Annotated in this window: 97 protein-coding genes and 2 tRNA genes (1 of these 99 running past the window's edge); 36 read left to right on the forward strand and 63 right to left on the reverse strand. The window is 52.7% G+C overall.

The window, feature by feature from the left end; genetic code table 11:
* Positions 1-10: 10 nt before the first annotated feature.
* From ACYQ11_RS01750 to ACYQ11_RS01765, 4 genes are all read right to left on the reverse strand, one after another.
* Positions 11-394, reverse strand: a complete 384-nt coding sequence (locus ACYQ11_RS01750) for an ArsR/SmtB family transcription factor (RefSeq protein ID WP_459922011.1) — start codon at positions 392-394, stop codon at positions 11-13.
* A gap of 186 nt (positions 395-580) precedes the next feature.
* Positions 581-1,111, reverse strand: coding sequence for a GNAT family N-acetyltransferase (locus ACYQ11_RS01755; RefSeq protein WP_459922012.1), 531 nt, complete (start codon positions 1,109-1,111; stop codon positions 581-583).
* A complete protein-coding gene (locus tag ACYQ11_RS01760) occupies positions 1,099-1,395 on the reverse strand; it encodes a type II toxin-antitoxin system TacA family antitoxin (protein WP_459922013.1) in 297 nt (98 codons plus the stop codon). The genes ACYQ11_RS01755 and ACYQ11_RS01760 overlap by 13 nt, the downstream gene beginning before the upstream one ends.
* A 98-nt stretch (positions 1,396-1,493) precedes the next feature.
* A complete protein-coding gene (locus tag ACYQ11_RS01765; protein WP_459922014.1) occupies positions 1,494-2,834 on the reverse strand; it encodes a radical SAM protein in 1,341 nt (446 codons plus the stop codon).
* A 238-nt stretch (positions 2,835-3,072) separates the two neighbouring features.
* Between ACYQ11_RS01765 and ACYQ11_RS01770 the strand changes: the two genes are divergently transcribed.
* The 6 genes from ACYQ11_RS01770 (at position 3,073) to ACYQ11_RS01795 (ending at position 11,203) form a co-directional block, all read left to right on the forward strand.
* The gene (locus ACYQ11_RS01770; protein WP_459922015.1) at positions 3,073-3,825 is read left to right on the forward strand and encodes a chromosome partitioning protein ParB; all 753 of its coding nucleotides are present in this window, start codon (positions 3,073-3,075) and stop codon (positions 3,823-3,825) included.
* A gap of 34 nt (positions 3,826-3,859) precedes the next feature.
* A complete protein-coding gene (gene hrpB, locus ACYQ11_RS01775; RefSeq protein ID WP_459922016.1) occupies positions 3,860-6,391 on the forward strand; it encodes an ATP-dependent helicase HrpB in 2,532 nt (843 codons plus the stop codon).
* Complete coding sequence (locus ACYQ11_RS01780; RefSeq protein WP_459922017.1) at positions 6,388-7,149, forward strand: endonuclease/exonuclease/phosphatase family protein; 762 nt, start codon at positions 6,388-6,390, stop codon at positions 7,147-7,149. The genes hrpB and ACYQ11_RS01780 overlap by 4 nt, the downstream gene beginning before the upstream one ends.
* A 381-nt stretch (positions 7,150-7,530) precedes the next feature.
* Complete coding sequence (locus ACYQ11_RS01785) at positions 7,531-9,087, forward strand: hypothetical protein (RefSeq protein WP_459922018.1); 1,557 nt, start codon at positions 7,531-7,533, stop codon at positions 9,085-9,087.
* Between the two features lie 24 nt (positions 9,088-9,111).
* Positions 9,112-10,566, forward strand: coding sequence for an HD-GYP domain-containing protein (locus ACYQ11_RS01790; RefSeq protein WP_459922019.1), 1,455 nt, complete (start codon positions 9,112-9,114; stop codon positions 10,564-10,566).
* A gap of 256 nt (positions 10,567-10,822) precedes the next feature.
* Positions 10,823-11,203, forward strand: coding sequence for a desulfoferrodoxin (locus ACYQ11_RS01795; RefSeq protein ID WP_459922020.1), 381 nt, complete (start codon positions 10,823-10,825; stop codon positions 11,201-11,203).
* Between the two features lie 80 nt (positions 11,204-11,283).
* On the opposite strand, the gene ACYQ11_RS01800 is transcribed toward ACYQ11_RS01795, so the two are convergent.
* On the reverse strand, positions 11,284-12,486 hold the full coding sequence (locus ACYQ11_RS01800) for an acetate/propionate family kinase (RefSeq protein WP_459922021.1): 1,203 nt from the start codon (positions 12,484-12,486) through the stop codon (positions 11,284-11,286).
* Positions 12,486-14,597, reverse strand: a complete 2,112-nt coding sequence (pta, locus tag ACYQ11_RS01805) for a phosphate acetyltransferase (RefSeq protein ID WP_459922022.1) — start codon at positions 14,595-14,597, stop codon at positions 12,486-12,488. The genes ACYQ11_RS01800 and pta overlap by 1 nt, the downstream gene beginning before the upstream one ends.
* A gap of 625 nt (positions 14,598-15,222) precedes the next feature.
* On the opposite strand from pta, the gene ACYQ11_RS01810 reads away from it, so the two are divergent.
* Positions 15,223-16,188 (forward strand): foldase protein PrsA, encoded by a 966-nt coding sequence (locus tag ACYQ11_RS01810; protein ID WP_459922023.1) that lies wholly within the window; start codon positions 15,223-15,225, stop codon positions 16,186-16,188.
* A 39-nt stretch (positions 16,189-16,227) separates the two neighbouring features.
* Here ACYQ11_RS01810 and ACYQ11_RS01815 read toward each other — a convergent pair whose 3' ends face one another.
* Positions 16,228-17,166 (reverse strand): calcium/sodium antiporter, encoded by a 939-nt coding sequence (locus ACYQ11_RS01815; RefSeq protein ID WP_459922024.1) that lies wholly within the window; start codon positions 17,164-17,166, stop codon positions 16,228-16,230.
* 337 nt (positions 17,167-17,503) lie between these two features.
* Here ACYQ11_RS01815 and ACYQ11_RS01820 point away from each other — a divergent pair, with 337 nt between their 5' ends.
* Positions 17,504-18,514 carry a 3-oxoacyl-ACP synthase III family protein gene (locus tag ACYQ11_RS01820; RefSeq protein WP_459922025.1) on the forward strand — a complete coding sequence of 337 codons (1,011 nt, stop codon included), beginning with the start codon at positions 17,504-17,506 and terminating at the stop codon, positions 18,512-18,514.
* A gap of 175 nt (positions 18,515-18,689) precedes the next feature.
* A complete protein-coding gene (gene gspC / locus ACYQ11_RS01825; RefSeq protein WP_459922026.1) occupies positions 18,690-19,589 on the forward strand; it encodes a type II secretion system protein GspC in 900 nt (299 codons plus the stop codon).
* 5 nt (positions 19,590-19,594) lie between these two features.
* Here the strand turns inward: gspC and pgi are convergent, their stop codons facing one another.
* Positions 19,595-21,223, reverse strand: coding sequence for a glucose-6-phosphate isomerase (gene pgi, locus ACYQ11_RS01830; protein WP_459922027.1), 1,629 nt, complete (start codon positions 21,221-21,223; stop codon positions 19,595-19,597).
* Between the two features lie 160 nt (positions 21,224-21,383).
* Here pgi and ACYQ11_RS01835 point away from each other — a divergent pair, with 160 nt between their 5' ends.
* Complete coding sequence (locus tag ACYQ11_RS01835; RefSeq protein WP_459922028.1) at positions 21,384-22,622, forward strand: protein GlmU; 1,239 nt, start codon at positions 21,384-21,386, stop codon at positions 22,620-22,622.
* Between the two features lie 64 nt (positions 22,623-22,686).
* Entirely contained in the window at positions 22,687-24,036 is a 1,350-nt protein-coding gene (gene glmM, locus ACYQ11_RS01840) for a phosphoglucosamine mutase (RefSeq protein WP_459922029.1), read from the forward strand.
* 56 nt (positions 24,037-24,092) lie between these two features.
* Here the strand turns inward: glmM and ACYQ11_RS01845 are convergent, their stop codons facing one another.
* Positions 24,093-24,797: a Bax inhibitor-1/YccA family protein gene (locus tag ACYQ11_RS01845; RefSeq protein WP_459922030.1), complete on the reverse strand. Its 705-nt coding sequence runs from the start codon at positions 24,795-24,797 to the stop codon at positions 24,093-24,095.
* A 138-nt stretch (positions 24,798-24,935) separates the two neighbouring features.
* Here ACYQ11_RS01845 and ACYQ11_RS01850 point away from each other — a divergent pair, with 138 nt between their 5' ends.
* From ACYQ11_RS01850 to ACYQ11_RS01890, 9 genes are all read left to right on the forward strand, one after another.
* On the forward strand, positions 24,936-25,205 hold the full coding sequence (locus ACYQ11_RS01850) for a hypothetical protein (protein WP_459922031.1): 270 nt from the start codon (positions 24,936-24,938) through the stop codon (positions 25,203-25,205).
* Positions 25,206-25,423: 218 nt separating this feature from the next.
* Positions 25,424-26,788, forward strand: a complete 1,365-nt coding sequence (gene xseA, locus ACYQ11_RS01855) for an exodeoxyribonuclease VII large subunit (protein ID WP_459922032.1) — start codon at positions 25,424-25,426, stop codon at positions 26,786-26,788.
* Positions 26,772-27,005, forward strand: a complete 234-nt coding sequence (gene xseB, locus ACYQ11_RS01860; protein WP_459922033.1) for an exodeoxyribonuclease VII small subunit — start codon at positions 26,772-26,774, stop codon at positions 27,003-27,005. The genes xseA and xseB overlap by 17 nt, the downstream gene beginning before the upstream one ends.
* 22 nt (positions 27,006-27,027) lie before the next feature.
* Positions 27,028-27,921 (forward strand): polyprenyl synthetase family protein, encoded by an 894-nt coding sequence (locus ACYQ11_RS01865; RefSeq protein ID WP_459922034.1) that lies wholly within the window; start codon positions 27,028-27,030, stop codon positions 27,919-27,921.
* A gap of 15 nt (positions 27,922-27,936) precedes the next feature.
* Positions 27,937-29,820, forward strand: coding sequence for a 1-deoxy-D-xylulose-5-phosphate synthase (dxs, locus tag ACYQ11_RS01870; RefSeq protein WP_459922035.1), 1,884 nt, complete (start codon positions 27,937-27,939; stop codon positions 29,818-29,820).
* Positions 29,813-30,562 (forward strand): TlyA family RNA methyltransferase, encoded by a 750-nt coding sequence (locus tag ACYQ11_RS01875; RefSeq protein WP_459922036.1) that lies wholly within the window; start codon positions 29,813-29,815, stop codon positions 30,560-30,562. Before dxs ends, ACYQ11_RS01875 begins: the two co-directional genes overlap by 8 nt.
* 136 nt (positions 30,563-30,698) lie before the next feature.
* Positions 30,699-32,765, forward strand: a complete 2,067-nt coding sequence (gene fusA, locus ACYQ11_RS01880; RefSeq protein WP_459922037.1) for an elongation factor G — start codon at positions 30,699-30,701, stop codon at positions 32,763-32,765.
* A 226-nt stretch (positions 32,766-32,991) separates the two neighbouring features.
* A complete protein-coding gene (locus ACYQ11_RS01885) occupies positions 32,992-34,290 on the forward strand; it encodes a pyridoxal phosphate-dependent aminotransferase (RefSeq protein WP_459922038.1) in 1,299 nt (432 codons plus the stop codon).
* A 321-nt stretch (positions 34,291-34,611) separates the two neighbouring features.
* The gene (locus ACYQ11_RS01890) at positions 34,612-35,058 is read left to right on the forward strand and encodes a hypothetical protein (protein WP_459922039.1); all 447 of its coding nucleotides are present in this window, start codon (positions 34,612-34,614) and stop codon (positions 35,056-35,058) included.
* Positions 35,059-35,097: 39 nt separating this feature from the next.
* On the opposite strand, the gene ACYQ11_RS01895 is transcribed toward ACYQ11_RS01890, so the two are convergent.
* The 19 genes from ACYQ11_RS01895 to ACYQ11_RS01985 all read right to left on the reverse strand — a co-directional run bounded on the left by ACYQ11_RS01895 (position 35,098) and on the right by ACYQ11_RS01985 (position 51,769).
* Positions 35,098-36,075 carry an SPL family radical SAM protein gene (locus ACYQ11_RS01895; protein ID WP_459922040.1) on the reverse strand — a complete coding sequence of 326 codons (978 nt, stop codon included), beginning with the start codon at positions 36,073-36,075 and terminating at the stop codon, positions 35,098-35,100.
* A 135-nt stretch (positions 36,076-36,210) separates the two neighbouring features.
* Positions 36,211-36,597, reverse strand: a complete 387-nt coding sequence (locus ACYQ11_RS01900; RefSeq protein WP_459922041.1) for a PilZ domain-containing protein — start codon at positions 36,595-36,597, stop codon at positions 36,211-36,213.
* 113 nt (positions 36,598-36,710) lie between these two features.
* The gene (locus tag ACYQ11_RS01905) at positions 36,711-37,181 is read right to left on the reverse strand and encodes a PilZ domain-containing protein (RefSeq protein ID WP_459922042.1); all 471 of its coding nucleotides are present in this window, start codon (positions 37,179-37,181) and stop codon (positions 36,711-36,713) included.
* A 57-nt stretch (positions 37,182-37,238) separates the two neighbouring features.
* Positions 37,239-39,617, reverse strand: coding sequence for a GspE/PulE family protein (locus ACYQ11_RS01910; RefSeq protein WP_459922043.1), 2,379 nt, complete (start codon positions 39,615-39,617; stop codon positions 37,239-37,241).
* Positions 39,618-39,631: 14 nt separating this feature from the next.
* Positions 39,632-40,009 carry a hypothetical protein gene (locus ACYQ11_RS01915; protein WP_459922044.1) on the reverse strand — a complete coding sequence of 126 codons (378 nt, stop codon included), beginning with the start codon at positions 40,007-40,009 and terminating at the stop codon, positions 39,632-39,634.
* A 36-nt stretch (positions 40,010-40,045) separates the two neighbouring features.
* Positions 40,046-41,119: a response regulator gene (locus ACYQ11_RS01920; RefSeq protein ID WP_459922045.1), complete on the reverse strand. Its 1,074-nt coding sequence runs from the start codon at positions 41,117-41,119 to the stop codon at positions 40,046-40,048.
* Positions 41,120-41,250: 131 nt separating this feature from the next.
* On the reverse strand, positions 41,251-42,282 hold the full coding sequence (locus ACYQ11_RS01925; protein ID WP_459922046.1) for a hypothetical protein: 1,032 nt from the start codon (positions 42,280-42,282) through the stop codon (positions 41,251-41,253).
* A 41-nt stretch (positions 42,283-42,323) separates the two neighbouring features.
* A complete protein-coding gene (locus ACYQ11_RS01930) occupies positions 42,324-43,571 on the reverse strand; it encodes a HAMP domain-containing protein (RefSeq protein ID WP_459922047.1) in 1,248 nt (415 codons plus the stop codon).
* Between the two features lie 42 nt (positions 43,572-43,613).
* A complete protein-coding gene (locus tag ACYQ11_RS01935) occupies positions 43,614-44,075 on the reverse strand; it encodes a DUF8082 domain-containing protein (protein ID WP_459922048.1) in 462 nt (153 codons plus the stop codon).
* Positions 44,076-44,119: 44 nt separating this feature from the next.
* Positions 44,120-44,824 carry a hypothetical protein gene (locus tag ACYQ11_RS01940; RefSeq protein ID WP_459922049.1) on the reverse strand — a complete coding sequence of 235 codons (705 nt, stop codon included), beginning with the start codon at positions 44,822-44,824 and terminating at the stop codon, positions 44,120-44,122.
* 3 nt (positions 44,825-44,827) lie between these two features.
* The gene (locus ACYQ11_RS01945) at positions 44,828-45,445 is read right to left on the reverse strand and encodes a GTP-binding protein (RefSeq protein ID WP_459922050.1); all 618 of its coding nucleotides are present in this window, start codon (positions 45,443-45,445) and stop codon (positions 44,828-44,830) included.
* A gap of 67 nt (positions 45,446-45,512) precedes the next feature.
* A complete protein-coding gene (locus ACYQ11_RS01950; protein WP_459922051.1) occupies positions 45,513-45,905 on the reverse strand; it encodes a roadblock/LC7 domain-containing protein in 393 nt (130 codons plus the stop codon).
* A 264-nt stretch (positions 45,906-46,169) separates the two neighbouring features.
* Positions 46,170-47,162, reverse strand: coding sequence for a ParB/RepB/Spo0J family partition protein (locus tag ACYQ11_RS01955; RefSeq protein ID WP_459922052.1), 993 nt, complete (start codon positions 47,160-47,162; stop codon positions 46,170-46,172).
* A gap of 12 nt (positions 47,163-47,174) precedes the next feature.
* Complete coding sequence (locus ACYQ11_RS01960) at positions 47,175-48,062, reverse strand: phosphoribosylaminoimidazolesuccinocarboxamide synthase (RefSeq protein ID WP_459922053.1); 888 nt, start codon at positions 48,060-48,062, stop codon at positions 47,175-47,177.
* Positions 48,063-48,089: 27 nt separating this feature from the next.
* A complete protein-coding gene (locus tag ACYQ11_RS01965; protein ID WP_459922054.1) occupies positions 48,090-48,575 on the reverse strand; it encodes a metallophosphoesterase family protein in 486 nt (161 codons plus the stop codon).
* 21 nt (positions 48,576-48,596) lie between these two features.
* Positions 48,597-48,968: a PilZ domain-containing protein gene (locus tag ACYQ11_RS01970; RefSeq protein ID WP_459922055.1), complete on the reverse strand. Its 372-nt coding sequence runs from the start codon at positions 48,966-48,968 to the stop codon at positions 48,597-48,599.
* Positions 48,959-50,110: a cyclic nucleotide-binding domain-containing protein gene (locus ACYQ11_RS01975; protein ID WP_459922056.1), complete on the reverse strand. Its 1,152-nt coding sequence runs from the start codon at positions 50,108-50,110 to the stop codon at positions 48,959-48,961. Before ACYQ11_RS01975 ends, ACYQ11_RS01970 begins: the two co-directional genes overlap by 10 nt.
* Before the next feature lie 9 nt (positions 50,111-50,119).
* Positions 50,120-50,734 carry a GTP-binding protein gene (locus ACYQ11_RS01980; RefSeq protein ID WP_459922057.1) on the reverse strand — a complete coding sequence of 205 codons (615 nt, stop codon included), beginning with the start codon at positions 50,732-50,734 and terminating at the stop codon, positions 50,120-50,122.
* A gap of 84 nt (positions 50,735-50,818) precedes the next feature.
* Positions 50,819-51,769, reverse strand: a complete 951-nt coding sequence (locus ACYQ11_RS01985) for a hypothetical protein (RefSeq protein ID WP_459922058.1) — start codon at positions 51,767-51,769, stop codon at positions 50,819-50,821.
* A 310-nt stretch (positions 51,770-52,079) separates the two neighbouring features.
* Here ACYQ11_RS01985 and ACYQ11_RS01990 point away from each other — a divergent pair, with 310 nt between their 5' ends.
* The 5 genes from ACYQ11_RS01990 (at position 52,080) to ACYQ11_RS02010 (ending at position 58,120) form a co-directional block, all read left to right on the forward strand.
* On the forward strand, positions 52,080-52,649 hold the full coding sequence (locus ACYQ11_RS01990) for a hypothetical protein (protein WP_459922059.1): 570 nt from the start codon (positions 52,080-52,082) through the stop codon (positions 52,647-52,649).
* 81 nt (positions 52,650-52,730) lie between these two features.
* The gene (locus ACYQ11_RS01995; RefSeq protein ID WP_459922060.1) at positions 52,731-55,028 is read left to right on the forward strand and encodes a Tex family protein; all 2,298 of its coding nucleotides are present in this window, start codon (positions 52,731-52,733) and stop codon (positions 55,026-55,028) included.
* Entirely contained in the window at positions 55,025-55,498 is a 474-nt protein-coding gene (gene dtd / locus ACYQ11_RS02000; protein WP_459922061.1) for a D-aminoacyl-tRNA deacylase, read from the forward strand. Before ACYQ11_RS01995 ends, dtd begins: the two co-directional genes overlap by 4 nt.
* On the forward strand, positions 55,495-56,913 hold the full coding sequence (locus tag ACYQ11_RS02005) for an aminopeptidase (RefSeq protein WP_459922062.1): 1,419 nt from the start codon (positions 55,495-55,497) through the stop codon (positions 56,911-56,913). The genes dtd and ACYQ11_RS02005 overlap by 4 nt, the downstream gene beginning before the upstream one ends.
* 7 nt (positions 56,914-56,920) lie before the next feature.
* Positions 56,921-58,120: a D-alanyl-D-alanine carboxypeptidase/D-alanyl-D-alanine-endopeptidase gene (locus ACYQ11_RS02010; protein WP_459922063.1), complete on the forward strand. Its 1,200-nt coding sequence runs from the start codon at positions 56,921-56,923 to the stop codon at positions 58,118-58,120.
* Between the two features lie 10 nt (positions 58,121-58,130).
* Here ACYQ11_RS02010 and folE2 read toward each other — a convergent pair whose 3' ends face one another.
* The 8 genes from folE2 to lon form a co-directional block, all read right to left on the reverse strand.
* Complete coding sequence (folE2, locus tag ACYQ11_RS02015; RefSeq protein WP_459922064.1) at positions 58,131-58,931, reverse strand: GTP cyclohydrolase FolE2; 801 nt, start codon at positions 58,929-58,931, stop codon at positions 58,131-58,133.
* A gap of 59 nt (positions 58,932-58,990) precedes the next feature.
* The gene (locus ACYQ11_RS02020; protein WP_459922065.1) at positions 58,991-59,722 is read right to left on the reverse strand and encodes a PP-loop family protein; all 732 of its coding nucleotides are present in this window, start codon (positions 59,720-59,722) and stop codon (positions 58,991-58,993) included.
* Between the two features lie 13 nt (positions 59,723-59,735).
* On the reverse strand, positions 59,736-59,945 hold the full coding sequence (gene rpoZ, locus ACYQ11_RS02025) for a DNA-directed RNA polymerase subunit omega (protein ID WP_459922066.1): 210 nt from the start codon (positions 59,943-59,945) through the stop codon (positions 59,736-59,738).
* A gap of 26 nt (positions 59,946-59,971) precedes the next feature.
* A complete protein-coding gene (gene greA, locus ACYQ11_RS02030) occupies positions 59,972-60,439 on the reverse strand; it encodes a transcription elongation factor GreA (protein ID WP_459922067.1) in 468 nt (155 codons plus the stop codon).
* Between the two features lie 133 nt (positions 60,440-60,572).
* Entirely contained in the window at positions 60,573-61,337 is a 765-nt protein-coding gene (pssA, locus tag ACYQ11_RS02035) for a CDP-diacylglycerol--serine O-phosphatidyltransferase (protein ID WP_459922068.1), read from the reverse strand.
* The gene (locus ACYQ11_RS02040; protein WP_459922069.1) at positions 61,330-62,007 is read right to left on the reverse strand and encodes a phosphatidylserine decarboxylase family protein; all 678 of its coding nucleotides are present in this window, start codon (positions 62,005-62,007) and stop codon (positions 61,330-61,332) included. The genes pssA and ACYQ11_RS02040 overlap by 8 nt, the downstream gene beginning before the upstream one ends.
* 85 nt (positions 62,008-62,092) lie before the next feature.
* The gene (tsaB, locus tag ACYQ11_RS02045) at positions 62,093-62,800 is read right to left on the reverse strand and encodes a tRNA (adenosine(37)-N6)-threonylcarbamoyltransferase complex dimerization subunit type 1 TsaB (protein WP_459922070.1); all 708 of its coding nucleotides are present in this window, start codon (positions 62,798-62,800) and stop codon (positions 62,093-62,095) included.
* A 7-nt stretch (positions 62,801-62,807) separates the two neighbouring features.
* Positions 62,808-65,258 carry an endopeptidase La gene (gene lon, locus ACYQ11_RS02050; RefSeq protein WP_459922071.1) on the reverse strand — a complete coding sequence of 817 codons (2,451 nt, stop codon included), beginning with the start codon at positions 65,256-65,258 and terminating at the stop codon, positions 62,808-62,810.
* 234 nt (positions 65,259-65,492) lie between these two features.
* On the opposite strand from lon, the gene ACYQ11_RS02055 reads away from it, so the two are divergent.
* Entirely contained in the window at positions 65,493-66,284 is a 792-nt protein-coding gene (locus tag ACYQ11_RS02055; protein ID WP_459922072.1) for a prepilin peptidase, read from the forward strand.
* 18 nt (positions 66,285-66,302) lie between these two features.
* On the opposite strand, the gene ACYQ11_RS02060 is transcribed toward ACYQ11_RS02055, so the two are convergent.
* Complete coding sequence (locus ACYQ11_RS02060) at positions 66,303-66,764, reverse strand: chemotaxis protein CheX (RefSeq protein ID WP_459922073.1); 462 nt, start codon at positions 66,762-66,764, stop codon at positions 66,303-66,305.
* Between the two features lie 141 nt (positions 66,765-66,905).
* On the opposite strand from ACYQ11_RS02060, the gene ACYQ11_RS02065 reads away from it, so the two are divergent.
* From ACYQ11_RS02065 to ACYQ11_RS02075, 3 genes are all read left to right on the forward strand, one after another.
* Positions 66,906-68,918, forward strand: a complete 2,013-nt coding sequence (locus ACYQ11_RS02065) for an acyl CoA:acetate/3-ketoacid CoA transferase (RefSeq protein ID WP_459922074.1) — start codon at positions 66,906-66,908, stop codon at positions 68,916-68,918.
* Between the two features lie 527 nt (positions 68,919-69,445).
* The gene (locus ACYQ11_RS02070; protein ID WP_459922075.1) at positions 69,446-69,715 is read left to right on the forward strand and encodes an HU family DNA-binding protein; all 270 of its coding nucleotides are present in this window, start codon (positions 69,446-69,448) and stop codon (positions 69,713-69,715) included.
* A 247-nt stretch (positions 69,716-69,962) separates the two neighbouring features.
* Entirely contained in the window at positions 69,963-70,715 is a 753-nt protein-coding gene (locus ACYQ11_RS02075) for a PilZ domain-containing protein (protein ID WP_459922076.1), read from the forward strand.
* Here the strand turns inward: ACYQ11_RS02075 and ACYQ11_RS02080 are convergent.
* The 9 genes from ACYQ11_RS02080 to tadA all read right to left on the reverse strand — a co-directional run bounded on the left by ACYQ11_RS02080 (position 70,712) and on the right by tadA (position 81,548).
* Positions 70,712-71,647 (reverse strand): calcium/sodium antiporter, encoded by a 936-nt coding sequence (locus ACYQ11_RS02080; RefSeq protein ID WP_459922077.1) that lies wholly within the window; start codon positions 71,645-71,647, stop codon positions 70,712-70,714. The genes ACYQ11_RS02075 and ACYQ11_RS02080 overlap by 4 nt on opposite strands.
* Entirely contained in the window at positions 71,638-73,554 is a 1,917-nt protein-coding gene (gene uvrC, locus ACYQ11_RS02085; protein WP_459922078.1) for an excinuclease ABC subunit UvrC, read from the reverse strand. Before uvrC ends, ACYQ11_RS02080 begins: the two co-directional genes overlap by 10 nt.
* 6 nt (positions 73,555-73,560) lie before the next feature.
* The gene (gene uvrB, locus ACYQ11_RS02090) at positions 73,561-75,552 is read right to left on the reverse strand and encodes an excinuclease ABC subunit UvrB (protein WP_459922079.1); all 1,992 of its coding nucleotides are present in this window, start codon (positions 75,550-75,552) and stop codon (positions 73,561-73,563) included.
* An 88-nt stretch (positions 75,553-75,640) separates the two neighbouring features.
* A complete protein-coding gene (cysS, locus tag ACYQ11_RS02095) occupies positions 75,641-77,098 on the reverse strand; it encodes a cysteine--tRNA ligase (RefSeq protein ID WP_459922080.1) in 1,458 nt (485 codons plus the stop codon).
* A gap of 95 nt (positions 77,099-77,193) precedes the next feature.
* Positions 77,194-77,673, reverse strand: coding sequence for a 2-C-methyl-D-erythritol 2,4-cyclodiphosphate synthase (gene ispF / locus ACYQ11_RS02100; protein WP_459922081.1), 480 nt, complete (start codon positions 77,671-77,673; stop codon positions 77,194-77,196).
* 2 nt (positions 77,674-77,675) lie between these two features.
* Positions 77,676-79,376 carry a glutamine--tRNA ligase/YqeY domain fusion protein gene (locus ACYQ11_RS02105; RefSeq protein WP_459922082.1) on the reverse strand — a complete coding sequence of 567 codons (1,701 nt, stop codon included), beginning with the start codon at positions 79,374-79,376 and terminating at the stop codon, positions 77,676-77,678.
* Between the two features lie 206 nt (positions 79,377-79,582).
* A tRNA-Pro gene (locus tag ACYQ11_RS02110) sits at positions 79,583-79,659 on the reverse strand.
* Between the two features lie 78 nt (positions 79,660-79,737).
* On the reverse strand, positions 79,738-81,027 hold the full coding sequence (locus ACYQ11_RS02115; protein WP_459922083.1) for an adenylosuccinate synthase: 1,290 nt from the start codon (positions 81,025-81,027) through the stop codon (positions 79,738-79,740).
* Positions 81,028-81,047: 20 nt separating this feature from the next.
* On the reverse strand, positions 81,048-81,548 hold the full coding sequence (gene tadA / locus ACYQ11_RS02120) for a tRNA adenosine(34) deaminase TadA (protein WP_459922084.1): 501 nt from the start codon (positions 81,546-81,548) through the stop codon (positions 81,048-81,050).
* Between the two features lie 144 nt (positions 81,549-81,692).
* On the opposite strand from tadA, the gene ACYQ11_RS02125 reads away from it, so the two are divergent.
* Both ACYQ11_RS02125 and guaD read left to right on the forward strand, forming a co-directional pair.
* Positions 81,693-81,769, forward strand: a tRNA-Arg gene (locus tag ACYQ11_RS02125).
* A 246-nt stretch (positions 81,770-82,015) separates the two neighbouring features.
* Positions 82,016-83,365: a guanine deaminase gene (gene guaD, locus ACYQ11_RS02130; protein ID WP_459922085.1), complete on the forward strand. Its 1,350-nt coding sequence runs from the start codon at positions 82,016-82,018 to the stop codon at positions 83,363-83,365.
* Here the strand turns inward: guaD and ACYQ11_RS02135 are convergent.
* From ACYQ11_RS02135 to ACYQ11_RS02160, 6 genes are all read right to left on the reverse strand, one after another.
* On the reverse strand, positions 83,333-85,177 hold the full coding sequence (locus ACYQ11_RS02135; RefSeq protein WP_459922086.1) for a hypothetical protein: 1,845 nt from the start codon (positions 85,175-85,177) through the stop codon (positions 83,333-83,335). The two genes, guaD and ACYQ11_RS02135, sit on opposite strands and share 33 nt — an antisense overlap.
* 440 nt (positions 85,178-85,617) lie before the next feature.
* A complete protein-coding gene (locus ACYQ11_RS02140) occupies positions 85,618-86,382 on the reverse strand; it encodes an enoyl-CoA hydratase/isomerase family protein (RefSeq protein ID WP_459922087.1) in 765 nt (254 codons plus the stop codon).
* 291 nt (positions 86,383-86,673) lie between these two features.
* Positions 86,674-88,869 (reverse strand): hypothetical protein, encoded by a 2,196-nt coding sequence (locus ACYQ11_RS02145; protein WP_459922088.1) that lies wholly within the window; start codon positions 88,867-88,869, stop codon positions 86,674-86,676.
* A 15-nt stretch (positions 88,870-88,884) separates the two neighbouring features.
* Positions 88,885-89,808 carry a serine/threonine protein kinase gene (locus tag ACYQ11_RS02150; protein WP_459922089.1) on the reverse strand — a complete coding sequence of 308 codons (924 nt, stop codon included), beginning with the start codon at positions 89,806-89,808 and terminating at the stop codon, positions 88,885-88,887.
* A 112-nt stretch (positions 89,809-89,920) separates the two neighbouring features.
* Positions 89,921-91,003, reverse strand: a complete 1,083-nt coding sequence (locus ACYQ11_RS02155) for a tRNA-queuosine alpha-mannosyltransferase domain-containing protein (protein WP_459922090.1) — start codon at positions 91,001-91,003, stop codon at positions 89,921-89,923.
* Positions 91,004-91,009: 6 nt separating this feature from the next.
* Entirely contained in the window at positions 91,010-91,417 is a 408-nt protein-coding gene (locus ACYQ11_RS02160; RefSeq protein ID WP_459922091.1) for a MerR family transcriptional regulator, read from the reverse strand.
* A 257-nt stretch (positions 91,418-91,674) separates the two neighbouring features.
* Here ACYQ11_RS02160 and ACYQ11_RS02165 point away from each other — a divergent pair, with 257 nt between their 5' ends.
* On the forward strand, positions 91,675-93,783 hold the full coding sequence (locus ACYQ11_RS02165; protein ID WP_459922092.1) for an acetate--CoA ligase family protein: 2,109 nt from the start codon (positions 91,675-91,677) through the stop codon (positions 93,781-93,783).
* Positions 93,784-93,856: 73 nt separating this feature from the next.
* Here ACYQ11_RS02165 and ACYQ11_RS02170 read toward each other — a convergent pair whose 3' ends face one another.
* Entirely contained in the window at positions 93,857-95,551 is a 1,695-nt protein-coding gene (locus ACYQ11_RS02170) for an acyl-CoA dehydrogenase family protein (protein ID WP_459922093.1), read from the reverse strand.
* 342 nt (positions 95,552-95,893) lie between these two features.
* Here ACYQ11_RS02170 and ACYQ11_RS02175 point away from each other — a divergent pair, with 342 nt between their 5' ends.
* The 3 genes from ACYQ11_RS02175 (at position 95,894) to ACYQ11_RS02185 (ending at position 99,339) form a co-directional block, all read left to right on the forward strand.
* Entirely contained in the window at positions 95,894-97,144 is a 1,251-nt protein-coding gene (locus tag ACYQ11_RS02175; protein WP_459922094.1) for a PAS domain S-box protein, read from the forward strand.
* A gap of 10 nt (positions 97,145-97,154) precedes the next feature.
* A complete protein-coding gene (locus tag ACYQ11_RS02180) occupies positions 97,155-98,153 on the forward strand; it encodes a zinc dependent phospholipase C family protein (RefSeq protein ID WP_459922095.1) in 999 nt (332 codons plus the stop codon).
* A 115-nt stretch (positions 98,154-98,268) separates the two neighbouring features.
* The gene (locus ACYQ11_RS02185; protein ID WP_459922096.1) at positions 98,269-99,339 is read left to right on the forward strand and encodes a branched-chain amino acid aminotransferase; all 1,071 of its coding nucleotides are present in this window, start codon (positions 98,269-98,271) and stop codon (positions 99,337-99,339) included.
* A gap of 89 nt (positions 99,340-99,428) precedes the next feature.
* Here ACYQ11_RS02185 and ACYQ11_RS02190 read toward each other — a convergent pair whose 3' ends face one another.
* Positions 99,429-99,776 carry a DUF805 domain-containing protein gene (locus ACYQ11_RS02190; RefSeq protein WP_459922097.1) on the reverse strand — a complete coding sequence of 116 codons (348 nt, stop codon included), beginning with the start codon at positions 99,774-99,776 and terminating at the stop codon, positions 99,429-99,431.
* A gap of 497 nt (positions 99,777-100,273) precedes the next feature.
* Here ACYQ11_RS02190 and ACYQ11_RS02195 point away from each other — a divergent pair, with 497 nt between their 5' ends.
* Positions 100,274-102,472 (forward strand): acetyl-CoA hydrolase/transferase C-terminal domain-containing protein, encoded by a 2,199-nt coding sequence (locus ACYQ11_RS02195; RefSeq protein ID WP_459922098.1) that lies wholly within the window; start codon positions 100,274-100,276, stop codon positions 102,470-102,472.
* Positions 102,473-102,721: 249 nt separating this feature from the next.
* Here the strand turns inward: ACYQ11_RS02195 and ACYQ11_RS02200 are convergent, their stop codons facing one another.
* The 9 genes from ACYQ11_RS02200 to sucD form a co-directional block, all read right to left on the reverse strand.
* A complete protein-coding gene (locus ACYQ11_RS02200; RefSeq protein ID WP_459922099.1) occupies positions 102,722-103,525 on the reverse strand; it encodes a crotonase/enoyl-CoA hydratase family protein in 804 nt (267 codons plus the stop codon).
* 3 nt (positions 103,526-103,528) lie between these two features.
* Entirely contained in the window at positions 103,529-104,074 is a 546-nt protein-coding gene (locus ACYQ11_RS02205; RefSeq protein WP_459922100.1) for a nitroreductase family protein, read from the reverse strand.
* A gap of 742 nt (positions 104,075-104,816) precedes the next feature.
* Positions 104,817-106,289: a hypothetical protein gene (locus ACYQ11_RS02210; protein ID WP_459922101.1), complete on the reverse strand. Its 1,473-nt coding sequence runs from the start codon at positions 106,287-106,289 to the stop codon at positions 104,817-104,819.
* Positions 106,234-108,801 (reverse strand): hypothetical protein, encoded by a 2,568-nt coding sequence (locus ACYQ11_RS02215; RefSeq protein ID WP_459922102.1) that lies wholly within the window; start codon positions 108,799-108,801, stop codon positions 106,234-106,236. Before ACYQ11_RS02215 ends, ACYQ11_RS02210 begins: the two co-directional genes overlap by 56 nt.
* Positions 108,802-109,203: 402 nt before the next feature.
* Positions 109,204-110,937 (reverse strand): NAD-dependent malic enzyme, encoded by a 1,734-nt coding sequence (locus tag ACYQ11_RS02220; protein ID WP_459922103.1) that lies wholly within the window; start codon positions 110,935-110,937, stop codon positions 109,204-109,206.
* Between the two features lie 289 nt (positions 110,938-111,226).
* Positions 111,227-111,982: a succinate dehydrogenase/fumarate reductase iron-sulfur subunit gene (locus ACYQ11_RS02225; RefSeq protein ID WP_459922104.1), complete on the reverse strand. Its 756-nt coding sequence runs from the start codon at positions 111,980-111,982 to the stop codon at positions 111,227-111,229.
* The gene (locus ACYQ11_RS02230; RefSeq protein ID WP_459922105.1) at positions 111,979-113,892 is read right to left on the reverse strand and encodes a fumarate reductase/succinate dehydrogenase flavoprotein subunit; all 1,914 of its coding nucleotides are present in this window, start codon (positions 113,890-113,892) and stop codon (positions 111,979-111,981) included. The genes ACYQ11_RS02225 and ACYQ11_RS02230 overlap by 4 nt, the downstream gene beginning before the upstream one ends.
* Positions 113,893-113,902: 10 nt before the next feature.
* On the reverse strand, positions 113,903-114,544 hold the full coding sequence (locus ACYQ11_RS02235; RefSeq protein WP_459922106.1) for a succinate dehydrogenase cytochrome b subunit: 642 nt from the start codon (positions 114,542-114,544) through the stop codon (positions 113,903-113,905).
* 339 nt (positions 114,545-114,883) lie between these two features.
* Positions 114,884-115,343: the 3' portion of a succinate--CoA ligase subunit alpha gene (sucD, locus tag ACYQ11_RS02240; RefSeq protein WP_459922107.1), read on the reverse strand. 413 nt of this gene lie beyond the right edge of the window; only the last 460 of its 873 coding nucleotides appear in the window; its start codon lies off the right edge, out of view; its stop codon occupies positions 114,884-114,886.

The raw sequence follows: 115,343 nt of genomic DNA on the forward strand, positions 1-115,343 counted from the left end.
ATCCTTTTTGTCATGATACCGAAAGACAGCTCTCGCCCCGTTGGGTTCGACAAAGCTCTTCGCGATCGAGGGCCATGATCCGGGCAAGAGCCTCACGATCCAAAAGGAGGTCCGGACTGTCCGCAAGGCGGGATTCGATCAGGGCCCTGAGGCGTTGAATGTCCGTATCATCCGCAGACCCCAATCCATAACAGACAAACCGGCCGTCCTTACGGCTTGTGATCAGACCGGCCCCGACCATCTGTCCGAGATGACGGGACACCGTGGCCCCGGCAAGGTTCAACAATTCGACGATCTGACAGGCGCACAGCTCCCCGTGACTCAAAAGGGCCGCATAAATCCTCAAGCGGTTTCTGTCCGACAAGGCCTTGAACATCAGCAGCAGACGATCCATGATTCGTTCATCCTTTTCATATTTAGCCAATTAACGAAATGAATAGACGGATTGGCGGAGGGTGTCAAGCCAAAGAAGGGGGCTAACGCAAAACTAACACACGGGGTTGAATGGTTGCGCAATCACTCGATTTTTGACGGTGGTTCGCGATGACAGGAAACGTGGGTAATATGAAAACCGATGAAATCATAGCTCGTCGAGGGACATCTGGATATCTTTGATCAGAAGCATCATTTTCAGGGGATCGACGGGTGAGGGTTCGAAGTCAAACCGGGAATAAAAATTCCGTGCAAGCTCGTCTTTGGCGTGAACGAAGACAGCGCGTATTCCAGCGTATCCGGCGGCTTGAAGCGTTCGAAGGAGCGCATCTTTCAACAGTCCTCTTCCTACGTTATGCTTCTGATATCTCACATCCACGGCCAGTCGTGCCAGCAGCATGACGGGGATCGGATGGCGTGCCAGGCCTTTTTTTGTGCGCGGGCTTGCCACATCATGCTCAATTGAACCCACGGCGAGGGAATAAAATCCAACAACATGATTTTCATGGCAAACAACAAAGGTCTTTGCTGAATTGGCACGTTGATTTTGCATGGCGTGTTTCTTCAGCCAGGCGTTCATGTGTGAATGACCGCAATCGAAATCATCAACTCTGTGATTGTCCTGAAGAAGGCAGGGCGGGGAAAGTATGACAGGGTCCAAGGTCTTTATTTTTCCCAAGGTGCCTTACTCCTCATGAGTTTCTGCACGTTGGGTTTTATCTGTGCCGGACGTTCAAGGGCGTCCAGGAATTCCTGATAGTTCTTTTCATCTGCAAAGAATATTCGCTGATCGATCAAAGCCCTTTCAGCGGCCTCGCAGGCGCTGTTCAATACAAATTGCGTGACATTTTTACCGCATAGCTCTGCAGCTTTTCGTATCAGGGCTTCCTGATGTAATGTGGCTCTGAACCCCAAGCGGGATGTCCGGGATGACGTGTTGTTGTTTTTATCAATAATGTCCATATGGATGACCTTTCATTTTTAATGTTGGTACAAACAATGTACAAACATTTATTCATGACGTCAAGACATGAAATTCCAACGGGCCTTCACACTCGGCCTCACAGCCGCTGGATCAGGTAGATGTAGGCCGGAAGGGCGCTTTTTTCCCGTATGGCGTGAAACATGGGCAAAACCTCCTCCCGGTGCAGGGTTTCGATGAGGGGGGACAGGTAGACGCAGCCCCGGTTGCCTTTGCCTTTGGGCAGACCGCCCAGGAGATCGACCAGCGACTGGTGGTGGGCGTCTGACAGGGAGGTGCCCAGGATGAAATTTGCCGTGATTTCTATATTGGGGTGAATGTCATTGATTCTGATCATTTTCAAAAGGGCGTCCTCGACCATGGCCGGGCTGATGGGTTTGCCGATCTGTTTGAGGGTCGTGTCGTCAAAGGATTCCAGGCCGAGGTTGATGTAGCTTTTGAAGGGCAGGGCGGCAAGACGGTCGAACTGGTCTTCCTCGGTTTTGAGGAAGGAACCGGCGCTGCCGAACAGAAACAGCGACGGGGTTCCTCCGGGGTGGTTGTCCAGGCCGAAAACCTCACAGGCCCGGGCGGCCGTGCGGCAGATTGTTTCCATCCCTGCGGCCAGGGCATCGTGGTTGCCGATGAACAGGGCATTCAGGTTCTGAAGGTTGACGCCGTAAAAGGCCTTGAGGGCCTGGAGCTGGGCGTCGATGTTTTCACGGCTGCGGGCTTTGAACCGCATGCCGGACTTGACGCTGCAGAAGGTGCAGCGGTACAGGCAGCCGTCGGCCACGGTCACGGGAATCACTTCGTAATCCACATGGCGGGTGTCGGGGGGCAAAACGGAGACCCTTCCGCCGATGATGTCGTGCAGGGCCCGGGTCTGGTCGATCAGGGCATTGTCGCGGCTGTGTGTGATGACGCTCTCGATGAAGGTTTTGATCTCGCCTAGAACCCCCTCAAGCGACGCGGTGCACAAGGTGCCGTAGACCTGGGACCAGGCGGAAAAGGCCGTGGCGATGCCGGGCTCGGTGTAGGGGTTCACGTTCCGAATGGCGTTGCTTTCATAGGACAGGCAGGGCAGGTAGTTTTCTCCCATCCAGTCGATGATTCGGCCCTGGCCCCGGTCAAGCCCCACCGTGTAATAAACCCAGTCGTTGCCCCAGGTCCGTTTCAGCCATTCCCAGGGATGGGGCCAGGATGGGGAAAGCCCCCGGATGTAGCGGATTTCCCCCGTGGGGTTGAAGTGAAAGGCAAAGCTTTGGGTCCTTATTTCACCATAAATGCCGTATCGGGCCGGGTAGACGCCTTTGGCCATGCGCACGGCACCGCGGGTGTTGATAATGACGACCAGATCGCCCACCAGACAGGACCGCATGTCATCGGGCAGAGCATCAGCTTCCTTCAAATCGTTTAATTCAGGTCCGTCATCCATCATCAGGCTTCTTTCCGGCTCATCGGCCGACATCAGGGTTTGGCGGGGCTTTTTCGATCCCATTCAAGCCTTGAAAAATAGCATGCCCGGACGGCCCATGAAAGTCCAATCTCAGCTCTCAGAGGCATTGCATGGTCCCGTTTTTTGTAATACCATGGGCCGACATCAGGAACAGCCGCTTAGGCGATACATGAAAAAAACAAGAATATCTTTTTGACAATATTGATAAAAAGGAACGTCATTGAACATCACAGACATCGCACTTGCCGACATCCGGGTTGAAAAGCCCTTTTCCCATTTTTTTCCCATCCATGACGATACGGTCCTGGCCATTCGCATTGATATGGATGAAAACGGTTATGACCCGGCCTTCCCTCTGATTGTCTGGCAGAAAGAGAATATTCTGGTGGACGGGCATACACGGATGATTGCAGCCCGGGAGGCCGGTATCGAACGGGTTCCCGCCCTGATCAAAGCCTTTGAAAACGAAGACGACGCCATCCTCTACGCCTTTCATCTTCAGCGGAATCGGCGGAACCTCAGCGACGATCAGATCATACGCTGCCTGGAAGTTCTCGATAAGATCAATGCCGGAAAAAAGACCCCAAAAAGCCCGGACGCACCGGCACCGGCGAAAAAAGAAACCGTGGAACTGAGGGCGCGGGAGCTGGGCACCAGCAAAAGCAAAATCGAAAAAGCCCGGACCATCATCGAACACGGGGACGAGGATATCAAGGAACAGGTCCACGCGGGAAAGACCTCCATCAACAAGGCCTACAACGATGTCCAGGCCCAGAGACGGGAAAGCGGGGAGCTGAAAGGTTCCAAAACCAATGGCCTGGCTTCGGATGCCCGGTACAACAAGGCTTTCCGGAAACTTGTTCAGGAAGTTGCTTTTCTCCGGGACGACGGCTGGAATCAGGTTGGCCGTGACAGGGTGCTGGATGACCTTGCACAGTTGAAACGCATGATCGACGACGGCCTGGACGCCTGAAAGAGTCTTTCATTTGATGATCAGGATGCCCCCAATGCGTGAATGTCTGCCTATCGAGTCTTCCATGGCGGATATCCGGAACGCCCTTGAGCACAAACGGACAGCCGTGGTGGAAGCCCGGCCCGGCGCAGGCAAAACCACCCTGGTGCCCCTCCTGCTTCTCGATGAGCCCTGGCTTGCCGGAAAAAACATCGTGATCCTGGAGCCCCGGCGCTTAGCCGCCCGTATGGCCGCCGCCCGCATGGCGGATCTTTTGGGCGAACCCGTGGGGCACACCGTGGGTTACCAGATCAAAAATGATCGAAAAATTTCGGCCCGGACCCGGATCCATGTGCTGACCGAAGGCATTCTTACACGGAAAATTCAATCGGATCCTCTTCTTGACGACACCGGGCTGGTGATTTTCGATGAGTTCCATGAACGGAACCTGGTGTCCGACTTAGGGCTTGCGCTCTGCCTTGAAATCAGGGAGGCCCTTCGGCAGGATCTGGGGATTCTGGTCATGTCGGCCACCCTCGATTCGGAACCGGTCGCCCGTCTGATCAATCAGGCACCCCTGATCCGCTGCGAGGGCAGACAATTTCCCGTTGAAACCATTTACCTGAAACGAAAACCCCAAGGCGATCTTGAAACCGCCTGCACCGCCTGTGTGGTTGACGCCCTGTCTCAGCATGAGGGAGATATTCTGGTCTTCCTGCCGGGAGCCGGTGAAATCAGGCGGGTTCAGGCACAGATCGAAGCGTGGCGTGATGATCCGCATCTATCGGTTTATCCCCTTTACGGCAATCTCGATAAAAAGGACCAGGACGCGGCGGTTCGCCCGTCACCCCCTGGAAAACGCAAGATCGTTCTTGCCACCGCCATTGCCGAAACCTCACTGACCATCGAAGGCGTCCGCATCGTCATTGATTCCGGATTGATGAGAAAACCCCGCTATTTCTCGGGCACGGGCATGAGCCGTCTGGAAACCCTTCCCGTATCACAAGCCGGTGCCGACCAGCGGCGGGGCAGGGCAGGGCGTCTTGGGCCGGGCATCTGTTATCGACTCTGGACCGAAGACGAAACCGCACTGCATCCGGAATTTTCTTCGCCGGAAATCCTGAATACGGATCTGACGTCTCTGGTTCTGGAACTTGCGGTCTGGGGCGTTCAGCGACCGGACCAGTTGAAATGGCTGGATCTGCCGCCCCAAGGCGCCTTTGATCAGGCCAGAGAGCTTCTGATGCGGCTGGGCGCCCTTCACCGCGATCAAACGATCTCCGCCCATGGTAAAGCCCTGGCCGCCCTGGGGCTTCATCCCCGCCTGGCCCATATGCTGGTTGAGGGGAAGGCGGCGGGCAAAGGGGGGTTGGCCTGCCTGACGGCGTCGTTGCTTCAGGAAGGGGATATCATGACCGGCAGTGATCCCTTTCGCTCGACGGACATCCGGGATCGTCTGAGCCTCCTTGAGGCCTTCAGGCAAAACAACATGGAAAAACACGCCCGGATTCCGGTCAATACCGGTCGCTGCCGTTCTATCCTGAAGAACGCCCGGGTGCTGGAACAGCGGCTGAACATCCGGCCGGGGCCGGTGAATGTGGACGAGGCGGGAGCGGTTCTGGCCCTGGCCTACCCCGAGCGGATCGCCCTTTCGGACGGTAAGGCGCCGGGAGCGTTCAAGCTGGCCTCCGGCATGGCTGCGGGCATGCCGGTTGGTGACTATCTGGCCGGTGAGCCGATGATCGTGTGTGCGGACATGGACGGCAATCGGACACGTTCCCGGATTTATCTGGCCGCCCCGGTTGACCGGTTCCGGTTCGAGGAGCTGTTCAAGGACCTAATCGAAACCGATGAACGGGTTATCTGGGACGGACACGCCGTGGTGTCCGTCAAGCGAACGACCTATGGCCGGCTGGTTCTTTCCGAACGCACGGAACCGTGCACCGATGAGGACCGGGTGCTCGCACTGATGATCAGCCTGATCCGGGATAAGGGCCTGGATCTTCTTCCCTGGACCAGGCACCTCCGGGAATTCAGGGAACGAATCCGCTTTCTAAGGCGGGTGGACGGCTTCGGTGATCTGCCCGACGTGGATGACGCCGCCCTTGTCGAGCATCTGGATACCTGGCTGGCCCCCTTTCTGGGCGGTATTCGTTCTCTGTCCCAGTTGAAAAAACTCGATCTCTCCCAGGCGTTTTTCTCCCTTTTGTCCTGGAATCAGCGCCAGACGATCGATGCCCAGGCGCCCACGCATCTGACGGTGCCCAGCGGGTCACGGATTCCCCTTTCCTATGGCACAGGCCGGGATCGTTCCGGGTCTCCGGTTTTAGCGGTCCGTCTCCAGGAAATGTTCGGCCTGACGGAAACACCCCGTATCGCCGGAGGAAAGGTGCCTGTTACGGTGCATCTCCTGTCGCCGTCGGGACGACCCGTCCAGGTGACCCGGGATCTTGAAAGTTTCTGGAAAACCACGTATGACCAGGTAAAAAAAGATTTGAAGGGCCGTTATCCGAAACATTACTGGCCGGATGACCCCTTGAACGCCGCGGCCACCCATCGAACCAAAAAAAGTATGGACAGACAATGATACCTGACACGAACGAAACCCTTACGGTAATGACCCTGAACCTCCGGTTCGGGCTGGCCGATGACGGCCAAAATTCCTGGGACAGCCGCAGAGAAGCCTATCCGGAACTGTTCCGGCAGTATTCCCCGGATTTTATCGGCATCCAGGAAGCCAATGATTTTCAGACGGACTACTTGGCAGAGCTGCTCAAACGTCATCATTACATCGGACGGCGCGATGACACGCCCCGATCCTGGCAGGACAATGTGATTTTTTATGACGAGGCCTGGACCTGCCTGAAAAAAAAGCTGTATTTCCTGAGCGACACGCCCGAGGTCGAAAGCCGGCTCGACGACAGCGTGTGGCCCCGTCAATGCATCATCGGGCTTTTTGAGAAAAAAAAACGAAAACTGATTCATGTGAATACCCACTTTGATTTCAAGGCGACGGTCCAGGAAAAAAGCGCCGCCCTGATCCTTGATTTTCTGAAGGATTTTCCTCAGGATGTGACGACCCTGATCACCGGAGACTTCAACACCTCCCCGTCAAGTGAAACCTATGACATTTTCAGGAGAAACGGGTTCAGGGACCTGTTCGATCGCCGTCACAGTTCAACCTTCCACGGCTTTACCGGCAAGGACCTGGGCGGCCATATCGACTGGATTCTTTTCAAGGGACCCCTCAGGGGGGGCGGGCACATGATTGTGCGTGAACCGTTTTCAGGACGTTACCCATCGGATCACTATCCTGTTTTATCTGTGTTTGAATGGGAAACATGATTTTATCTCTTTGCTATATTTTTTCAGGATGCCCCCCGTATCATACACTCTGGTCTACCAGTCGCTCAGGCTTCCGGTTGTTTTTCCGATTGTAAAAAGATCTTGCCGCATCAGGACGGCGTCATTTTACTCATGCGTTCGTTTTTTTCTATTGATTTATGCACTCATTAATGCGATTGTACGGCAATCATGTATGACATAACGCACCAGAACAAAAAGCCTTCTCCGTCAGACCTCAATGTCGGGCTTACCGGCATTGTCAAGGCCCTGATTTCTGCATTCAGGAACTATTCCCTCTATCCGGAAGATCACGCCCTGTCGATACAGTGTGTCCGGCATGTGACATCTGAATTAATAAAATATACTGAAAATACAGGTGATTTGTCTCTGAAAGTTGAGCGGGACGGTCTTTATTCAGACAGTAAAAAATTTTATTCGTGCCTGGGGGATGAAGACGCCTTTGTAACGCCTCTGCTGAGGGACGGGATTCTCAGCCTGGAGTTCAAACAGGGCATTCAGCCTGAAGAAATCGCCTCGTTTTTTCAAATTGTTAAAAAAAACAGAATGCTGTCCGATAACGCCGACAGTGATACGGTCACGGATCTCTGGCAGGCCGAACTGCCCCATGTGGCCTACGACGTGTCCGATGTCTTTTGGGATGCGGAACCGGTGTTCACGTTTCCCAACCCCACCATCGGTTTTCCGGAGCCCATGCCGTCCCTTCGCGACACGTCTAAAAACGGCGGAGGCAAACGGGCTGACGGCGCTTTCGAACCCGGTCCCGGCGGCCTGAGCTACGAAGCCTCTTTCTTCAAACCGGCCAATCTCGACAGCCCCCATCTTGCCGGAACCGATCTCTCATTCAATCCGGATGAACTTTCCGAGCTTCGGTCCCTTGTTACCGATGAAGAGAAACATCGGCGAGAGGATGAAATTCTCGATCTTCTGCTTCTTGTCCTTGATGAAATCACGACGGCCGAGGATCTCGAAAATATCCTGATCAACCTGGCCGATGAATTTCTGAGAATCCTTAAAAACGCGGATGCCTACAAAGCCTTTTCGATTATCGAAAAAGTGCAGGCCTATCATAACAAGCACGGCTGGATGCGCCCGTTTGTCGAATCCAAAATCGACCGGTTTATGACCCATCTTTCCGGGCCGGGCATCAAAGAATCCCTGCCGGGAATCGTGGAAATCCTCAACCGGAACCGGCCGGAGGATATTTTCTTTTTCAGAAAAATCTGCATGGCCCTTGCTCCCGCTCTGGTACTCAGCCTCTGTGAGACGCTGGTCTACCTGGAAACCCAGGCCTCCCGTGACATCCTGATGGATATCATCAAGGCAAAAACCCGGGAAGAGCCGTCGGTGATCGAGGCCATGGTCGGCAGCAACGACAAGATGATGGTCTTGATCGGCATTTCACTGCTAAAGGGCATGAAAGACGCCAAAAGCGACGTTCTGCTCCAGAGGCTTCTCAACCATCCCGTGGAGCAGGTGCGTTCAAGCGCACTGGATTACTTTATCGAAAAACCCGTCAGCATCCTGCCCCGAATATTTTTCATGCTCAACGATACGAGCATGGATATCAAGATCAAGCTGCTGCGGTTTATCGGGTCACGCCGGGCCGTTTCATCGGAGACCCTGATGATGAATTATCTGGGCGAGACCGCATCGAACGCCATGGACAAAGAGCATCTGCTCAGTTGTTATAAAATTCTCGGCAAATGCGGCTCCGATCGCTGCCTGCCCTTTCTGAAAAAGAGAATTTTCGGCGGTGCCTGGATCGGAATGCTCGGCAACAAGGCCTTTGACCACCGGGCCGGCGCCCTCATCGCCCTGTCGGAACTTGAAAGCGCCGAGGCGAAAATGCTTCTGGAAAAGGCTTCAAAAAGCAAATCACCCCTGGTGAGCAAGGCATACAAACTGTTTATGGAATAACACGAAATCAAGGGTAGATTCGGTATGGGACAACATTCGGTCGAAGGTGAACAGATTATCGGAACGTTTTACAAGCTTCTGATGTCTGTCAAACTTCATGGTGAAACCAACAAGGCGGTCAAAACGGTATCCGATGCCATGATCGTTCTGTTGAACCGTTACTTCAGCCGAGAGTCCTTTCTGTCCATCAAAATGACCGACAACCGCTTCTACTTCCAGGATGAAAAACTCAGTTACCGTCGTGAATCGGCAGCGCTTCTCAAAAAAGCCGGCGAGTTTTTCCAGGAGCGATCCATCGCCGAAATCCGAATTCTTCCGGTTCCTGACGGTATCTCGCCCGTTGCCCTCCATAAAGCCGCCTTCTTCATTTATCATTCCGTCAAGGCGGCCGAGCCGGTGGAGTGGATCAAAAAACGTCTTGCCGGAGAAGGGATCCACTGGATCGATGTCGATGTGATGCCGGAAGACACCCGGCCGGACCCTGTCCTTTCCCGGGAACAGGAATCGCTCCATGCCTCCCTCATGTCCGAGAGACGGGAAAAAGGGCAGAAAACCTATGCCGGTGCCCTTGCATCGATCAAGGGCGTCGCCGAAAAAGTGTCCGGACCCAATTATGCCGGGATCCGGAAAACCCAGCGCATGATTCAGAAAATGGTGGATCTGATCATCGAAGACGAAGCGGTTCTGATGGGCATGAGCACCATCCGGGATTACGACGATTACACCTATTGCCATTCGGTCAACGTATCGATTCTGGCCATGTGTTTCGGTCTCAATATCGGGCTGTCCAGGCAGTCGGTTGAAGTGCTTGGAATCTGCGGCCTGTTCCATGACCTGGGCAAGGTGGACATCCCGCCTGCCATCATCCGCAAGCCGGGCAAACTCTCACGGGAAGAGACCCGGATCATGGAAAAGCATTCCCTTTTCAGTGTGACCAAAATATTACGGCTAAACGCGCCCCGGGAGCTGAAAGCACGCATTCTTCGCCCGCCGTTCGAGCACCATCTCAAATACAATCTGACCGGATACCCCCGCCTCAACCAGACCCGTCAGGTCAGCCTGTTCGGCAGGATTCTCACCATCGTGGACGTGTTCGACGCCATTACATCGCCACGGGCCTATCGCCCGGTGGCCCTGAGCCCCGACGAAGCGCTGGGCATGATGCTCGAGGGGTCCGGAACGGATTTTGATCCTCTGCTTCTCAAGGCCTTTATCAACATGATCGGGATCTACCCGGTGGGGACACTGCTTCAACTGGACACCGGTGAATTCGGTCTGGTCTACGGGAAAGGCAAGGGCTCACTGGGCAATCGCCCCGATGTGGTGGTGCTTGAGGTCGACCAGAACAACGGCTTCAAAAAAGGACCGCTGATCAGCCTCGAGGAGCGGGATTCCAAAACCATGTCCTACATCCGGAATATCGTGGCCAGCTTCCACCCCGGACAGTACGGCATTCAACCGGCACAATATCTTCTGTAAACGTTCCTCGCCCATTCATCGAAAGTTTCATGGCTTGAAAAACAGCCGGATCTGTACTATATTGATCACTTCTAAACGTCGCCTTGACCATGCGAGGCGACCTGTTCTTGCTTGATTGGCACACTGTTAGCCACGCCATTATCATTACGGTCAACGAATACAGCCTGTTTTATCATCGGGAGGATCGTTCTCGAGTGAGACTGGTCGTGGCAGATACCCTACGCGTGACGACGATAACAAAACGAAGGAGGATACCATGGCGAAACGGCTTGATGTTTATCGATGTGATTTATGCGGACATATTGTTGAAGTGATCAACGATGGGGAGGGAACCCTGGTCTGTTGTGGACAGAACATGACCTTTCTTTCCGAAAACACCCAGGATGCGGCTCAGGAAAAGCACGTTCCCGTCATCGAAGTCAAGGACGACGGCATCAAAGTCACCGTCGGCAGCGTGGCCCATCCGATGACGGACGCTCACTATATCCAGTGGATCGAACTCATTGTCGACGGCAAAAGCTGCATGGCCTTTCTCAAACCGGGTGACGCTCCCGAAGCGTTTTTCACTGTGAAGGGCACGTCCATCACGGCCCGTGAATACTGCAATCTCCACGGTCACTGGAAAGCAACCGCCTGATTGTCAGACCGACCAATCCAACAAAAAGCCCGGCCTTTTCGATAAAGGCCGGGCTTTTCAGTTTCAATCGTTGCGAAGGACTACTTCAGGGTGTCCATGGTGTCCTGGGCAATCTGCAGTTCTTCGTTGGTGGGAATGACCCAGACCTGAACCCGGCTGCCTTCCTTGTGGATCGGCTGGGGGCTTGAAAAGCGGCCCTTGTTGCGTTCCGCATCGAATTCGATGCCCAGGCCGGTCAGATCCTGACAGATTTCCTGGCGGACGACGTCATCGTTTTCACCGATACCTGCGGTAAAGGCCACGATATCGACGGTGCCCAGAACGGCGGCGTAGGCGCCGATGTATTTTTTCACACGGTAGGCGAACATGTCCACGGCCAGTTTGGCCTTATCGTCGCCGGCATCGGCCTTGGCGTGGATGTCACGCATGTCGTTGAAGCCGCAGATGCCTTTGAGACCGCTTTTCTTGTTGAACACGTCGTCCAGGTCCTCGACCTTGACGCCCTTGTGTTTGACCAGATAGGAAATGATGGCCGGATCGAAATCACCGGAGCGGGTTCCCATCATCACGCCCGCAAGGGGAGTCATCCCCATGGAGGTGTCCACACATTTGCCGTTTTTGACGGCGGCCATGGAGCAGCCGTTTCCAAGGTGAACCGTGATGACGTTGACGTCTTCGGGCTTCTTGCCCAGAACGGCGGCCGCCTTGTGGGCCACGTATTTGTGGGAGGTGCCGTGGAAACCGTAACGACGGATGCGCAGGTCCGTGTAGTATTCGTAGGGAAGGGCGTACAAAAAGGCCTTGGCGGGCATGGTCTGATGAAATTCCGTATCGAACACGGCCACGTTGGGCGTCCCCGGAAACAGATCTTCAGCCACTTCGATACCCATCAGGTTGGCCGGGTTGTGCAGGGGCGCAAGGGGGTTGTTGTCCCGAATGGCCTGTTTGACCGATTCGTCGATCCGAATGGAGGTCTTGAAGGCTTCGCCGCCCTGAACCACGCGATGGCCGATGGCATCGATTTCGGATGTGTTGGCGATCACGCCCTTGACCGGATCGGTAATCAGGTCGATAACCAGGTGCATGCCCACCTTGTGGTCGGCAATGGGCTGCTCGATCACGGTTTTTTCTTCACCGGTACCGTTTACTTTTTTATGGGTCAGAACGCCCTGTTTTTCGCCGATGCGCTCGACGAGCCCGGAAGCCATCACGGCTTCGTTTTCCATATTCAGCAGCTGGTATTTCAATGACGAGCTGCCTGCGTTGATGACGAGTACTTTCATTATGCCACTATTCCTTTCACTGCTTGCGCCTGAATCGCTGTAATGGCGACGGTATTGACAATATCGGGGACTGTGCAGCCCCGGCTCAAATCGTTGACAGGTTTGTTCAGCCCCTGAAGCACGGGACCAATGGCCAGAGCGTTGCTGGATGCACGCTGAACGGCCTTGTAGGTGTTGTTCCCCGTGTTGAGGTCAGGGAAGATGAAAACCGTGGCACGACCGGCCACTTCACTGTCGGGCAGTTTGGTCTGGGCCACGATGGGGTCGATGGCCGCATCGTACTGGATGGGGCCTTCGATCAGAAGGTTCGGGTTCTTTTCTTTGGCAAGCCGGGTCGCTTCGATGACTTTTTCGACTTCCGCACCCTTGCCGGAAGAACCGGTCGAATACGAGAGCATGGCCACCCGGGGATCGACGCCGAAAATTTTGGCGGTTTCCGCTGATACCACGGCGATTTCGGACAGTTCTTCCGCCGTGGGGTTGGGATTGACGGCACAGTCGCCGAACACCAGAACCCGATCTTTCAGGCACATCAGGAAGACCGAGGACACGATGGATGAGCCGGGCAGGGTTTTGATGATCTGGAAGGCCGGCCGGATGGTATGGGCCGTGGTATTGATCGAGCCGGAGACCATGCCGTCCGCATGGCCTTTCTGAACCATCATGGTCCCGAAATAGGTCACGTCACTCATGGCGTCGCGGGCCAGATCTTCGGTCATGCCTTTTTTCTTTCTCATGTCATAGAACGTTTCGACATATTCCTGGAAATGGGGGCTCTTGTCCGGCTGGACGATGTTGGCCCCGGAAAGATCGAGGCCCAGCTGGGAGATTTTGGCCCGGATGTCGTGTTCTTTGCCGAGAAGCGTCAGTTCGCAGACATTCCGGCGGATAAGGATGTCCGCCGCGTTGAGGATGCGCTCGCCAACCCCTTCGGGCAGCACGATGTGCTGTTTGTTTTTCCGTGCTTTCTGAATGAGGTTGTATTCGAACATCTGCGGGGTGACTTTGGTCGATTTGCGTTTGATCAGTTTGTCCCGAAGTTCCGATGTCTTGACGTTGGCCTCGAAAGTGCCCAGGGCCGATGCGATCTTGGCCGGGTTGTCGGGGTTGATGCGCCCATGCAGATAGCTGAGGGCCTTGATGGTCGGGTAGGTGGATTCCTTGACCAGAAGGATGGGCACGGGGATGCCTTCCCAGCCTTCGACCAGCCTCTGGATGTTGACGCTGGGCGTGATGCCGCCGGTCAGCAGAATCCCTGAAATATCCGGGTAGGCCGATGAAAGCTTGGTGGCCATGGTGCTTAAGATGATGTCTTCCCGGTCTCCGGAGGTCACCACCAGGCAGTCTTTCTTGATGTAATTGAGAAAGTTCGAAATCTGCATGGCGGCGATCACGTAACCGTCGATTTTTTTGTTGATGGCCCGTTTGCCGTAGAGAATTTCGGCATTCAGAAATTTCTGAAGATCCGAAATGGTGGGCTTGACCAGATTTTCGTCTTCGGGAATCACATAAAACAATGCGTCGGGAAGGGTGATGTTGTCCTTGAGGGCTTTGAGGATGTTTTCTTTTTCATCTTCGTCGACCCGGTTGACGATGGTGCCGATGATATCCACACCTTTTTCCGTCAGGCCGTCAATCGCCAGCTCGGTCAGGGCCACCACTTCCTCGGCGGTGGTCTTCCGGGCATTGGTGATGATCAGGGTCGGCGTATTCAGGTAGGCGGCGATATCCGAATTGATATCGAAGGTGAAGGCTTCGTTGCCTGCAATGAAGTCCGTCCCTTCGCACAGAACGAAATCGCATTTCTCTTCGAGCTGTTTGAATTTAATCAGGATGTTTTCAAGAAGCTCGGACTGTTTTCCGGCCTGGATCAGGCTTTTGGCTTCGTCGAGGGTGTAGGCGTAGGTGTCTTCATACGTCAGGCCCAGATAAAAATGGGAGAGGACCAGATCGATATCGTGATCTTTCTGCCCGGGGACGGACGGATTGATGACTGGACGGAAAAAACCCACTTTATGCAGGTCCCGCAATAGAAGCTGCATGATGCCGAGTACGATCGACGACTTGCCGCTTCTGGCCTTGGTTGTTGTGATGTAAAGACTTTTTGACATACCGTTACCTCAATCCTAACACGTTAAAAGCATAATATCTTCAGGGCGCCCATGCCCTTATTCCCTTAAAAAAAGGTGACATTTACTCCAAGTCACGTAAACAATCAACAGTTTTTCCAATAACCGCCGGGTCCCTCTGTCCGCGTCCGGTACGAGGCCGGTGCTTGTAAATCCGTGAGTGGTCGACCAATGGGCAATCTTTTTTTAGCGGCATGCACATGAAACAATGTTTTGGGGCAACCGACAATTATTTGTTTTTAATTAAGATGCGTTATGGAATCTTAAAAAATACCGTCAACGGACACACGGATTTCTTTTCGGCATGACGCCGTTAAATCTTGAAAACGTTTTTCATCGTCCATGAAATGACCGCAAGTCACCCAAATGCATTCAAACGATTTTTTTACCCGTTTTTTCATAACACGAGAACGTGAACAATGTCTTCGGTCATGACGGACGGATATCTTATATAATGATATTTGCAAAGTGCCCGGCGGCGTGCTATAGGGGTGTGAATTGTTTGAGGCGGGACAGGATATACGCCATCATCTGCCGCCTTTGACCGTACCGGATATCGATACGAACACCCTTCAACCTAATGCGGTTTTTTCACAGGAGATATTGAATGCAAAAAACGATTATTTCACTTGGCGTTGTTATTCTTGTTCTGATCTGCTTCACGACGGCGTCGGTTGCGACCGAAGACAACGATGTCGCAGCCATAGTGAACGGTGAAAAGATAACGATTTCAGAGATCAATCGCACAGTCCAGGCCCTGCCTCAGTATCAGAAACTTCAGCTTGAAATCCTCGAAGACATGATCGTCAAAACCCTGATTTACCAGGAGAGCGTCAAAGACGGCATTGTCGTCGAAAAAGGCGAGGTGGACAAGGGTTTCAACGAATACATGGAAAAACTGTCTCTGAGCGATGACGTGGTCAAGCAGGAGATGAAACGGATGAATATCACCGAAGCGACCATGAAGGAGGAAATCCAGAAGCTCTTGATGGTCGAGCGGTTCCTCAAGAAACGTTCCAAATCGCTGGATCTGTCCGTGACAGACGAAGAGGTCAAGGCATTTTATGACGAACGGCCTGAAACCTTCAACAAACCTGAACGCATCCAGGTCAGCCACATTCTGGTCAAATGCCCTCCGGGAGCGGACCAGGCGACGGAAGACGCGGCAAGAAAAAAAATCGACGAGGTCCTGAACGCCTTGAAAAAAGGGGAGGGCACCTTTGCCGATCTTGCCAAGAAATACTCTGAAGATTCATCAAGCGCCCCGTCCGGCGGGGATCTCAAAGGCGAAATCACAGCGAACAGCCCGCTGCCCAAATCCTTTCTCGACGCGGCGTTTGCTCTTAACAAAGGTCAGGTCAGCGATGTGGTCAAATCCGTCATCGGTTATCACCTGATCAAGGTGACGGACAAAAAACCGGCAGAAGTCACACCGTTCAGTGAAATCAAGGAGGCCTTGAAATTCCGTCTTCTTGAGCAGAAAAGCAACATTGCGATGAAACAGTATGTGGACTCTCTGGTCGACAAATCCGACATTCAGATCAAGCTTGAACGACGGGGCCCCAGCAAATAACACGAACAAACGGACCGGGGCACGGTGCGCCGTGCCCCATCAGCTCACCGAAATGAAAGATCCTGCAAGATAAACCACAAAACATCCGATCAGAAAAATCCCATGCCGCCGATTCAGGCGGTCCGCCTTGAGAAGAAGTCCCACGAGAACCAGCGAAATGAACATCATGAACGGGAATTCGAACCAGTTCAGATTGGTTTCGACCACCATGGGGCTGATGAGACCGACCAGGCCCATGACCATGCAGATGTTGAAAATGTTGCTTCCCACCACATTTCCGAGAGCAAGATCGCTTTCTTCCTTTCGGGCCGCAATGACGGTGGTGGCCAATTCCGGCAGGGAGGTTCCGAAAGCCACGATGGATATGCCGATGAAGGTTTTGCTCACGCCGAACCATTCGGCGATGGACACGGCGCCGTCCACAACCATATGGGCGCCTGCGCAGAGAAAAATGACCGATATCACAATAAACACGATGCTTTTGGTCATACTTCCCAGCTGCTTGTCGGACAGTTCCTCTGAAAAATCTTCATCCCGTGACGTGATGACCCCGTAGACAAGAAAACCGACCAGAATGGCGACGAGAAGGGCGCCGTCGTAGAATCCCAGCATACCGTCGCTGCAAAGATACCAGAAAAGACCCGAGGCAAGGCCCATGAAGATCACTTCGCGGCTGATCCCACCGTTCACGATCGATAGCGGCTTGATCAGCAGGCTCACACCAAGAACCAGGGCGATGTTGATCACGTTGCTGCCCAGAATATTCCCGATGGAAATCCCGTTTTCACCGGAATGGGAGGCAAAGAGGCTGACGAGGAATTCCGGGGTGGAAGTGCCGAAGGCGACGATGGTAAGACCGATGATCACGGGCCTGATCCTGTGGTGCAAGGCGATGGAGGCCGCTCCGGATATCAGCCATTCCGAGCCGACGAACAGAAAAAAAAGGCCGACGAACAAAAGGACAAGATCGATGATCATACACACTCCCATTATGAATCAAGCACACTGTCGGCGCTTGAGATAAATGTTTTTCACAGATACGTACCGCGGGATCACCCTGCGTGTAAAGAGTTTAAGGGTCTTGGAAATAATAAAAAACCCCAAAAGGCGTCCTGATGTGCTTCAGAAAAAACGTTTCACCGTCTAAGGCCGACGATATCCCGGGGCGGGGGGGTGGCGCACCAAGACCTGCGGTATGGGCGGATATGGGAAATATCGTTGACAAAGCTTTTCATGCTACGATAAGTTCATGAACGTTTGTCAGTCATCCACAGCAATCCATGGCTCAGATCATAACTAAAGGAAATCATACGATATGAAAAAAACGATGATCAAAAGTACGGGCAGGTATATCCCTTCACGCCTTGTGACCAATGAAGATCTTACCCATATGATGGACACCAGTGATGAATGGATCCGGGAGAGGACCGGTGTCGAACAGCGGTACTGGATTCCCGAAGGAGAAATCGTCGGTGCATCCGACCTGGGGCTGGAGGCCGCGAAAATCGCCCTTTCCCGGGCCGGCTGGAAAGCGGAGGATCTGGATCTGATCATTTTCGCCACCCTGAGCCCCGATATCTTTTTCCCCGGTTCCGGCTGCCTCCTTCAACACAAGCTGGGATTGACCTCCACGCCCACCATCGATATCCGGCAGCAATGCACGGGATTTCTCTATGGACAGTCCATTGCCGATGCTTACATTCGCAGCGGCATGGCCAATAAAGTCCTGTTTGTGGGCGCGGAAGTTCACAGTACCGGCCTTGACAAAACCACCCGGGGAAGGGATGTGGCCGTAATTTTCGGAGATGGTGCGGCCGCCGTCTGTTACGAGGGAAGGGAAACCGAGGACAATGTGGGCGTCATCGCCACGGTGCTTCATTCAGCCGGTGAATACGCCTCGAGCCTGATGCTGGAACTCCCGGCCTCACGCCTTCCCGAGCGGGGGCTTCTGGACAACGAGGATGTGGCGCGACTCTACCCCGTCATGAACGGCTCACGGATCTTCAAGCTCGCCCTCAGACGGTTGCCCGAAGTGACCTATGAGGTCCTTGAAAAGGCCGGCATGACCCTTGACGACATCGATATGTTCATTCCTCACCAGGCCAACCTCCGCATCAACGAAGCCTATCAGAAAACCATCAATGTTCCGGATGAACGGATCTACAACAACATCCAGAAATACGGCAACACCACTGCGGCCACCATTCCCCTGGCTCTGGACGAAGTGATTGAAAAAGGCCTGATCGACACCAATAAAAGCTGCATGCTGTTCGTGGCCTTAGGGGCGGGGCTGACCTGGGCGTCGTCAATCTACAAGTTTGGATAACAATAAAAAATAAATAGTTAAACGTTTTTCTTAAAGCGCCTTCTTATCAAATGAAGGCGCTTTTTTATTGATCCAATCCCATCATCATTATCCGTGCCGGTTGAGCCAAAAGGCATCCTGTGGTATTGTTTTAACCGATCAAACGCATCAGGCGTGACAGGAGGTGAAACGCGGCGTGATTGCAAATCCATTCAAGGATGAAACATACATCAAGGCAGGTTTTGTGGGTGTGAACTGTCTGCTGATCACCCTTTTGGCCTATATCAGCATCGAACTGTTCTATTCGGTCATCACAAAAGGCCATGACGATTCCTTTGACGGTTCCATCCCCATCCGTGAATCCGTCCGGCCGAATCAGCCGTCGCCTGCACGGCAAACCGCCACCTTTTCGGCCTATGACGCCGTCAACAGACGGAATCTTTTCAACGTGACGAAGCCTGACGCCGCCCCTGCGGCCGACGATGTGTCGAACCTCGAACTGACTGATCTGTCGTTAACGCTCCATGGAACCATGGTCAATCGTCTGGGCCCGAGCTATGCGGTGCTTCAGGATACCGGTGAACGGGGCAGCAAAGCCCGATTGATCATGGAAAACGAATCCATCGGCGGAGCGGTTCTGACAGCGGTCTATCGGGACAAGGTCGTTCTCACGGTCAACGGTTCCCGTCAGGTTCTCATGATGGAAACGTATCGAAGCCGGACGACGCGATACCGTTCTCCCGCGATGAAAGCCGGCCTGAACCGAAAGCCGATCCGGCAGACACGGATTGTCCGCAAGCGCGACATTGACAAGGCCATGGGCAACATGGGGGCTTTTCTGAAACAGGCCCGCATTTCACCCCATTTCACAAACGGAACGGCCGACGGCTTTCGAATAACCCGCATCAAACCCGGATCGCTGTTTCAAAAACTGGGATTGCGGAGCGGGGATATCATCATGGGGGTCAATGGTCAGGAGATTCGTTCGGCTGACGATGCCATGGCCTTTTATCAGGATCTGAGCGCCGGTCGCACCCTTTCCGTTCAACTTCGACGACGGAGGCGGGACCGGGTAATCACTTACAGGATCCGATAATCAGCTCAGACACGATCCTGGAACAAGGTGTTCATATAATGCCGCGTGATGGGGTCCAGATCGTCAAACTGGTAGGCTGGTTTTTTATTTTTCAAGGCGATTTTCCGCCGCAACTCATCGGCAATGGTTTTCCCAAGCTCCACACCGAACTGATCGAAGGGATTGATATCCCAGACAAATGCTTTGTAAACCGTCTGGGCTTCATAATAGGAAAGAAGCCGTCCCACGTTGGTCGGAGACAGATCGTTGAGGAGAATGGTGGACGACGGTCGATTCCCTTGAAAGAACCGGACCTTTTCTTCGGAATCCTTTCCCACGGCCAGGGCCGTGGCCTGTGAAATCAGGTTGGCCCAGAGCTCCTGGTGGTTGGTCACGCCGTTGGGACGGCAGGTGCTTTCCGGATACTGGGGCGAAATCACGCCGATAAAATCGATGGGAAACGGGTGACCCTGGTGGGCCAGTTGAAAAAACGAATGCTGGGCATTGGTGCCGGGTTCTCCGAAAATGATCACACCCGAAGATTCATCGAGATCGTAATTGTTGATGGTGACGGATTTCCCGTTGCTTTCCATGTTCAGCTGCTGGATGTGGGGTGCGAGCTTGGAAAGGGGGGAGGCATAGGGAATGAGGGCCTGGGCCTGATACCCCAGGAAATTGTTGTTCCAGATTCCGATGAGCGCTGACACCAGGGGGATGTTTTCATGGGTGGGGGCGTATTTGGTATGAATATCCATTTCACGGGCCCCTTCGAGAAACCGTTCGAACCTGTCGTAGCCGAGAAACAGGCTGAGCGGCACCCCTCCGACGGCCGACGTCACACTGAATCTTCCGCCGATGAAATCAAACATGTGGAAGGAGGCCAGTTTAGGCTGGGCCGGATTGTCGCCCGGGCTGCCTTTGCTGGTCACCGTGACAAAATGCTCGGCCGGGTTCAGCCCCTTTGATCGGATAAAGGCTTCAGCCTGCATGGTGTTGGCATACGTCTCGACGGTGGTGAAACTTTTGGAGATGATGATCCACAGCGTCGACTCCGGATCCACGGATGCTTTGACGGTTTCGAAGTTGTGAGGATCCACGTTGGAGAGAAACTGGAGGTCCATCCCTTTGTCCGCGAAAGCAAACAGGGCATTGGCGACAAATTCTGTCCCCAGATAGGACCCGCCGATCCCAATGACCACGATGTGCCTGAATCGCCTGCCGGTGGACCCCCGAAGTTCTCCCCGATGGATTTTATCTGAAAAGGCCCGGATATCATGCCTGATCTTTTTGATTTCAGGCATGACGTTGACCCCGTCGACAACCACCGGCTTTTCAGTGAAATTTCTTGCCGCCGTATGAAGCGCCGCCCGGTTTTCCGTGACGTTGACCTTTTCCCCGCTGATCATCGCCCTGAATTTTTTATGGACCTCGGCGGTTTCGGCCAGTTCGAACAGCAAATCCATGGCTTTTTCATCCACCCTCTGGCGGGAAAAATCATAGAAAAAATCAACACTTTTCAGAGAAAATCGTGTGATCCGGTCCTTGTGTGCAATCATATATTTCAGATGATTTTCCGGACGTTTAATGAATTCTGCGTGCTCTTTGAGCTTCTTCCAGACAGGGGTTCGACTGATTCGGTGTCTTTGTTCGACCATCAATTATCGCTTTCGAAAGATTCGGTAGAGAAAAGAAATCTAATTGAACATGAAAAAACCAAAAAATTATATGTTGCATTTTTTTTTCATGCAAGGGAAAATTAAGCCCTTTCGAAGCCTGAACATCACGCTGCAACAGATAACGCGAATGGAATGAACGATGTCAAACGACAGTATTTTGAAACGTCTGTGTGAAAAAGGAGTAAATATTCCTGTTCCTCACAGCGTGGAAATCGATGAGGACGTCAACATCGATCGGATTTCCGGTGACGGTGTCACCCTCCACAGCGGAAGCCGGATCTTCGGCAGAGACACCTTGATTTGCAAAGGCTGTGTGATCGGACGGGAAGGGCCGGCCACCATCGACAACTGCCGCCTCGGTCCGGATGTGGCGATCAAAGGGGGCTATGTCAAGAATTCTGTCTTTCTTGAAAAAGCTTCGGTGGGTTACGGCTCCCATGTCCGGGAGGGAAGCATTCTCGAAGAGGAGGCAAGCATCGCCCATTGCGTGGGACTCAAACAGACCATTTTGTTTCCCTTTGTCACCCTGGGCAGCCTGATCAATTTTTGCGATTGTCTGATGGCCGGGGGCACCAGTCGGAAAAATCACAGCGAGGTGGGCAGTTCCTACATCCATTTCAACTTCACCCCCAATCAGGACAAGGCCACCCCCTCTCTTTTAGGGGATGTGCCCCGGGGGGTAATGCTCAACAACAATCCCATTTTTCTCGGAGGGCAGGGGGGGATGGTTGGCCCGATTTTCCTGAACTATGGAACGGTCATTGCCGCAGGAACCCTTCAACGGAAAGATGAACGGGACGAGAACCGGCTTCTGTTCGGTGGCGCCCTGAGACCCGGCAACGTTCGGCATTCACCGGGAATCTATCAGAACGTCTCTCGAATCGTGGAGCACAATATCCGGTACATCGGCAATCTGATCGCCCTGGACCACTGGTATCGGCATGTCAGATCCCTTTTTGTTTCAGAACGTTTTCCTGATGAGTTGCTGGATGGACTGATCAAGACGCTTTCCACGGCCGTCACCGAGCGCGTCAAGCGACTCAAGGGGCTGTTTGAAAATGTATCAAAGACATCTGAAAGGCTGCTTCAGGCCGGATCGGGGCATACCCCCACACTCCTCAATCATCAGAAACTGATCATGATGTGGCCTGATTTTGAGGCCGGCCTGCAGAATCTGGTCACAACGGATTACGGCATTGAAACCCGCCGCCGTTTTCTTGAAGAAATCGACAGCGTCCGGAAAAAGGGCGACCACGACGGTTGTATCGACTGTATCCGACACCTGTCCGCCCGTCAGGCCGGTTTGGGAACCCAATGGCTTCAGGGCATCGTGGATCATGTGATGCAGACGCTGCACCCGCTGACCGGTGAGCTTTAAGCTTTAGCCTTGACGGCTTCCAAAAAAAAGCAATTTTTCGACGATTTCCTGAAAGGATATAACCATGGGTATTTTATTCGGAACCGACGGCATCAGAGCAAGGGCCAACACCTATCCCATGACGGCGGAGATCGCCCTGAGAACCGGCCGGGCCATGGCGCGTTTCTTCAGGGCCCGAACCGGCCGGACGGCCATCATCATCGGCAAAGACACCCGCCTGTCCGGAGACGTGTTCGAACACGCCCTGGCGGCCGGCGCCTGTGCCATGGGCGCCGATGTCTATCTGGCCGGCGTGATTCCAACGCCCGGCATTGCCTATCTGTGCCGAACCCTGCCGGATGTGACGGCCGGAGTGGTGATTTCGGCATCCCACAACCCCTTTGAGGACAACGGGATCAAGATCTTCAAGGGTGACGGATTCAAGCTGGACAACGAGGATGAAGCCGTTCTTGAACAGATGATTCTCGAAGAACATCAGGAAAAACAATCTGAACACGTTGAACAAACAGGCCGGATCATAACCTATGACAGGGGTTCTGATGACTATGAAACCTTTCTTGAACACCTGATGGATGACGTGGACATTTCCGGTCTGAAAGCGGTGATCGACTGTTCAAACGGTGCGGCCAGTCGAATTGCACCCTCTCTGTTTTCAGGTCTCGGGCTGGATGCGACGTTCTTGTTTACGGATCCCGACGGAAAAAACATCAACCATCAGTGCGGTTCGGAACATTGTCAAACGATGATCGAAACGGTTGTGCAGTCAGGGGCGGATATCGGACTTGCCTTCGATGGCGATGCGGATCGCCTGATTGCCGTCGACCACACAGGCAGGGTTGTAAGCGGAGACCAGATCATCGCCGTCTGCGCAGCCCATGCCTTGAGAAAGGGGACGCTTACAAACAAAACCGTGGTCACCACCGTCATGAGTAACATGGGGTTAGGGGCCTGCTTGAAGGAACTGGGGATTACCCATGTGACGGCTCAGGTCGGCGACCGCCACGTAATGATGGATATGAAAAAAAACGGCGCTGTTTTGGGAGGGGAAGATTCAGGTCATATGATCTTCATGGATCATCATACCACCGGCGACGGCATGATCAGTGCGCTCAAACTGCTTTCCGTTCTTTCGGATACGGGCCGTTCTCTGAAAAACCTGGCAGACGTCATGACCATCTATCCCCAGAAACTTGAAAACGTAACCGTCCGATCCAAACCGCCCATCGAGAGCCTGCCGAATCTTGCCTGCGTGATCCGGGAATCCGAAAAACAATTGGCGGGAAAGGGAAGGGTGCTTGTCCGTTATTCCGGGACCCAATCCATGTGTCGCGTGATGGTTGAAGCTCCCTCCGTCGCGGAAACGGAATTTCACGTCACGCGTATCGCCGATGCGGTCAGGCGGGAGCTTGGATAAAAAAAGGGTGCCGACCTGAAATGGCCGGCACCCTGACGTTTTAAATCTGATCGTGCCTATTCTCTGTCGCCCAGAATCCTAAGCAGAATCAGGAACATGTTGATAAAATCAAGGTACAGGGCAAGGGCGCCCATGATGGCTCCTTTGCGGATGGTACCGCCATCGAGATCCGCCGGTTGCGTCAGGGCCATGTGCTTGATTTTCTGGGTGTCATAGGCCGTCAGTCCGATAAAGACGATCAGGCCCACATAGGTGATGATCATTTCCATGGCGCTGCTTCTCAGAAAGAGGTTGACCAACGATGCAATGATGATCCCGATCAGTCCCATGAACATGAAACTTCCCATCGAGGTCAGATCACGCTTCGTGATCATTCCGTAGACACTGCATGCACCAAAGGTCGCCGCGCAAATGAAGAAGGTCGATACGATGGACGCCCGGGTGTACATTAAAAAGACCGAGGCCAGCGTGGCACCGTTCAGGGCGGCATACAAGAGAAACAGCGAGGTCGCCGCTCCGGCCGAAAGTTTTCCGATTCGGGCGCTGAGATAAAAGACAAAACCCAGTTCAGCGATGATCAAACCGAAAAACACCATCCGGTTACCGAAGATGATCTGAAGAAGAGTCTCGCTTCCGGCCACCGTCCAGGCCACAAGGCCGGTGATGGCAAGTCCGATGGTCATCCAATGAAACACATTCAGCACGAATGCGTTCACCTGGGCCTGGGTTCTGGATTGACTGACTGAATTTGATTGAATCATTCTACCTCCGATCGGGTAATGTTTTTATGATTGAGAAACCGGTTGAATGCCGTCGATTTTTGTGATCTCTTCATGTCGCTTTGGGCATAAAATAACACATCACCCGATAAATTCAAGTGATACCGGACCTGACAGCCGATGAAACATCACGACCTTTACAATCACCTCAGGGAACTGGCCGAGCAGCTCGGCATCCGTTTTTATGAAAAAAACTTCAGGAACGCTGGGATACAGGTCAACAGCGGCCTGTGCAAGATAGAAGGCGTCTTTCATTTTTTCATGGACAAACACAAGAAAATCCGTGAAAAAACGGAAATTCTCGCCGCAGCCTTATCCCGTTTCCCCATAGACGACATCTATATCATTCCTGCGGTCAGAGACTTCATTGATCGGAACCGTGACGAATAAAGTTTACATAATATATCTTATCAGACAAACAGTAAGTCTGAATATATTGATATAATTCATTTTATCTACCAACACAGGACAAAGGTGTCGTTTCGAAGCGTATCCCGGTGTTTTCCCAAAAGTCTTATTTGGACGGCGGTTGTTCTTACATATTGAATGGATTCGGCATCTGTGCTAGATTGTAAAATTTCAAAAAATGCGCATAAAGGCGGGTTCGCGTGAATTGGCATGATCAGAAGCCACGGGCAACCATTTACAGTGTTTCAAGTCTGACATCCGAGATCAAGACGCTTCTTGAAGACCGGTATCCCTTTGTCTGGATTCAGGGTGAAATTTCCAATCTGAGCAGACCGGCCTCGGGCCATCTGTATTTTACCCTGAAAGACGCCCGGGCCCAGATTGCCGCCGTGGTATTCAAAAATCTCGCCCATCATCTTCCTTTTAAGCTGGAAAGCGGCCTGCAGATCAACGGCCTTGCCCGACTGAGCGTCTATGAACCGCGCGGGACCTATCAGCTGATCTTCGAGCACCTGGAACCCAAAGGCGCCGGAGCCCTTCAACTGGCCTTTGAACAGCTGAAAAAGCGACTGGCCCGGGAAGGTCTGTTCGACGACAAATACAAACAGCCCCTCCCGTATCTGCCCCGACGTATCAGCGTGATCACATCCCCTACAGGCGCGGTGATTCACGATATCATTCATGTTCTGAACCGTCGTTTTCCCAACCTCGTTCTTGAAGTGGTTCCCGTGAAAGTTCAAGGCGACTCAGCCGTCGATGAGATGGTGTCCGCCCTTGACCTTGTCAACTCCCGAAACAATTCCGACCTTATTATTATCGCGCGGGGCGGCGGCTCACTGGAAGACCTGGCCCCCTTCAATTCCGAAGACCTGGCCCGGGCGGTATTTGCCTCTGCCGTTCCCGTGATTTCGGCGGTCGGTCATGAAACCGATTTTACCATCTGTGATTTTGTCGCGGATATGCGGGCCCCGACCCCCTCGGCGGCTGCCGAACGGGCCGTCCCGGTCAAACAGGATCTTGATCGGCAGATCATCAGGCTCAGGCAGCAGCTGACGAACGCCGTACATCTGGCCCTTTCCCGCAAAAGACAGTCCCTTGAGGGAATGATCAAAAAAATGGTCGATCCCAGGCGAAGAATCACAGACCTGCTTCTGCTGACGGAAGACATGACCCAACGCATGATTCGGGCCGTATCCCAAGCCCTTACCTCAAATCGGTCCGCCCTGGACTGGCGAAAGGAAAAACTCCATCTGGTGAGTCCGGCAAAACAGCTCCACCACCATGCCCGGACGCTTTCCGGGTACCGTGAACGTCTTGCCGCATCCGTCAAGCGGCTGATCACTCACAAATCCATGGCCCTGCAATCCTGCCATGGGCGCATCCAGGCATTGAGTCCCTACGCCATTCTGGGCCGGGGTTACAGTATCACACGAACTCTTCCCGACGCGGTCATTGTCAGAGAGGCTGATCAGGTGTCACCGGGTCGGGAGGTTGAAGTGATTTTGTTAAAAGGCAGATTGACCTGCCGCGTGGAAGGAACCGCATCCGATGGCCAAAAAAAATAATTTCGAACAATCCATGGAACATCTTGAAAAAATCGTTTCCGAACTCGAGTCCGGAGACCTTCCCCTTGAAGAGTCAATCAAGAAATTTGAAGAGGGAATGAAGCTCTCACGCCTGTGCTCCCAGATTCTTGACGAAACCGAAAAAAAAATCATCATGCTGGTCAAAGGTGATCAGGGGGAAATCAATGAGGTTCCATTTCCCGACAATGAACCTTGAAAACCCAAACGGATAATTTCATATGTTTGATCTGACATCCTATCTGACGTCCCGACGGGATCTCGTGGAAAAAAAGCTCGATGCCCTTCTTTCGCTTCCCTCTTCCGGATCGGGACAATTGCTTTCGGCCATGCGCTATTCCCTGCTGTCCGGTGGAAAACGGCTTCGGCCCATTTTGTGTTTCGCCGCAGCCGAAGCCCTGGGAGGAACACCCTATCAATGCATGACCACCGCCTGCGCCATCGAAATGATTCATACCTATTCCCTGATTCACGACGACCTGCCCGCCATGGACAACGATGATCTGAGGCGGGGCAGACCAACATGCCATCGCGCTTATAATGAAGCCACCGCCATTCTCGCCGGCGACGCCCTGCTGACCCTGGCGTTTCACGTTCTGGCCTCCCCCGTCCACTGGGACTCGGAAGATCCCTTGAAAAACCTGGAGGTGATCCGGCTGGTATCCCATGCGGCCGGTCAGCAGGGGATGATCGAAGGCCAGATGATCGACATGGAATCCGAGGGGGCGAATCTGTCGCTTTATGCACTCGAACAGCTCCATCGTCTGAAAACCGGAGCAATGATCAACGTGTCCATTCGGTGCGGGGCGCTTCTTTCAGGAGCGGACGCGTCGCAGCTTGAATCGCTTGACCGTTATGCCGCCCATATCGGACTGGCCTTTCAGGTCACCGACGACATTCTCAACGTCACCGGCGACGTCAAGGTGATGGGCAAAGCCACCGGCACCGATGACAAACTCAACAAAGCCACCTACCCTTCCCTGCTCGGACTGGAACAGGCGGGCGAATTCGCCCGTGAGCTTGTGGAAAAAGCGCTCAGCGAACTTGAATCCTTTGACGGCAAGGCGGAACCCCTTCGGGCCGTAGCCACATATATTATCGAACGCAATCGATAAAGGAGCAGCCTTATTTTGACTTACCTTGAACACATCGACAGTCCCTCGGATCTGAAAAAACTGTCACGGGTTGAACTTGCGGATCTGGCCGCGGAAATCCGTGACGTTATTGTTACCACGGTTTCCAAAAACGGGGGCCATCTGGCCTCCAGCATGGGCGTGGTGGAACTCACCATCGCCCTGCATTATGTTTTCGATGTCCCCAAAGACAAACTCATCTGGGATGTGGGGCATCAATCATACGCCCACAAGCTTCTTACCGGACGGCGGGATCAGTTTCAGACGCTTCGGACCCTGGGCGGCCTTTCAGGGTTTCCCAAGCGGTGTGAAAGCATCTACGACACGTTCACCACGGGGCACAGCAGCACATCCATCTCCGCAGGTTACGGGATTGCCTGTGCGCTGGATATCAAAGGCGACCACAGCAAAGTCATTTCCGTGATCGGGGACGGCAGCATGACCGGTGGAATCGCCTTTGAAGGACTGAACCAGGCGGGAAGCAACAGGAAAAACCAGCTGGTGATCCTGAATGACAACGATATGTCCATTTCAAAAAACGTGGGCGCCCTTTCGTCTTTTCTAAGCCGGGCCTTCTCCGCCAAATACCTCCACGATCTCAGGGACGAATTCAAAAAATTTTTCAAATCCCTGCCCATGATCGGAGACGATATCTACAAATTCGCAAAAAAATCAGAGGAATCCTTCAAAACCTTCGTTACCCCGGGCATGCTGTTCGAGGCCTTTGACTACGAATACATGGGACCCATCGACGGACACAACCTCGATCACTTGATCAATATCCTTGAAAACATCAAAGGCCTTGCCAAACCCATCGTTCTTCATGTGACAACCACCAAAGGCAAAGGTTATCTTCCGGCGGAAACCAACCCAACGTATTTCCACGGGGTGGGTGCGTTCGAGGTGGACACCGGGGACGCCATATCCCGGGGCCAGGCCGGACCGCCCACCTATACGGAGGTTTTCGGCCGGACCATGATCGAGCTGGCCCGTGAAAACGATACCCTGGTGGCGATCACGGCAGCCATGCCCGAAGGGACGGGCCTTTCAGAATTTTCAACCGCCTATCCCGAGCGGTTCTTTGATGTGGGCATTGCCGAACAGCACGGCGTCACCTTTGCCGCAGGGATGGCCACGGAAGGTTTCAAACCGGTTGTCGCCATCTATTCCACCTTTCTTCAACGTGCCTATGATCAGATTGTTCACGACGTTTGCATCGAATCGCTCCCGGTTGTCTTTGCCGTCGACCGTGGGGGTATCGTGGGAGAAGACGGTCCCACCCATCAGGGGCTTTTCGATTATGCTTACCTGAGAAGCATTCCGGGAATGGTCGTGATGGCGCCCAAGGACGAAAATGAATTGAGACGCATGTTGAAAACCGCTGTCGACCATTATGGCCCCATTGCCGTCCGATATCCCCGGGGCAAGGGCCTGGGCATTCCCCTTGATCCGGTCATCGAACCGATTCCCATCGGAAAGGCGGAGGTCCTGGCCGACGGGGAGGACCTCCTGATTCTCGCCATCGGTCGAACAGTGGTCGATGCCATGGCGGCACGGGATATCCTGGCCGCTGAGGCTATTTCAACGGCGGTCATCAACGCCCGTTTTGTCAAACCGCTCGACCATGAATTGATTCTGTCCTATGTCCAAAAGGTCAAAGCCGTGGTGACCATCGAGGATCACGTAAAAAACGGGGGGTTCGGCAGCGCCGTACTAGAATGTCTTGCCGATCACGGCATGACGGGAATTCCGGTGAAACGCCTGGGCGTCGACGACGTGTTTGTCGAACACGGCAGCCAGAACGAACTCAGAAACAAATACGGCATCGGCCTTACGGCGGTTCTTGATGCCGCACGAATACTGATCGGCAGCCATGGATAAACCCTTTCGAAAACGACTGGATGTTCTGATTGTGGACAAGGGTCTGTGTGAAAGCAGACAGCGTGCCCAGGCCCTGATCATGGCGGGCAAGGTCTTTGTCAACCAGAGTCTGGCCGACAAACCCGGGGCCCAGGTGTTTGAAGATGCCTCGATCGAGATCCGGACCCCGGACTTCCCCTATGTCGGCCGCGGAGCGCTCAAGCTTGAAAACGCATTGAAATGTCTTGAAATTGATATACGGAATGATGTATGTCTTGATGTCGGTGCATCCACCGGCGGGTTCACGGACTGTCTCCTTCAATTCGGGGCATCCAGAGTGTATGCCGTGGATGTGGGCTATGGTCAACTGGCCTGGAAGCTCAGGCAGGATCCCAGGGTCATTTCCATCGAAAGAACCAATATCAGGCATATGCCCGATGATATGATCCCTGAGCCGATCGACCTTACAACCATCGACACCTCATTCATATCCCTTAAGGTCGTTGTTCCATCCGTGCTCAGATTCTTGAGGGAGAAGGCCCGCATTCTCGCTTTGATCAAGCCCCAGTTCGAAGTCGGCAAGGGTCGCGTAGGGAAAGGGGGCGTCGTCCGTGATACCAGGCTCCATGATGACGTGATCGATGATCTATCCCGCTTTTTTTTATCGCTGGGGCTTGAAATAGAGGCGGTGATCCCCTCCCCGATACTGGGGCCAAAGGGCAACAGGGAATTCATTATCTCTTTGAAATACAACATGGTTTGATATATATTGGTTTTCTTACGTAAAAAACGCCGTTTAGAATACAAACGGATACACAACTTATTGTTATTATTTGATGATTTATTCAAGAAAGGCACGCCACACGCATAAATAATAAATACCGACAGGAGGTTTGTGAATGAATCTGGAATCTGAAAAAATTAGAAACGTCGCTCTGGTCGCCCATGGAGGTGCAGGTAAAACGTCCCTGGCTGAAGCCCTGATTTTCAATTCAGGGGAAACGAACAGGCTGGGACGTGTCGAAGACGGCAATACCGTCATGGATTACGACGAGGAAGAACGTAAACGCGGCACTTCCATCAACAGCAGCTTTTATCAGTATACATGGAAAAAGACGACCATCAGTCTGATTGATACGCCGGGTGATCAGAATTTTTTTTCAGAAGCAAAAACCTGCCTTCCTGCGGCCGACAGCGCGGTCGTGGTTATCGAGTCGGCCAGTGGCGTGGAAGTGAGAACCGAACAGGCGGTGCAGTTTGCCAAAGACAGCAGCCTTCCCTGCGTTGCCTTTATCAACAAGATCGACCAGGAACGGTCCAATTACAGAAGCGCATTCGACTCCGCAGTCGATCAGCTTGAACCCAAACCGATCCTCCTCCAGCTGCCCATCGGAGAAAAATCAGATTTTAAAGGCGTTGTGGATCTGATTTCTCAAAAAGCCTATATTTACAGCGACGGCAAAGCCAATGTGACGGACATCCCCGCAGACATGGCCGACGACGTGGAGGCCGAACGGGGCGAGCTCATCGAAAACATTGCCGAAGCGGATGATTCTCTTCTTGAACGGTACCTTGAAGGCGAAACCATCAAAGACAGTGAACTGATCGCCGCCCTTCAGACCGGAACGAAAAACCGTCAGTTTATGCCGGTGCTTTTAGGGTCCGCCACCCAGAATATCGGTGTGGATCTGCTGGCCGATTTCATCGCGAACTGTATGCCTTCTCCCCTGGAACGCATACACTTCACCGCGAAAAATTCATCGGGTGAGATGGTGGAGGTCCCCTTTGACCCCAACGCCCCCCTTGCCGGCTTTGTATTCAAGACCATCGTGGATCCCTATGCGGGTCGCCTGTCCGTCTTTAAAATCGTGTCCGGAACCCTTACCAAAGACGGCAATTTGTACAACGTCAACAAGAGCAACAAGGAACGTTACACCCAGTTGCTGATTCTTCAGGGCAAAGAACAGAAAACCATCGAAAAGGCAGGCCCCGGTGCCATCGTGGCCTTCGCCAAACTCAAGGAGACCTTCACCGGCGATTCCCTCTGCGCCGATAACAACAAATTGGAATTCGAACGGGTCAAACCCATTCCTCCGGTCATTTCCTTTGCCGTGGAAGCCACCAAGCAGGGCGATGAAGACAAGATCTATTCATCACTGACACGGCTCCAGGAAGAAGATACGGCCATTTCCCTGGCCCGAAACGCCGAAACCAAAGAGATTCTCCTGTCCGGTGTGGGCATGATTCACATCGAAGCCACCATCGAAAAAGTCAAACGCAAATTCAACGTTGAGATGGCCCTGAAAGCGCCCAAGGTGCCTTATCGTGAAACCATCAAGAAAAAAGTGCGCGTCCAGGGGCGCCACAAAAAACAGTCCGGCGGCCATGGACAGTTCGGTGACTGCTGGATCCAGATGGAACCCCTGCCCCGCGGCGGCGGCTTTGAATTCGTTGATGCCATTGTGGGCGGCTCCATTCCCAAAACCTACATACCCGCTGTTGAAAAGGGAATCGTTGAATCAGCGGTCAAAGGCTGTCTTGCAGGCTTTCCCTGTGTGGATTTCAAGGTCACCCTCGATGACGGTTCCTATCATGCGGTAGACTCGTCGGAAATGGCGTTTAAGATCGCCGGAGCACTGGCGTTCAAGAAAGCGTCCGAACAGGCTTCGCCGGTACTTCTCGAACCGATCATGAAGGTTTCCGTTATTGCTCCCGATGATTTCACCGGAGATATCATGGGCGATCTGAACTCCAGACGCGGCAGGGTCCTCGGAATGGACAGCGAAGGAAAATACCAGGTCATCAACGCCAATGTCCCCATGTCCGAAATTTTGACTTACGCACCGGATTTGAATTCGATGACCGGCGCACGCGGCACCTTTACCATGGAACTGTCCCATTACGATGAGGTTCCCGGTGATCTGGCCGCCAAGATCATCGACAAAATTAAAGCAGAGCAAGAATAATCATAAAAACAGCCTGTTGCAGCACATTGTTCATGTACTGCAACAGGCTGTTTCATTGCCGTCGCCCCCGTCCCTTTCCATGGCTCGCGATCGACGCGGATGTCCTTTCCATGCATTCATGTTTTCTTCTGCGGTAAATACAATCATGCCTTTACAATTATTAACCATACTGATAAATTAACCTATTTTTATTTTCAAACCCTCGCAACCAGTTATGGTGGAATTTATGAGAAGAGATATCGTTCATGTGGGGTCAGGGCAACTGACCTACGAAATCAGAGAGATTGTTGCCGTCGCGGAAGATCTGAAAAAACTCGGCGTTGAAATCACGTTTGAAAACATCGGGGATCCCATTGCCAAAGGAGAAAAAGTACCCCAGTGGATCAAAGACATCATTATCGATCTCGTGGCGGACGACAAGACATACGGATATGTCGCGACCCGTGGTGTCGAAGCCACCCAGGAATTTCTTGCGAATCACGTCAACATGCGCGGCGGCTGCCAGATCACCAAAAATGATATCGTTTTCTTCAATGGCCTTGGCGATGCGGTGGCCAAAATTTTCGGATTTCTGAAACGTGAGGCGCGGGTGATCGGTCCCTCGCCCGCATACTCCACCCACTCGTCCGCCGAAGCGGCTCATTCAGGATATGCCCATTTGACCTATGAGCTTGATCCGGACAACCACTGGATGCCCGATCTTGCCGATATTGAAAACAAGGTCAAATACAATGACGCCATCGCCGGAATACTGATCATCAATCCCGACAACCCGACCGGCGCTGTCTATCCGAAGGAAATCCTTGAAAAGATCGTTGATATCGCCCGTCGATACAAGCTTTTCGTCATCTGTGACGAGATATACGCCCACATTGTTTTCGATGATGCCGGCACCGTTCATCTGAGCGAAGTGATTGGCGACGTTCCCGGAGTGGCCCTTCGGGGAATCTCCAAAGAATTCCCCTGGCCCGGTGCCCGGTGCGGATGGATCGAGGTTTTCAATCAGGACAGTTATCCAAGGTTCAAAGAGTACATCAAAAGTATCGTCAGCGCCAAAATGCTGGAAGTCTGTTCAACCAGCCTGCCCCAGTATTCCATTCCCCTGGTGATGGGCAACGAGCGATACCTCGACCACCTTGCCATGAGAAAAAAAATGTTCGAATCCCGGGTGGATGAAGCCTATGATATCCTGACCACGGCAAAAGCCCTGAAAATCGTCAAGCCCAGGGGCGCTTTTTACATGGCCGTTCTTTTCGAAGACGGAGCTTTGAACGACAAACAGACCCTTGCGATCAAAGACCCCACGGTCCGTCAATATATTGAGGAGAAAGTCAAGGATGTCGAGGTGGACAAACGATTTGTCTATTACCTTCTCGGAGCGACGGGAATCTGTGTCGTTCCCTTGACCGGATTCTGCTGCTCTCGAAAAGGTTTCCGGATCACCCTGCTTGAAACCAATGATGAAAAACGTCGGTGGACCTGGAAAACCATTGCCGACGCGGTCAATGAATACGTCCAGTCCTGACGATCAGGCCGCCGTCTGCGAAGCGAAGCGCGGATGGCGGCCTACAATGGCCGTCGCACGCGCTTGCCGAAGGGCCGGCCCCACGATCCTGCCCTCATCATCATGCCCCGTCCCCATCTGAGGATTCTTTTTTTCGGACCATTGTTCAATAAACTGAATAAACAACCCCGACATCAAACCGACAAACCCTGTCCTTCTTCACAAGAAATAAAACTTAAGAATTTGTTTTTATTTGTAATATCCAAGCCAACTCCCCCGTGGCACGACTTTTGATTCAGAAAGTGTTTAATGATTTAACAGTTTTGCCAGAGGGAGGTTGTCATGAGCGTAACACAAACCGGAAAACAAGGACGATCTTACTTCGCATTTTCAGCAGGCCTTCTTTTTGCGGCCCTGATATTATTTCCGTCCCAGACATTCGCCTTTGGTTCCTGGAACCAGGAAACCACGGCCCGTGAACTTTGCTTTTTGTATACATTGTCCAAAGACTGGCAGCAAACGCTGGATATCTCGGAACGACCCGATCAATATCAGGAAAAAAATCGTATTCTCGGCCCCCACCCCGACAAAAAAGACGTGCATATCTACTTTGCCGGATGCGCTGTGGCCCATGCGTTTATTTCATACATGCTCCCGCCTCGTTATTCGAAAATCTGGCAGGCCACCTGGATCGGCATTCAATCGTCGGTGACGGAACAAAACGACGATAACGGCCTTCATCAGGGCATGGAGATGGCGTACACCATCTCGTTCAGTGTACCCTTTTAGCCGGGTTCATGCGTTTGTAAATCTGAAAGGGCATAAACATCAGATTGAAAGTCCGCAGTGAAGACGGGCGCTTTCATCGAGCATGCGGCCCAACCCGCCATAACGTTCAGGGGAAAAACCCATGGATTTTTCCCAGACCTCCGTATCTTCCATGCAGAAATAAATCGTGACATCGGGCGCAATGCGTCGAATGGTTTTAATAATACCCTGGTAAACCTGGATACGCAACGGTTTGAAATACCGCATTTTATTGTCCAGCCCCGTTATAAATTCGCCATAGGGGATAATCGATTCGGGAAAACGTTTTTCAATGATTTTCTTGAGTGAGGGCATGAACCGAAAGGTACCCAGACTGATGTAAACAATGGATTCCGGGCTGACATGGCTGAACAATTCTTCGATGACGGCCTGATACTCGCTTATGCAGTTGTCGTAGATCACAATCGGATCAAAATGAAACGCGAGTCTGTAGCCCCACCGCTCACACCGTGCGGCGGCCCTGAACCGGGCCTCCAGTGATGACGTGCCCCGTTCCTCGCTTTGAATGATTCGCCTGGTGTTCAGGGACCAGGCCAGAATGGTTTTTTGATTGTGATCCAGCTTTTCAAGGCCGTCAATGGCGGTGGTTTTTGTCTTGAGCTCGAGTACGGCGTGTTTCTGGGCGGCAAAACGTTCAACCAAGGGACCGGCATGGTCGATCCAGAGTTCCCAAATCAGACTGTCCGTAAACTCACCGGTCCCGATCCGGCTGATCCTGTTCAGTGAAAAGGTCTGTTCAAGTTCCTTGAACATCAGTTCGTCGTTGACAAAAAACTGCAGGACAGGGGGATGAAAATATGCCTGGAGGATACAATAGGAGCAATCCATCGTACAGAACGTCCCAATATGAAGGATCTGATAATCACAACAAGTATACTCTGCCGTTCCCGGGCATTTCCGAACAAAGGCTCCTTTGTTTCGGGTAAGAACGAGATTTTTTTTCCCTTCGGACACCGGATCGGAAGCCTTGTCAATCATCGAATAAACTTCTGAAATATCTGAAAAAAATTCTATGGGTAGAGAAAGCCTGCGTTGAAAGGCTTCAACATATCGGGAGTCGCGTACGTCGTTATCGACAAATAGTTTCGAGATCAAAAGTGAGTTGTCATCCTTTCAATGAAACATCAAATAAGCACCAAGCTTATCATAATGCTCAGGTGATTTGAATTCGACGCCGAGGTTTTTTCCGGACACGCTACGAACAATGATTTTCTTGCTGATTTCCGATTGTTCGGCATCATCGATCCTGAACTCAATGAGCATCTCATCTCCGGGTTCAATGGCGTGGGGGGCGTTGAGCCTGATTTTCATTCCGGCCCGGGAGATATCTGTGATCACCACGGAAAGCTTGAGGTTGTCCTTGCCCAGATAACAAATGCCTTTAAATGTAATCCCTTTTCGGTAGAACCGTCGTCTTTCGAGGGTTCTTTCAAACACGTTGCCGCATTTGCATTTGCACGTAATGTTGACGGCGGATTTGGCGCCAATGATTTTCGACACATTCACACTTCTGGATTTTTTGCATTCAGGGCAAATAAATGTAGCGATGTTTTCGGAATTGATGAATACTCTTTCGCGCATGGTGACACATTCTCAGAAACAAAAAAGAACCATTAAGTAAACATTAAATACCGGCCGAGTTTGTCATATTGTTCGATGGCATCGAACTCCAGACCGATGAATTTCCCTTTGTTTGAACGGATGGTTGCTTCCTTGCGTATCAACGATTTCGGGGCATCGTCGAGGTTGAATTCCATGTATACCCTCTCGCCCTTGGTAAAGGTGTTGTTCAATGGATTGACTTTGATTTTACAGCCTGATCGTGAGATATCGGTAACCACCATCGCGGTCATTTTCTTGTCATTGAGGGAATAGAAGGAACCCGGAAGTTCGATGTCTTTTCTGAAAAACTTACGCCGTTCGATAATCGCCCTGAACTGATGCCCGCATTTGCATTTACAGTTGATGCGTATCCTGATATCGGACTTGAGCAGTTTGCCGACATTGGCCGTACGAGAAACCTCGCACACGGGGCAAATGAATGTGGCGCTATCACCGTTGACGAATATTCTTATTTCGTCCATAGGCCTGTCCATCGTACGAATTGATTAAAGAAGAAAACCAGACCCGCAGGGTATTGATCAGCTGACACAGACCCGCCGAACCTCGGTGACATCCGTCAGTCCTTCAAAGGATTTAAGGATACCATCCTGGATCAGGGTCGTCATCCCCTCTTCCGCGGCCTTCTCGAAAAATTCCATGGTATTGGCCTGTTTTTTGATCATTTGTTTGATCTCTTTGGTGCCGTCCATCAATTCATGAATGGCCAGACGACCACGGTAGCCGGTTCCGGAACAATCATCGCACCCCTTCGCCCTGTAAAGAAACAGATCCTTCGAATAGGTTATTCCGGTTTTGTCGAAATACGGTTTACCGAAAAGTGTTACGATTTCATTGAACTCTTCCAGACTCGGATTGTATTTCTCACGGCAACGCTTGCACAGACGGCGCACGAGACGTTGTGCCAGCACACCCAGAAAGGCATCGGAAAAGTTTAACGGGTTCAACCCCATATCAAGCAGTCGCGTGATGGTCTCGGGCGCGCTGTTGGTATGGAGGGTCGACAGCACCAGATGCCCCGTCAGTGAGGCCTCGATACCTGTTGATGCCGTTTCGTAATCACGCATTTCACCGATCATGATCACATCGGGATCGGCACGAAGGAAGGCCCGCATGACCCGGGCGAAATCAAGACCGATTTTGGGCTTGCATTCAACCTGACGCAGCCCCTGCTGGGTAATTTCCACCGGATCTTCGGCCGTCCAGATCTTGACACGGGGGGTGTTGATATGCCCCATGGCCGAATGCAGCGTGGTCGTTTTTCCTGATCCCGTCGGCCCAACCACCAGAATCAGGCCGTAGGGCTGGGTGATGATTCGCTTAAGAACCGACAGGTTCCGGTCACTGAGGCCCATCTCATTGATTTTCATGGCTCCGGAATCGGCCAGTATTCTCAGCACGGCATCTTCATACCCGCCGGCCGTGGGCAGGGTCGCCACACGAAGTTCAAAGGATTTGACACCCTTTCGTTTAAACTTGATTTTACCATCCTGAGGAAGCCGTCGTTCGGCGATATCCAGGCCGCTCATGATTTTGATCCGGGAGAGAATTCCCATGGAGTTCGAAATCGGGACCTTCAGTACATCCTGGCATACCCCGTCAATACGATAACGAATATTGGTTTTTTTCGTGGCCGGCGAGGGTTCGATATGGATATCCGATGCGCCTTTTCGGTATGCCGTGATAATGACCTGGTCGACAATCCGGACAATCTGGCTGGATGTCTCGTTAAGACCAACATCAGCTTCGGTGTCTTCTTCTTCATCTTCCTCGAATTCGACATCCATCATCATGTCGAACTGTTCGCCGTCCCTTTCGTCTGACTCTTTGGCGTCCTTGCGTTTGCCGTCATAAAAATGCTCGATGACTTTTTTAATGTCTTCCTGGATTCCGACGGCAAACTTGATATTCTTCGCATTGATCAATGCGTAGATATTATCTGTTTTTTCCAGATTTTTGGGATCATCAATCAGTATTTCGACAAGGCCTTCGGTCATTTCCCAGTTCAGGGGAACCCAATGATTCTGAAGAAGATAGGCTTTTTTCAGCTTGCCCAGAAGCTCGACCGGCACAGGCATATCCTTGTCATAATCGACAAAGGGACAGTTGTAGAAACTTGAAAGGGATTTTCCTATTTGTTCTTTTTCAACCCGAAGGTCCTGCATCAGAACAAACTCAACGCTTTTGTTCGTTTTTTTCGATAACGCCAAAGCGGTCTGAAGTTGTGCGGTCGTAACGATTTTTGCATCCAGAAGGTAACCGTATTTGGAATCGTACGATTTGATTCCTTCGATGGATTCGATTTTTGCGTTGATCCCTTCGTAATCGGGCGAATCTTTTTTGACAGCCTTGTATAGTTCAAGTGCAAGGTCCTTGCTGCCTTTCTTTTCAAGTTCAACGGCAAATCGGAACTTGATTTCGGCTTCGACGGATTTTTCGAGGGCGATTTTGGAAAGGACCTTGGCAAGCTGGGTCGTTGTCTTGGACGGCGAATGGATCTCAAAAAAGCAGTCTGAAATACCCGGGAACAACCGGATAACCGGGTAGTTCATTTTCAGCAGCTTCACGTATTCGGTGAAGGCTTCCTTAAAAAGCCCCAATTCCGAAAACGCCTTGGCACTGTCGATGATTTCCGGGGCGCCCTCATCATCAGACCAGGTTTTCTTGATGGTGGACACTTCTTCCGAGGATAATTCCTGGGGCGTGTCATCATCATCAAGCTCTCGAATTCGAGATTCAAGATGCTTGATTTGGGCTTGAACGGATTTTTTGGTCAGGCTGTCGAGGTTCGACGAACAGTCATTGAGGATGGCGGTGTATATTTCGAGGGACTCACGGTAGAGACCATGCTCGTTATACGCTTCTGCCGTATCGAGTTTTGTTCTGATTTCTGTATCCAAGCGTCATCTCTTCATCATTTTTTGAAAAAGCGTCCCAAACCCTTACTCTTTTTCATTTTATCCAGTTCGGGAATAATAATCTGGCAGTTCATTCTTACCATGGCCACAGGAACGAACATGCCCATGACGACAATCAGATAACCCGATTGTGTTTTACGGACATAAAGTCTTAATTTTTCATAAATAATCAAAGATTCCAACGACTGGTCAAAAGCCAAGCGAAGGGCTTCGAGATTGATGGAATTTTTGATAAATGAACTGAAGCTCTTATCGCCGACCCGTTCCGCAAGTGGGGAGACGAGTTTGGTATACTCCGAGGCCCCCTCTTCCGTGATGACGAGGATGCCAAGAACGCCTTCAATTGAAAACACATCTTCAAACAAACTTTCCATCAAACTGCCCCTTGAAATCCCATCCGGTCATTAGTTTTATTCGGCCAGGGCCTTGATCACCTTGTCCGGTGAACATTTGGAACCGACAACGACTTCAATAATCTTATCGTTTTCCACAGGAATGACAATGACATTTTCATGATTGTCACGATCAAAATAGGCGCCTTTAAAACCGCCCGCATCAAAATAGAAACCAAGCGCTGCCGCCTGAGCTGTAAAGCCGGACCACTCTTCGCCCATTCTCAATGATTTCAAATCCTTGTCAACATTCATCACCTGATTCAACTTGGATTTTGCCAGTTCCTCGGTGGTCATCGACGCAGGATTCAATGCGGTGGCAACGTCCTTTGGAATGGGCTTTGGTGAAGACACGGGGGCTGACTGGACCGTTTGATTGTCGGGTTCTTCACTGAATTCCTCTTCCGTCTTTCCATCTTCGTCCTTCATACGCATGGCATCGAGCAGGATGGCCTGCAACTCATCGTCAATATTGCGGGTCTTCAGACAACAGGCGTTTTCGATGGAAAGGGTAACCTTATCCCAGGAGAAAATTGTATAGGCTGCTTTTTTCCCAAGAACATTGTTAAAACGTGCGTCATAAAGCTCTCCTTCATTGAAGAACAGCACCCCGCGTTTCCGTGACTTTTCATCAAGAACACGAATTGTACACGTTTTTGCTTCCATTTCAATCAGTTGGATAAACATTTCAAGGGAGGCATTGTTCAGCCGCCCCCCTTCCGTCTCACGTCTGGCCAAATCGTCGATGCAGGCAATCAGGTTGTCCATGACCAGGGGTTTGGTGAAATATGCGAACGCTCCGGTCTTTTTTACAACACTCTCTGTTTTGGGTTTGTCAAATGCCGTGATGACGATGACGGGAACATCGGGAAACTGCCGTTTAATTCTTTCAAGGAGTGCGTAACCATCCATGTTGGGCATCTGGAGATCGGTGATAACCACAGAATAATGGTTGCTTTTCAGCATTTCGATGGCTGTGACACCATTGACGGATGTGTGAACCGAATACTTATCCTTATATTTATCGAAAATTTTTGTAATCAGATTGAGGAAGGGCTGATTGTCATCAACGACAAGTATATTATGAACCATATGATCACCTGGTATGTATTATGTTGTCCCATGCAAGAGAGAAATCGCCCGTTTTTTTGAATAGAACTTATGTATCAGATTTTTATGCATGTGAAAACATGAGAAACACCAAAAACACACAATTGATGTGACTATGATCTGATTGATTCGATCTCCCGGGCATATTTTTCTTCCCAGGGGCCCAGATGTTTTTTCAACCAGTTCTGCATCTCGTTTTCAGCGGCAATTTCGTCCAGGCAAGCCTTCAGGCCCTTGGCCACCTGTTTGATATCCGTTCGGCCGGTGTATGTGATTTTGCCGTTGGCATAAAGAAATTCAGCCGCAAAAGGATCGAGAAAATCATAGACATCAAGTTTTTCCATAAACTTGCGTTTCAAAATGGTATCAAAATCTTCTCTTATTTTCCGGCTTCCGGATATGAATTTTTCATAAATAAGCATCAGATGCTGAAGCATTCCAATGATATTCAAGGGTTTTTCTTTTTCAACCGGTGCTTTGGGGGCATTGGCTTCTTTTCGATCTGTGGGTTTGACCGCACCTGCCTGCTCAGAATGGGTGTAGTTTTCGATCATCTGTCGGAGAGAAATGGTGCGAACGTTAAGAAGGGCGCCTTTTTCACGAGATTTTTCGACTACTTTTTGCAGAAATTCGTCAGTCCGGTTCAGCTGCCATTTATCGGCGGATGTCGTTGACCCGATCATTTCACCGGTCAGCATAAAAAGTACGGCCTGATCGGAAGGCGAAAACGCCACTTCAATGTAGCCCGTCAGTTTTTCCGAGGTCATTTTTTTGATAAGACCGTCGAGATCGGTGAATTCGGTGGACAGGTCCTTATGGAGATCTTCCGCATCGGCAAGGTTAGCCCAGTAGAGAATTCGTTCGGGAATGATTTCGTAGATTGAAACGGAAAAATTGTTCGACCCGGACTCCCCCATCAACAGATCAATGGCCTCTTTACCCTTGACAAGGGTGGTTTTATTCCTGAACACGCCGTTGATAAGATTTTCCTCATCGAAAAAAACCGCACCTTCGGACGAGGGTGATTTGAAATAAATACAGCCCGAATCCACGACACCCTGATAATGCTCGAACAGTTTGTCGATATTAAGATAGTAGCTATTCAAGTCCGTGATCAGCGGATTTTCCTTGGGAATAACGATCATTGTGCTTTACCCTCCCTAACGCTCACGAATGGATCCGATTATTACCGACGGCGACGAAGTCTTTCAATGGAAAAACGCAGGCTGTCCTGCATACGTGTAATGGCTTCTGCGAGAGCTCCGATCTCATCGTTGGATTTGATCTCGATCACAACATCAAGCTCGCCGACACTGATCCGGTCAGCAGCATCCGTCAGCTTGCCGATGTCTCGAGAAAGCCTGTAACCGTAAACGGTAATGGACAAGCTGATAATAATAAGAAGGGCAACAAGAATAACGATATTGATATTTCTTGTGTTTTCAGTGAGTTTATTGGCCGCCTTTTCAAGATTCTTGATGGGCGTCGTGAAGTCGTCGATAAATGTAGTACTGATCACCATGTATTTGCTTTGCTCGATGGGTTCTGCAGAAACAAATTTTTCTTTGGTTTCACCCTTTTCATCGGTCCAGGTATAGTAGGCGGATGCACCCTTCCCTTTTCTCAGACTGGCGATAACGTCACGAAACGTACTGTAACTCGCTCCAAGGGATTTTTTGAACGAAGGCAGCAGAGGCTGACCGATCAGCTCCTGATCGGGATGACACCAGATAATGAAAAAGTCATCGTTTTCGTCGGGATCGGGAAGTTCGATCAACGCCGTATACCCTTTGAGACCAACCTTCTGGATGGAAATCCGGTTCAGTTCAAGATCATAATAAAAATCATCTTTGTTCAGGTCGGGGTTGTTTTTAAGAAAAATCGAACACTGAGAGGCCACCGATTTGGCCTTGTTGATGATGCTGTCCTCGGCAAGGGTTTTAACGACATCGGTACTCTTGACGGTAATGTCATTGGCAAGCTTGAGCATCTGAAGCTGAGAAAAAAGACCGGAGCCGGCCATCAGGGCCAGGGGAATAACGAGAAACAGAAAAAACATTTTGGTTCTAAGGCCGATGCCGGACGTTTTCTTCTTGACGGCGGATTTCTTTTTGGTCGCTTTTGTATCAGCCGGAGAGGACTCTTCTTCAGACGATTCATCGAGATCGTCCTGATCCTGTTCGTCAGCCGATGAATCGGACAGATCTGATCCCTCTTCATCGGCAACCTGTTTCGGTGCTTCGGTGGAGTGAAACGGAACATGCTGGATGTTGCCGGCCGATGCGTCCAGGTTATTTTCATCATCAAGGGATATGGTGATTACATGATCACAGACTCGGCATTTGATTTTGGAAGTTTTGCCCTTCATGCTGCTCTTGAGTTTTTCCGCATCAAGTTTGTAGACTTTTCCGCATTCTTCACAAATCACAACCATAATAAATGCTCCTTAAAATGATGAAATAACATGTGATACACATTACATGTTTTTTAGTTTTTTTAACATGGTCTGCTGGAATTTGACTTTCTTTTCTTCCCTGGGAATTTCACGGGCCAGGATGTCGACCAGTTCAGCCGCACGATGGGTAGGAATGCTGTTTCTGTCCACTCCCAGTTCGCGGATCTCATCTTCAATCAGTATTTCCGCCATGGGTCCCATGGCAATGGACAGATGGTTGGCAAGAAAATCAAAGAAAGCCTGATCGAGGGTCGGCACCGTTTCAACATCGGCTTCGATCAATTTCAACCGATCAAGGCGCTGAAGGGTTTCTTTTAGGGTGATCATGTCAACATTCAGTATGCGGGCAATCTCACCTAAGGTCTTAACACCGTCAATATTCATAAGAACATTCAGCATCTGGCTGTCGAGAGAAACCTCTCCAATATCGGAATTCAATACCCTTCTGACAACGACCGATGCTACATTTCCGGAAAAATCCATTTAAAACTCCAGTCATCCGTTTGTTCTTTTATTCAGTTCAATCGTCAACGTTTGATCAGTTCTTTTTTCAACGTTTCAATTTTCTGGGCAATTTCTCGTTCAATGTAATCATTGATTTCTTTTTGGATTTCATTGGGGAGACTTGAAAAATCAGGTTTCTTTTTTTTTACGGATACGTCCGGAACAAACGAATTCATGTCTACGGACGTGTACAGATTGGGAAATAATTTGGCTTTGAGATTTTTGAAGTTGGCGACTTCAGTCAAAATCAGGGTGTTTTTTTCCCTCAATGAAAATTCTTTTGTGAATACCTTCTCAAGGCTGTTAAAAACCTGATATAGAAACTTCAAGGCGTCCGGATGGGCCCCTGCTTTTTTATGAAGCATGTACTGCCCAATGGCATCGTGAAGTTTCAAAAAAAGGGAGATGGGGCGGTCGTTTCGATAAATGTCCTTGAGCCGGTTGATCTCATCAAGGTAATTGTTCAGGTTTTCATCGTTGATTTCCCAGTCCATCTCAAGGACAATGGCCTTCAGCGCATCCAACGGGGCCTTGGCATTATGGTTGGGTCTGGATGCCGGTACGTCCGGAGTCGGATGTTCAATGTCGGTGACCTCCAGAGAGCTCATGTCAAGATCATCGGAAAGAAAATCCGATGCGTCTTCGCCACCCGGTTCATCGTCGGCAAAAAAATCATCCAACCTGCTGTCAAGTTCGTCAAAAATGGAATTACCGTCATCTTTACTCAAAGCTTATTTCCCTCCCAGATCCAGTTTCTCTTTTAAAGAAATAACGGTCAGAGAAATGATTTTTTTCATGGTCGCGGCAATGTTTTCACCAGTCACGGCGCTTGCCGCAAAGTACGGGGCCTTAAGCGTACTGTTCAGATCTTTTTCGAGGGTTTCAATGGGTAGAATCGGAATACCCTGTTTGCCAAGATCCCGTTTATTGTATTGAATGACAAGCGGAATATTGTTGAGGTCTTTATTGAAAGACGCCAGGTTTTCCCTGAGGTTTTCGAGGGACCTGACATTCATCTCCTGTCTGAGAGTCATGGAATCCGCAACAAACACGATCCCGTCAACCCCCCGAAGAACGAGCTTCCGTGTGGCATTGTACTTGACCTGGCCGGGAACGGTATAGAACTGGATCTTGATCGTGTACCCTTTGATCATCCCTATGTCGAACGGCAGAAAGTCAAAAAAAAGCGTTCGGTCATTATAGGTCTTGACAGTGACCATTTCACTTTTAATTCGGCTTTTGAATTTCTTGTTGATGTATTCAAGGTTCGTCGTTTTTCCACCCCGTCCGGGACCGTAATAGACAATCTTTACCTGAACTTCTTTTTTTTTGGGATTAATTAATGCCAAAGTGAACACCTCTCAAATATTGACGACGTTGATAGTATACGACGCTGAATATCCGGATCGAATCGGCTTAGACGAGCTCCTTGATCTTGTTGTTTGCTTCAGTCACTTTCAAACGCAGAAAACCAAGGGAAACATCCTTGCCGAATATCGTCAACAGAAGCAGATCCGTACCGATTTTACTGAAATGGATGCTGTCGTTTTCTCCTTTGTGGAAAAGAAGGGAGAATTCTTCTTCACCGATAATATTCGCCATGGCGCTGACGGCACCAAAGTTCGCCGCAGCCAGTGCCGCCAAAGAGTAAACGTCATGTTCACATTTACCATTATCGAGATTGACGATGACATTGCCTGCAAGGTCAATCAGAACAACGCACTCAACGCCCAATTCGATGAGTTCTTCTTCGAGAATGTTCTCGATCGATTCAAGCTGGCTTTTATTGAAATCAAAGTTAAAATCCATTTTCAGATGATCCTCGTTATGACATTAAGGTTATAAGCATTTCAGCAACATGCTGTTTATGATGTTAAATTTTATAGTTATAACAAGACTTTTGACATTGTTCAACATCGAAATGTAACTGATCGGAACACACTCTTCAGAGATTTTATACTCCCAATCCAGGCCAATAACGAATATATCTATATCAATTTATTGATAATAATTTTAATACTATACCCCTATAGCCCATTTCATTAATTTTATCAATTCCAAAAAACAGAACATTTAAAATTCTTGGTGCACGGTTTCCCGGCTTAAAATCGTTGCCATTTCCGGCCGTCCGACGAGTTCATTGATGATAACCCCGTATTTTTTCAAATCATCCAAGGTCTCAAACATGATCCTGAGCTGATATGCCCTGCCCTCCAATGCATCGGGGATCACGAGTTTCATGCCGTCCGGGAGCTTTAATCCGGCCACGAAGGCATCATAGGTTTTCATGATCCGCGTCATTTCAGGATATCGACGTTCGTAAAGGTAATGTCGAATACCGGCAAGCCGGGCGTTCGAATCGTCGACATCCCTGCCGGCCAGACTGTTTTGAAGGGTTTCCGCCAGCACCTCACAAAGCGGCCGTGTTTCACGGGCCGCAATTTCCCGGGTCATCAGAATAAACTCTTTCTGCTTGCTCAGCGACATTTTATACTCCGAAAAAAACGGGAAATACCCCATTTGAGTCGCATCATCGAGGCCGGCAAGCTCTACAGCCACGTCGAGGGAGAGGCGTTCGTGAACCACCAGATCAAACAGTTTATCCACAAGGGCCGTCACGCAAATAAGCTTGATGATATACTTCCTGTTTTCCGGAAGCATCAAGACGGTACACGCTCGCTTGAAAAACTCCTCATTTTTTTGGGGCTCCGGGAAAAATGGCGCCAGCAACCTAACGGCCCGAATCTGCTCGGAGACGCCAAGCTGTCTCTCGCCCGCGTTTTCCAGGATGGCCAACTGGACGCAGGTGAGATCGTCCGCTTCTCGAATCACACGGACAGGGATGCGATCGCCACCCATTTTTTGAAACGCGCCGATGCGCCTGAAACCGGATACAATCCGGAACCCCTTTTCCTTACGGACCAGTAACGGGGGGGTCAGAATGCCAAACGATTGAATCGACCGCTCAAGATGTCTGTCATCACGTTCATCTGATATTCTGTAACAATGATCGGTATCATCAATGTCATTGACATGGATGACGTCAACTTCAATCAGGGTTTTCAAGGAATCGATCTCTTATTTTTCAGGATTAAATAACGTCAGAGCATCGAGATACTTCATACTTGTTTTACGAATGACATCGTCAGGCAGTTTCGGGCCGGGAGGCGTTTTGTCCCAGTCGAGCGTCAGCAGGTAGTCACGAACATACTGTTTGTCGTAACTTTCCTGGGCTCCTCCGGGGCAATAGGACGCCTTGGGCCAGAAACGGGATGAATCAGGCGTCATGACCTCATCGATCAGAATGATCTCGTTGTCAACGATTCCGAATTCAAATTTGGTATCGGCGATAATGATTCCGAATCGCTCCGCGATTTCAACGCCTTTTTTGTAGAGTTTCAGGCTGAGGTCGCGGACTTTCTCAGCGCGCTCACGCCCAAGAATGGTCACGGACTGATCAAAATCGATATTGATATCATGAAGTCCGACCTCTTCTTTGGTCGACGGGGTGAAAATCGGTTCGGGCAGGCGGTCCGATTCCTTAAGGCCTTTGGGCAATTCAATTCCACAGACGGCACCGGATTCCTTGTATGATTTCCATCCGGAACCGGAAATGTAGCCGCGCACCACACATTCAACGGGAAGGGGTTCCGCCTTCCGGACAAGCATGCTTCGGTCCTTAAGCTGCTCCGCATAGGGTTTGCATATCGCCGGATAATCGTTCACATCGCTTGCGACAAGGTGGTTCGGAACAATCGATGCCATATTCCGAAACCAGAAAAGTGAAATCTGGGTGAGGACCTTGCCCTTTTCAGGGATAGGATCAGGCAGCACCACGTCAAATGCTGAAAGTCTGTCTGTTGCAACGATCAGGTAATAGTCCCCCAGATCGTAAATGTCCCTGACCTTACCTCGTTTCAAAAGATTCAGACCGTTAAAATCCGTTTCAAATACCGTGCGGCTCATAGTGCATCCTCATGTAAAAAAAAACTGTCAAATATTGATAATTGTTCCGCTGACACCCGTACTTTCACTGATGGTTAAAACACCAACGGAACGATTGCTCCCAAACGGATAGGAACCCGCAAAGGCTCCCGGATTGAACATCAGGATTCCCGCATTGATATGGTTGGCCACCCGATGGGTATGGCCGTATACAATGACATGGACATCGTTGAAACACCGGATGATACGGTCTTCAAGCCCTCGGGGAGAGCCCCAGCCGTGTATCAGTCCGATGCGATAACCACACAGGTCAATCACTTTCTGTTTCGGCAATGTGCTTGTCACATCATAACGATCCATGTTGCCGGCCACAGCAATCACTTCCTTTCCGGGAAAGGCATCAAGAACACAAAGGCGCGTCAGGTCTCCGGCATGGAGGATCATGGAAACATCCGCAAAAACATCATCTGCCAAACTGCATAGGGCCTCCACCGGGGTTGTAACATGAGTATCTGAAATTACGCCTATTTTCATTTTCAGGAAGAAACCGCCGGGCTACATATGAAATTTTTTGATAAACGAGGTCAGAATACTCTGGCATTCGCTGGTAATACTTTTGAATTTTATGCCCGATTCGATCATGCCGTCTCCCCGTTTCCGGGAATAGATGACACTGCCCTTGATATCGGCCATATCATCTTCAAAGCCGATACTCAGAAGAATGGTGTAATCCGGATTGATGGAAACATGCGTCTCTAACAGTATCCCGCCTTCACTGACATCGATGGTTTTCCCCATCCCCTGTTGAACAACCTTGTCTTTTTCGTCCAAACATACATAAGAAAGGAGATTTCCGGAGTCGAATCTGCGATGTTTTCTATTGTCCATGCTTCCCCGCTTTTCTGATATAGTTCTGTTTAAGCGCATGCCCTGCCGGTTGTTACCGATATGCAGACCGTCGTATAAGCGATGATATTCTTAACGGTCACTGAGAGTTTATCGTATTCATTCATGATTTTTTCCGTATCGAGAATCCCGAGTTTCAGGTCTTCAGACGCGAAGACCGCGGCGAAAGAGGGTTCATGATCAATATTGATAAATGGAATGTGGCCGATGAAATCTCCTTTGCCAAGGGTCATCAGATAAACCATTCCTTTGGGTGTGGTTCGAACAAGATGGGCCTCGCCGTTTAAAATGGTAAACACTTTCTGGACATCGTCCCCCTGACGGATCATGGGTTTGATGTTCAAGGGCAATCCCTGAAACGGACTTTCTCCGTTGAGGATGGCCGCATGGCGGGAAGAAATCCGTCGGAGCCGATTGTCGAGGCTCAGGAGAACCTTTTTGAATTCAGGATCAAGCGATGACACCTCGCTTGAAAGCTGTTGGGTATCAATGACACCCAATTGAACGGCACCCCGGGCAACGGCGGTGGCGCTTCGGGTGTTTTCAGGCTGAAGAAGGGAAATGAGACCGCCGATGAAGGCACCGGGGCCGGCCGATGAGATGAGCGCCTCCCCCTTTTCTGTCTGCTTGATAATATCAACCACGCCCTCCAGAACAACCCACAGCCAGTTCCCGTGACGCCCCTGGGCAACAATCACGGCACCGTCGGCATACTCGTCTTCATCGACGACCGAAGAATATTCGACAAAAGGGCCACGGATCGGGGTATTCAGCCCCGGCGCCGTCTTGACTTCCGGTTCGGCCTGATCGGGCTGTTCGTCACCGATTTTTTCGATACCGCCTTCGTCAAGCACGCGAAGGGCATCAAGAACAATGGCCATCATTCGTTTCTTGATCACCACCGGGCCTGTGACATCATCAAGGCAGAATTCAAAATCGCCGGAAACCCAACCAAAAAGGGAGTACATGGCATCGAGTCCGGATTTGTCATCCGCCCGGGCATCGACAGGATTGCCTGATTGGATATAAATCAGACCGGGCTCCTTGAAATGGGGATGGGTAATGCGCAAAACACCGGTTCGATTATCTGTGCTCAAAAGCTGCAGAAGATCGCCGAGATTGATGAACGTCAGGTTGCCTGCAAGTACCGCTTTGTTTTTCATTCGTATGACTTATTGTGACCATTTCAACTCACGCTGAAGGGATATCAAGGTGAGCTTCAAGCATTCTTGTAGGGTATTCCCAACGCCCGTTCCTTTGATGGCACTGGCCTGAAACGAAGGGACTTTAAGCTGCCTGTTCAAATCTCGCTCCATTTTCTCGACCGACATGATGGGCATGCCCTCGTCGGCCAGATCCCGTTTGTTGTACTGCATAATCAGAGGGACCCGCGTGATGCTGAGACCATAATCCTTAAGGTTCTGCTGGAGGTCTTTCAGGGAGAGCATGTTTTTTTCACGTCGAACCTCGAGGGAGTCTGCAACAAAAACGATGCCGTCAACGCCTTTGAGAACGAGTTTTCTCGTCGATGAATATTTTTGCTGACCGGGAACGGTGAAAATCTGGACACGCACATCGCATCCTTTGATCTTCCCCAATCCAATGGGAAGAAAGTCAAAAAACAACGTGCTGTCACCTTCGGTGTCAACCGAAACCATTTCACCGGTCACCTGTTTTTTGAAAGCCTTGAAAATGTATTCGAGATTCGTGGTTTTACCACATCGCCCCGGACCATAGTAGACGATCTTGCATTCGATTTCCCGTTTTTGGATATTAAATATTGCCATTGATTCGCAATTCCCATATTCCGGATGTGTAGATTGACAGGTATTTCTGCATTATACAGTCAGACCAAAAATAATCAAATAAAATTAAATGCTGTGAATCTTGATATCGAGGCTGTAATCGCCCCGTTTGGGCCCTGACTCGATCAGCGTACAAGCCTCGACAATACCCGAACCATTGAAAATTGCAATGGGTGAAAAAAAATCCATGTCATCGAGTTGAACACCGACCTTGAGGCTCTCGATCAAAAGCTTGTCCTTGCTTGAGACGATGAGACTGAGGATGTTGCCGGCCTGGAAACTCACATCGAGTTCGACATGCTGGCCTTTTTTCGGGCCGTGACCGAACCTGATACCGATGGACGTGATATCGATGATGTCCTCATCATCCTGTTCCATAAAACTGCTGCCCGAGGAGTCCGCCGCCGTATCGGATCCGACGGCGGGCTCGACAGACGAATCCTGCTCATCAAGCCGAATGGCCAGCCCCTCATTGTCGATGAGCCCCTGAAGAAATTGCCCCACCGCCTGGGCACGTTCACCGTTCAGGATGTTTTTCTTCACCCATTGACGATACTGGGCGACGGCATCTTCGATCGAGGCGACCTCGATAATGCATTTCAATGAATTTTTGGCCGCCGGAATGCAGATGGATTCAATGGGAAGCAATTGATTGAATTCCTTGATAGCCCGTTTGTACTGACCGAATTTGGCAAGGGTGATCGCACTTTTGAGGGCTTTGATTGCTTCGGTGTCCTTGTCTCCTTCCGCCGTGAACAGTTTTTTGATCAAGTCCTGCACTTTGGGTGATACTTCAGGGGTACTCGCAGACTTGTCCCATCGGACAATCCCGACATCAAGAGCATTGATTTTTTTTATTATGGCGCTGATCAGACTTTTTCGATTGGGAATCTGTTCATTGTTCTGTATAAGCGAGACCGCTTCAAGATATTTGTCCTTAGATTCCTTGAGAAGACGCTGCGACTTGTAAAGGTCTGCTTCCTTTAACAGCGCCTTGACTTTATCCTTAATACTCATTGACATCCTCGATAAGTTTTGAGACACCCTGATCAAGACGTATTTTGAAGATCATTACCTGACGAGGCAGGTTTTTTAAAAAAACTCCCGTGCAATCTACCAAAACTATGTGTGAAATACAATCCATAGTTTTATATATTACTTACATCAAGGCCGCAAATCACGTCATCCGATTTCCGTCATGATAAAAAACGCCTGAAAATGATCGATGATAATCAAAATGTGAAACGAATTAAGCCTTGAGACCGTTCAATATCTGGAATATTATGGTTTATGCAAATTATGTCAACCACTAAATAAAAAACAGCGTATGACCCTGTCAAAAAGCGTCTTCAGAGTATTGGCCGGTTTTGTGTTCATTCTTTTTTCTATCGTGCGTGTTCCGTTTCCGGCACCCGACATCGTTGCAAACGATTGCAGCGGCATGCTTTATGTCCGTCTTGACATCAAGACCGTCAATGGCCTCGAAACGGAAAACAAACTTCTGATGCAGCCTGCGACCGAGGATTTCAGGATGACGTCATTCAGCACGTTCAACATTCAGGGCCGCAGTGCCCGTGATGCCGATCCGGATGCGCTATCCTCAGCCAAGCATGATGCATTCAAGCATCTGCTCCGGGCCTCCGGAACACGTTCAATCCGCAACCGGAACCTCTCACGGGAGGGCGCGCTTCACGATGAATCCATCCTGAGTTATGAAGGTTACATAAAAACCCCGTATCAGATTTCATATCAGGGCATTGATGCTGAAACCGGTCTTTACGCGGTTGATATGCAACTGTCGTTCGCTCCCTTGGCCTATCCTGAGCGATGGGGGTTTCATTATTTGAAAAAAAAGCTTTATGAGACCATCAAGAACATGGTATCGGTTTTTTTGTAGCAGGTGTTTCCAACGAGCGTCATGCATATGTAATGCGATTCTCCTCATGTTTTTTAACCCCTTGAACGTCATCATCATACCATGAAACCAAATCATATACTGAAGATCGCCGAAGCATTGTCCCTTGGGGACAAACAGGTTTCGGCCGTGGTCGAGCTTCTGATGCAGGATGCCACGGTTCCGTTTATCGCCCGCTACCGCAAGGAAGCCACAGGCAGTCTGGATGAGGTCGCCATCACCGATATTCGTAACCGGCTGATTCAGATGCAGGAACTGGATTCCCGCAAGGAAACCATCCTTCGCTCACTTGAAAAACAGGGTGTGCTCAGCGACGACCTTAAACACAGCATCGATCATGTCCAGACCCTTGCGGAGCTTGAGGATATCTATCTCCCCTACAAACCCAAACGAAGAACCCGGGCCACCATTGCCAGGGAAAAAGGACTTGAGCCCCTTGCCCTGCTGATCATGGCTCAAACCGGCCAGTCTCCGGTCCAGGCAGCGTCTGCGTTCGTGGATGCGGATAAAAACGTGGGAACCGTTGAAGAGGCCCTCGAAGGCGCCCGTGATATTATGGCGGAAATGATCAGTGAAACGCCGGAGGCCCGTTCTAAGCTTCGGCATCTGTTTCTCGAAAAGGGACTGATTTCATCGTCGGTCATTCCGGGCAAGGAAGAGGCGGGGAAAAAATACTCAGACTATTTCAACTGGCAGGAAGCGGTCAAAAGCGCCCCATCCCACCGAATTCTCGCCATGAGACGCGGAGAAAAAGAGGATATCCTGAGCTTCAGCATTGCTCCGCCCGAAGATCAGGCGCTTTCCATCCTCAGACGCCTGTTTGTCAAATCCGGCGGTGAAGATTCCCACGAGGTCGACCTGGCGATCGCCGACAGCTACAAACGGCTTCTTTCCAGATCCATGGAAACCGAAACGCGCCTTTCGCTCAAGGAAAAGGCGGACAGACAGGCCATCGAGGTGTTTACGGAAAATCTGCGTGAGCTGCTCCTCGCCCCGCCCCTGGGTGCTAAACGGGTGATGGGGGTCGACCCGGGATTCCGAACCGGATGCAAACTCGTCTGCCTCGATCGTCAGGGCAAACTGCTGCATCACGACACCATTTACCCGAACATGAACGAAAAAAACGATCGGGAGGCGAGTAAGACGATCCTTAAGCTCTGTGAGACATTCAAGATCGAAGCCATCGCCGTCGGGAACGGAACAGGTGGGCGTGAAACGGAAACCTTTATCAAAAAAATCCCCTTTCCTTCCCCTGTGTCGACGATTCTTGTCAATGAAAGCGGCGCCTCGATTTATTCCGCATCCGATCTGGCCAGGGAGGAATTTCCGGATCTTGATCTGACCCTTCGCGGGGCGGTATCCATCGGACGGCGTCTGATGGACCCCTTGTCCGAGCTGGTGAAAATCGATCCCAAATCCATCGGCGTCGGCCAGTACCAGCATGACGTGGACCAAAACGCCCTGAAGCGCGCCCTTGATGACTGTGTTGTCTATTGCGTCAATGCGGTTGGTGTGGATGTCAACCGGGCCAGTGCCCAGCTTCTGACCTATGTCTCCGGCCTGGGACCGGTTCTGGCCGGCAACATCGTCGCGTACCGGGACGCCCATGGTCCGTTCACCGATCGCAGGCAATTGATCAAGGTCCCCCGATTGGGCCCCAAAGCGTTTGAACAGTGTGCCGGATTTCTGCGGATCCCCGATGGCGCCGTGCCCCTCGATAAAAGTGCCGTTCATCCGGAAAGTTACCCCATCGTCGAGCAAATGGCAGGGGACCTGGGATGCCGTATCGAGGATCTGATAAATGACAAATCCCTGAGAGACAGCATTGATATCAATCGGTATGTTTCTAAAAAAACAGGTATTCCAACCCTTATGGATATCCTCGCCGAACTGGCGAAGCCTGGACGGGATCCCCGGCAGGAATTCAAGGAATTCTCTTTTGCCGCCGGGATCGATAAACTGTCCGATCTGGCTCCGGGGATGACCCTTCCGGGGATCGTCACCAATGTGACGGCATTCGGTGCGTTTGTGGATGTGGGCGTTCATCAGGACGGACTGGTTCATATCAGCGAGCTGTCGGACAACTTTGTCAAGGACCCGGGGACGGTGGTCAAGGTCAGCCAGACTGTCACGGTTCGTGTTCTTGATGTGGATAGTGACCGGAAACGGATCTCCCTGTCCATGCGTCGGCCTCCCGAAGGAGGTAAAAAGACCGCCCAACGGGCTTTGGACCGGCGGACAACCGGGCCTGAAAAAAAACAGGCGCCGGGTGGTGGGAAAAAGAAAGGGCCGGCCGGGCCGGCCCCGTTCAACAACCCGTTTGGCAAACTGATGGGTGCCGGAAAGGATTCCAAACGATGAAGGCCCTGATTCAGCGGGTCAGTGAAAGTTCGGTCCACGTTGACGGACGGCTCGTCAGCCGAATCGGAAAAGGGCTTCTGGTCTTTCTCGGGATAGCCCGGGAGGATACATTCGCCGAAGCCGATTATCTGGCCCGAAAAATTCCTGAATTGAGAATTTTTGAGGATGACGCCGGGAAAATGAATCGATCCGCCATGGAGATCGGCGGTGAAATCCTGGTGGTGTCCCAGTTTACTCTGATGGGCGATTGCCGAAAAGGCCGCCGCCCTTCCTTTGCTCGGGCGGCAACGCCGGATGCGGCCCGGGAGCTTTATCTGTATTTTATCGATTGCCTGAACAGGCAGGGCATCCGGACAGGCGCCGGAGAGTTTCAGGCCATGATGGACGTCAGTCTGATCAACGACGGCCCGGTCACGCTGATCATTGACAGCGATGACAAGGGCCTGACAAAAAACCCGGTGAGGGAATGATGAACACATTGACCAAGAAAGAAATCGATCATATCCGATCGAACGTGACAAAAAATAAGGTTCTGGTCTGGGACAGACTCAATCAGAAGGGAAAAAAGCAGGCGCTTCTTTTTTCAGAGAGGTACAAGGCCTTTCTCGATGCCTGTAAGACCGAACGTGAAGCCGTTCACTACATGGTCGATCAGGCCGAACAAAACGGCTTTGTCGATCTGGATACGGGGACCTCACCCGATGGGCGTTATTATAAGGTATACCGTAACAAGATGATCGCCCTTTCCGTATGCGGTCAGACGCCGTTTGAAGACGGGTTTCGCCTGATCGGCTCTCACATTGATTCACCACGCCTGGATCTCAAACAAAACCCGTTGTATGAAGATGTTGATCTGGCCATGATGAAAACGCATTATTACGGCGGGATACGAAAATATCACTGGCTGGCCCGCCCCCTTGCCCTCCACGGGTCGGTGATTGTCAAAAACGGTTCGCGAATCGATCTGGTCATTGGCGAAGCCGCCTCGGATCCGGTTTTTACAATTTCCGATCTGCTGCCCCATCTCGCCAAATCGCAGGCTGACAAAAAACTGTCCGATGCCTTTGACGGGGAAAAACTCAACATCCTGGTGGGAAGCCTGCCCATCGGCGATGAAAAAACCCGGGAGCGTTTCAAGCTGGCCGTGCTCAAAATCCTGTCGGACCGATACGGCATGACCGAGGATGATTTTATCAGCGCAGAAATTGAACTGGTTCCGGCGGGCCCGGCCCGGGATGTGGGACTGGACCAGAGTCTGATCGGCGCATACGGTCAGGATGACCGCGTGTGCGCCTTCACATCGTTTCAGGCGATTCTTGAAACACAATCCCCCCGCCATACGGCAATAGGGTTCTTTTTTGATAAGGAAGAAATCGGCAGCGAAGGAAACACCGGCGCCAAATCACGTTTCTTCGAGGATTTTGTCTCTGATCTGATGGAAAAGCACGACGGCCGGGCAACCGAGCGCACCCTGCGCAAAGCCCTGATCCGTTCGCAGATGCTGTCCGCCGATGTCAACGCCGCTCTGGAACCCGATTATCAGGACGTGCATGACAAAAAAAATGCTGCGCGCCTGGGGTATGGGGTCTGCGTGACCAAGTTTACCGGAACCGGCGGAAAATCAGGATCCAGTGACGCCAGTGCTGAATACATGGGCCAAATCCGCCGGCTGTTCGATGCCAACGACATTGTCTGGCAAACCGGTGAGCTGGGTAAGGTCGATCAGGGAGGCGGCGGCACCATCGCCAAATTCCTTGCAGCTTACGGCATGGACATCGTCGATTGCGGCCCGGCGCTTCTTTCCATGCATTCGCCCTTTGAAATTTCGAGTAAATCCGATGTCTACATGACATTCAAGGCGTATCGGGCCTTCTATGGTGATTAATCGCAAGATGACCAAGATCCTGATGTGTGTGGCGTGTTTATTCCTGAAGACGGTTTCGTCCGATGCGGGGTTCGCCCGGCTGGACGCCTTGATCGGTCCGGACGATGCCGTCCTGGTGATGGCAGGCAGCCGGTGCCTCTATGAAAAAAACGCCGACAGAATGCTGATTCCCGCGTCGACACTCAAAGTGCTGACCGCCCTTTCGGCCTTTGACTGTCTGGGAGAAGGCTTCAGGTATCACACGGATTTTTTTCTCGATGATCAGAACAATCTCACCATCAAAGGCTATGGCGACCCCCTTCTGATTTCAGAGGTTATTGCCCGGTGCAGTGCGGCTCTGGTTCCGATTTTGAAAAAGAAAACCGGCGCTCTGCGCAATATTCTGTATGATGATTCATTCTTCACAAGCCTGATGGTGCCCGGTGCCGTGCCCCATTCATCCGAACCCTATGATTCTCCCAACGGTGCCCTTTGCGCCAATTTCAATACGGTGAATTTCCTGCGCACACCCGAAGGCCGTCTGATCAGCGCGGAACCGCAAACCCCTCTTTTGCCCTTCCTGACCGATGTCATTGAAGCATCCGGATTGGATGAGGGACGCATACGGCTGACCCGGCATGACAGTCGCTTATACGCGGCCCATCTTTTCAGGTTTTTTCTCGAAAAAAACGGCATGCCCGTAACGGGAGATATCCTGACGGCACCGTCCCCATCCGCTGAAAAGGATGCAATTTACACGTTTCATTCTCCATTTTCATTGAATGATATTGTCTCGCAGCTTCTTGAGTATTCAAATAATTTCATCGCCAATCAACTGGTGCTGACCATGGGAGCCCGGGTACAGGGCGCCCCGGGCACACTCGAAAAAGGTGTGGGTGTGCTCAATCGATACCTCTTATCACAGGGGCTTTCCGATCGCGTGGTTGTCATCGAGGGGTCGGGTCTCTCCCGTGACAACAGGATTTCGGCCCGGGACATGGATCGCCTGCTCAACGCCTTTGCATCACATTATTTTCTGATGAAGAAAAAAGATTCGGTTTATTACAAGACGGGCACGCTCACCGGCATATCCACACGGGTCGGTTATGTGACGGGTCCTATGGGTATCGAACAACGATTTGTCGTTTTCTGCAATACGCCGGGCTCGTCTTCGGAAAGAATCCTTCAACAGCTGATCCGCATACTGAATGACCACGCTCACGAATAGCTGAAAACGATTATGATTTGACGGGAACGGTGTTTGGCATGTCACCGCTGGTAATGGAGGCGTAGGCGCTGTGATTGTGGATGGATTCGAAGTTTTCCGCACTGACGGAAAACCAGATGATATTGTCATCGGCGTTCAGTTCCTGGGCGATGTCCCGAACCACGTCTTCGACAAATTTAGGATTGTTGTACGCCTTCTCCGTCACGTATTTTTCATCGACCCGTTTCAGGACCGAGTACAATTCGCATGACGCGGCCCGTTCCACCAGATTGATCATGTCTTCGATCCAGATAAACCGTTTGAACCGCGTCATCAGACGGACCTCGCCCCTCTGATTGTGTGCACCGGCGCAACTGATCTCCTTGGAACAGGGGCACAGGGACGTGATGGGCACCACGACTTCGGAAATCAAATCAAGATTCCCGTTACGATCATGCGTTCCGATGAAATTGCAGGTGTAATCGACCAGCCCGGGCGACTGACTGACCGGCGCTTTTTTTTCGATAAAATACGGAAAACTCATTTCAACATGGGATGAGGCCGCGTCGAGGATGGTTTTCATCTCCTCCAGAATCACACCGAAGGTTTTCAGGGAAACCTCGAACTGAAAGGTGTGAAGCAACTCCACAAAACGGCTCATGTGGGTACCTTTGGAGTGATGGGGCAGATCGACATACATATTGATCGTGGCCACGGTGTGCTGAAACCCCTTTTCCCGATCCAGAACCCTGATGGGATATTTGAGGTTCTTGATTCCGACCTGATCAATGGGGATATTTCGAAAGTCTTTCTGCTTCTGAATATCAATCATGTATCAGCCATCCATTGTGTTTTTCCGTATCCAGTTCGTAAAAAAGCAAAGATTTCTATTTATGTCAACAAATAGTCTTCCCTGACCCGTGACATGGACCGGAATATGTTTCCTTTGATATTTGGATTACTTCTGTACACGTGATGTAACAGTTCCTTGATCTCGCGACGCTTGGACCGAGACGCCGACGGGCAGGCATTGACAAACGAAGGAAAGTTCTGTTGCCGTGCAAAGGCCTGCACATCGGATTCATCGACCAGAGCCAGCGGGCGGATAACCGTAAACCGCCCATCGAACATGGCCTGGCAGGGGGTCATGGTGCTGATTTGACCTGAATAAAACATATTGATGAAAAGGGTTTCAATGATATCGTCCCGGGTGTGCCCCAGGGCAATTTTTGTACACCCAAGTTCTTCAGCGATTTCAAACAGACGTTTCCGTCGATTCCGTGAGCAGAGAAAACAGGGGTTGACCTGGTTGGACGGCTCATGGGCACGGGGACCATGGTCGGTGATTTCATACTGCAACAGGTGGCCGCGCACTGTGCAATAATGCGCCAGCTGCTCGGCATAGCCGGGCTCAAATCCGGGGTCGATATAAACCGGATAAAGCTCGTAGGCCACGGGGATGCGTTTCCGGCGTTCATCCAGGGCGGAAAGAAGGGTCAGGCTGTCTTTCCCGCCGGAAAGGCCCACCAGAATCCGATCCCCATGGTCGATCATTCGATACTGATGGATAGCCTTTCCGACACGACGGTTGATCAAGGCATATGTTTTACTGATTGTTGCCAAACGGGTTCAGACATCAATCATCGGAGTCCGTGTCGGACAGATTGATGTACACCTTGCCGGCCGCTATTTCGCGCAATGCGGTGACGATATCCTCATTGTCTGATTTTTTAACAAGAAACTCAGCGCCTTCGCGGATCTGACGAACCCGTTTTGCAGCCATGTGAACGAGCATGAAACGATTGGGAATCTTGTCAAGGCAATCTTCAATAGTTACGCGAGCCACTTTATGACCTCCATGGAAGGATAAAATTAAATAATTTCGATAAGTTCATAGGACCGTTTGCCGCCGGGCGCCTGGAGAACGATCTCATCCCCGGGCACCTTTCCCAAAATGGCGCGGCCCAGGGGGGACGAAACGGATATTTTCCCTTTTTCGATGTCCGACTCATCATCACCCACCAACTGGTATCTGACCTCATCTCCGGTGTCGATATTCTCCAGAATAAAGGTGCTGGCGAAAACGACCTTGTCTTTGGGCAGATTGGACGGGTCAATGATTTCCGCATTGCCCAGTTTGTATTCAAGCTCGTTGATCCGCCCTTCGATAAAAGCCTGTCGTTCTTTGGCAGCATCAAATTCGGCGTTTTCCGACAAATCACCGTGGGCCCTCGCGATTTCGATGGCCTTGATATTTTCGGGGCGTTCAACGGATTTGAGCTTTTCCAGATCTTTTTTTAATGCCTGGTAACCTTCTTTTGTGATGGGTACTCTGTTCAACGTCATCTCCTGATTTGACGGATAAAAAAACAAAACCTCTTTCAGGCGCGTAAGCGGAACCGGCGCCACCGGCGCCGTGTTCAGCTATGACCCGAAAGGGGTTATGAAATATATAACAAATGAATGAATAAATCTATAGTTTATGTGAGTTAACTTTTTTTTCGTGCTTTGTCCGAATCATGCCCACCACAAACGCCATCGGCCCTGAAATCACATAAATCAAACCGATGGAAAAAAGAAAGAACTGAGGCTTCAGGGCGATAACGACAAAAGCAAGGATGAGCCCCACCAGCACATTGAATTTCATTTTCTTGAAAAGCTCCGCCTTCTTGAAACTTTCGTACTTGATGGTGCTGACCATAAGAAATGAAAGGCAGTAGACACCCACAAGAAAAAAAACCGGCATCTCTTCGGCAGGAATCGCATATCGACTGCAGAAAAGGACGGTGGTGCTGTTCATGGCGGCCGCCGCCGGTATGGGAAGGCCCAGAAAATGAGAGCTCGGCGTTTCTTCGGCCATGGTATTGAATCGGGCCAGCCTCAAAGCGCCGCAGGTTGTAAACAGAAAGGCGGCAAGCCAACCCACGCGTCCCATGGGTTTGAGCACCCACATATACATCAGAAGCGACGGGGCAAGACCAAAGGATACCAGATCCGACAGCGAATCGTATTCAATGCCGAACTGACTGGTCGTATGGGTGGCCCGGGCGATCTTGCCGTCAAGGGAGTCAAAAATCACCGCGACAAGCACGGCAATGGCGGCATATTCAAACCGTGCGTCGATGGCGGATACGATGGCAAAGAATCCGCAAAAGAGATTCAACGAGGTAAACGTGTTCGGAAGAATGTAAATTCCACGTTTGATCTTGTCACGACGCGACATAGGGGTTTCATCCATGGTTGACATACCCGAGTGTTGATGTCCCGGCCTGAACCTTGTCGCCCAGGCGAACAGCGACCGTTGTATCCGGGGGAAGATACACGTCAAGTCGCGAACCGAAACAGATCAGCCCGAAGCGCACACCGCGGCGGACCGTGTCTCCGGGTTGGACGCCGCAGATAATCCGCCGTGCGATCAAGCCTGCGATCTGAACCGTAGCATAGGTCATGCCGGACTCGGTTTTGATGATCAGCGCGTTTCGTTCATTGTCCGATGACGCCTTGTCAAGGCTGGCGTTCAGGAATTTCCCGGGAAAATAACGGATTTCAGAAATCGTACCTGAAAAGGGGATTCGGTTCACGTGGACATTGAACACCGACATGAAAATACTGATCTTCTTGCAGGGAGCCTTGGTAAACGGATTGTCTTTCAGGTCCTCGATGAGAACGATGCGTCCGTCAGCCGGAGAAGAGACGGCCCCTTCCCTGTCCTGAATGACCCGGTCCGGGTCTCTGAAAAAAAAGCAGATAAAGAGGGTCAGAACAAGGCAGACAAAGGCAAGAAAGGTCAGGCCGATCAATGCCAGGATAAACGTTGTAAGGGCTGCGACGATAATATAGGGGAACCCGGCTCCGGCAATTGGAAAAGCCGTCAGCCCGGGCTTTTCGGGCCAGGAAAAATTAGTCATGATTGAACCTTGTTATCAGAAATTATCATAAACGCACACACCGCCGTAACGGATAGGGACTGCCTATCAGACTCTTCAAAAAAAGTCAAACACCTGATTCGGCCGGCGCTGCCCGATGGTTGAGTTCGGCGTCCGAAGGCCTTATATAATGGGGGACCAGGCTGTCTGTCCTGTCAACCTCACCGGAATGGAACCGTTTATACGCCAGACGGGCCACGTGAAGCGCCCGGATCGATCCGGCTTCAGGCGGCAGACACACCGCCATGGAACCCAGCCGTTTTTTTATGATATCACCAAACACGGAAAGACCGGATCCGACAAAAACGGTTTCTTCATCGACCCCCGCGACAAGAGATTCGGGGCCCACGGCGCATCCCTGAACCACGGCGACGGGCACCTTCCCGTCCCATCGGTAGCGGGCCATGTACACCTCATTTTTACGGGCATCGATCAGAGCGCAGACAGGACGGTTCGAGCACGGCACATTCATCGCCAGGGCATCGAGCGAGGAAACACCTGCCACGGGTTTTCCCGTCACAAGGGCAAGGCCTTTGACGGTGCTCAAACCGATGCGCAGGCCGGTGAAACTCCCGGGGCCCCGGCTGACGGCATAGCCGTCGATGTCATGGATCGAAAGCCGGCAAGCCCCCAGAACAGTGTCAATCAGCCCCATGATATGCCGTGAATGGGTTTCCTTTTTACGGAAATTCAATTCACAAAGCAGCACGTCATCGTCAGTGACGGCCACGCTGCATCCCTGACCGGTGGTATCGACGGCAAGAAGCTTCATCATAATCGGATCACGCCTTGGGTTTGGCGGTTTTCTTTTTGGCGGCCGGTTTTTTGGGCGTCGTTTTTTTCTTGGCGTCGATTACACTCTGCCAGTCGCATATCGCAATCCCAAGCACCTCGTCGACATTTTTCACCGGAATGAACTTGATTTTCCGTTTGACGTTGGCCGGAATCTCGATCAGATCATTTTTGTTTTTATCCGGGAAGACAATGGTTTTGATGCCGCCCCTCAACGCACCAAGGGCCTTTTCCTTCAACCCGCCTATGGGAAGCACCCGACCCTTGAGGGTGATTTCGCCGGTCATGGCCACATCCGGGTTCACGTTTTTCTTGAGAATGGCCGAAAGCAGGGACGTGGCGATGGCAATCCCGGCCGACGGGCCGTCCTTGGGCGTTGCGCCGGCGGGCACGTGGATATGAACATCATTGCTTTCAAAGGGGTCCTTGACCCCCAGCTGGGAAAGTTTGGTCCGGGTATAACTGACCGCCGCCCGCACCGACTCCTGCATCACCTCACCCAATTGTCCGGTGATCACCAGTTCACCTTTGCCGCGGACCAGCGCTGTTTCAATGTAAAGAACCTCGCCGCCGATCTGGGTCCAGGCAAGTCCCGTGGACAGGCCGGGCTGACTTTCCTCTTTGTCCATTTCCGGAAGGAACTGCGGAGGACCGAGGTATTTTTTCAGCGAGGCCCGGCTGATGACAAACCGTTTTTTCTCACCTTCGGCCACATGGCGGGCCACTTTTCGGCAGATCTTGCCCAGAGCGCGTTCAAGGCCGCGCACACCGGCTTCGGCCGTGTATTCTTCAATGACTTTCTGGATGGAACCCTGGCTGAACTCGATGAATTTTTTCTTCAGGCCATTGTCCTTGATCTGACGGGGCAGAAGATACTTTTCTGCAATGACGATTTTTTCCTCGATGGTATAACCGGCCAGATTGATGATTTCCATGCGGTCCAGAAGAGCCGACGGAATCGTGTCGATCTGATTGGCCGTCAGGATGAACATCACCTTGGACAAATCGAAAGACAGATTCAGGTAATGATCGCTGAATTCGGTATTCTGCTCGGGATCGAGGGCCTCGAGCAATGCCGATGAAGGGTCGCCGCGATAATCGGAACCCACCTTGTCCACCTCGTCCATCATGAACACAGGGTTGTTGGTCCCGCACTGCTTGAGCCCCTGGATGATTCGTCCCGGCAGGGCTCCGATATAGGTCCGCCGATGCCCCCGGATTTCGGCTTCGTCACGAATCCCGCCCAACGACAACCGGACGAATTCCCGTTTCATTGATTTGGCGATGGCCTGTCCCAAGGACGTTTTTCCCACCCCCGGCGGGCCGACAAAACAAAGGATCGGCCCCTTCATTCTGGGGTTCAATTTGCGTACGCTCAAATATTCCAGGATCCTGTCCTTGATTTTTTCAAGACCGTAATGCTCTTTTTCAAGGTGTGCCTTGGCGTCCTGAATATTCAGATAGTCCTTGGTGGATTTACTCCAGGGCAGTTCCACCATCCAGTCCAGATAGGTTCTTACAATGGACGCCTCCGACGAATCAGGATGCATCTGCTCCAGGCGCCTGAGCTGCTTGAGGGCTTCATTCTCGGCCGCCTCAGGCATCTTGGCCTTGGTGATCAGTTTTTTGTATTCGTCGATTTCAAGGGCTTTTTCATCCAGTTCGCCCAGTTCCTTGTGAATGGCCCGGACCTGTTCCCTCAGATAATAGTCCCTCTGGCTCTTTGATATTTCATCCCGGACATCGGTCTGGATTTTGGCCTGAACCGCCGACAGCTCGACCTCGCGAATAAGAAACTCATTGATCTTCTGGAGCCGCTTGACCGGATCGATGGTTTCAAGAAGGGTCTGGGCGTCTTCCACCTTCAATCGAAGGTTGGAGGCCACGAGATCGGCCAGCTTCCCCGGGGATTCGATACTTTCGAGAATCGAAGAAATCTCTCCGCTTAACTCTCCGCGAAGGGCGAGGATCCGCTCACTTTGCTCCCGGACATTGCGCATCAGGGCTTCGGCTTCCAGATCAAGGGATACCGGAACCTCTTCGGGAATCAGTTCAATTTTCACACGATAGAACGATTTTTTTCTGAGATACCGAAGAATCCGGCCCTTTCCGATACCCTGAACCAGGGCCTTCAGTCGGCCGTCGGGCAGGCGGAGAATCCTCAGGACCTTGACGATGGTCCCGACACTGTAGATTTCATCGGCAGCCGGGTCTTCGATGGAGGAATCTTTCTGGGCGGCGAGAAAAAGGTATTTCCCCTTGTCAAGCGATTCGGAAACGGCATTGACGGACTTGTCCCGTCCAATAAAAAGAGGGAGAAGCATGTCATTGAATATCACAATATCCCTGACCGGCATCAACGGCAGCGTCTCCGGGATATCCGTATCATGAATTTCATCATCAATGACATTGATCAGGTCATCATTATCACTTTGAGCCATCATTTCTCCTGAAAAGTCTTAAAAAATATAAAAAAACCGCTGGAAACCCACTTCAGCGATTCTTTCGTCGTGATCCAAGTTGGGCATATTATAAAGCAGTTTTGCGCTTTTACAATATCTGTCTTGATTTTTTTGGGAACTGCCACTAATCTTGTCGCACTGAATAAAATGAACCACCGACAGCGCCATCAGGCCCTCTGCCGCCTGCAACCCCGACCATCGAAAGGGTCCGTCATGTATGATACCTACCAATGGCTGATGCCGACCGTCTTTTTTGTCTACGGCCTTTGCGTCGGCAGTTTTCTGAATGTCTGCATCTATCGTATCCCCGCCTCCCAGTCTCTGGTCCGCCCCAGGTCATCCTGCCCTGCCTGTGGAGCGCCCATAAGGTTTTACGACAACATTCCCGTGCTGAGTTTTCTCATTCTCCGTGGAAAATGCCGTTCCTGCGGCAAACGGATTTCAATCCGTTACCCGTCCATCGAACTGTTGACCGGCACCATCTGGGCCCTGTGTTATGCCAGGTTCGGCGCAACCGTTGAATGCCTGGCGTATATTGTGTTTCTGTCCGTGCTGATCGTGATCACATTCATTGATATGGATCACCGCATCATTCCGGATGTCATTTCATTGCCGGGTATTCCCCTGTTTTTCGCAGCAGCCCTGCTGGCTACGGATCTTGGATGGTTGAACAGCCTGCTGGGCATCCTGCTCGGCGGGGGCTCCCTGTGGGCGGTGGCGGAAGGGTACTACCTGATCACGAAAAACGAAGGCATGGGCGGCGGAGATATCAAACTTCTGGCCATGATCGGAGCCATGATCGGCTGGAAAGGGGTTTTCTTCACGATTTTCGCTTCTTCGGCCATCGGAACCCTCATCGGACTCGCGGCAATTGTCGTGACCCGTTCCAATCTGAGGCTTGCCGTTCCTTTCGGACCGTTTCTGGCGCTGGGTGCGGCGGTGTATGTTTTTGCGGGCCGGGAAATCATCGACTGGTACTACGCGTTTTCCGGTATCGCATCGTGACGGGGAAGACGTCGGCCATCATTGTTCCAGGCAGATTTCGATGGTGAAGTCTCCGGCCCGGGTGTCAAAGGGCAGAGCGATGGCCGGGTAAGGCCCGGCATGGGGCACCGTGTGGTTGTCTCCCATGACCACCTTATCAAGAGCGGCCTTGCAATCCATCCCCTTCTGGGCCACGGAATTGGTGGCCCGGCCGGAAACCATGTTGGCGATCTCGCCGACGGCATCTTTGATCTCGTCGTTCAGTTCCGACAGAGGCTCTCCGAACATGTTGGACACAATGGACAGAATACCGGGTCCTGAGAAGCTCAAGGCGACCGTTCCGCTGAGTTTGCCCGTCAATCGGATCACCCCGGTTATCACACCCCGGGCACGGGGGTCTTTCTTCACGTACGGCTTCCCGGCCGTTGCCGTGGTGGACGCCGTGGTTTCAAGAATATTCAGGGTTGCTTCTATAAAGGGATTGACAAGGTTTGCGTCCATGATTCTTTCCTGTTATAATCGCACCATTTTCATGCATCGTACATCATCGACCGGGTTAAATCAAAAGCTTTTCCCGTTTCGCCCGATCGTCCGGCACGCCGAAAACCATCATCCACAACATGACATTTCAAGGGGTATATCATGGAAATCAATAGTGAAAACAGCCAAGGCAATCCCATCGTTCATCCCATGCTTTCCGACATCAGCCCCTTACGAGCCAAAAAAGGGAAAGTGGTTCGTCCCGACGAGGCGGTTCGGGTGATTCGGAATCAGGATACGGTGGCCTTTGGAGGATTTGTCGGCATCGGATTCGCCGAAGAGATCGCGATATGCATCGAAAATAATTTCCTGAAACATCAGGCACCCAAAGATCTGACCATCATGTATGCCGCCGGCATGGGGGATGGAAAGACCCGGGGCCTGAACCATCTTGGCCATGAGGGGCTTGTGGCCAAAGTGATCGGGGGACACTGGGGTCTGGTTCCACGACTGCAAAAGCTGGCCATTGAAAACAAGATCCAGGCCTACAATCTTCCCCAGGGCGTTTTGTCCCACCTGTATCGCGACATCGCCGCCAACAAACCGCGGACGATCTCGACGGTCGGCCTTCATACCTTTGTCGACCCGCGGCACGACGGGGGCAAGCTCAATGCCGTGACCACCGAAGACCTTGTGGAACTGATGACCTTCGATTCAAGGGAGTATCTGGCATACAAGACATTTCCCATCAACGTGGCGGTGATCCGGGGAACCACCGCCGACACCAACGGAAACGTCACCATGGAAAAAGAGGCCCTCACCCTGGAATCCCTCTCCCTGGCCATGGCGGCGAAAAATTCCGGGGGGTTTGTGATCGTCCAGGTCGAACGGATTGCCGAGAGCGATTCCCTGAATCCCCGTCAGGTCAAGATTCCGGGTATTCTGGTTGACTGTGTGGTGGTCGCCAAACCGGAAAATCACATGCAGACGTTCGATATCCAGTACAATCCCGCCTACAGCGGCGAAATCCGTGTCCCCATTCAGTCGGTGGAACCCATGGCCATGTCCGAGCGCAAAATCATTGCACGCAGGGCGGCCTTTGAACTGGAGGTCAACAGTGTCACCAATCTGGGGATCGGCATGCCCGAAGGGATCGCAAACGTGGCCAACGAGGAAAAAATTCTCGACCTGATCACCCTGACCGCCGAACCGGGTCTGATCGGCGGCCTACCGGCGGGAGGCCTGAGCTTTGGAGCCGGAACCAATGCCGCGGCAGTCATCGACCAGCCCAACCAGTTCGATTTTTACGACGGGGGCGGGCTGGATATTGCGTTTCTCGGTCTGGCCCAGGCCGATCGAAACGGCAATCTCAACGTCAGCAAATTCGGGCCGAAAATCGCCGGTGCCGGAGGGTTTATCAATATCAGTCAGAACGCCAAAAAAATCGTTTTCGTAGGCACCTTCACGGCCAAGGGCCTTGAGATCGAAATCCGGGACGGCGGCATCTCCATCGTTCGCGAAGGTGAAATGAAAAAATTCATCGACGCGGTCGAACAGATTACATTCAGTGGGGATTATGCCGTGGAAAAAAATCAGCCGGTTCTGTTTATTACCGAACGCTGTGTGTTCTCCTACGGCAAAAACGGCATGGAACTGATTGAAGTCGCACCCGGCGTCGATCTTCAGAAAGACATTCTCGACCAGATGGAGTTTAAACCCTACATCGCCGGAGAACCCCGCCTGATGGACGAGCGAATCTTCCGCCCCGAACCCATGGGAATCAAGGAACGCCTTCTGTCTGTTTCGCTGGAAGAACGCCTGAACTACAACCCGAGGAAAAACATGTTCTTTGTAAACTTCGAGGGTTTGTCGATAAATACCCGGGAAGATATTGACAATATTGAGAATGCCGTCGTAAAAATACTCTCGCCACTGAACACAAAAGTGTCCACCATTGTCAATTACGACAACGTGTCCATCAATCCCGATATCGTCGACGACTATACCATCATGGTGGATCGCCTTGTCAAACGGTATTATTCCGGTGTCACACGCTATACGACAAGTGCGTTCCTGCGTCTGAAACTCGGGGAGGCCCTGAAAAAACGGAATGTGGCCCCTCACATCTACGAAAGCAGTGAAGAGGCTGAAAATGCGTTAAATTTAAATCGCTGACGATTTTTTTTTACTTTCCCCCATCGATAATTTTCGCATGGATGAACCCGAAAATTCGGTGCCGTTCCAGCGGCATACAGCGGGTATAGTTATTGTAATAAAATGTTTCACGACAGTGTATAATTTTTCAACCAATTGTTTTTATGTAGTTTATTTAAAAAAATCAACCCCATTTTTTTTTGTTAATCGGTTCTTCGTCTTTCTGTTTCTGAGCATAAAATGCCTTAGACATTTCTGTGATTCAGATTTGAAAGGGCTTTCAAAAAAAATCGGGGTGTTATTTTTTTTATCCGCGTTGCATTTATTTCTTGACACGAATGAATCAAATAAGTAGTTTTAACACGCAAAGGGTTGATATTGTGTCTTTTGCATGTTTTCTTTAATATATTCCTTGAGACATTTGGTCCGGGTCTCAACATCAAACGTTTTATAATTGAATTTTTTATTCTCGGGTTTAGCGCATTTTCAATTTAGAACCATAGAGCATCGTGTGTAAAAAGCCATTTCACAGAAAGGAGATCTCAAGCATGAACAAAGGTGATTTGATCAATGAAGTAGCCAACGTCGTCAGTTCCAAAAAAGAAGCTCAGGCAGCGGTTGACTGTGTTCTCGCAGCCATCACGGAAGCTCTGACCAAGAAAGACACCGTGACTCTGGTGGGTTTTGGCACCTTCAAAACCGTTGAGCGCAAGGCAAGAAAAGGCAGAAACCCTCAGACCGGTCAGGAAATCAGCATCGGTTCACGCGTTGTTCCCAAATTCGTTCCTGGAAAAGCACTGAAAGACGCTTTGAAATAACAGGTGATCAATCAGTTCCTCGGTTAATGCACTTACCCGTTTTATCGATGATTCGGTCAAGCGGGTGAGTGCGGGAACCGCCTCCCCCCTTTCCATTTCAATCCTGTGACACATCTTGGCGCCTCTGTACGACGAATCGCGATAAAATTTTGCATTTCTTCGGGGCCTGTGTTAGAAAAAAACGTTTGTTTCGAATAAAACCAGTGCCCCTTGTTGTAACCGATAAAACGATCACTCGTCGGATGTTATGGTAGATACGAAGGATTTGATTCTGAAGCCCGGTCTGGGTATTGATCTTGTATTTGATCTGGACTCCCTGTCGCCAAGCTCCAAGCCGTCCATTGTCTTTGACTGCAACGACAGGACACGGCGTGTGATCGTCGCCCAGCCCACCCATCGGATCAATCCGGCCACCGTCAGCCGACAGATGCACATCAGCTCTCTGGTCCGCAAAGAGCTGTCGTCGAAAGTCCGTCTCGGTTACCTGTGCCGGGTCCTCGAAGCGATCAACGGATACAGCCTGGCCAATCAGGGCAAGGCCGATGCCCTGCTGATTGAATACATCCCTCCGCTTATGGAGATCAACATCCGGGCAGCCTACCGGTTTCACCCCAATGCCAGCCACGAGGTTCTCGCCAAACTCGTATACCATGATCAGATCTACTATTCCGGCCGCCATTTCAAGCTTCACAATATTTCAATCAACGGTGTGGGGCTTTTGATTCCCAAGAAAATCCTCAAGGATCGCAACCCCCTTCTGGATATTCAGAACAGCAGTTCCGGAAAAATCGGCATCATTCTGAAATACGCGGAGGACGGCGGGGCCATATCCACCTTCGACTGCGATTTCACGGTGGTCCGAACCCATACGGACTACAACGCGCTCAGCGCCTTTGCGGGCTGTTCTCTGGTCAACCTGAGTCCGGATGCCGAAGAAATGCTCAACAAGTTCATCCATCAGGCCCAGCTCCACGAGATTCGAAAACTCAATCGCTTCTAAAATCCGAACAGGGTCACCAGAAAAAAGACATAAGAAATCAAGAGAATGGCGCCTTCACTGCGATTGATTTTCTGGTCTTTGGTGATCACGAAATACATGAAGGCCACGGCCACGGAAAACGGCAGCGAAAATGCCAGAATCGATTCGGGAATCAGGAGGTTGCCAGGCAGGCCGCATAATCCCATGACGGCAAAGGTGTTGAAGATGTTCGATCCGATGATGTTACCGATGACCATATCGGATTTACCCTTGCGTGCGGCGGATACCGCGATCATGACTTCGGGCAGCGAGGTACCCAGGGCCACGGCACTCAGAGCGATCACCTCCGTTCCGATTTTCATAATCTCCGAAATACGAATCACCGCATCCACGGTATAATTGGCCCCGGCAAAAACCAGCAGGGCGGAAACCAAAAGCATCAGCCAGTCTTTGAGCGGCGAGGGCGTGATGCCCGAGACATCGTCGTCATGGGCATCCGCCGTTTCAACGGCGAAGGTTCCCCACAGATAGGCACCGAGTGTCATCAGGCAAAGGGCGGCTTCAATCCGTGTAAACTGTCTGTCGTGAATCATGAAAGCCAAAAGCAGGGCCGACCCGGTCAGAAACGGCAGATCCACGTTCATCAGATTGTAACGGATTGTGAATTGTTTCCCAACCACGCCGGCCACACCCAGGACCAGGCAGATATTGGTTATGTTCGACCCGATAACATTGCCGATCACGATTTCCGAATGGTTTCTGACGACCGACAGGGCCGAGGAAACCAGCTCGGGAAGGGAGGTACCGAATCCCACGATGATCACACCCACCACAAAGTGCGACAGGCCGAACGACACGCCGATTCGCTCCGCTGCAATCACCAGAAAATCCGATGCGATAACCAGAACAGCCAGGCTGATGATCAGAACAAACGACCAGATAATCACGTCCATGGGGCGTCTCCTTCGTCGGGATCGGGTGCTGCCGGATCGTCTGCCGGCATCGAGGGTTTGTTTTTTTTCTCGGCAAGGGCGCTGATCACGGCCCGGGCCGTTTGGCGTGTCATCCCAGCAACGGCGGCAAGGGCCGTTTCGTCGGCCTCCATGATCCCGGATACGGTGCCGAACTGCAAAAGAAGCGCTTTTTTGCGTTGAGGCCCAATGCCGGGGATATCGTCCAAAACGGAACTCAGGCTTTGTTTTCCTCGCCTGGATCGATGAAATCCGATAACAAAGCGATGGGCTTCATCACGGATAGCCTGAAGAAACAGGAGGAGTTCGTCGTCCCGCGCCAAATTGACGGGATTGGAGCGCATGGGTTTATAGATTTTGTCCCGGTCTTCTCCCCTGCCCTCATCTTTTTTTGCAATTCCGATCACATCGAAGGCCTGATCGAGTCCCAGGTCGCCGAGCACCGACAAGGCGATATTCAACTGCCCCCGGCCGCCGTCGACCATCAGCAGATCGGGGAACTCCCTGTCCCGGCTCTCCGGAGCGTATCTCCGGGACAGAACTTCGGCCATGGTTTTATAGTCGTCCGGACCGCTGACGGATTGTATGGTATATTTCCGGTATCCGGTTTTATAGGGCACCCCGTTTTTGAACACCACCATGGCCGACACCGCATCGTCCCCGGAAAAATTGGAGTTGTCGAAGCATTCAATTCTCTCGGGAAACCGGCTGAGTCCCAGCCTGGTTTTCAGACGCATCAGCAGATTCAGCCTGGATTCGGCCTGATTTTCCCGCTCTTTGATTTCTTCTGCGCCGTTGTGTCGGGCCATTTCCATCAATTTGGCCTTTTCGCCGCGCCGGGGAACGAGCAGCCTCACGGAGCCCCGCTTGAGGGTTCGTAACCAGTCGGTCAGGGAATCATGATCTTCCGGAAGAACGGGCAGCAAAATTTCCGAAGGGACATGGGCGGCCTTTTCGTAATACTGAACGATGAAGGTGCCCAGAATTTCCGGATCATCGGCCAGGGTTTCACCAAAGGAAACATGGCGCGATCCGGAAAGAACCCCCGCCCGGACGGAAAGCACCGTGATCACCGACAGGGTTTTGCCTCTGGACACGGCCACGATATCACGGTCCACCATATCGGCAGACACCACGACCTGTTTTTCCAGAGTGGCCTCCAGCGCGAACAGTTTGTCGCGAAGCTGGGCCGCCTCCTCGAATTGTTCCAAACGTGCCGCCTCATTCATGTCCTGCCTGACCCGACGGATCAGATCCGGTGTCTTTCCCTTGAGAAACAGGGCCACGTCTTCGATCTGCCGCCTGTAATCCGAAGGGTCCACCGCCCGGCAGCAAGGGGCCAGGCACGTTCCGATTTCATGGTACAGGCAGGGACGGACACGGTTTTTATAGACCCGGTTTCGACATTTTCGAAGTTTGAAGTTCCGGTTGATAAACTTCAGGGTCTGATGGACGGCTCCGGCCGAGGCATAGGGGCCGAAATACAAGGCCCCGTCCTTTTTCATCGTGCGGGCGATGGTGATATTGGGAAAATCGGTACCGATATCAATCCTCATGAAAGGATACCGCTTGTCGTCCTTGAGAATCACGTTGTAGCGGGGCTGGTGCTTACGGATCAGGGTGGCTTCGAGAATCAGCGCTTCCTGCTCGCTGTGGGTGAGGATGGTATCGAAATGATCGATTTTGTTGACCAGAACCCCGGTTTTCATGTCCGTATGATTTTCCCGCCGGAAATAGGAGGTCAATCGTTTTTTCAGGTTCTTGGCCTTGCCCACATAAATGACCTGCCCCTTTGCGTTTTTCATCAGATAAACCCCGGGACCGGACGAGACCGCGTCCACCCGTTCGGCCAGCAGTTTTTTCTGATCGATCCTGGAATCCTGAGTCATAAGGCCCTACATCAGGCTGATGGTTTTCAGTTCACGGATGCGATCCCGGAGTTTGGCCGCTTTTTCAAAGGCCAGTTCCTTGGCGGCCTGACGCATTTCCCGTTCCAGGTTTTTAATCAGATCGGGAAGATTGTCCAGGGTGTCGTAGTCCGCCACGGGTTCAGCCACAACGTCCATACCCTGCAGATCATCGAAAGCATAATGATCGCCAAAGGACGTAAGGATCTCCTTGCAAATGGTTTCCGGCGTAATGCCGTGCTCTTCGTTATAACGGATCTGGATGGCACGCCGCCTTTTTGTTTCGTCGATGGCATATTGCATGGAGCCGGTGACCTTGTCGCCGTAGAGCAGCACCTTTCCGTTGACATTGCGCGCGGCACGACCGCAGGTCTGGACGAGGGACCGTTCCGAACGAAGGAAACCCTCCTTGTCCGCATCGAGCACCGCCACCAGAGATACCTCGGGAATATCCAAGCCCTCCCGAAGAAGGTTGATACCCACCAGCACATCAAACAGACCAAGACGAAGCTCACGGATGATTTCGATGCGCTCCATGGTTTTCACATCCGAATGCATGTAGCGGACCTTAAGTCCCAGGTCCGTATAATAATCCGTCAGATCCTCCGCCATCCGCTTGGTCAGGGTGGTCACCAGGACCCGCTCGCCGGCGGCCACCCGTTGGCGGATTTCACCGTAAAGGTCATCGACCTGATGGGTTGCCGGCCTCACCTCGATTTCCGGGTCGATCAGTCCGGTGGGCCGGACGATCTGCTCGACCACGTTGCCGCCGGAGATCTCCAGTTCATAATCGGCCGGGGTGGCCGACACATAAATGGTGCGCGGGGTCCGGGCACAGAACTCCTCGAACGTCAGGGGCCGGTTGTCCACCGCAGACGGCAGGCGGAACCCGTACTCCACCAGCGTCGTCTTCCGCGACCGATCGCCGCGGTACATGGCCCGAATCTGCGGAATCGTGATATGACTTTCATCGACAAACAGGATAAAGTCATCGGGAAAATAGTCAAGCAGGGTCGGCGGCGGTTCTCCCGGTCCCCGCCCGGAAATATGACGGGAGTAGTTTTCGATCCCGTTGCAGTAACCGATTTCCCGGAGCATTTCCAGATCGTACCGGGTGCGTTCCTCGATTCTCTGGGCCTCGATCAGCTTGTTCATGTCCCGAAAATAGGCGACGCGTTCTTTCAGTTCCTCGGTCACCGCCTCGACCACCCGCTTTCGGGTACTTGTCCGGGTCACGTAGTGGCTGGCCGGGTAAACAACCGCCTTTTTCAGACGTCGCAGGGTATCACCTTTAAGCGGGTCGATTTCGACCAGGGCGTCCACCTCGTCTCCGAAAAACTCCACCCGGACGGCCAGATTTTCTTCATAGGCCGGGAAAATTTCCACCCGGTCTCCACGGACACGGAAGGTGCCGCGGTAAAAATCATAATCACTGCGTTCGTATTGAATGGCCACCAGGTCCGACAGCAGCTTGTCGCGGGACAGCTCCATGCCGGTGTCCAGCTCGACACGGAGCGCGAGGTAGTCTTCTGGAGCCCCCAGGCCGTAAATACACGATACACTGGCCACCACGATGACGTCATCCCGTGACAGAACGTTCCGGGTGGCCGAATGCCGCATTTTGTCGATGATGTCGTTGATCGACGAATCTTTCTGGATATAGGTGTCGCTGGTGGGAATGTAGGCTTCCGGCTGGTAATAATCGTAATAGCTGACAAAATATTCGACGGCGTTATCGGGGAAAAAGGCTCGAAATTCGTTGAAAAGCTGGGCGGCCAGAGTCTTGTTGGGAGCGATGACCAGTGTGGGTTTCTGGACGGTTTCGATCACATGGGCCATGGTGAAGGTTTTGCCCGAACCGGTCACCCCGAGAAGCACCTGGTGGGGCTTCCCCTCGATCAGACCGCAGCTGAGTCCATCAATGGCCCGGGGCTGATCCCCCCTGGGTTTGAATTCGGATGAAATCGTAAAGCGAGACATAATGTCTTATCCGTAATTCACTATTATCATTAAATAAAAAGGCAAACCCATGAAGGATTTGCCTTGAATGACGCCGATTCTCCGGCCCTCATTCCATCACTTTCCAGACGGTTCCGCCGGGCCTGTCCTCGATGGCGATGTTCATATCCTCCAGTTCCTTGCGAATGCGGTCCGCCGTGGCGAAATCCTTGGATTTTCTGGCATCGGTCCGCTGCCGGATCAAGTCCTCGATCCGGGCGGAATCCACCTCGCCCGCATCAAGGGCCTCGCTGCGTTTCCTCTCAAAATATTCGTAGGGAATCTCCGTCAGTATACCGAATATATTTGCAATCTTGACGATATCCGAGCTGATGCCCTCCACCTGAAATTTGGTTTCGAAGGCCGTGTCCTCGGTCAGGTCATCGAGCAGTCGGTTGACTTTTCGAACCGCCTCGAACATCACCGCCATGCCCCGGGCCGTATTGAAGTCGTCTTCCATGGCCTGGAAGAACTCTTTCCAGACCTCGCCGAACCGGTACATGTTGTTGGCGTTCAGGCGGATCATCGGCAGATTGCCGTAAGTATCCGAAATCCTTTGAAGCAGACTGTAGAGTTTATCCAGGTTCCCGGCGGATTCTTTCATGGACTGGGCCGTGAAATCGATGGGACTCCGATAGTGATTGGACAAAAGGAAAAGCCGCACCGCCTCAGGGTGGTAAAGGGCCAGGATGTCCTTGATCAGGGTGGTGTTTCCCAGAGACTTGCTCATTTTTTCCGAATTGATGTTCACAAACCCGTTGTGCAGCCAATATTTGACAAAGGGCTTGCCGAAAGCCGCTTCGGACTGGGCGATTTCGTTTTCATGATGGGGAAAGATCAGGTCCTTGCCGCCGCCGTGGATATCGAAGGTTTCGCCCAGAAGCTGACGGCTCATGGCCGAACATTCGATGTGCCAGCCGGGGCGGCCTTTTCCCCATGGGCTGTCCCAGGACGGCTCGCCGGGTTTGGCCGCTTTCCATAACGCAAAATCAAAGGGATTTTCCTTGCGTTCGTCCACATCGATGCGGGCGCCCGCCTCCATGTCCTCAAGCTTGCGGCCGGACAGTTTGCCGTACCCGTCGAAGGCGGTCACCCGGAAATACACGTCCCCATCCACCGGATAGGCCATGTTCTTGTCGATCAGCGTTGAAACGATGCTGATGATATCACCGATATGATGGGTGGCCCGGGGTTCTACGGTGGCGCGCTTCACGTTCAAGGCATCCATGTCCCGGTAGAACTCCCGGATGTAACGTTCGGCGATCTCCTCGGAGGTGACGCCAAGTTCATTGGCACGCTTGATGATTTTGTCGTCCACATCGGTAAAATTTCGAATGTAGGTCACGTCAAATCCCATGGCTTTGAAGAACCGGAACACAATATCGAAAAACACCACGGAACGTGCATGACCGATATGGCAGGAATCATAGACGGTGGGTCCGCAGACATACATCCTGACTTCACCGGGTTCGATGGGTTCAAACGCTTCCTTTTTACCGCTGAGGGTGTTGTACACTTTAAGGGGCATAACCTGTTTCCCTGTTTTCTGTATTGATCCGTTTCACTGGAAAGCCGGATGTCGGCTTGAAAAATACACTACTTTCATCATTCATTGAGGTTTTGTCAAGCCGTTCGATCGTCGATCAGGGCCACGGCCATGGCGGCGATCCCTTCGCCCTGACCGATCATGCCCAAACCTTCCGTGGTGGTCGCCTTGACATTCACGGCTTCCGGAGGAATCTCCAGTGCACGGGCCAGGGTGAGAACCATGGCCTCCCGATAGGGCGAAAGCTTGGGTTTCTCGGCAAAAACGGTGGCATCGATATTGATCACGCCAAACCCCAGATCCCTCAGCTTGCAGCGGCAGGCTTCCAAGAGTTCGATACTGTAGATGTCCTTGAAGGCCGGATCGGTATCTGGAAAATGCCGTCCGATGTCCCCCAGGCCCGCAGCTCCGAGCAGGGCGTCACACACGGCATGGGTCAGGACATCCGCATCCGAATGCCCCAGCAATCCTTTTTCGTAAGGGACGGTCACGCCGCCAAGGACCAGTTTTCGACCCGGAACCAGGCGATGCACGTCGTTTCCGATGCCCACGCGCATAATCAGTCCTCTCCCTTGCGGAGCTTGGCCCAGGTATCCTTGAGGGTCACGGTGCGGTTGAACACCGGATGCCCGGGCCTTGAATCTTTGGCATCCACACAAAAATACCCCTGGCGTTCAAACTGAAAGGTCTCACCCGGAGCGGCACCGGAAACAGTCGGTTCGACCATGGCACCTTCCAGAACCGTCAGGGAATCGGGGTTCAGAACCGATCTGAAATCCGCCCCGCCCTGCTCGGGATTGTCGCTCATGAACAGGCGGTCGTACACCCGGATTTCGGCCGGTACGGCATGACCTGCCGACACCCAGTGAATGGTGCCCTTCACCTTCCGGTTGTCCGGGGTGGACCCGCCTTTGGACTGGGGATCGTAGGTACAGATCAAGGCCTGAATCTCACCGTTTGTCGGGTCTTTGACAATCTCTGTGCAGGTGATGTAATAGGCGCTGCGCAAACGGACCTCGCGGCCCGGGCCCAGGCGAAAGAATTTTTTGGGCGGATCTTCCATGAAATCGGATCGTTCAATAAGGATTTCCCGTGAAAACGGCAGGCTGCGGACACCCATGTCGGGGTTTTGGGGATGGTTCATCAGGGTCATCTCTTCGACCTGTCCGTCGGGGTAATTTTCAATGATCACCTTGAGGGGATCGAGAACACCCATGATCCGGGGGGCTTTCTCGTTGAGATCCTCCCGCAGGCACTCTTCAAGAACCCCAACATCGATCCGGCTTTCCTTTTTGCTGATGCCGATCCGTCTGCAAAAGCGACGGATGGACTCCGGGGTGTAGCCTCGGCGTCTGAGTCCGGAGATCGTCGGCATCCGCGGGTCGTCCCAGCCGCTGACATGCCCTTCGGTGACCAGTTGAAGCAACTTTCGTTTGCTCATCAGGGTGTAACTCAGATTCAATCGTGAAAATTCAATCTGCCGGGGATGACAGGGGGTTTTCAGGGTGTCGAGGACCCAGTCGTACAAAGGGCGATGATCCTCGAACTCCAGGGTGCACAAGGAATGGGTGATGCCTTCGATGGCGTCGGAAATGCAGTGGGTGTAATCGTACATGGGATAGATGCACCAGGCGTTGCCCGTCCGGTGATGCTCGGCCTTGCGGATACGGTACAGGGCCGGATCCCGCAGATTGATGTTGGGAGAGGTCATGTCGATCTTCGCCCGGAGAATATGTGTTCCGTCTTCGAATTCACCGCGCTTCATGCGTTCGAACAAATCCAGGTTCTCGTCGACACTGCGGTTCCGGTAAGGACTGTCCTTGCCGGCCTCGGTCAGGGTTCCCCGGTATTCACGAATTTCATCGGCGCTGAGACTGCACACATAGGCTTTCCCGGCTTTGATCAGTTCGACCGCGTATTCGTAAAGGCTTTCAAAATAATCCGAGGCATAGCGCACCGGCCCGTTCCACCGAAATCCCAGCCAGGTCACATCCTCCTTGATGGATTCGATGTATTCCACCTCTTCTTTTTCGGGATTGGTGTCGTCGAAACGAAGGTTGCAGGTGGCCCCGTCGAATTCTTCGGCGATGCCGAAATTCAGGCAGATGGATTTGGCATGACCGATGTGGAGATACCCGTTCGGTTCCGGCGGAAAACGCGTGGCCACCTTTCCTTCGTTGACGTTGGCAATGATATCGTCACGGATGATAGTGCGGATAAAATCGGTGCCCTGACCCTGATCTGTGTCGGTGAGTGTCATACCTTTTCCTTCGATGACGTTAGGGGTTCATGCGTCTTCCCGGCCGAAACCAATCCGGGCCGGTCAGGCAGGATGTTGTTTTTATCACAGAATATCGACTTATGCCACTTTGAAATTGATTCTGTCGGGCAGCTTATGACGGAAAGACGGTCGACGAAAACAAAAATGGACCACACAACGGTGGTCCATTTGAGGGCGTAATATGATGGTCGGGATGAGAGGATTCGAACCTCCGACCCCAGCGTCCCGAACGCTGTGCTCTACCAGACTGAGCCACATCCCGATTGAAATAACGAACGTTTTTTATATCAGTGGAAGACGTTTGTCAATTCGTTATTATGAAATTTTTGATCGATCATCCTCACACGAAGGGATTGTTGATGATGATGGTCTCCTCACGGCCCGGCCCCACGGAGACGATGTCCACGGGCACCCGGGAAAGCTCCTCGATCCGCTTGATATACCGCTTGGCATTGAGAGGAAGATCCTTGAACTCCTTGATGGTCGAAATATCCTCGTCCCATCCGGGCATTTCTTCATAGACCGGCACGCACTGGGCCAGTATCTCCAGGTCCGTCGGAACGGTTTCCAGAATCTTGCCGTTGTAGTTATAGGCCGTACAGATTTTCAGGGTTTCAATACCGCCCAGCACGTCCATTTTGGTCAGTACCACTCCGGTCAGGCCATTGAGCCGGGCGGCGTTGTTCAAAATGACCATATCAAGCCAGCCGCAGCGCCTGCGGCGCCCGGTGGTGGCACCGAATTCGGCCCCTTTGGACTGCATGTAATCCCCTGTTTCATCGAGCAGTTCCGTGGGGAACGGACCGGCCCCCACGCGGGTGGTGTAGGCCTTGACAATACCGATAACGCCGTCAATGTCTTTGGGACCCACGCCGGAACCGCAGCAGGCATTGCCGGAAACCGTGCTTGACGAGGTGACGTAGGGATAGGTTCCGTGGTCGATGTCCAGATGGGTGCCCTGGGCCCCTTCGAACAGAACGCTTTTCAGCTGCTTGATGCCTACCATAATCTCGACGGAGGTATCGGCAATGTAAGGGGCCAGAAACTCGGCATATTCCAGATACTGCTTGATAACAGCTTCGGCATCCACGGTTTCGACGCCAAAGTAATGCTTCAGCTGGTAATTTTTTTCATCGAGAACGGTGCGGACCGTTTCTGCAAAGGTCTTGGGCTTGAGCAGCTCGACAAAACGAATTCCCACACGGGAGGCCTTGTCTTCATAACAGGGACCGATGCCGCGGCCGGTGGTGCCGATCTTGTTGTCCCCTTTTCTGGCTTCGCGAGCGTGATCAAGGCTTTTATGGTACGGCATGATCACCTGGGCCTTTTCGCTGAGTCGAAGGTATTTGGGGCTGACATCCACGCCTTTGGACTGGAGGTATTTTATTTCGGAGATCAGAACCTCGGGGTCCACCACCACACCGTTTCCGATAAAGCAGGTTTTATTCTGAAGGATTCCCGACGGCACCAGATGGCTGATGAATTTTTCGCCGTTGACCACCATGGTGTGCCCGGCGTTGTTGCCGCCCTGGAACCGGACCACGAAATCCGCATATTCCGCCAGAAGGTCAACGATTTTACCTTTGCCTTCATCTCCCCATTGCGTACCGATAATGACAAAATTACCCACGAGTGACTCCTTGCAATAAATTATAATCCCGGATCGTCATCAAGGGCGGCAGGGGGTTTCTGACGTTTATGACGAAAAAAGTCCTGAATCAATGCGCGGCACCGATCCTCCAGAACCCCTGAAACCAGCTCAACCCGGTGGTTCAACCTGACATCATCCGCAAGATTGAAAAGGGAACCGGCCCCGCCCCATTTCGGGTCTGACGCGCCGAATACCACACGTTCCAACCGTGCATGAACAATGGCCCCCATGCACATGATGCAGGGCTCGATGGTCGTGTATATCGTGGCTCCGGTCAATCTGTAGTTCCCAAGAAAATACGCGGCGTTACGTATGGCCAGCATTTCTGCATGGGCCGTTGGATCAGCCTGATTGATGGTCCGGTTCCCGGCGGATGAAAGGATCTCCCCGGATTTGGCCACAATCACACTACCTATCGGAACTTCTTGGTTTTGTCCAGCTTTTTCAGCTTCCTTGATGGCCAGAAGCATGAAGCGTTCATGATCGATCGTTTCAGACACGGTGACGTCCTTTACCTTAATATGAAACCCGGCCCCGAATCATGCCCGGACACCGGACCTGGTCCGGCCGGGGCAAAAACATGCCGGGAGCGAACTTAGTGTTGACATCGGATCCGTATTGGATTAAAAGTATCCCCGAATTAAGCGCTCGTAGCTCAGTTGGATAGAGTATCTGACTACGAATCAGGGGGTCGCAGGTTCGAATCCTGCCGAGCGCGCCACACCAAACCAAAAAAAGGTTTTCGGATATCGATCTGAAAACCTTTTTTATTTCGGGGATCAATCGTTTCCGACACCCGGTACCCCGAACGATGGCGACATCCCCGGCCATCGTCGTGAGTGACGCCGTCACAGGCGTTTGATCTGCATTAAACCGGTTTGATTGCCGTATCATGAAATGATTCGCCCCCATGCTCACCCTGTTCGCTTCGATTCTGTGGGCATGTATAATCCAAATGGAGAGACAAATGCAAGAAACACCTCCATCCCTGTCGGCCTTCCGGGCGTCGATTTTTCATTTTACCGATGATCCGGGCCTTGTCGCCGATGCCTATGAATACATCGAAGACGGCCTGCTCGTGATCGAAGCGGGACGTGTCCTGAAAATCGGCCCCCGCCACGCGCTGATCGACGATCTGCCCCGAAACTGCCGGGTCCATGACCATTCCGGCTGCATGATCATGCCCGGTTTCATCGACACCCATGTCCATTACCCCCAGATCGATATCATCGCATCGTACGGCAAACAGCTGATGGACTGGCTGACCGCCTACACCTATCCCTGCGAACAGCGGTTCCGTGACCCGGACATCGCACGAAAGACGGCGGACGTGTTTATCGCTGAACTGCTTGAAAACGGAACCACCACCGCCATGGTCCTGCCCACGGTCCATCCGCAATCCGTTGACGCGCTGTTCGAGGCGGCCGATGCCCTCTCGATGCGGCTTGTGTCGGGCAAGGTTCTGATGGACAGGAACGCTCCGGAAGGGCTTCGGGATACGGCACAGACCGCCTACGATGATTCCCTTGCCCTGATCACACGGTGGCATGGTCGCAGTCGGCTGAGCTATGCCGTCACGCCCCGGTTTGCCCTGACCTCGTCCGAGGCCCAGCTCGAGGCGGCGGGCGCCCTGATCCGGGAGCATCCCGACGTCCTTCTCCACACCCATCTGGCTGAAAACGAGCGTGAAGTGGCGCTGATCCAAAACGCCTTTCCCTGGAGCAAAGGGTATCTCGATGTGTACGACCGCTTCGGCCTGGTCTGCGGCCGATCGGTCTTTGCCCACGGCATTCACCTGTCGGATCGTGAGCTTGCACAGCTTGGGGAACGGGGCGCGGCCATCGCCCACTGTCCCACGTCCAATCTGTTTCTCGGCAGCGGCCTGTTCGATCAGGCAACGGTCAGATCCCATCGTATCGGTATCGGGCTTGGAACGGATGTGGGTGCCGGCACGTCCTTTTCCCTGTTCAAAACCATGGCGGAAGCTTACAAGATCAGCCAACTCCGGGGCGTCAATCTCAGTCCTTTCCAGAGTTTTTACCTTGCCGGCCTGGGGGGCGCCGTGATTCTGGGGCTGGACCATGCGATCGGAAATTTTTTACCGGGCAAGGAAGCGGATTTTATCGTGATCGATCCCCGACGTCTGCCGTTGCTCGACCGGCGGCTCGCCCGGGCGGAAAAGCTTGAGGACGTTCTGTTCGCCCTGATGATTCTCGGGGATGACCGGATCATCACGGAAACCCATGTGAACGGCGTAAAGACAAGTCTTCCGAAGGACCGGCCGTCAGAACAACCGGGGGGACACACCGATCACTGAATCGGGCATGACGATGTGGGGAGGCTGGGTCGTTTTGGAGATGACCGTATCCATGATCCGGCCAAACTCGTCCACGGTGCGAAGATAAATGTCAAAGGTGTCGATGCCGTCCTGATCGATGACGCGGGTGCAGGTGGTCGCCAAAGGGGCAAGGTTCTCGGACAGGAGAAACCTGCCTGACGGACGGGTTCCCATGAAAAAAAGCGTCCGGGCCGTGCCACGGACCGGCAGGGCCCATTCACAGACCAGCAGGCCGTCACCGGTGAATGCGGACAGCAGTTGGGGATAAGGTCTTGTAAACGACACCGCATGGCGGGAGATGCGGCTTGTCAGGACGCCGGTATCCCCGTAACCCTTCGGAAGAACCCGAACATAACCGCCGGGGTTCACGGCATTGCCCCCGTTGTCGCAAAGCACGAAGGTATAGCGGCTGTTTTCGGTGACCGTCAAAGGGTCGGGTGTTCCCAGGTCATCGGTGGGCTGGTGGAAGCCAAGGGGGCGGGACCCCGACCGGGCGAAGACCGCGGGATCTCCGCCCTGTCTCGTCAAAATTACCGGGTCACCGGAAGGAATACCCGGTCCGGTCACCGTGATGTGATCCACGTCGGCCACCCGGTCCGCCGCGGGGGCCACGGCGTAAAGACCGATGCCGTTGGCAAGAATCTCCCGGCTTGTCTGGCTGTAGGCGGCACAGGCTCCGACCTGAACATCTATAAGCTGTTGGTTGCCGGCGATCAGCCATTGCCCCGCCGTTCGTGTGAGCGTCCAGTTCTGAAGTGACTGACTGTGTCCGTCCGCAGTGGACACGGTCAGCGAAACAACCGCCGTCCCGTTATCCAAGTCCATGGCATCGAGGGACAGACCGGACACGGTCATCCCGATCAGGTCCGGATTACCGCAGATCGATTCGAGAAAGGCCCGGCGGTCATAGCCGTTGTACAGAAAGCCCTCGTCAAACAAAGCGACCAGTCCGGCCGCCGTCGGGTCAGGGCAGGCCGTTTCAAACCGGAGCGCCCAGTCAGCGAACATGCCGTCAATATCGGTCATCGCCTGGACAAAGGCGTCCACGAGGTTCCGGTCCACGGCCGAAAACCCATCGGATTCCGTGGTATCGGCAAGGTTTTCAATGAGTTCCTCACCGGTCAGGATATTCCGAAGACTGACAGTGTCAAGACGCTCGCCTTCCGGTGTCCATTGGGGGATCACGCGGATCATGTCCAGAACCGCATCCAGCCCCGTATGATCGGCCGCAAACGGCGTATTGAACAGATTGATTCCGGCTGCATCGACGCCCGCGGAATCGATCAGATCCCAAAACCGTGAACGGATCAGGGATTCATACCGGTCGAGGATGTCATCGGTGGCGATTCGAGACAACGGCGGATCGACGAAGCTGTCGAAATAGAGTTCCGGAGCCTGTTCGGTCAAATGCCCCACGATCAGGTCCGTCAGCGGAGTGATGTTGACGATGTCCGAAACGTCGGACCGGGTGCCCAGGGAATGAAGACAGACCGATCGACCGCCCACGGTGCCGCGGGCCTGAAGAATGTAAGGGCCGGTCATGGTGTCGACCAGATGTATGGAAAAATGACCATCGGGTTCGATGACGCCGGACAGATAGGTATTGGCGGAATTGGCGTTTTTAAGGATCACCGTTCCCCGGACCGGGGCACCGGCCGCGACCACACCTGAAATCGTGTTATCCGAGTTGTCCGAATCCACGCCCTGGTCGGGCGCCCCGTGGTTCAGGGAACAGGCCGACAAAACCATGACCGGCCATACCAGAAACGTCAATACCGCGCGTGAAATCATACCACTCCTTATCCGCCTTCCCCCCAGAAGAAAAGGCACCGAATTATCTGACCGTACAAAACTCCATATACGGATACACGATCTCTGTCAATCTTAAGCATCAAGCGTATCAGGGCTGGGGTGGCGGATGAAAAAAGGGGCGATCGTTTGATCGCCCCCAAAAACAGAGGGTATTGATACAGATGCGGGGACATCCGATATCCATGGGCAGGTCTGATCGTTGCCGGTTTTCAGGACGTAACGCGCGACGGACGGACGATCGGAACAGAGGCAGTATACCCGTTTTTTACGAACAGTCAAGTTTTATTTTACATATGTAAAATGAGACATTAAAAAACAAACGCCGGACGGCTGCCTGAACAAAACCGCCCAAGGGGACAAACGGGGCATGTCATTCCATCGTGACCGGGGGCAGTTGCCCGCCGGTCACGCAACCGCCGTCAGGCAGGAAGCATGGAATGAACGAATTCGAGGGTGCCGCGGACATCATCGCGCAGAAAGCAGGCAAGTCCCTGTTTCCATGTGCCGTCATCCAGACCGGCCCGAATCTTGTCGGCGTATTCTTTTTTCATCAGTTTCTTGATGGGAATGAAGGGCCGGTTCGGGGTATCGATCCAGAGGGTCACCAGCTCTTTGGCCCGGGCGATCAGCTGATCTTCGTCGACGATCTCGTCAACCATCCCGATTTCAAGGGCTTTTTCGACACCGATCATCTCACCGAAAAACATCACGTTGCGGTAAGTGCGCTCGCTGTCCAATCCGTAGCGGACGATTTCACTCTGGGCCACGGACAGAGGCAGGCCGATTTTGATCTCGCTCATGCCCAGCTTGACCTTGGGATGATTCTTGACGAGACGATAGTCCGACGCCATGGCCCAGATAAGTCCGGCTGCCGCGCTGTGCCCGTTCATGGCGCAGATCACGGGTTTGTCGCAGGTGAAAAAGTTCAGCAGCAGCTCCTCTTCCTCATCAAACCAGGCGTAGATTTCTTCGATGGTTTTAAAAGAGATAAAATCAGGAAGATGAAAGCCGCTTGAAAAGAAACGGCCTTCGCCGGTCAAAACGATGCCTTTGAGGGCGTCATCGGTACTCACCTTCTTGACGACGGCATCGATGCGTCGAAGGGTATCGATGGTGATCGAATTGGTGCTTCCATGGGAAAGGGTGATAATGGCAATGCCGTCTTCGATGGTTTCCTTGATCATTGTTCCTCCATGTTTCCGGTGCAGAGCCTGACGGGTCGTCTCGACGTTTCAGGCATGTCAATCCTCGGTCCCCGCTTATTAAGGCAGGATGCGGGGACTATACCCAAAAGCTCGGCAAATGTCCACAAGGGATCAGCGCAACCGCATGTACCATTCGTTCACGTGTTGCAGGCCGCCATCGTGCCCGTGACCTTAAACGTGAACGGCATGATCCGTCCCGCAGGAGGAGGCCCATGTGTTTTAAAGATCATACATGCGATTGCCCTGGTCGACGGAAGTCGGGCCGCGGATTTAATATAAGGTCTGAAGATTCTTGATCCGTTGAACCATATCGAAAATATCGTGCTCGGCCATTCGAATAACATCCTTGAGGGTGGGTGTCACGTCCTTTTCAAACGAGGTTACGGCCCCGGCAAAGCGGACTTCGAGCGGCACGCCCTTGACCCGGATCAGGTTGGAATGAATGGTTTTCAGAATCCGGCGAAGCGCCAGTCTGGCGTCGTCGGCATCGGTCATGGGCAAAAGGCTGATGATTTTTTTGGAATCGAGGACCCCCACCACGTCCGTATCACGCACCAGCGTCGACAGATTCTGCAGAACCATGTAGGTGATCTCCTCCCGGGTAATGGACCCGGCAGCGAATTTCTGCTGGGGAACGGCTTTGAGAATGGACAGGGTCACCAGGGAAAACGGAGTCTGATACCGGACGGACCGGGCCATTTCCTTTTCGATGAAATAAAGGATGCTCTTCCTGCTGTGAACGCCTTTGGGCAGCGGCGAGGCTTTGGCCGGTTCTTCCGGGGTGCCCTCCCCTTTTCCCTCGTCCTGGTCGAACCTGATGTCTTCGAATCTTATCTCTCCGGTTTTTTTGTCCCGAAACCGGTCCCTCACCCGTTCGAGAAGCCCCCGGATCTGGTCCTTGTCACCCAGCTGTTCCTCGAACATCTTCATCAGTGAGGTGGTTTCCGCATCCCAGGTGCCCATGGCCGATTGGCGTTTTGAAAAACTCACCTCCATTTTTTCGAGGAACTGATCCATCCGGTCATTGAGTTTTTTCGCCACAGAATCGAGTACACCGGCATCCAGATCCTTGCCTTTCAGGCGATCCATGATCTCGGATTCCACATGGCAGATGACCGTTTTCAGATGGGCAACACCTGCATCGTCGCCCTTGCGGGTCGACGTCAGGGCGGCATTGCCCGAGATCCGCTCGATGTAGTTGACCAGAACGTCGGTCAGGGCTTTCTTGTCGCCGGTTTCCTTGCGGAGTTCGGCGGCCAGATAAATCAGTTCGGCCGCCTCCGTGGGGTTCGATGAAATCTCCTTGAGCAGATCCTCCCCGGCCACCCCGATTTCCTCGGCGCTTTTTTTCAGGGCGGTACTCAGTGACGCGTTTGTGATTTCACGTTCCAGTTCTTCGGTCAATTTCAGAAAATCCGAAAGGGACATGCCTTCGGCCAGCAGCAGTTCCTTGAGTTTGGGCAGCAGGCGCTGAAGCTCATCGTTGTCGGGTATCAGGCGCCGGAGAACCTGGGCCAGCCGTTTGATCGGTGTGGCCCCCTGCTTGTACTCGTCCTTGACCAGTTCAAGAAGAACCTTGTCGACCATCTCCTTGGCCTCATCCATGATTGCCTGCTCGTTATCATAGATCAGGCCCTCTTTCTTCCTCTCCAGAATCCCTTTGACCAGTTCATCGCGCATCCGCGCCACGGATTCGGCCAGTTCATGGAGACTGGCCCCCGAGGCGTGCCCGGCCGCCTTGTCGACCTCCATGCGGATGCGGTGAATCTGGTCGAACATGATCACGCCGGCCGACGAATCGGAGACGCCGCCGTCCATCCGCAGGGTGTCGGGTGCATTGAGATAATCGGACACCTTGTCCGGTTTGGCCAGAAGATCGGTCAGGGGAAGGGCCCTGCCCAGCTCTTCGATGGCCAGCCCCCCCGAGATCATGTCGAGAAGTTCTTCCTTGAGGCTTTTGCTCTTTTCCTGTTTTTTCGTATCGGCGATCTGCTTGATTTCATCCCGGCTCAGCACTTCCTCGTCGGCGGTCACCTTTTTGAAAAAGACATGGTTGATTTTTACCCGTAAGACGCCTTCCCGGTCACAGGCCTCTTTCATCGATTCCGCACTGGGGTACCTGATCTGATCGATGAACACGGAAAAGAACGTTTCAAGTTCGGGCTGGGTCAACCCCTCTTCAAGAGAGACGGACTGGATGCCCCCTTTTTTGAAATGCATCAGCATCTTCGAGACGTTGAGTCTTGGATCCAGGGGCTCGTCTTCAACAAAAAACGCATCCTGATGCATGATGATCACGATCGGTGAATACTGCTTGAGTTCCACGCTGACGGCCTTGAAAAAATCGGCCATGGCCTGGGTGGTGAACGGATGGTTCATGTTGTACATGGCCGCCCGGTTGAACAGCATGGCGAACATCCGGCCGAGCTTGTCAATCACTTTTTTATGCAGTCTCTTGTCTTTCATGGCCATGCCTTTGCATCAGTTCAGATGGTTTTTCATATAACCTTCAAGGGCCTTGATGAATTCCCGTCCGGTCTGGTAGCGGCTGTCCGGATCTTTTTCCGTGGCTTTGACAATGATATCGTCCATGTCCGGATGAATCGACGGGTTCAGTTCACTGGGTTTCTGCGTAAAAATGCTTTCCCTGCTCTTCACCTTGAGCTTGAGCAGGGCAATGGTCGACTTCAGCCGCGGCAGGGGCAGCTTTTCGACCAGCATCTGGAAAAACATCACGCCCGCGGCATAAATGTCGGCCCGTCCGTCCACCTCCCGGTTCAGGATCTGTTCGGGGGCCATGTAGACCGGTGTGCCCTGGATGATGGGCTTGGAATCGTCTTCGCTTCTCAGCACTTTGGCAATGCCGAAATCCGTAACCACGGGGCGATTGGTCATGTTGTCCAGCAGAATGTTTCCGGGTTTGATATCCCGATGAATGATGTCCTGGCTGTGGGCATAGTCCAGGGCATCGAGAATCTGGAACATCAGCTTGACGGACCGGTCGACCGGAATAAACCGCCGGGACGGAATGATGTTCTTTCCCGCTTTCCGGATCAGATGGGACAGGGTGTCTCCGGCCACCAGCTGCATGGTGAAGAACAGAAAATCATCGGTCTCCCCCACTTCATAAATGGGAATGATGTTGGGGTGGTACAAAATGGCGGCGGATTCGGCCTCCTGCTGGAAGAGGGCCGCCGTTTTCGCCGTGATCAGCTTCTTGGGCAGGATTTTCACCGCGATCTGGCGTTTCAGGGTCCGCTGGAACGCCACGAAGATGATGGACATGCCCCCCCGGGCCAGTTCGCGGATGATGGTCGATGATCCGATCTGGTTTCCGATCAGATGATCGACATTGATGGTGGCGATCGATTCCATGGTCACGATAAAGCCTGCTGCTAAAGTCAAAAAAGGTTAACCAGTATATCCATCCCTGATCCGTGCGTCAAGGTATCACGGCATCCTGAACAAAATCAATATGAAATCCAAAATGATCCGGCCGAGAACTTCCGCGGGGATCTCAGCGCAGAAGGTCGAGGATCTCGTCATACCGGTCAATCAGCGAGCGCCAGGAAAAACGGTCCACGGCACGCGACAAATCCTGTCTCATTCGATCAAAACCGTCGCAGGGACCAAGCATTCGTTCGAGTTTGACAAGTAAATCGCGCTGGGACGAATACAGTCCTTCATGATGATACTGTTTTGGAAGTATTTCGGGATAAGACAGACGGCGGGGCAAAAGCGGCAGACAGCCGTATTTGACGGCTTCGACCACCGACAGCCCGAAATTTTCCTGCTTAGCCGTACTGATCACCAGGCGTCCCCGCTTGAGGAGGCGGACATAGTCCGCCCGGTTTTCAAGAAAACCGTATTGAATGACCCGGTCGCCCAGACGCTGCCGCGCTTTTTCGAATTCCGTTGGGACCCAGCCCGGACATTCCCCCAGAAGGGCCACCTCAAAGGACACGTTCCGCTTTACCATGGCATCCAGGGCATAAAAAAACGAGGGCGCGTTCTTGTCATAACTCCATCGGTGGTTCCAGATGATCAGGGGACAGGCGTCATCGTCCCTGGTCTCCGGCGTCGTTTCATCGAAATCCAGGCCCGGATAAAGGACCTCGGTCTTTTTTTCGATATCATGTCGCGCCCAGTCAATCGGGCAATCGGGCATCCGGGCCATGAAGGCATCGACGGACGACAGAAAGGCGTTGCGATGATACGCCGAATTGAACACAACCCGATCGGCCAGAAGAGCCGTTGAGATCTCTCCCATGATCAGGCCGGTCTCCGGTTTGTGCCCGGTTTTGGGCGGCGGATAGGTCAGCTGGCTCTCGTGAAAGTAAACCAGGACGGGAGGAAGTGCCGGCCCCAACGCGGCCTTGAGATCCGAAAGGCGCAGCATGCTGCTGATGATCAGGCCGTCATAGCGGCCAGGGGAATCAAGGTGTTTTGAAACATAAAGGGCCGAGCCGTGCATGCGCCAGGCCCAGTTCCGATCCGGCAGGGTGAGAAGGTCGATGTCGTGAGAAGAATGGGCGACAAGCCCCTGGGCAAACAGCCGGTGCGACCCCCCGAAATGGGGTTCAATAAACAGGAGCTTCATGGCCGGTCATTCTTTGGCCCGCCTCAACTCGTCCAGGCGGAGTCTGATTTTATCCAGAAATGACATGATATCCTGTTCGAGCAGGGAAAGTTCGCTGATCCGCTCGCGGATCTCGTCGAGGCGTTTACCCCCGAACTTCAGGGTTTTGACGATCTGTTCCTCTTCGTCAAAATCAACCTCGGTCATCCCCAGGATTTCGGAAATCTCTTCCAGGGAATAACCGAACCGCTTGCCCTTGAGAATGAGTTTCAGCCGTGCCCGGTCCCGCCTGGAATACACCCGCTGGTTGCCGTCGGTCCGCTTGGGATGGATCAGGTTCTTCTCTTCGTAGAACCGGATGGACCGGGTACTGATTTCAAATTCCTCCGCCAGGGCGGAGATGGTAAAAGTATCGTTCTGATCGTTATTGTTCACACCGGTATCCCGCCGGCCGTATCACGGCCATGATCGTTCTTTTGGTTTTAATATCCGTACCACATTGCCCCGATGCCTTCGAGACAGTTTACCTTTAATAATTAAGCCGTCATGGCCTGTCAAGCTTATTGCTGATCGGTTCATTCATCCAAATGTGGCCTGATCGGTAAATTATAGTTGACGTTAACGTCAACATTTTGTATAACACCCTAAACCATTCGCTCACAATCATCAACCAAAATAAAAACGAGGGCATCATGCATAAAATGTTCAATCCGGAATCCATCGTCATCTGGGGACTTTCCAGCAAGGAAACCAACATACCGAGGCTGGTGCTGGAGAACCTGATCCGCTGGGGATTCAAAGGGCGGATCTTCGGGGTCCATCCCAAGGCCGAGGACGTTCATGTCAACGGGATCCGTGTATACAAAAAAGCGTCGGACCTGCCGATCGTTCCGGATCTTGCCGTCTTTCTTCTTCCCGCCCGGTACATCCCCGCCGCCATCGACGAGGCCGGAGCCTTCGGTATCCGGCGTGCCGCCGTTCTGTCGGGCGGATTCAACGAATCGGGCGAGGAGGGCCGCAGGCTGGCCGAACAGCTGATGGAAAACGCCGATCGTCACGGCATGCGTTTCATGGGCCCCAACGGTCTGGCCATGGCCAACACGTCCAACGGCCTCTGCCTGCCCTTCACCCCCAGCTTCAGCCCCCCCAAGGGCGGCATGTCCATTATCACCCAGAGCGGCGGGGTCGGACTTTTTCTGTGGAACCTGATGGCCGATGAGAACATCGGTCTGGCCAAATTCGCAAGCATCGGAAACAAACTGAACATCACCGAAATCGACTGCATCGACTACTTGGGGAAAGACCCTGAAACCAAGGTGATCTGTCTTTATCTGGAAAGCATTCCCGACGGACGGGCCATGGTCGAGGCGGCCATGCGGGCGAACAAACCCCTGGTGGTGTTCAAGGCCAACACCACCAGCGCGGGTAACAAGGCGGCCATGAGCCATACGGCGGCCATGAGCAACAACGAGGACATCATCGAATCGGCTTTCGAACGGGCGGGCATCACCCGCATCCATCAGTTTTCCGACTTCATCGAAGCGGTCAAGGTGTTCGAACTTCCGGCCCTTGCGGGGGATCGCCTGATGCTGATGAGCCCCGCCGGCGGGTTCACGGTCATGCTGGCCGATCTGTGCGAAAAGGAAGGGTTCCGGTTCGCCGATCCGGGCCAGGCTTTTTTTGAAGGCATGAAAAAATACTCCAACGCCGGTATCGTCACGCTCTCCAATCCCATGGACATGGGAGACATCTACAGCCCCAAAGGCTATGCCGATATTTTCAATGAAGCCCTCCACAACGAGCACGTGGACGGCGTTGTCTACGTGACCCAGAACCCCCCGATGCCCAAAAGCGACGATGTGTACTATCGGATGTTCAAGACCGATATTTCCAAGGAAATCATCGGGTCCATACGTTCGGCGAACAAACCCTTCGCATCCTGCCTGTACGCCACGACAAAGACCCTGGGCAAGGTCAAGCGGAACCTGAGCATTCCCGTTTTCAGCTCGCCGGAAACCATGATGCGGCTTCTGAAAAAACAGTATCTGTTTTACAAAAAAAAGGCAGACGGTCCTTTTGTAACAACGCGGCCCGACGGCATGGACCGTTCGTCGGGAAAAACCTGGTTGTCGGAGCATCCCGGCATTGTCGGTGAAGACACCCTGGCTTTCCTGGACATGATGGGCATCGGGACCCTGCCCTCGCAGGTCGCACCGACACGGGAGGACGCTGTCCTGGCGGCCCGCGCCATCGGCTATCCCGTGGTCATGAAGGTGATTTCTCCGGACGCCGTCCACAAGTCGGAGGCAGGCGGGGTCATGGTGGGTATCGGAAACGACGCCGAGGCCGAGACGGCCTTTGACCGGATCGTCTCAAACCTTACGGCCTACAAGGCCGGAGCACGGTTTGACGGCGTCCGGGTCATGGCCATGGCAAAGGACGGGTACGACATGTTTGTGGGTGCCCATGTGGACCCCTCCTTCGGGCCGGTGGTTTCCTTTGGGTTCGGCGGCATTTACATCGAGGTGTTCGCCGATGTCGAGCATGTGCTTTGTCCGTCCAACCGCGCTGAAATCGAAGAAAAATTCCTGCGTCTCAAATCCCGGAAGATTCTCGAAGGCACCCGGGGACAGGAACCGGCCGACATCGACACCTTCCTGTCAATGATCGAAAGGATCAGCCATGTGATGGCAGACTATCCTGAAATCCGGGAGCTGGACCTGAATCCGGTCCGCGTGTTCAAAAAAGGCGCGGGGGCCGTGGCCCTGGACGCCCGTATCCTCATCGACCCCGTGTCCTGACAAAAAAAACCGGGCGGCGGTTCTTGCAAAACCGCCGCCCGGCGCCATTCCCCCATGAATCCCGATGCCCCCATCAGGGATTCATCACATAGGTTCCCTTAAGCGCATACACATGATTTTCCCAAACCCGGTTGTACCGGGCCTCGTCCACCACGGGACGCTTGATCATCTTCAGGCAGCAGGCCTGCTGCTGCTCCGTGGTGATCCGTTTGCCGTAAATCTGAAGGGCAAATTTCGAAAAGTCCCTGATCATGAAATCGAAAATCTGCTCGATCAGATCATCCTCGATGCCGTCGATGTCCCTGTTCTCCAGAATCAGCTGGCCATAGGCCACCAGGGTAAACAGCTCACCCACGTTCAGAAGAAAATCGATGTCCTCGGACTGAGCCTGCATGGTTTCCAGCGACACCATCATAAATTCCTTGAAGGCCTCGATCTGGCTCTTGAAAATGGTGACGTTGGGCAGGTCACATTTTCCGTAGACGATGTTATAATCATGGAACCGGGTCTTACCGAGTCCCTTGGTCGGCCCCTGATTGAACAGGAAGTCGTCGTTCGCCGGATCATTGCGTCTCGGCACCTCGGGAAATTCGCCCGGGTTGAAGAAAAAGTTGGGCATGAACTTGATGATCAGGGCCATGTTCACATGGACGGTGCCTTCAAGTTTCGGAAGAGCACGAATATCGGTGGCCGCGTTGGAAAAATAGGTGTCTTTTTCGAACCCTTTGGCGGCGATGACATCCCAGAGATGGTTGATCACTTCCTCACCCTGGGTGGTGACTTTCATCTTGACCATGGGATTGTACAACAGATAGCGCCGGTCGTTTTCCGATGCGCTGCGCATATAGTCCGTGGCCCTTAAGGCAAAGGATTTCATGGCGTACAAACGGCAATAGGCGTCGACGAACAGCTGGCGGATATGGGTGAAATCGGTCACAAATTTGCCGAACAGGTTCCGGCCCGCCGCATGATCGATGGCTTCGTAAAAGGCGTGCTCACAGATCCCGATGGAGGCCCATCCCAGGTTGAATTTCATGATGTTGATGGTGTTCAGGGACGCATCCCAGGCTTCACGGCCCCGGTCGGTGATGTCCGCATCGGTGATCGGATAGTCATGGAGCACGTACTCGGCCACGTAATCCTGATTGTAGATCACGTTCTTCACGCACTCGTATTTTTCATGTTTCGAGTCCACCACGAAAAAAACGTAATCCCCGGTGTCTGAAAATTTGCCGAAGGTGGACACCATGGCGGCCTCGTTGCCGTTGCCGATATAATACTTGTCACCGTTTGCGGCGTAAGTCCCGTCTCCCTTCGGATGCAGCATCATGTCGCTGGAATAGATATCGGCGCCGTGCTCTTTCTCGGACAGGCCGAAGCCGAAGATGGCCCCTTCCTTGAGAAGCCGGGCGGCCTTGTGTTTCACTTCCTCGTTTTTGCCGATAAAAATGGGTCCCAGACCCAGGGCCGACACCTGAAAACAGTACCAGTAGGTCAATCCGTAAAAGCCAAGGATCTCGGCGAATTCGACGATTCTGGAGGTATCCCAGCGGGCGCCGTCGCCATATCCGGTCGGGGTGAGGAGTTTGGCCATGATCTGTTCTTTTTTCATAAAATCAAGAAACTCGGTATACCACCGTGCCGAGTGGTAATCCTCCTTGCATTTGGCAAGGCCCATGGATTCGAAGAAATCGATGGTTTTACGCATGATGTCTTCGGTTTCCCGGTCCGGATAGGTTTTGTTCAGTTTTTTGGGATTGAGCAGCATGTTTGTGTCCTCCGCATGAATACAACCGGAGCCGGGCCATGGTCTGGCCGGACGCCGGTTGTTTAAAAGATCCGTCGAACCCGAACGGTCCCGGGTTCGAAATAACGCACCGTGATATCGGAACATTTTAGGGATGAACGTCCCCGGTCACAACCCCGGTTTTATATCGGCCTGAATACGGGGTATTTCCAGGTAGTTTGACCCGCCCCCCCCTTTTTTCAGCGTTTTTTTGATTCTAATCCCTTGATTATTTGATCCGTTTCAGTGATAACCAGTGGAACGTACCTCCGGCCACGGACTGAATCATGGCCCGAACCCCTTTTCAACATACCAAAAACGACCATGGACCCATTGAATCCGTTGAAAACCACAGGACGTCTTTCCGTCCCCGGACCCGATGCCGCAGCTCCGCCCCTGCCCCTTGACGAACTGATCCTGACCTGGGGGTACCAGGCCGCTGCGATTGTGGACGGGCACCACCGTTGCCTTTACCTCAACCGGAACATGGCCCGCATTCTGGGCCGTCCGGAGACGGATATCCTGGGGCGGGACTTCCGGCCCTTTCTGAACGTACCGCCCCCGGACGCCGGCGACCCCTTAACGTCGACGGTCATGGACGTGCATAGGGCCGATGCCGGCCGGCCTCTTCGGACCGTCGAGGTCCGGACCCTTTCCGTCGAAACCGAAGGCGGTGAGCCGTGGCGTATCGTTCTGGCCTACGACATCACCCATCACGCTCACATGCGACGCGACCTGCTTGAAAGCGAGCGGCAATACCGGCTTCTGGTGGAAAACATCGAAGAATTTTTCTTCGAACAAACCCTCGAAGGCGGGTTTCATTTTTTCAACGAGGCGATGGTCAGACACTCGGGCTTCACCCGGGACGAATTGAACGCCATGACCTTCAAAGATTATATTCTGCCCGAAGACTGGGACATCGTGGTCAAATTTTATTCGACCATTCTCCAGACCGGCGAACCGGCCGGGGGGCTCCTGATTCGCGGGCGGATGAAAGACGGGTCCGTTCATTACTACAACGTCAAATCCAACCTGAAAACCGATGCGGCCGGTCGCAAAATCGGCTTCCGGAGTTATTGCCGGGACGTCACCGCCGAGATTCTTTACGAACGGGAACTGAAGGCCAAGGTCGAAGAGCGCACCCGGGAGCTTCAGGATATCAACACGGCCCTCGAAGTGCTTCTGAAAAAACGGGAACGTGACAAGCGGGAGCTTGAAGAACGGGTCGCCTTCAGCATCAAGGAAGTGATCGCGCCCCACCTTGAACTTTTGAAAAAAACGGCCCTTGACAAGCATCAGGCCCTTTACCTTGAAATCCTCGAACAGAGTTTCAAGGAAATCTGCTCACCGTTCATGCAGATTCTGTCCGACAGCCTTCAATCGTTGACATCCACGGAAATCCAGGTGGTAAGCCTGATCAAGCAGAACAAGTCCACCAAACAGATCGCCGATTTTCTTGGGGTATCCTCCCGCACGGTCGAGTTCCACCGGGACAACATTCGCACGAAAATGGGCATCAAAAACAAGAAAATCAACCTGAGGGCCTACCTGCTGTCCAGCCGCCCCGTACCGTGAAGAGAACCCCATGCCCAAGGAACTGACCCACCTGATCATTGCCGACATCACCGGGGAGCGGTTTTCCGATCACCATCCCCGGGGCCTTCTCAGCGACTGCATCCATCGTTTCAAAGACGCCTATCGTTTCGGCGCGGTCATGCACGACATCGCGTTCTGCGGGTCATCCTCCGACAGGGGCCGGCAACTGAAGGACCGCGGCCTGTCGATCCACGGTGCCTCGACGGACGACATCCTGGGGCCGTTTCGTTACCTGGCCGCCGCCGTTGACGCCACGGGAGATTTGAGGTGCCTGGCCATGACCGCCGGAGCCCTGACCCACATGGCGGCCGACGCCGTCTTTCATCCCATGGTGTATTATTATTCGGGCCATGATCTTTCCCGCCACTATCGGCTGGAAACCCTGATCGACACCCATCTTTTCCGGCATCAGGCCCTGCGTCTGAAATGTTTCTCTGACCCGTCCGCCCTGTACGACACCCTCCGGGACAATGTCGACGGCCTGGCCGTCCATCTCGCGGGGTTTCTGGGGTTGCCCGAATCGTTTTTGCCGGAGATCGTCAGGGCCTTGAAGCTTCATGCCTTCACCCTCAGGCTGTTTCGCTCGCGCATCGGCTATCTGGTGTTTCGGCTGATCGCCGCCGTGGGTTCCGAAACCTTCCGGAACAAGGCCCACCTGTTTTATCCTCCGGGCATGCGATTCACCGCCCCGTTTTTCGAAGGGATCATTCGCTACCGTCATCCCGTCACCGGGGAATACCTGAAAGGGAGCCTGGACGATTTTGTCGACACATCGGTCCATCGGGCCCTGGACATGTTCACGGCCCTCCAGGCGGCCGCGGAGAAACGGCATCTTCTGTCCTTCGTATCCGGCCTGCCCGCCCTGTCCCTTGAGACCGGGCTTGCACCATCGGCCGGCAGAACATTCCGCTACAGCGATCTCCGATCGCCCATCGACGGCCTGGCGTCACAGCGCCCCCCATGTCGGGGGCCGGAGGTGATGTCGTGACCAACACAGGGTGTGCTTCAAACTTAATCCTTGATTTCAGAAATGATAATGACTAAAACAACCAGGATATCCGGACAACATGATAACATAACCCTTTTTCAATTCAGAGGTTCCCATGGAAATCAGCATCACCAAAGCGTCCACGCTGAAAGATCATCCCAGCGATCAGGGTCTGGGTTTCGGCACCGTGTTCACGGACCACATGTTCAATATGGATTACAATCCCGAAAAGGGATGGCATAACCCTCGGATCGAGCCCTTCGGCCCCCTGACCATGAGCCCGGCCACCATGGTTCTCCATTACGGACAAGCCATTTTCGAAGGTCTCAAAGCCTTCCGAAGCCCCGACGGCGGGGTTCAGCTGTTCAGGCCCCGCGACAATTTCAAACGCATGAACAAATCCGCGGAAATGCTGTGCATTCCCCAGTTCGACGAAGATATGGTCATGGAGGCCCTTTTGAAACTGGTGGATCTGGATCGGAGCTGGGTTCCCGGTGCCACCGGAACCTCGTTGTATATCCGTCCGACCATCATTGCCACCGACCCCTACATCGGATTGAGGGCGGCCCAAACCTATCGTTTTTTCATCATCCTCTCTCCGGTGGGGGCATACTATCCCGAGGGATTCAACCCGGTAAAAATCTGGGTGACCCGGGATTACGTGCGTGCGGTACGCGGGGGTGTGGGACGGGCCAAAACGGCCGGGAACTATGCCGCCAGTCTTTATGCCACCGAACTGGCCCATCAGGACGGCTACACCCAGGTCCTCTGGCTGGACGGCGTGGAATTGAAATATGTGGAGGAAGTGGGATCGATGAACATTTTCTTCGTGATCGGCGATGAAATCATCACACCCCGGCTGAACGGCAGTATTCTCTCGGGCGTGACCCGTGATTCGGTGATCGCCATGGCCAGATCCTGGGGCATGACCGTCACCGAACGCCGCATTGCCATCGACGAAATCTTCGAGTCCCATGCCAAAGGCCTTCTCAAGGAAGTGTTCGGTTCCGGAACGGCCGCCGTCATCTCCCCCGTGGGCAACATCAAATTCCATGAGCGGGTCATCGACATCGCAGACGGCAAGGTGGGCCCCGTCGCCTCACGCCTGTTCAAAGAACTGATGGACATCCAGTACGGCAAGGTGCCCGATACGGAAGGCTGGATCGTTCCCGTACCCGCGGCCTGACGGCCGGACAAACCGTCTTGGACTGAAAAGGGGGCCGTTTCGGCCCCCTTTTTGTTTTTTTAACCATCCCGACGTCAGGTCATTCCGATTCAGGCCCCTTTGGGATTCGGCCCATAGGCATTGGAGCCGGGCTGGCTGTCGAGGACCATGAACACGAGCAGGACAACGGCGCCGATCAGCGGAACAAAGGCGATGAGGAGCCACCAGCCTGTCCGGCCGATGTCGTGAAGCCGGCGCATGGACACGGCGATGGAAGGAATGAGAACGGCCAGGCTGTAAATCATCGAAAGAAATCCCGGACTTCCCACGAACCCTTCCACAAAGCCGATGACGACGGCGATGATAAAGTTGAACAGGACAAACATCCAGTATTCCATCCGCCTGGCCCGTCCCGAAAACACCGCGTATTTTTTCAACACCTCGATATACCAGTTCATATCTCGTCTCCTCATTGCCCCGTAGAAAGGGTGTCGGAGCGGAACCGGGGCACAACTCCTTCCGACAGGCACTGTCTCACTCTGATTGTGGCATTGTTACGGGATGGTATAACTATGCCGTCTAATCTATCAGGCCCCGCCCAAAGAAGCAACCCCGCAAAACCCCTCAGGCAGGGCAGAGACATGTCCGTTTCATTTTTTCTCTCCAACGATACCCGCCCCGTTCGATACCCATGGCGAAAGCATGCCCGCGGAAGAGGCCCTGCACTTGCCGCCACGGGCTGTTTCATTTTGTTTCCCGGCGGAATATTTTCAAAACTGGTTGACATTTTTCGGCTGTTTTTTTAATAACCATCTTTCTGACATCAGAGGCGAAACAGTGTTTGTTTGTGTAGCACGGTAACCGGGTCCATGCGTGAAAACAATCGTCGCACCCGAAACCGGTTACATCGGAACATCCAAAACGATTGATTTGATCCATACACAGAGGGGGTTACATGACGGAAGCCAAAGGGCCGGTAATATTCAAAGATCCTGACAAACTCATCGATTTTGTCATCGAAAAGGTCGGCAAGGAAATCACATTCGGGACCCAGCTCGGGCTGGGCAAGCCCAACAACATCATGAACGCGTTGTACCGCAGAGCCAAACAGGATCCCACAATCAAACTCAAAATCATCACGGCCCTGTCGCTCGAACCGCCGACATGGTCCAGCGACCTCGAACGCCGTATGCTCGAACCGATCCGTGAGCGCTTGTGGAGCGGTTATGTGGAACTGGAATACGCCGCAGACGCCCGCAAACAGAAACTCCCCCCCAACGTGGAAGTCAGCGAATTCTTCTACAAAGCCGGCGCCTTCATGAACAACGCCCACATGCAGCAGAACTACATCAGCACCAACTACACCCATGCGGCCCGCGACGTTGTCGATTTCGGCATGAACGTGGCCGGTGCCCTGATCGGCCAGAAAGTCATCGACGGCCAGTTGAAGTACAGCATGGGCTGCAACGGCGACACGGCCATGGACGCCGTCGACATCATGCGGGAACGCGAGAAAAAAGACAAGAAACCCACGGCCGTGGTGTGTGAAATCAATACCCACCTGCCCTTCATGTACGGTGACGCCGTGACGGATCCGTCCATCGCCGACGCCGTTCTCGACAATGCCGAAATCGAAACCCGCCTGTTCGCCGTTCCCCGTGAACCGGTCGCCACTGCGGATTTCATGATCGGTCTCAATGCCGGCACGCTGATCAAAGACGACGGCACCCTCCAGGTGGGCATCGGCTCCCTGGGCGACGCCGTGGCTTACGGCCTGATCTGCCGTCATCACAATAACGCCGATTACAAAGGCGTGGTTGAACGCTCCGGCCTCCTGGGCTACGCCAAACCGATGATCGACGAATGGGGCGGGCTCGATCCCTTTGACAAGGGTCTTTACGGCTCCACGGAAATGTTCGTCGACGGCTTTCTCCAGCTTTACAAGAACGATATCATGCGTCGCCGCTGCTATGACAACATTCACATCCAGAGACTGGTCCACAGCGGCGCCGTCAAGGACGGCGTGATCACCCCCGAGGCCTTCGAAGCCCTGATCAACCAGGACGGCATCCACAAGAGACTTCGGAAAAAAGACTTTGACATGCTCGTGGAATTCGGCATGTTAAAGACCGGCCTCACCTACGAAGACGGGTTCATCGTCGACGGCGACAAACGCTATGCCGCCGATTTCTACGACAAGGCCAACCTCAAGGCCGTGGCCGACAACTGCCTGGGCGACAAACTGAAAAAAGGCTACTGGATCCACGCAGGGTTCTATGTGGGGCCCGAAGATTTCTACGACAGCGTCAACGCCATGTCCGACGAAGAACGCATGATGATCAACATGACCAGCGTGCTCAACGTCAACCAGCTTTACGCCAACAATAAATACCTGAGCGAAGACCTCAAGCTTCTCCACCGGAAGAACGGACGGTTCATCAACGCCGGTCTGATGGTGACCTTGAACGGCGCCGTCGTATCCGACGGTCTGGAAAACGGTAAGGTGGTCAGCGGCGTCGGCGGTCAGTACAACTTTGTCTCCCATGCCCACGCCCTGGACGACGCCCGCGGCATCCTGATGATCCGAAGCACCCGCGGCGACGGCAAGAACGCCGTGTCCAACGTCGTGTTCAACTACGGCCACACCACCGTGCCCCGCCATCTGCGCGACATCATCGTCACAGAATACGGCATCGCCGACATCCGCGGCAAGAGCGACAAGGAAATAGCCATGCGGCTGATCAACGTGGCCGATTCACGGTTCCAGGAAGCCCTGCTCGCCAAGGCCAAACAGGCCGGCAAGATTCCGGATTCCTATACCATCCCCGACCGGTTCCGGAACAACACCCCGGAACGGCTTGAACAGGTTCTGGCTCCGGCCCGCAAGAACGGCCTGTTCCCGGCCTTCCCCTTCGGCACCAGCTTCACCCCGGATGAAATCGCCCTGGGTAAAGCCCTTCGAACCTTCAAGGCCAAGGCCGAGGAAAGCAAACTCGGCGCCATGAAAGGCGTTCTGGGCTCCTGGTTCTCACCGGCTCCGGACAGTGCCCGGAAATACCTGGAGAGAATGCAGCTCCAGAACCCGGAAAACGCCAAAGAAAAACTCATGCAGAAAATCGTGGTCGAAGCCCTGAAAATGACCGGGGCCATCTGATCCCGACGATCTTACGATCCGTCACACAAAAAACCGCCTCCCCGTTCCGGGGATGGCGGTTTTTTGTTTTCTGATCCGTGCTATCGAAAAGTTGATGAACGCGTAAAACGTCATCAAGGGATGGCAAAGAAAAACGTTCGAGTTCAAGGCGTCGCGAATCCCGAGGAATGAGGCGTACTAAGGGTACGCCGCAGTGACGAGGGATGAAGCGCAACGCAGAAATCGGACGTTTTTCGAAGCCATCATAGGTTATTTTCCGGAATAAACCGCCTCCCGTTTCTCGAACATGGCAGACAGGGCTTCTGCGTGGTCGGCACTGTGATGACAGAGAGCCTGGAGAGCGGCGGATTGTTCGAGCAGGTCGGGAAGCGTCAAACGCTGGCCCATGTGAATAAGCCGCTTGGCCATGCGCAGGGCTTCCGGGGGTTTTTTCGCGATTTTTGCAGCGATGCCCATGGCTGTTTCCATCAGGTTTTCATGGGGGACCACGGAACTGACCAGACCCATGCCAAGGGCCTCTTCCGCCGTGATCACGTCGCCGGTAAAGGTCAGTTCACAGGCCTTGGACAGGCCCACGGCCCGGGGCAGAAACCAGGCCCCGCCGTCGCCGGGAATCAGACCCACGTTCAGAAATGTTTCGCCGAACCGGGCCTTTTCCGACGCCACCCGGATGTCGCACATCAGGCTCATGTCGAAGCCCGCACCGACGGCCGGGCCGTTGACGGCGGCGATCAGGGGCACTTCCACGGCACTGAGCAAGGCCGGAATCCGCTGGACATGTTTCCGGTAACTGACCATGATCTCGGTGGGATTGCCCGCGAACATCCCCTTTTTATCGAGCATGTCCTTGACATTGCCGCCCGAGGAAAAGGCGGGGTCGGCTCCGGTGATGATCATCACGCAGACCGAGCGATCCTCGTTGACCATGGCGCAGGCCCGTCCCAATTCATTGAGCATGTCAAAACCGGTGATGGCGTTTCGGATATCCGGACGGTTCAGGGTCAGCACCGCCACCCGATTCTCAATGGTAAAAGAAATCTCCTTGAAATCCATAAGCTAACCTCCAAAGGTGTCGACGTGGACAAAGTCTTCGATCTCACGGCGTTTGGGCGCTGAAGGCTCCTTGGCCGGAAAGCCCACCGGAATCAGGGCGACCTGTTCAATGTTTTCCGGCAGGTTGAGAATCTCACTGACCCGGGCATGGTCGTACAGGCCAACGATCACCGTTCCCAGCCCCATGGCATGGGCCGCGAGACAAAGATTCTGGGTGGCGATCCCCAGATCGAACATCAGCCAGTCGCCCAGCCGGGTCGAGGCCTGGCCGTCGTAATACCCTGACACATTCTTCTTTCCACACACCGCCAGAAGCACCGGCGCCTCGACAATCGCCTTCGTGGCCGGATTCTTGATCAGGGTGTCCTGAATCTTCACCCGCAGATCCGGGTCCTTCACATGGATCAGTTCCCAGCACTGGCAATTGGTCCAGGACGGCGCCCACTTCACCGCCTCGAACAGCGCGCTCAGCATCTCATCGGGCACGGCCCTGTCCTCAAACTTTCGAATGCTGCGACGGGTTTTGATCAGATTCATCATCTCGTTCATAAGGCCTCCTGTGACGGGGTCGTCAAAAATTTATGGTTGTATCCCCATGTTGAAACCTGCATGGTAATCTTCCGTCGATCATAAACGTATTGAAAATGGATATCACCCACACGTATCCTTGTCAAACCGGGGGAAAGACGGATAAAAAAGCGAAGTCCGGCAGTCTCTTTCAGGTTATTACCTTTATTTTTACCCTTATATAACGTTATTACCCTTTTTTTCCATTTCGCCCCGTGTCCTGGTCCGATACACTCAACCGTTTTCCTTTTTGATCATTCAAAACACGGCGAACCATTTCACGACTCACACCAGGACTTGCCTGTTCCAAATTGCGACACTGTAAATTCCTGGAGAAACCGTTCTATGTCAGAAAGAATGCTTTCTGTTTTTGAACCGCGTGGTGCCTGAATTACTTGTAACACCCAGCATCCCAGATTTCACCTCGTGTCAAGCGGTTAAGACGGCAGATTTTTTCTTCCGAAACGTCGAGTTCCCCCACTTGTCATGAATCATTTCCAAGGCCTCCCGATAACCCCGGACCTCTTCTTCGTCCCGATCCTTAAACAACGGTTTCGCGGACATAAGAACATTCCTCACCCGATTGGGGTCAACTTTTACCCCTTCCATCCGGTTGATAGATAAAAAAATTTTTATCGCGCTTTTCAGCGGCCGCGGCTTTTTTGCGGTCCGCTGCAAAAGGCTTGTTATGTTATTTTTTTCCTAAGAAAAAGATCAATGTATTTCACTTGGAGTAAGAACTAGGTTTAGGAAAGCCGCCACGAACAACAACCACGACAATTACAATTGATGACTTACCGGTCTGATGAACGAAAACCTCAATATCGTCTTCTATGATTCCAACGGGTGCAGATTTAGGTGAGGCTTCGAGAACGGTCAACACTCCAATTCGCTTCCCCAGTCCGATTGCATAAGCAGCTGTTTGATCAAAGAAATTGGAGAAATCCTTTGGAAACAGAACTTTACTGTTCTCAACTTTCAATTCGATCGGGATGTCCCGGAATGTGAGATCCGTGATCCCTCCCGCTGCTTCGGGGTGACCTTGTAAGTTTTCACCAATATCACTCCTGTTTCGAAGCATCTTAGTGACTTCATTTTGAAATGCCGACTCAGACATACTATCCTCGAACAAGCCCCCTTTCAGAGCCTGTGCAGCAATGTTACCCAACCCACCTAATACTATCATTGTGTTGGCAATATCAGCTGAATGCAAACCTGGGAAGGATCTCAAGTTGTCGCGAACTTTGAGGAGATGACGATCGACATTTGAAAAACCAGTCAAGGGGTTTGATGCAACATCGCATCCCTCCAGCAGCAGGCGGCGATGTCCTACAACCTCGACACCTCTGCAATTGCGGGTATTATCAAACTCAGCCGCGTAAAGAAATTCGTATGGTCTTGAGCCAAACGAATGGGCTACCTCCAGCACTGCCCGCCCGGTCCCTGTAAAGCTGAAAGGGCCTTCACCTTCGGGTTTTTCGAACTTGAAACTGGGCAACCAATCCCGTTCACGGGAGTCGATTGTTACCGGCGTCAAAAAGAGAAGGTTTGCTCCTTTTGGCCAATTAGAAACTCTGACTTCGATCGTAAGATCGTAAGACGTCCCAGGCTTAAGATAATTCCAGTGTTTGGCTGGTTCGCCGTCGATATCAAACCTCAAGAATGCTACTGTAGTTTCGAGTTTTTCAGGTTCCTCTGAATTTCCGTTGGAAGAAGACACGTGAAGATCTCCAAGACATCGAGCGGGAATATTGGCGAACAAGAGCAACGGCAAGGTCCATCGTTTCAACTGATCCTGTATGGTGGTCAATTCATCCACGCTCTCAAGAGCATCGACTTGGTTAAGAAATGCTTCCAGCCGCTCATTGGAAGCGAAACTCAAAGATCTGTCAAACTCTGACGCTTTCAACTTCGCTGAAATCAAGAACCTTTGAGCATCTGGCTCAGCATTGCGTATGGCGTGTTTCCACTCAGTCAAAGGTACAAAGATATCAATGGCTGTGTGATAAGCGCGGTATTGATCCTCGACGTCACCTTGGCCTATCACTGACATTGTTGCACCAAGCTCCAGACATGCTTCTTTTAGTAGCTTAAGGTCATTTGGCGGAGGATTAAGAGCCTCCGCAAGTGCTGCGGCAACCTCAACCCTCGAAGAAAAAGCTTGGCGAAAAATCTCGAAGTTTGTCTCGTTCCTCATTTTCTTTCTCCAACTCAGATAGGAGACTATTCCATTTTTCGCTTAGTTCGACAATCGTCTCTCTATCTCCTATTGCTTGTTCAATCCTTGAAGCTACCTCGATTAAAGCGGCATTAAGCCGCCACTGTTCATTTCGATCTTCTGCAGGTATACTTGTGACCATCTCTCTGAAGCAAACACATGCTTCTGCATGGTTACTTGCTTTGGTCAACGCGGCAGCATATATAAGAGCTTCATAAAAGCCTTCTGGCCGAAATGGCTTGAGAGCTTCGAATGCCTTTTTGATGTCGTCTACACAGCTTTGAAGCTCACCGTGTGGGGCTCTCAAGATCGCTGTCGCGCAGTCGTCGATAGAAATGGAACGAGTATAGTCATCTTGAATTGATTTCATAGCCACATTTACAAAGCCTGGAACGTCATAAAATTGGTAGTGTAATCGATCAACAGCATGGTACAGGGCACTCCCCTCTAAACTTTGCAATATACCTGAAAGTAGTATCCCGAGTTTACCTTTTCTTTCTTCTGGCGAAAGACAGAGAAAGGCAAACGTGTCAATGCAATCGACAACGAAGTCATCTTTCTTGTCCTTTTGGGAGTAGTAAAAAATTAGATTCCATAGCCGGAGCTTAATGAGTCCCCGCTTCTCTTCTGGGAATGATCTGCGTCTCAGAGAATGGACAGCTGCTCTGTGAACAATGACAAAAGGGTCATTTAACAAGATTGAAAATGCTTCAAAGAACAGATCAGGAAAGTTCTTCACCAAGTCATATGGTACATTCTCCCATGCTTGCACAGCTCTGGCACGGACAATTGTACTAACGTCCATTAGGGCAGTATACCAATCGGAAAGTATCAGCGTTAGGCTTTCGACTCCGGTCAATAATTTCGAAACATGAGCGATCATGTTTCCACGCATTTGCGTTTGATCTTCGGGTAATTTACGATACAGTCCAAGGAACTCTTCAATCCCTTCACGCCCCTTGGATTTTGCACCAACAGCAGCCCACTCGATCAAAGCCCCCTGCAAACTGTCAATCGCTGTGAGCTTGTTGCTTTTCTCAATTTGAGTAAGCACATTTTTAGGAAATTCCAAGGTGCCCTTTGCATCAACTTGCTCATACTTGTCGCTGAGCATTGCCGCTGCACCTATCAGATCATCAAAATGCTCGGTTGCGAGCTGCGCAAACTCATCCCATGAATGCATGAAAAACTGTCCTGCATCGCTCATACCGTTCTCTGGACTTTCCACGGCCCCCCAAAGCAATCTTCTGAATGCTATTTTTTGAGCCGTCCCAATCTGTGTTTCTTTTCGATAGTTGTGTTTCAGAACTGATCTATAGGTTCTATGAGCCTCTTCTCTGCCAGCATTGTCGTTATCGGCGAGGAATAATTGGATAATTTTATCCGTTCCTTCTGGATGATGTTCAAGGCAACTCGAAGCCGCTTCCCGAAGATAATAAAGCACACTGCTATCTCTACGTACATTTGGCAGAAGGGTTCGTCTGCGCATCAGCTTGGCGATGATGGTTCTAGTGTGTTTCGATAGCAGCTCGGCATCATCTAATGCGAGAATAATTTTAACGGCAGCCCCAAACTTTTCGAGGTTTGCATCACTTATGAGTGCATCGACCACCGCACAAATTTCAGCACACCTTTTCTGGAAGAGCGAGTAAATTGGCGCAGAGTCGAGGGTTATTGGTTCACCCCAACCAAGAGGCATACCTGGGGGCGGCCCTAAGGCCATCGACACAAAACGATGTAGAATCCTTATCAGGTCGTTTTGAGAAAGTTTTTCCGCGTGTGTCAAAACCACATCGATAGCTAAAGGTGATTTATCGTAGTTGCTCACCAAGCGTACTGCCACCGAGAGTTTTTCTTCAGGGTCTAATGGCGCCCTGAGCAACGCTTTTGCGGCAGGTATAGAATACGGCAAAGTCTCGTGCAGCACTGCTGGCAAGAGATGCTTGATCACCCTTCTGGTGAAGGTCTCAGGAGCAAGGTTTGCAAGTTGCTCCAGACGCGGATCATCCCTTGGTATGTCTTCCTTATCAAGCTCATCCAGCAGATCGAAAACGAAGGTTTCATCCAAAGAGAGTTCGTGGTGAAGTTTCGCCCGTTCTTGCTGTCTCTCGGTTTGTTTCTGCTTTCTGTTTCTTTCTTCTTCTTCGCGAGCGTTTTTTCGCTGTTCGGCAGTCTTTTCCCTTGGAATAATAAAATCCAATATATTGGGAATTCCTACAGGAACCCGTTTTTCACAGTCCTTGCAGTTGTTTAGATAGAAGTCGTACGCTGCATCTTCCAGTAACCAACAATGCATCGAATTTTTTTTGGAAAATTTGCACGCGACCCCCATGTGCCCGATTGGGAGACCAGTTGAAGCTTCAATCATTCCCCTACCAGGAGATCTTACTAACTCGGCGTGGAAACACCAATTGTTAAGCCGCTTAGTTGCCCGAAGGTTACGCTGGCCTGCTTCAACTGCGTTTTTATAGCTGTCTTCAAAATCGTCCATCTTGACTCCCTCACAAGCACAGTTTCACAAATGCAAGCAGGAAAAGGGATGGGGGCACTGGGTAACAGGGTCGTTCAAGGTAAATTCTTGTATTGTTGCATTGCCCCCTACCATTTGATTTGCTTCATTTAAACATAACAAGGCGTGTTCGCGCAAGGTTTTCAGTCGCTGGGGAGATTACCGTGTGTAAAGTTCCTGTTTACCCCGAAACTCCCCAAGATCTGCAAGATACCAGCTTGTCGCTCCGGTAACGAAGAAGCGGCTGTTATTGAACAAAGAAAAGGTCGTCATCAAAGAACTCCACGAGAAAACTGCCGGGGAAATAAACAATAAATATGAACGCGCTTTATCGTTAAAACGTCACGGGGACAATAGATGTCCCCGTGACATCGTATGGCAAGGTTATTTCTCGAGGGGCAGGTATTCCGGTTTCCAGCCCATGTTGTCGATGGCGGTATCCAGGCGGGCGGGATCGTTCCGGTGGTCGAATTCACTGAAGGCGCATTTGCGGCTGAGGCCTTCGGCGATGGCCACGCGGCCCACGGCTTTGGCCACGGACAGGCTGACCTTGCGAAGCTCCTCCACCGGCGGAAACAGGGTGCCCTGCTTCAGATCGGCGTCGGACACATGCTCGGCGGCGGCATAGGCGGCGGCGGTGAAGAACGAGGGCAGGACCTTGCTTGCCCCCGAGGCGATGATCCCCAGGCCCACGCCGGGGAAAATGAACACGTTGTTGCACTGGCCGATGCGGAATTCCCTGCCTCCATGGCTCACCGGGGCAAAGGGACTGCCCGTGGCCACCAGGGCCTTGCCGTCGGTCCAGGCGTAGATGTCTTTGGGCAGGGCTTCGGCATTGACCGTGGGATTGCTCAGCGGGAAGATCACCGGACGATCGGTGTTTTGATGCACCGCCTCCACAACCTCCCGGGTAAAGCAGCCGGACTGGCCCGAGGTGCCGATCAGCACCGTGACCTTGGCCTGTTTGATCACATTGACGAGCCTGCCGTCTTCGGGATTTTTAAGCCAGGGAAGGGCTGCGGGATCTTTGGCCAGCCGGACCTTGTAGGGTTCGATGTTCCGGTCGGTGGTCACCAAACCCCTACTGTCCAGGGTATAGATCCGGGATATCGCCTCCGCCTCGGTCAGGCCTTCCTGCATCATGGCACAAGCGATCTGTTCTCCCACACCCACGCCGCCTGCCCCGGCGCCGTGAATCAGAAAGACCTGATCCTTGAGGGACTCACCCTTGACCTTCATGGCGCACAGAATACCCGCCAGCGTAACGGCGCCGGTGCCCTGAATATCGTCGTTGAAGGAAATCACCTCGTCCACGTGGTTATCAAGCACGGTGAAGGCGTTCTGCTTGGAAAAATCCTCCCACTGGCACAGGGCATCGGGAAACACCTTTTTGAAGGCCTTGACGAAGCGGTCCACAAAGGCAAGGTAGGCATCGCCCGTCAGCCGTTTGTGGGGCCAGCCCAGGTATTTTTCGTCGGCAAGCAGCTCCGCATTGTCCGTGCCCACGTCAAGGGAAACGGGCAGGCAGTGCCAGGGGGCGATGCCTGCGCCCTGGGTGTAGAGCATCAGCTTGCCGATGCAGATGGCAAGACCGCCGGCACCCTGATCCCCGATACCCAGGATGCCCTGGTTGTCGGTGACCACGGCCACGCGGATGCCGTCGTTTTTATATCGGGACAGAATCGCCTCGGCCTGATCGATGTTGCCGGGATAGAAATGAAGCCCGGTGGCCTGCCTGAAAATGGCCGAATACTGCCGGCAGGCCTGGCCCACCGTGGGGGTGTAGACAATGGCCATGAACTTGCGGATATCACTGGCGATGAGGGCATGGGCCAGGGTGGCGTTCTTGTCGAACAGGGAGCGCACATAAATGTATTTTTCGATGTCGCTGACCTTGTCATCCACAATATCATGGCCGTTTTTGATCTGGAGTGCCAGGGTCTTGACCGCCGGAGGAATGCTGCCGCTCAAACCCAGGCCTTCCCGTTCCGATTCGGTGAAGGCCGCGCCTTTGTTGGTGTAGTTGTTGTCCTGAAGCGCCCGGCCGCGGAGATCCACCTGAATGGACCGGGTTTTTCCATATTCATCGTAGGTAAAGCGATATCCTTGCTCTGACATGATCGGCGTCCTTAAAAAAAAATTGAATATGACCATGGCCCGGGGCCATGCAGAAATCACACTGTGGGGATGTATACCACGGGTCGTTTTGTTATCAAAGGGATCAGATCAAAAAACACGGCTTCGAAAAACGTCCGTTTTCTGCGCTTTCGCTTCATCCATCGTCACTGCGGCGTACCCTAAGTACGCCTCATCCTTGCGGATTCGCGACGCCGCAAGCTCGAACGTTTTTCTTTGCCGTCATGTGATGACTTTTTCGAGTTCATCAAAAAACACGACCGCGCACCGGTTATTTGACCCCGGCCTTGATGAATTCCCGGTTGAGCCGGGCGATGTTTTCAATGGAGATCCCCTTGGGGCATTCGGCTTCGCATTCCCTCTCGTTGCTGCAGTTGCCGAACCCCGACTCATCCATGGCCGCCACCATGGCGTTCACCCTCTGCCGGGCTTCGGGACGGCCCTGGGGCAGAAGGGAAAGCTGGGACACCTTGGCACTGGTGAACAGCATGGCCGAGGCATTGGGACAGGCGGCCACGCAGGCCCCGCAGCCGATGCATTCGGCGGCGTCCATGGCCTTTTCCGCCGTTTCCTGGGCAATGGGGATGGTGTTGGCGTCCGGGGCGCCCCCGGTGTTGACCGAGACATAGCCCCCGGCCTGGATGATCCGGTCCAGGGCGCTGCGATCGACCATCAGATCCTTGATCAGTTTGAAGGCCCGTGCCCTGAAGGGCTCCACCACCAGCACGTCGCCGTCCTTGAAATGGCGCATGTGAAGCTGGCACAGGGTGGTGCCCTTTTCCGGTCCGTGGGCCCGGCCGTTGATCACGGCCCCGCAGGTGCCGCAGATCCCTTCCCGGCAGTCATGGTCAAAGGCGATGGGCTCGCCGCCGTCAAGGATCAACTGTTCGTTGACCACATCGAGCATTTCGAGAAAGGACATGTCCGTGGAAATGTTCCGGGCCTGATACGTTTCAAGGCGACCCGGTTCCCTATTGCTTTTCTGACGCCAGACATTGAGGGTCAGGGTGATGGTTTTTTCGCTCATTTGTAACTCCTTTGGGTCAGGGTGACGTTCTCGAACACCAGGGGCTCCTTGTGAAGCCTTGCATCGCGGCCTTCCCCCGCAAACTCAAAGGCCGCCACATGGGTATGGGTGTCGTCATCGCGCAGGGCCTCGTTTTCCGACGTCTGGTATGCCTCGTTGAAATGGCTGCCGCAGGATTCCTTCCGGGACAGGGCATCGATCAGAAGAAGATCGGCAAAATCCAAAAATTCCGCCACCCTGCCCGCTTTTTCGAGACCGGGGTTGACCCCCTGTTTGGAGCCTGACACCTTGACGTTGGACCAGAATTCCCGTTTGAGATCCTGCACGCGGTGACGTGCCGTCTCAAGACCCGCGTCACTGCGGGACATGCCGCAGTGATCCCAGAGAATTTTCCCCAGTTCACGGTGGATATCGTCACAGGTGCGTTTCCCGCCGACGGCAAGGAGTCTGTCCAGGGTCTGATCGACCGCGCCGGCCGCCTCGTCGAAGGCCGGATGATCCGCGTTCGTCTGACCGGGGATTTCACCGGCCAGATAGCCGCCCAGGGTGTAGGGGATGATAAAGTATCCGTCAGCCAGTCCCTGCATCAGGGCACTGGCCCCAAGTCGGTTGGCGCCGTGGTCGGAAAAATTGGCTTCACCCAGCACGAACAGGCCGGGGACGGTGCTCATCAGGTTGTAATCCACCCAGAGGCCGCCCATGGCATAGTGAGAGGCCGGATAGATCATCATTGGCGTGGTGTAGGGGTCCTCGGCCGTGATCTTCTCGTACATGGCGAACAGGTTACCGTATTTCCGCCGGATCACGTCCACGCCGTTTTGTTTGATGGCGTCCTTGAAGTCCAGGTAGACGGCATAGCCTGTTTCTCCCACGCCACGACCGGCGTCACACTGCTCCTTGGCGTTGCGCGAAGCCACATCCCGGGGAACCAGGTTGCCGAAGCTCGGGTATTTTTCCTCCAGATAATACAGCCGGTCCGTCTCGGGAATGTCGTTGGGACGCCGGGTTTCACCGGGATTTCGGGGCACCCAGACCCTTCCGTCATTCCTTAAACTTTCACTCATAAGTGTCAGCTTTGATTGATAATCTCCATGAACCGGAATACAGGTGGGGTGGATCTGGGTAAAACAGGGGTTGGCAAAAAACGCCCCCTTCTTGTAAGCCCGCATGGCGGCGGTGACGTTGCAGCTCATGGCGTTGGTGGACAGATAGAACACGCGGCCGTAACCGCCGGTGGCCAGAATCACCGCGTCCCCTGCGTGCCGTTCGATCTCGCCCGTAATCAGGTTCCGGGTGACAATACCCTTGGCCTTGCCGCCCACGACCACCAGTTCCAGCATGTCCTGACGGGGAAGCATGGTGACCTTTCCTGCGGCAATCTGCCGTGACAGGGCACCGTAGGCTCCCAGAAGCAGCTGCTGGCCGGTCTGGCCCCGTGCGTAAAAGGTCCGGGACACCTGAGCCCCGCCAAAGGACCGGTTGGCCAGAAGGCCGCCGTATTCCCGGGCAAAGGGAACGCCCTGGGCCACACACTGGTCGATGATGGCGTTGCTGATCTGGGCCAGGCGGTAGACGTTGGCTTCCCTGGCCCTGAAATCGCCGCCCTTGATGGTATCGTAGAACAGACGCCGGACGCTGTCCCCGTCGTTCTGATAATTCTTGGCCGCGTTGATACCGCCCTGGGCCGCGATGCTGTGGGCCCTTCTGGGGCTGTCCTGGATGCAGAAGGTTTTCACGTTGTACCCCAGCTCGGCCAGGGTGGCCGAAGCCGAGGCACCGGCCAGTCCGGACCCCACCACCAGAACGGTGTATTTTCGCTTGTTGGCCGGATTGACCAGTTTGAGCTGGAATTTGTGCCGGTCCCATTTTTCGTGAAGGGGGCCTTCGGGTATCTGAGCATTGAGTGTCATGGCGTCCACCTTATTTGATAAATGAAAGGGTGATGGGAATGGAAGCGAAACCGAGCCCCACGGCGAGACTGAACACCAAAGCAAGAGCCTTGACGGCCGGCGTGTATTTGTCGTGGTTCAGACCCAGGGTCTGGAACGCGCTCCAAAACCCGTGGCTGACATGGACTCCGACGGCCGCCATGCAGGCCACATAAAACCAGACGAGTATCGGGTCGCCGAAGGCCTGGTCCATGATCTCATAAACCGTCCGATGGGTGTGATCGGCAAAATGGAAATTCGCAAGATGGGCCAGAACGAACAGAAGCAGAATCAGCCCGGTGTAGGGCATGGTCGACGAGCCCAGGGTCCGCCCTCCCCCGCTCTTGTTCATCTGATACCGGACGGGCCGGGCCGTGTAGTTCTGCCAGGCCAGAGTCAGCCCCGTGATCACGTGGATCAGGGCCAGAACCACCATCAGAATTTCCGCCACGGTGATCAGCGGCCCCAGGGCATGGAGATGATCCACATAGCTGTTGAAGGTGTCCACACCGCCGTACACGGTCAGGTTGCCCACCAGATGAACCATCAAAAACCCGCAGAAAAACAGGCCGGTTGCGGCCATCACCAGTTTTTTCCCCACCGAACTCGACAGGGTTGTCATTAACCAGGACATCGCTTCTCCTTTTAGTGCCTGTCCAGAGCGTGCATCTTGCGGCCCATGCCGGCGTTCTCGGGTTTTTGAAATCCTGCGGCCTTGGCATGAACCACAATCTACACACTCTGAATAGACACTATTGTTGATTGATTGCCTCCGGCGGCCCTGCCGGGGGCCAAACTTTTGAAAAGTTTGACAAACAGATATGGAAATCGTCTGTTTTTTTCAAAATTCAAAACCCATTTGCCCAGCTTTTTAAAAGCCGGCCGCCGGAGGCAAACACTCTGTGTCTTTGTGTCTCCGTGAGAAACCCGTTTTTTTGCGGCTTTGCCGCATTCATCATTCTCACATCCATTCCTACTTAAAAATCGTCTTGCACATTTCTCCCAGCATTCCCAGATTCTCGCAGACGGTGACGCCGTTGTCACGCAGCGCCGCAAGTTTGGCCTGGCCGGTGCCGCTGCCGCCGCTGATGATGGCGCCGGCGTGGCCCATACGCCGTCCCGGCGGGGCGGTGAGGCCTGCGATGAAGCCCACCACGGGTTTGGTCACGTATTTTTTGATGAAGGCGGCGGCCTCTTCTTCGGCATTGCCGCCGATTTCACCGACCATGACGATGCCCCGGGTGTCGGGGTCGTTTTGGAAAGCATCGAGCACATCGATGAAATGAGTGCCGCTGACCGGGTCGCCGCCGATGCCCACGCAGGTGGTCTGGCCGATGCCCTGGGCCGAAAGCTGATGCACCACCTCATAGGTCAGGGTGCCGGAGCGGGACACCACGCCCGCCGGACCTCCGGGGGTGTGCATGGGGCCGGGC

The organism is Desulfatiferula olefinivorans (assembly GCF_054657895.1).

Bases quoted from the DNA above. Each gene is read 5' to 3' on its own strand.
- ACYQ11_RS02195 (WP_459922098.1), top strand. From the start codon at position 100,274: ATGACGGAAGCCAAAGGGCCGGTAATATTCAAAGATCCTGACAAACTC.
- ACYQ11_RS01865 (WP_459922034.1), top strand. From the start codon at position 27,028: ATGTTTGATCTGACATCCTATCTGACGTCCCGACGGGATCTCGTGGAA.
- ACYQ11_RS02135 (WP_459922086.1), bottom strand. From the start codon at position 85,177: ATGATTTCACGCGCGGTATTGACGTTTCTGGTATGGCCGGTCATGGTT.
- ACYQ11_RS01950 (WP_459922051.1), bottom strand. From the start codon at position 45,905: ATGGATTTTAACTTTGATTTCAATAAAAGCCAGCTTGAATCGATCGAG.
- ACYQ11_RS01985 (WP_459922058.1), bottom strand. From the start codon at position 51,769: ATGAGTATTAAGGATAAAGTCAAGGCGCTGTTAAAGGAAGCAGACCTT.
- ACYQ11_RS02235 (WP_459922106.1), bottom strand. From the start codon at position 114,544: ATGTCCTGGTTAATGACAACCCTGTCGAGTTCGGTGGGGAAAAAACTG.
- ispF (WP_459922081.1), bottom strand. From the start codon at position 77,673: ATGCGCGTGGGCATCGGAAACGACGTGCATCGCCTGGTTCCGGGTCGA.
- cysS (WP_459922080.1), bottom strand. From the start codon at position 77,098: ATGCCCCTTAAAGTGTACAACACCCTCAGCGGTAAAAAGGAAGCGTTT.
- ACYQ11_RS01765 (WP_459922014.1), bottom strand. From the start codon at position 2,834: ATGATGGATGACGGACCTGAATTAAACGATTTGAAGGAAGCTGATGCT.
- ACYQ11_RS02005 (WP_459922062.1), top strand. From the start codon at position 55,495: ATGATGAACACATTGACCAAGAAAGAAATCGATCATATCCGATCGAAC.
- ACYQ11_RS01820 (WP_459922025.1), top strand. From the start codon at position 17,504: ATGAAAAAAACGATGATCAAAAGTACGGGCAGGTATATCCCTTCACGC.
- ACYQ11_RS02080 (WP_459922077.1), bottom strand. From the start codon at position 71,647: ATGGACGTGATTATCTGGTCGTTTGTTCTGATCATCAGCCTGGCTGTT.
- ACYQ11_RS02170 (WP_459922093.1), bottom strand. From the start codon at position 95,551: ATGCTGCTCAATCCCAAAAAACTGAACAAAACCTATCCGGACCGGGAA.
- ACYQ11_RS02165 (WP_459922092.1), top strand. From the start codon at position 91,675: ATGCATAAAATGTTCAATCCGGAATCCATCGTCATCTGGGGACTTTCC.
- ACYQ11_RS01935 (WP_459922048.1), bottom strand. From the start codon at position 44,075: ATGGATTTTTCCGGAAATGTAGCATCGGTCGTTGTCAGAAGGGTATTG.
- ACYQ11_RS01885 (WP_459922038.1), top strand. From the start codon at position 32,992: ATGAGAAGAGATATCGTTCATGTGGGGTCAGGGCAACTGACCTACGAA.
- lon (WP_459922071.1), bottom strand. From the start codon at position 65,258: ATGGCTCAAAGTGATAATGATGACCTGATCAATGTCATTGATGATGAA.
- ACYQ11_RS01815 (WP_459922024.1), bottom strand. From the start codon at position 17,166: ATGATCATCGATCTTGTCCTTTTGTTCGTCGGCCTTTTTTTTCTGTTC.
- glmM (WP_459922029.1), top strand. From the start codon at position 22,687: ATGGGTATTTTATTCGGAACCGACGGCATCAGAGCAAGGGCCAACACC.
- ACYQ11_RS02145 (WP_459922088.1), bottom strand. From the start codon at position 88,869: ATGAAAGACAAGAGACTGCATAAAAAAGTGATTGACAAGCTCGGCCGG.
- ACYQ11_RS02060 (WP_459922073.1), bottom strand. From the start codon at position 66,764: ATGGACGCAAACCTTGTCAATCCCTTTATAGAAGCAACCCTGAATATT.
- ACYQ11_RS01905 (WP_459922042.1), bottom strand. From the start codon at position 37,181: ATGGACGAAATAAGAATATTCGTCAACGGTGATAGCGCCACATTCATT.
- ACYQ11_RS02200 (WP_459922099.1), bottom strand. From the start codon at position 103,525: ATGGATTTCAAGGAGATTTCTTTTACCATTGAGAATCGGGTGGCGGTG.
- ACYQ11_RS02175 (WP_459922094.1), top strand. From the start codon at position 95,894: ATGGACCCATTGAATCCGTTGAAAACCACAGGACGTCTTTCCGTCCCC.
- ACYQ11_RS01795 (WP_459922020.1), top strand. From the start codon at position 10,823: ATGGCGAAACGGCTTGATGTTTATCGATGTGATTTATGCGGACATATT.
- ACYQ11_RS02220 (WP_459922103.1), bottom strand. From the start codon at position 110,937: ATGTCAGAGCAAGGATATCGCTTTACCTACGATGAATATGGAAAAACC.
- pgi (WP_459922027.1), bottom strand. From the start codon at position 21,223: ATGGTCGAACAAAGACACCGAATCAGTCGAACCCCTGTCTGGAAGAAG.
- ACYQ11_RS01975 (WP_459922056.1), bottom strand. From the start codon at position 50,110: ATGAAAAACAAAGCGGTACTTGCAGGCAACCTGACGTTCATCAATCTC.
- ACYQ11_RS01980 (WP_459922057.1), bottom strand. From the start codon at position 50,734: ATGGCAATATTTAATATCCAAAAACGGGAAATCGAATGCAAGATCGTC.
- ACYQ11_RS02140 (WP_459922087.1), bottom strand. From the start codon at position 86,382: ATGATCAAGGAAACCATCGAAGACGGCATTGCCATTATCACCCTTTCC.
- ACYQ11_RS01930 (WP_459922047.1), bottom strand. From the start codon at position 43,571: ATGGTTGTGATTTGTGAAGAATGCGGAAAAGTCTACAAACTTGATGCG.
- ACYQ11_RS01800 (WP_459922021.1), bottom strand. From the start codon at position 12,486: ATGAAAGTACTCGTCATCAACGCAGGCAGCTCGTCATTGAAATACCAG.
- ACYQ11_RS02225 (WP_459922104.1), bottom strand. From the start codon at position 111,982: ATGAGCGAAAAAACCATCACCCTGACCCTCAATGTCTGGCGTCAGAAA.
- ACYQ11_RS02075 (WP_459922076.1), top strand. From the start codon at position 69,963: ATGGTAGATACGAAGGATTTGATTCTGAAGCCCGGTCTGGGTATTGAT.
- ACYQ11_RS01875 (WP_459922036.1), top strand. From the start codon at position 29,813: ATGGATAAACCCTTTCGAAAACGACTGGATGTTCTGATTGTGGACAAG.
- pta (WP_459922022.1), bottom strand. From the start codon at position 14,597: ATGTCAAAAAGTCTTTACATCACAACAACCAAGGCCAGAAGCGGCAAG.
- ACYQ11_RS01990 (WP_459922059.1), top strand. From the start codon at position 52,080: ATGACCCTGTCAAAAAGCGTCTTCAGAGTATTGGCCGGTTTTGTGTTC.
- ACYQ11_RS01845 (WP_459922030.1), bottom strand. From the start codon at position 24,797: ATGATTCAATCAAATTCAGTCAGTCAATCCAGAACCCAGGCCCAGGTG.
- ACYQ11_RS01970 (WP_459922055.1), bottom strand. From the start codon at position 48,968: ATGCGCTTAAACAGAACTATATCAGAAAAGCGGGGAAGCATGGACAAT.
- ACYQ11_RS02205 (WP_459922100.1), bottom strand. From the start codon at position 104,074: ATGAACGAGATGATGAATCTGATCAAAACCCGTCGCAGCATTCGAAAG.
- pssA (WP_459922068.1), bottom strand. From the start codon at position 61,337: ATGGATGAAACCCCTATGTCGCGTCGTGACAAGATCAAACGTGGAATT.
- ACYQ11_RS01750 (WP_459922011.1), bottom strand. From the start codon at position 394: ATGGATCGTCTGCTGCTGATGTTCAAGGCCTTGTCGGACAGAAACCGC.
- uvrC (WP_459922078.1), bottom strand. From the start codon at position 73,554: ATGACTCAGGATTCCAGGATCGATCAGAAAAAACTGCTGGCCGAACGG.
- ACYQ11_RS02210 (WP_459922101.1), bottom strand. From the start codon at position 106,289: ATGAGGAACGAGACAAACTTCGAGATTTTTCGCCAAGCTTTTTCTTCG.
- uvrB (WP_459922079.1), bottom strand. From the start codon at position 75,552: ATGTCTCGCTTTACGATTTCATCCGAATTCAAACCCAGGGGGGATCAG.
- hrpB (WP_459922016.1), top strand. From the start codon at position 3,860: ATGCGTGAATGTCTGCCTATCGAGTCTTCCATGGCGGATATCCGGAAC.
- ACYQ11_RS01960 (WP_459922053.1), bottom strand. From the start codon at position 48,062: ATGAGCCGCACGGTATTTGAAACGGATTTTAACGGTCTGAATCTTTTG.
- ACYQ11_RS01995 (WP_459922060.1), top strand. From the start codon at position 52,731: ATGAAACCAAATCATATACTGAAGATCGCCGAAGCATTGTCCCTTGGG.
- ACYQ11_RS01895 (WP_459922040.1), bottom strand. From the start codon at position 36,075: ATGATTGACAAGGCTTCCGATCCGGTGTCCGAAGGGAAAAAAAATCTC.
- xseB (WP_459922033.1), top strand. From the start codon at position 26,772: ATGGCCAAAAAAAATAATTTCGAACAATCCATGGAACATCTTGAAAAA.
- tsaB (WP_459922070.1), bottom strand. From the start codon at position 62,800: ATGATGAAGCTTCTTGCCGTCGATACCACCGGTCAGGGATGCAGCGTG.
- ACYQ11_RS01965 (WP_459922054.1), bottom strand. From the start codon at position 48,575: ATGAAAATAGGCGTAATTTCAGATACTCATGTTACAACCCCGGTGGAG.
- ACYQ11_RS02055 (WP_459922072.1), top strand. From the start codon at position 65,493: ATGTATGATACCTACCAATGGCTGATGCCGACCGTCTTTTTTGTCTAC.
- ACYQ11_RS02155 (WP_459922090.1), bottom strand. From the start codon at position 91,003: ATGAAGCTCCTGTTTATTGAACCCCATTTCGGGGGGTCGCACCGGCTG.
- ACYQ11_RS01915 (WP_459922044.1), bottom strand. From the start codon at position 40,009: ATGGAAAGTTTGTTTGAAGATGTGTTTTCAATTGAAGGCGTTCTTGGC.
- ACYQ11_RS01780 (WP_459922017.1), top strand. From the start codon at position 6,388: ATGATACCTGACACGAACGAAACCCTTACGGTAATGACCCTGAACCTC.
- ACYQ11_RS02040 (WP_459922069.1), bottom strand. From the start codon at position 62,007: ATGACTAATTTTTCCTGGCCCGAAAAGCCCGGGCTGACGGCTTTTCCA.
- ACYQ11_RS02190 (WP_459922097.1), bottom strand. From the start codon at position 99,776: ATGAACTGGTATATCGAGGTGTTGAAAAAATACGCGGTGTTTTCGGGA.
- ACYQ11_RS02180 (WP_459922095.1), top strand. From the start codon at position 97,155: ATGCCCAAGGAACTGACCCACCTGATCATTGCCGACATCACCGGGGAG.
- ACYQ11_RS01810 (WP_459922023.1), top strand. From the start codon at position 15,223: ATGCAAAAAACGATTATTTCACTTGGCGTTGTTATTCTTGTTCTGATC.
- ACYQ11_RS01920 (WP_459922045.1), bottom strand. From the start codon at position 41,119: ATGGTTCATAATATACTTGTCGTTGATGACAATCAGCCCTTCCTCAAT.
- ACYQ11_RS02105 (WP_459922082.1), bottom strand. From the start codon at position 79,376: ATGACACTCACCGACACAGATCAGGGTCAGGGCACCGATTTTATCCGC.
- ACYQ11_RS02065 (WP_459922074.1), top strand. From the start codon at position 66,906: ATGGAAATCAATAGTGAAAACAGCCAAGGCAATCCCATCGTTCATCCC.
- ACYQ11_RS01850 (WP_459922031.1), top strand. From the start codon at position 24,936: ATGAAACATCACGACCTTTACAATCACCTCAGGGAACTGGCCGAGCAG.
- ACYQ11_RS01790 (WP_459922019.1), top strand. From the start codon at position 9,112: ATGGGACAACATTCGGTCGAAGGTGAACAGATTATCGGAACGTTTTAC.
- ACYQ11_RS02230 (WP_459922105.1), bottom strand. From the start codon at position 113,892: ATGACACTCAATGCTCAGATACCCGAAGGCCCCCTTCACGAAAAATGG.
- ACYQ11_RS02070 (WP_459922075.1), top strand. From the start codon at position 69,446: ATGAACAAAGGTGATTTGATCAATGAAGTAGCCAACGTCGTCAGTTCC.
- ACYQ11_RS01835 (WP_459922028.1), top strand. From the start codon at position 21,384: ATGTCAAACGACAGTATTTTGAAACGTCTGTGTGAAAAAGGAGTAAAT.
- ACYQ11_RS01890 (WP_459922039.1), top strand. From the start codon at position 34,612: ATGAGCGTAACACAAACCGGAAAACAAGGACGATCTTACTTCGCATTT.
- folE2 (WP_459922064.1), bottom strand. From the start codon at position 58,931: ATGATTGATATTCAGAAGCAGAAAGACTTTCGAAATATCCCCATTGAT.
- ACYQ11_RS01925 (WP_459922046.1), bottom strand. From the start codon at position 42,282: ATGATCGTTATTCCCAAGGAAAATCCGCTGATCACGGACTTGAATAGC.
- guaD (WP_459922085.1), top strand. From the start codon at position 82,016: ATGCAAGAAACACCTCCATCCCTGTCGGCCTTCCGGGCGTCGATTTTT.
- ACYQ11_RS02215 (WP_459922102.1), bottom strand. From the start codon at position 108,801: ATGGACGATTTTGAAGACAGCTATAAAAACGCAGTTGAAGCAGGCCAG.
- ACYQ11_RS02010 (WP_459922063.1), top strand. From the start codon at position 56,921: ATGACCAAGATCCTGATGTGTGTGGCGTGTTTATTCCTGAAGACGGTT.
- fusA (WP_459922037.1), top strand. From the start codon at position 30,699: ATGAATCTGGAATCTGAAAAAATTAGAAACGTCGCTCTGGTCGCCCAT.
- ACYQ11_RS01760 (WP_459922013.1), bottom strand. From the start codon at position 1,395: ATGGACATTATTGATAAAAACAACAACACGTCATCCCGGACATCCCGC.
- ACYQ11_RS02185 (WP_459922096.1), top strand. From the start codon at position 98,269: ATGGAAATCAGCATCACCAAAGCGTCCACGCTGAAAGATCATCCCAGC.
- dtd (WP_459922061.1), top strand. From the start codon at position 55,025: ATGAAGGCCCTGATTCAGCGGGTCAGTGAAAGTTCGGTCCACGTTGAC.